This window comes from Paenibacillus sp. 37, from assembly GCF_008386395.1.
Lineage (GTDB): Bacteria > Bacillota > Bacilli > Paenibacillales > Paenibacillaceae > Paenibacillus > Paenibacillus amylolyticus_B.
The window spans coordinates 3514318-3629660 of the sequence record NZ_CP043761.1; the positions used below are offsets into that span (position 1 = coordinate 3514318).

Consider the following 115343-nt stretch of genomic DNA (forward strand, 5'->3'; position numbering starts at 1 on the left):
ACAGGCGTTGACTGGAAAATGGAATATCTGGTCGGCGACGGTGCAACCAAGGCAGGTGTATTGATTGCGAGTGGGGATTACCCCGACATCATCGACTCCAGTGGTGAAATGGCCAAATTGATGGATGCAGGATCTTTTATCCCGCTGGATGAACTGATCGATCAATACGGGCCTAACATCAAGCGAGTATACGGGCCTTATATGGACAAATTCAGACAGGAGGATGGAAAGATATATTTCTTGCCATACACTGCCAACATCGGTTATGTGTCAGAGCCTAATTTTCAGACCGGCTTTTATATTCAGCGTGCTGTGTTAAAAGAGTTCAACTATCCCAAGATCAAAACGCTGGACGAATATTTTGACTTGATTGAGCAATACAAGCAAAAGCATCCGCAGATCGATGGAAAAGAAACCATCGGCTTCGCCACACTTGCGGGTGAGTCGGGCAGCTTCTTCACCCTGCTAAATCCGGCCATGCATCTGGCAGGTTATCCAAACGATGGCAGTGTGATGGTGGATATGCAGAGCCATGAAGCCAAACTGGTAGCCGGATCTGATTATCAGAAACAATGGATTCAGAAGCTGAGCGAGGTTAACGCACAGGGGATGTTTGATCCCGAATCCTTCACAATGAACCAGGATCAGTATCTCGCCAAGTTGACATCCGGTCGGGTGCTGGGATATTTCAGTTACTCCTGGCAGGTTGGAGACGCAACGAACAACCTCAAGAAGGCTGGTATTGACGACAAACGTTACGTATCACTACCGATCGTATTTGATGACAGTGTCAAAGACCAGTATGTGGACCCGCCAGGTTTTGTGAACAACTACGGTGTCGGAATTACCGTAAATGCCAAAGATCCTGTGCGAATTATTAAATATTTTGATAATTTGCTCAGGGAAGAAAACCAGATTCTGGTTCAATGGGGTATCGAGGACGAGACGTATAGTGTGAATGATGAGGGTCGCTTTTACTTTGAAAATGATGACCAACGCAAGGCACATGAAGATCCGGAATTAAGTCGTAAGTTCGGCTTTGACTATTTTAATTACAGCTGGCCTCGTTACGGCAATAACTCCGTACTGGAGGATGGCAACGCCTATGGACCAGGCAATCAACCAGAAGTGGCTACCTATAGTTACACGGACGGTGACAAGCTGTTGTTAGAGAAATATGGTGTGGAGACATTCACAGAACTATTCAGCACACCGGATGAGCGTCCTTGGTCTCCTGCTTGGTCCATTGCATTGGAGCAGGGCTCTCCTGAACAGATTTTCATCACCAAGGCAGAAGATCTCCAGAAGAAATATTTACCCAAAATGATTATGGATTCACCTTCCACTTTCGAGAACACATGGAATGAATATATGAGTCAATTGAATCAACTCGACAAGAAAACATACGAAGCTACGATAACACAGGCAGTGAAGGATCGTGTAGCTGGAAAATGGTGAGTGTAATCGATAAGAGAAAACACGGAACGGGGGAATATTCACATGTTAAAACCAAAATTTAGAACAGCAGGTTTAGCTGTATTACTGACAGTTTTGCTGGCTGGGTGCAGTCAAAACAACTCGTCATCATCACCTTCAGCCACAGGTGATGATGAGAACAGTCCAGTCACGTTCTCGTATTACATGTTCTCTCCAGGCAAGAAGGATGCTCTGGCAAGCGAAACAACAATCGGTAAAGCGTTGCAAGAGCAGACAGGTGTGGACTGGAAGATGGAATATCTGGTAGGTGATAGTGCTACAAAAGCCGGTGTCATGATTGCGAGTGGAGACTATCCTGATGTCATTAGCTCCAGTGGTGAGATGTCCAAGTTACTGGATGCCGGTGCCTATATTCCGCTGGATGATCTGATTGAGGAATACGGACCTAATATCAAAAGGGTGTATGGACCATATTTCGATAAAATGAAAAATGCCGAAGACGGAAAAATCTATGCACTGCCTTATACGGCTAATCAGGGTGAGTATTCAGGTAGTCCAAATGTGGGCGGAGGAGCTTTCTGGATTCAACGATCTGTGCTCAAAGAGTTTGATTATCCCAAGATCACTACACTGGATGAATATTTTGATCTGATTCAGGATTACAAGGAAAAACATCCAACTGTCGACGGTGCAGAGACAATCGGATTTGTGTCACTTGCGGGTGTGGCTAATAACTTCTTCACACTGCAAAATCCAGCCATGCATCTTGCCGGTTATCCGAACGATGGCAGTGTCATGGTAGACATGACTACCCATGAGGCAAAAGTCGTCGCGGGAACAGATGCTCAGAAAAAATGGATTCAGAAGTTAAATGAAATCAATGCTCAAGGGATGCTGGATCCCGAATCCTTTACGATGAACAAAGACCAGTATTTGGCCAAACTGACTTCGGGTCGTGTGTTAGGATACTTCAATTATGGCTGGCAGATTGGTGACGCTTCGAAAAACCTGCTCTCGGCAGGCATTGATGAGAAACGTTATGCACCACTTCCGATTGTGTTTGATGAAGGAATTAAGGATCAATATGTTGATCCTCCCGGCTTCGTCAACAACTATGCAACAGGTATCTCGGTGAATGCCAAAGACCCTGTTCGTATCATCAAATACTTTGATAATTTGCTGAAGGAAGAGAATCAGGTTCTGGTGCAATGGGGCATCAAGGACGAGACGTACAGTGTGGATGAAAAGGGCCGATTTTATTATGCAAATGAAGATCAACGCAAGGCTCATGATGATCTGGAGCTCAGCCGTAAATTCGGGTTCACCTACTTTGGCACAGACTGGCCGAAATATGGCGGTGAATCTACACTAACCGATGGTAACGCTTATAGCCCTGGCAACCAGCCAGAAGTAGCCGCTGCATCTTACACCGAGGGAGACAAGAAGTTCCTTGATGCCTACGGTATCCAAACCTTTAGTGAATTATTTAACAAACCGGAGGAGCGGCCATGGTTCCCCGCATGGTCCATCGCCCTTGAGCAAGGATCACCTGAACAGATCTTCACCACCAAATCGGATGATCTGCAACGTAAATACTTACCGGAAATGATCTTGGGAGCACCCTCGAATTTTGATAAGCTGTGGGATGCTTACATGGCTGAATTGAACAAATTGGACAAAGCTGGTTATGAAGCGACGATTACCAAAGTTGTGAAGGATCGTGTCGCAGGAAAATGGTAATACGAACACTTTAAAACAAACTGTACATGCAGAGGAGAAGACGAAAGAGCATAAACTCCGGTTTCTCCTCGCATGAATAACAGCAAAGGAAAGGAGCAGGTTCACCGTGGAGAAACCTAATGTCTCCCTTAACTCGATGCCGCCAGCCTCGAATCCGAAGGGAACCAGAGCACATTCGTTCTTCAAACGTCTTGTGCAACAACGAACACTTGCCTGGATGTGTATACCTTTTGTCATCTGGGCTTTTATCTTCAAGTACCTGCCGTTATGGGGATGGACCATGGCTTTTCAGAATTTCAAACCGGCGAGGTCCTTCTCGGATCAGCAGTGGGTAGGCTGGCAGCATTTTAGTACGTTGTTTGAAGACAATACCTTCTACCGGGTGCTGCGCAATACGCTTGTCATGAGTTCCATTAAACTGGTGTTGGGATTTGTGACAGCAATTACACTGGCCCTCTTGTTGAATGAACTGAAAAATGTCATATTTAAACGCTTTGTGCAAACCGTCAGTTATCTGCCTCACTTTATTTCATGGGTTGTTGCCTCCAGCATTGTGTTAACCGTACTGTCACCAGACGGAATTATCAATCTGCTGTTAATGAAGCTTCATCTAATTGACAGTCCCGTACTATGGATGGGGAAAGGTGAATACTTCTGGGGTATTCTGGGGGCAACTGAGGTCTGGAAGGATGTCGGCTGGAACACCATTATCTATCTGGCAGCGATTACGGCAATTGATCCGGCACAATATGAGGCTGCAGAGATTGATGGAGCCAGTCGCTTCAAACGGATGTTATATATCACGCTGCCTGGCTTGAAACCGGTTATTGTGATCTTGTTGATCATGAACATGGGAAGTATTCTGGAATCCGGATTCGAGCCACAATATCTGTTGGGTAACGGGATGAATATGGATTATTCGGAGAATCTGGACATCTTTGTACTGAAATATGGATTAGGGATGGGGAACTTTTCCTTGGGTACAGCAGCCGGCATATTCAAAACTGTGGTCAGCTTCATCTTCCTTTTCTCAGCGAACTATATAGCGAAAAAAATGGGAGAGAGCAGACTATTCTAAAAGGAGGCCTATGCCATGCAAAAAGGAAACACATCCCGCTTGCGGAATAGCAGCACCGGGGATCGAGCGTTTGACACCATTAACATCATCTTCATGGTATGTCTGATGATTGTGACGATTTATCCCTTTGCTAATATGATTGCCGTATCCTTCAACAATGCAAATGATGCCATTCGGGGTGGAATATATCTATGGCCTCGTGTATGGACACTGGACAACTACAAATACATTTTTGGCGAATCCGATATATATCACGCAACTCTGATCTCGGCACTGCGTACGGTCATTGGAACCGTGGTGTCCGTTTTCTGTACAGCCATGCTAGCATATACGGTTAGTCGTCAGGAATTTGTGCTTCGCAAGTTTGTTACGATGTTTTTTGTATTCACCATGTACTTCAGCGGGGGGTTGATCCCCGGTTATCTGCTGATTCGAGACCTTGGATTGATCGGTTCCTTCTGGGTATATATCATTCCGGGTGTAATCGGTGTCTTCAATATGATTGTCATCCGTTCATTTATTGAAGGTCTTCCTGAAGGTATTCTGGAGTCAGCCCGTATTGACGGGGCAGGGGAGTTCACGACATTTATCCGCGTTGTCCTGCCACTAACGATTCCCGCAATGGCAACCGTATCACTCTTTGTAGCTGTGGGACAATGGAATTCCTGGTTCGATGTATTCCTGTACAACTCTTCCAATAAAGAATTAAGCACGTTGCAATATGAGTTGATGAAGATTCTGCAAACTTCGACGACCTCAGCGACTTCATCAGCAAGTGATGCTTATCAGTCTGCCGAGAGCAATGCAACGGCGGTCACACCAACCTCGATTCGAGCGACCATGACCATTATTGCAAGTGTTCCTATTCTGATGGTGTATCCGTTCTTACAGAAATACTTTGTACAGGGCATGACAATTGGTGGAGTGAAGGGGTAGTCATGGCCAGCTTATCATTTCATTGAATTATGTCAACGCAACAAACGATACCGTATTAGCGTCTATTCATCCATAGGATAACAACAGGAGTGAAACAAATGCATGTAAAATGGATGACGATGATTGGTGCTGTTCTCGGCTCTATACTTATAGGGGTGGGATCGGCAGCTGCGGAAGAAACGTTTGTTGATTTAAAGCATTCAAAGTGGGCAGAGGATGGCATCACGTATATGGCGAAACGGGGAACAGTGGCTGGATACGGCCATGGGATTTTCAAGCCTGAGGCACTTGTGACACGGGCACAAGCCGTCACTTTTATGGTGCGGGAGCTTTATCCAGATCAGCTTCAGAGCGCAGTGGGAGGCACAACCTATTCGGATGTTCCAACTACACACCCTTTCCATCGAGAAATCATGATAGCTGCTAAAAATGGACTTGCGAGTGGTTTCCCTAACGGAACCTTCCGTCCGGACGCACCGCTTAGCCGCGCAGAGACTGCGGCCTTCCTTACAAGGGCATATTCACTCGAACAAGGTAAGAATCCCGCAAAATGGACCGATACAGACAAACATTGGGCGGCAGCACCCATTCTTATTATGAGTTCAAACGGCTTGGTCGGTGGTTATTCGGATGCCACTTTCCGTCCAAATCAAGCTGTCACGCGCGCTGAATATGCCGTATTTATGGCGAGAGTGATTCGCTTCGAACGTGAAGCGGCCATTCGGACACAAGATTGGGACAAACTGATATCCTATATGACGGTAAGTGAGCAAGTTGGTCAGATGCTTATGCCCGACATTAGGCAATGGAATGGTAAAGCGACAACGACCGTTAATGAGGGGCTGAAACGCACTATCCATGATCAGGACTTGGGTGGACTCATTCTATTTGACAAAAATATTGCAGACGTGAGGCAGCTTACAACGTTCACACATGATATACAAAGAGAAGCAGGTGACATACCGCTATTTCTTAGCATTGACCAAGAAGGTGGTGTGATTAAGCGAATACCAGGCGGTACGAACCTGCCAGGTCAGATGGCACTGGGTGCAACTGGAGATGCAGCGCTTGCCGAAGCGGCTGGTCAGCTGACAGGGGAGGAGCTGAAGGCACTGGGATTGCAGATCAATTTTGCGCCAGTGCTGGACATCAACAGCAATCCAGATAACCCCATCATCGGTATAAGGTCGTTTGGCTCGGATACGGATTTGGTGACACGGCTTGGTTTGGCAACGATACAGGGCTTGCAGCAATCCGGGGTCATGGCGGCAGTGAAGCATTTTCCTGGGCACGGAGATACCAAGGTAGATTCCCATCTGGGTATGCCGGTACTAACTCATAATCGCGAGCGGCTGGATGCTGTAGAATTAAAGCCATTTCAGGCTGCAATCAAAAATGGTGTAGAGATGATTATGACCGCTCATATTGCTTTTCCTGCCATAGATAACGAACATGTGACTTCGCTCAAAGACGGTGAACGTGTGCCGATTCCTGCCACCTTATCGAAAAAGGTACTGACAGGACTTCTTCGCGGAGAGCTGGGATATGAAGGTCTCATTATTTCCGATGCTTTCACCATGAATGCAATTGCGGAGCATTTTGGGGAAAATCAATCGGTAGAACGCGCCGTTTCCGCAGGTGTTGATATCATCCTAATGCCAAAAGATTCAGCAGCGGCCCATCAAACGCTGGTGAATGCGGTGAACAATGGAACGATCAAGGATGAAACCATACACGCATCTGTGAAACGAATCTTGGAGATGAAAGCGAAATATGGTTTGTTTGAACGCAGCCAGACTCTTGCGCAAAAGCTTACTCAGCTTAACGGTATTATTGGATCGAAGGAGCATCGAGCGGTGGAACAGAAAATCGCAGAGCGAGCGGTCACCGTACTCAGTAGCCGCGAAGGTGTGCTTCCGGATCAGATTCAGCAAGGCGATCGGGTTGTTATTGTCGCAGCCGAGCAGGATCAGGCGAAACAGCTTGAAAAACAACTGTTGCAAGCCGCTAATAACCTGTCGTTAAAGACTGAAATTGCACTTGTTGGACAAGACAAAATGAATGAAACGCTCCAGGCAATTGGCAAAGCCAATTATGTCATTCTTGCTTCTTACCAATTCCGGAATGTAGCCAGCCAGTTCGGATGGAGCGAGTATCAATCCTTGATCAATGCGATGAACCAGAGTAATCAGCGATATACGCTGTTGTCATTGGGTAACCCTTACGAGATGATCTATCTTCAGAACGTGCGTTCAGGGCTTGCAGTGTATGGAAAGCAGGAGCCAAACACGTCTGCCGGGATCAAAGTTTTGCTTGGTCAACTGAAAGCTGGAGGACAGTTGCCCGTACAAACGGATTAAGTCATTCTTAAATGAAGACAAAAAAGACGGATTCCAACATACGGAATCCGTCTTTTTATTTTTAACTAACCATTGGTTTCACCGATCCATCTACCATCCCTCACTCGGGGAGTTCTTCGCTACAAACAAAATGGAGCAGCATCTTCACAAATTGCTCCGTCATTCGCATATCCAATGAATGATCATGAGAAGCACGAATAGTTACCATGCGCTGGAGCATGGCCATCATCGTTGTGAAGATAAACTGAGCCAGATCAAGCGGAGGGGATGGATTCTTAATACTGCCGTCAACAACGCCTTGGGATAAAGCGCCCATCAGGAAATGATTTTCTTTCCCATTCTGGTTGAATAGATCGTATGTTTCTCTTAATTCAGGACTAAAATCATACATCTCATAGTTGATATCAAATAATTGAATAAACCGGATGTAGTCTGGATGATCCTGGGCATAAACAACCCATGCATTCAACATCACCGTGAGTTGTTCTCGCCCGTTCATGTCCTTCATCGATGCACGGCTAACCTCATCCGTTAAATGTTCAATCAGTTGCATCTGAATGGCCAGAAGAAGCTCATCCATAGACTGAAAATGTTTATAAAATGTCACTCTACTAAGTTTAGCTTTCGTGCATACATCCTTAATCTTTACTTGGAGCAATCCATATTTCAAAAAAAGCTCCTTACCTGCTGCAATCAAATCATCACGATGTTTATTTCCCAATTGTTGATGCCAGTTTTCATTCACTTATATACCGTTGTCCTTTCTTCGAACGAAATGCGTTCAAGGTAAGTCCGAGAGAAGCGAGTAGCATAATTGCACCAAAAATATACGGGAAGTTTATGTTTTTGTCAAACAATAGTCCTGCGATCAACGGGCCAATCACCGTTCCGAGACTGGAAAATGTCGTATTCAGACCCGATGCATAACCTTGTCGATCTCCAGCATTTTTGGATATTAACGTGCTGACCGAAGGTCGCAAAAATGAATTAAAGGCAAAGAATAACGCAGAAGCGAACAACAGAAAGACAAGGTTGACCTTAATTAACATTAACAACAAAGCTATGGGTGTGATTATTAAGGAGAGACGGATCAACTTAACTTCACCGATTCGCTGTACGAACCAATCCAAAAGCCAGATTTGTACAATAATACCGATAATCGCACCCAGAGTAATAATGATGGAGATCGTTGCAGCGTTGAATCCGTATTTTTGTTCTGCAAAAAGCGCGAATACGGTCTCATAACTCATGAGGCCAAAGGTCATAACGAGCAGTACAATCAAGTATTTGAAATAGGGTACTTTAAATGAACTCCAGATTTTCTTGCCCAAGTGATCTCCGTTTTGAAGACGGATGGAGACCGTTCTTTTCTCGGGGGGAAGTGTCTCAGGCAATAGCAGCGTCATTAGGGCAGCAATCATTCCCAGACCCGCTGCGAAGAAATAGGGCATGCGAATGCCCATCTCGGCGATGATACCGCCCAGACCAGGTCCCAGAACCATCCCCAAGTTCATAGCTGCGCCGAAATAGCCCATGCCTTTTGCACGTGTCTCTGGTGTTGTAATATCAGCGACATATGCGAGGTTGGCAGGAACCATTAAACCAAGACTGATTCCACCGATAAACCGTGCGACATAGAGGAACGGCAATGACGTTGACAGCGCAAATATGATATCTGAAACAACAGACAGAAACATACCAGCCATGATCAACCTTTTGCGTCCAAATCGATCAGACAGTTGTCCCCCGAGAGGTGAAAAGAAGAATTGAGCAGCACCGAAGGCTGCAACTAAAAATCCTGCTACTGTGCCTCCCGCATGAAAAAGCTTCAAATACTCCGGCAATATGGGGATGAGCATCCCTTGCCCCAATAAAGCGATAAACAGATTTAACATCAGAATGAACAGTGGAAAGCGAACTGATTTTGGTAATGTACTCATGTACGTCATTAACCCCTTCATTTACAACTTGTTAACCTTTACATTGCGTAAACCATTTTAAATGATTTGAAGGAAATATGTAAATCTTTTTTTGTCACCAGATTGTCCATGACATTCAGCGGATGTTGAATGGCCGTACAGAGAAGTCTTCTATATCATATTAAAAAAACAGCATGAGAAAGAGAGGAATCAGAATGAGTGCTAGAACAGTAGTTTCATTGGAAGAATCATGGTTGTTTCAGGCAGATACCGAGAATCAGGGCATGGAACTACAATGGTATGAACAAGGTCCACCCTCGGGCGAAATGGTTAAGATTCCCCACACGTGGAACGTGCAAAACGGGTTGGAGGAGTTCCGTGGAACGGGATGGTACAGTCATGATTTTTACGCTCCTTTGGAATGGGAAGCTAAATTACTGCGTTTACAGTTTGATGCAGTTTATCGAGATGCAGTGGTTTGGGTAAACGGAAAACGTGTAGGAGAACATACTCAATCAGGTTACACTCCATTTATTATAGAAATCTCCGACACAGTCACCTTTGATGCAATCAACCGAATTGTGGTATCCGTGAATAATGCAAATAGCCAGACGACTCTTCCCATGGGCAATAGCTTTGATTGGGCAGACGACGGCGGAATCATTCGCGGCGTATAATGCTGGCTAGCGGTCGCACGGCAATTGACTATTCCAAACTTCAAGCTGTCCCTTATTTCACAGACGATATGGTTGGAACTCGAGCTCCATACGGCATATTATCTGGTGAAATTTGTTTGTGGGAGCAAGCACGAGAGTCTGAGTGTAAATCTATAAAACTGAAAGTGATGATTTCGTCTGAAAAAGATTTTTTGACTTCGAATGAATGGGAACTGTCCGGCGATAAAAAGGTCCTAAGCTTTAGGGACATCAAGGTGGAGCACCTTAAGTTGTGGCATTTTGATCATCCCCATCTATACAATGTAACCATTGCTTTATACTCGGATGGTGTCCTTACAGATGAGGTATGCACAGCAGTAGGATTTAGAGAGATTCGCACAGAAGGTAATACATTGTTACTTAACCGTGAGCCGGTTCGTCTCATGGGGGTAGAATGGATGCCAGGATCGAACCCTATGAGTGGCATGGCGGAATCGGTAGCGCAGTTGGAAGAGATGCTTCATCATATAAAACACGCGAATTGTGTAATTACCCGTTTTCACTGGCAGCAGGACAGCAAGTTGCTTGAATGGTGTGACCGTAACGGCTTACTGGTGCAAGAGGAGATTCCACATTGGCAGACACCACAAGATCCGAATAATGAGTGGTTGAATATTTCAATGAAGCATGCCCAAGAAATGGTTCATCGTCACTATAATCATCCTTGTATCTATGCATGGGGGATCGGCAACGAGGTGAACGGACAATCCACTGTTACGGTTCGGTATTTTGAGGAACTCCAATCTCTGGTGCACGGACTGGATGATACGAGATTCATTAACTATGTGTCTAACACAGTGCATGAGAATCCCGCCCAAGATGCCACGGGTGTAGGTGACATGGTCATGTGGAACGATTATATCGGGACATGGCACGGGGAGTTGGACAGGCCGGAGGTTATCCAAAATATAACTAGGGGTTTACCAAATAAACCTCTCGTGGTAGCTGAATATGGACTATGTGAGCCTGCTTTTGAGGGCGGGGATGAACGTCGTACACAAATCTTGGTGGAAAACACAAGGGAATACCGGAAGCATCCTGCCATTGCAGCGCTCATTTACTTCAGCCTAAACGATTATCGAACGCAAATGGGGGAAGAAGGCGAGGGAAGGCTCCGCCAACGGGTTCATGGTTCCATGAGTTTAGATGGCACGCCAAAGCCTTCTTACGAAGCTTTACGCCAATTAGCTTCACCAATTAACCTTAATGTGGAGTTGGAAAAGGAGAAGGCCCAAGTCGTAGTTATCGTGGAGAACCGGAATGACATTCCATGTTATCGGATATCTGGGTATATACTTAAACTGGTTGATCAACTCGGTGATTGTATTACTGAACACATCCCGGATTTATCACCTGGGGAGAAGCATGTATTTTACTTTACCGACATTCCTGAGAATCGATGGAACAAACTTGTTTTAGATATCATCAGACCCACCGGATTTTCGGTGAGTAGCGATTCGCTGATGTCATACACGTAAATAACTGGAGGTGGGAACACGTGAAATTAGAGGAATTGTTTACGGTGCATGTGAACATCGAAGAATCATTTGATTTGCAGAATAGCGAAGATGATTCGGTTGTTATGATTACTTTTACAGGCAGCGTAACCGGAAAGTACTTTGAGGGAATTGTGCTAGGTGGAGGAGTGGATACCCAGATCATCGGGAAGAATGGTGACCCGCATACGCTATCGGCAAGATACATGCTCCAAGGGACCGACAACACAGGTCATTCCTGCAAAATTTATATCGAAAATAACGGAAATATTGATAAAACGCTGAAAACTGCTTTATTTCGCACTTCTCCCAAAATGATTACGGATAGCAAGGCTTTATCTTTTTTGAACAGTGAAACGTTGATTGGAGAAGGTCATCCGACGGAGTCAGGGATAGATATAAAAATATACAGGGCGCCATGATAATGCGAGACATGTGATAACTATTTTATTCATGTTTCTTGGAGCAAGATAGCCTGTTATGCTGATTGAGAGTCGCTAAATAAGCGGCTCTTTTTGTCGTATGAGATTTTACGTCAATATTTATATGTATTCTTTTACAATTAATTAACATAGGATGGATACGGCGCAGACACTTCTCACCTATAGTATGATGAGCGAAAATAAACCAATATCAGGCGGAATAAGGAGAAAACTATTCATTATGATGATCAAAAAAATCGGGATTTCAGTAGCATCACTCGCCATCTTAACGTCTGTAAGTGTGTTTGACGTATATGGCGCAGGCTCCAAACGCATGATCGAAGTGTCCGAACAATCAGCTAATGTGGTTGTGAACGGACAAAGGGTGGAAGGGGAATCATTTCTCTACAATGGGGTCACTTATGTACCTGCAAGAGCGATTGGTGAAGCCTTGGGGCAAGAGGTAGACTGGGATAACAACACCCAATCGGTGTTTGTTGGACAAAAAATGAACGATCAGCAGGGATACCGGGGTACCAAAACACCATATCCTTTTAAGGAAACAAGTTATACAAAAGCTCCTATTGGATATGAACCCATATTTATCAACTACATAGGGAGACATGGTTCCAGGCATCTATCCAGTTCCAAGTACGACAAGACGTTATTTGAACTGCTCGACATCGCTGAAAAGGACGGGCAGATCACTAATCTGGGCAAAGAGTTGAAGAAGGAAATTGGCAATCTGATGAAGGTTGAAAAAGATCATTATGGATTGTTATCCACTACGGGTGGAGAAGAACTGAAAGGAATAGGGGCCAGAGTTGGGCAGAATTTCAAAGAACTTTTTACATCGGATAAAAAAGTGATAGCACAAGCAACCTTCAAAGATCGAACGCCGCAGAGCAGAGATCAGTTTATTGACGGATTAGAGGAAAGCTTGGGAGATAACAAGGTGGACATTCTGGCTTCAGCCTTTGAAGAAGGGAAAGATCCCTATCTACGGCCCTACGACCTAGCGACAAAGTATAATGAGTACGTTGAAGATGGAGAATGGGTTAAGTTATACGAGGATTATGTCACTCAGAGCACTGGAACGCGTTATGCAAAAGAGGTCCTTTTGCAATTTTTCTCTAAAGACTTTTATCAGAGATTGAATTCTGGAGAGTTTGAATTGAAGGATGAGAAAGGAAAAGTGAAGCTCAGCAACCCAACCGAGGCTGCTTCTAATTTATACGAACTGTACATCATTTCTTCGAATATAAAAGGAGAAGGTGACTTCGAATTCGGGCGGTATTTCACGGATAATCAGTTGAAATGGTACGAGAGTATTGACAATATCAATGATTTCTATGAAAAAGGTCCATCTTTAACGTCAACGGATCTGCCGCAGAATATCATTGCACCTCTGGTCAAAGAGTTGATCGTGTCTACCGACCAGTCCATTCAGCAGAAAGACACGGCTGGTATATTTCGTTTTGCTCACGCAGAAACCATCATTCCACTATCTTCATTCCTGGATATCGCTGGAGCTAATGTGAGTATCGACCGACCGCAGGACGTGACCCAAAACTGGAATGGCTCGGTTATCTCACCGATGGGAGCAAATATCCAATGGATTCTGTATTCCAATGGTAAGGATGTTCTCGTGAAAATGCTTAGAAATGAAGAAGAGATCGCCTTCGCGATTGAAACAAAGACCTATCCGTACTATAAATGGGAAGATGTGAAGACATATTACCAAAACAAACTGCAGAAGGTAGGCGTAAGCTTGGACAGCAGTTTGGAAGACAATATTGAGCTATTACAGAAGAAATTCTAATCGATTGAACGATATGCATTTTATATGAAAATAAAGACGAAGATGAAGAAAGCAACTCCTTTTCATGGAGCTGCTTTCTTTTTTTGCATTTTGAATGAAATGGACCAGTAAAAAAATCCTAAAACAAAATGTGACCAAATGCCGTCCGTAAGAGTGTTAGAGGTATAAAGGAGGGCATAACAACCATGCAGCGATCAGTGCCCCAGCTGGGCGATCATGTGATGAAAGTCTATGAGACATACGCGGATACGCTGTTCCGAATTGCCATGGTGCACCTCGGCAGACGGGAAGACGCGGAGGAAGCTACTCAGGATACCTTCATCAAACTAATAGAAAAAGCCCCTACATTCAACGATGCAGAGCATCAGAAAGCATGGTTGATTCGGGTCATCACCAATCATTGCAAATCCTTATTAGGCAGAGGCTGGCGCAAGCGGGAGGTCAAACTGGAGGGAGTCGATCCTCTTACAACGGACAACCCTGAAGATCACGCGCTGATTGAACTTGTGTTGTCACTGCCCGTCAAGTATAGATCGGTGGTTCATCTGTATTATTACGAAGATTATGCAATCCGAGAAATCAGCGAGATCCTGGAGATTAGTGAATCAGCAGTGAAAATGAGATTAAAACGAGGAAGACAGCTGTTAAAACTGGAGCTGGAAGGAGAGGAACTGTAATGAACGAAGAACAATTCAAACAAAACTACAAGAAAGCGGTGGATCATATGAAAACAAACGAACAAATGAAAAAACGGGTAGAGCAATCCTTGAACACGCAACATCAGGGGCCAAAACGTCAACGCAAACCATTATACATTGCAGCAAGTGTTGTTATCGCTGCCAGCATTGGATTGGCTGCGCCGAGTGTATGGCAGCAATTCAATGGACCAGCCGAACCAACTCCTCAGGTGGCAGAGGTGACTCCAGGCGCGTCGTTCGATCCGATTGTGATTCCGAAGATGGAGTTGTCGGATTCACAAGGTAAAGGCGCGATGGCAGATATGATGCAACTGGTTGTTTATGGAGGGAACGTATATACACAGTCCCCAACATTGTTGGACAGCACCAATGCGCTCAGCCTGCGCGGCGACAAACTGGGTACAACAACTGGCGGCATCAATGAGCTGAGCGGTCAGGATAAATACACAGAGTTTGCTTCCAACATTGGCGAAGCAGACATCTATGCGGTGAATGGCTACGATAAGGACTTCCGCATCATGTCTTACACTGAGATCGATGGTCAGGTGTATGCTCAACTATTCGACAAGAACAACGGGATCACCATTGGTACGGGTGCCGACCTGATCGGTAAGCTGCATCTCGAAGGTAACGTTGCCTCGGCACAATGGGAGACGTTTGATAGCTGGAACAACGGAAAACAGCAGTTTCAGCCGTTAGCAGCGGATGAATCACTGGAAAGCTTCATCTCTGCGTTATCTGCTGCCAAACCAATCGCAACGAGTCCGGAATTGGAAGAGAATCTCTACGGCAAAGAAGATCGCAAGATTATCTATCTCACCTTGAAAGATAAAACACAGGTTCCACTGGTTCTGTTCGGTGAAGGTTTGGTTCGTTACGGTAATGTTCCGGCATTCCTGGAAGTTGAGAAAGGTGCTTTTCAAGCGTTTTGGAGCAGCCTGGGCGAGTAAGGTGTCCACTGCGATACGAATGAATGAAGAAGAGCGAACAGGGCACGAAAGTGCTTTGTTCGCTCTTTTGATTATCGGTGGAGTCGTTTAATTAAAATTTTTGTAATACACCAAATGATCGGTCCACTCATCATTTTCGTGTATGAAACCTTTACGTACACATTCAAATTCCATACCAACGCTTTCAGCTAACTTTACAGAAGGGGTATTATCTAAATTGATATGTGCTTCTATACGGTGGAATTTCAAATGTTCAAATGCAATATGAAGAGCCTCATTCACAGCTTCTTTGCCATAACCTTTTCGCCAATACTGATTATGGATCGTATATCCGAAGCTTCCCCATTGAAAGTCATCTCTCGCCAAGGTTGCAATATCAATCATACCCAAATGTGTACCATCATGCTTTCTAAACACACCAAATACATAAACCGCATCTGTACGCGCTAACTCCTGGTGTCGATCTACCAGATCATGAAACCAATCCAGCGTACATTCACTCATATCCATTTTCCCTTTATCATGGCGGTATTGGGAGGGATGACGGTTTTCAAATTCATATAACCAATTTTCATAGTCGTCTTTCTGTAATGGTCGGATGACTAGCCGTTCTGTCTCTGAAATATGATCAAATTTTTCTGCTTTTAATATCAAAATGACAACTCCTCTGGATTGAATTTGTGCTCATGGCATAGCACTGAAATAGTCCATAACCACGCTGCGAAACTCTAAAGCGGCTTTGGAAATATACCTGTTTTTGTGCGAAAGCAGAGCGATCTCACGAACGAGTTGGTGTTCCTCTACCTGAAGATATCTAATGCGCTCATGCGGGTTTCTGGCTGTGCTAGGTATAAACGCGAGACCGATCTCCGCTTCAACAAGGGCTGTTAATCTTGCAGGCTCATCACCTTCATATACATATTTCGGTAAGAAACCAGCGGATTGACATACGGAATCTACCATATCACGAACCCCATACCCTTGTTTCACCCCAACAAACCACTCGTCCTTAAGTTCAGTTAACTGAATGCTGCTTCGGTCTGCATATCGATGCCCCATAGGAACAGCGACTACGATCGGATCTTCATATAGTATCTGACATCCAATGTCGTCACCTTGAATCGGAGGGGAGGAGAGACAAAAGTCCACCTCGCCCCGATGTAGAAGTCTGGACATGTTTTCTAACGAAACCATTTGTACATGGAACTGAATATCCGGCTTGGTTTTCCGGAATTCTCGCAGTATACCTGGCAATGTACTTGCCGTAGTCACCGCCAATTGCAGTGTACCCTGATCCGGATTGGAGAGGTCAGCGATTTCCCGCTTTCCTTGTTCCAATTCAAATAAGGCTTTTTCAGTTCGCTGAAGAAATGTTCTTCCAAAGTCGTTTAGTCGCAGCTTTCTCCCGATTCGATCAAATAAAGGGACTCCCAGGTCTTCCTCTAATCGTTGTATCGTTTTGCTCAGGGAGGATTGCGTGACATGCAGCTTTCCCGCAGCTTCCGTAACATGTTCGCATCGGGCCACCGTCAGGAAATATTTTAGTTGAAGAAGTTCCATTTGCACCATTCCTTCATTCCTTCTAGTTCATCAAATCATAACATATAATGCGTTGGAATAAATGAATAAGTTCAAGTAAGATAACAACAGAAGAAGGAGTGATGCACCTATGAACGTTCGAAATAAAGGATTGATGTTAGCTGTTGGACTCGGAATTATGTTGAATCCGTTGAATTCCTCCATGATTTCTGTGGCTATTTCAAGATTACAACAAGTGTATCAACTTAATTTTACAGCCGTTTCGTGGATTATTTTATCATTTTATATTGCCAGTGCTGTCGCTCAACCCGTCATGGGCAAGTGTAGTGATTTGTTTGGCCGCAGGAAGATCTTCCTCATGGGTCTTGTTATTGTTTTTGTATCATCCATGCTAGCTCCGTGGTCTCCCAGTTTTTCGTGGCTCATCGTATTCCGGATTGTTCAATCGATTGGCACAAGCATGATGGTGGCCGTTGGAATGGCGATTGTCAGAATGAACGTGACTGAAAAACAAGCCTCCGCCTTGTCCACCTTGGCTATATTCCTTTCTGGAGCGGCTGCAATTGGACCTTTTATTGGTGGAGTATTGATTCATTGGTGGGACTGGCACAGTATATTCTTCGTTAATATTCCGTTTGTCTTGGCGAGTTTTTGGTTCGCCTGGAAAACAATCCCCAAGGACGAGCAATCTCCGTCTATCTCTGGTCACATGTCCATTCGGCAATGGCTCGCGTTAATTGACGCACCAGGTATCCTGATGTTTACGGTAGCTTTGGTAACTCTGCTCATCGGTTTACTATCAGTAAATTCCACAGGAAATATTTCAACATGGCATCTGCTGACAGGGGGGATCGGGTTAATCGCACTCGTCATGTTTATCCGACATGAATTAAATGCAGCCACGCCTTTTATCCCTCTGCGAACGTTTGCCTCCTATCCCGAGATGACTTGGGTGAATGTGCAATACATGCTGGTGAACATCCTGTTTTACGCTCTTTTTTTTGGAGTTCCTACGTATTTGAAGCAGGTACGTCATCTCAACGAAGTTCATACAGGAATGAGCATGCTGGCTTTGGGGTTATGTTCAGTCATTATTGCTCCGATCGCAGGGCGCTGGATTGACAGATCGGGATCACGGCCAGCTCTGATCGTATCCGCTTCTTTAATGACATTTGGATCTATATTAATCGTTGTTATGAATGAAACTTCTCCAATCTTCATAATCATTGTTGCCTTAGCTTTATTTGGCATAAGTAACGGCTTAAACGCGGTCGGCATGCAAGCTGCTCTGTTCAAAAGCACACCCAAAGAAATGATCGGAGTCGCATCAGGTATTTTTAATACATCACGCTACCTGGGGACCATCTTATCGTCGTTATTAATTGGGATTGTCATGGGAGATACATTTAATGTGACAGGATTTCAGATGCTTGGAATCATCCTTACGGTATTAGCTGCATCACTGATCATCATGAGCGTACGTCGCGAGGCAGGTGCGGTGAGTCCGGAGCAAGTAAGCAAGTAAAATAGAGAATCTGCCGTGCAATAGCACGTTTACACCTAATGAATCAATAGCTCCATTGGGTGTATTTTTTGTTTTTCACCAAGTTGTCAGAAAGAGTTGATCCTTTCTTGAACGTTTAGGGTAGAAGACGTGTCTTTGATTGAATTAGGTAAAAATAAAGATATAATAATTTTGATTAATAGGCTTGGTTAGTACTTTAAGTGCATCCATATCAGATTTTAATAGGCATCCAATGCTTGCTAGTATCGGGGGCCTACAGGAGTAAACGCACTATAGGTGTGGCAAGATATCGTCATACCCAACTTTGTGAAATTTTTCGCAACTTTGCATTGAGTTTAGCCAAAGCTGATATTGAATGTTTCTAAATTGAACAGAGTTTGAAAGGAGGCAACACAAAGAATGGCTATTGATACGGTATTATGGAGCAGGCTGGTGACTGGTTTGACGCTCGGGTTCCACGTGATTTTTGCAACGCTTGGTGTCGGTGTACCTTTGATGATTGCTATTGCAGAGTTCATCGGCATTCGGAAGAAGGATCACCATTACATACTTATGGCAAAGAGGTGGTCACGAGGGTTTGTCATATCTGTGGCTGTTGGTGTTGTGACAGGTACAGCGATATCACTGCAGTTGGCCCTGGTATGGCCGAATTTTATGAAGCTTGCCGGGAATGTCATTGCACTGCCACTATTTATGGAAGTATTCGCATTCTTTTTTGAAGCCATCTTCCTGGGCATTTATCTGTACACGTGGGATCGGTTCAAAAATCCGTATATCCACTGGTTGCTGACCATTCCGATTGTCGCCGGGGCAGGCATGTCTGCTGTTTTTATTACAACAGTGAACGGATTCATGAACCAGCCTGAAGGTTTTGTCATGGAAGCAGGTCAATTCTTGGCAGTGAATCCTGTACAAGCGATGCTGAATACGGCGACGTTCTCCAAAGTATTTCATGTATTAAGCTCGGCTTATCTGACAGGAGCTGCTCTGTTAGCAGGAATTGCAGCCTTTGCAATGCTGAGAAAAGGGGTATCGGCCTACCACAAAAAAGGCCTGAACCTCATGATGGCCGTTGTGCTGGTATTCAGTTTATTAAATTCCTTAGCTGGGGATGTATCTGCCAAGTTTTTGGCTGAACATCAGCCGGAGAAGCTCGCAGCTGCCGAGTGGCATTTCGAGACGGAAAGCGGCGCAGATCTTATTTTATTAGGATGGCTGAATGCTGAACATGAAATCATAGGCGCACTTCATTTGCCGAAAGTGCTTAGCTTTCTTGCCTTTGGAGACTTTAACGCCGAGGTAACCGGGCTGAATGAATTTCCACCAGATGAACACCCGCCCTTACTTGTGCATTATTTGTTTGATCTAATGGCTGGAATTGGATTCGCTTTGCTTGCTATATCAAGTCTGTACTTCCTGTTTGTATTCTGGAAGAAACGAAATCAGTTTAACAAGTGGATGCTTCGTATGGTTGCGCTCAGTGCACCGCTCGCTTTTCTGGCCGTTGAGATGGGTTGGTTCTATGCAGAGATCGGTCGGCAGCCATGGATCATTCGAGGTTATATGCGAGTGGAAGAGGCCGCTACTTCTTCACCGAGTGTAAGAATTTTGTTTTTCGTCTTCTTGCTTCTATACATCGTGCTCGGCGTCATCTGTGTTCTCGTATTGAGACGTCTGTTCAATAATAATCCCGCTGAGCTTGAGATGGAGAAATGGTTGAAAGAGAAGCATGATCAATCAGCCAAGAAAGGGGATCAGGCCTGATGAGTTATGAATTGATTGGTATATCCGTACTCTGGCTGTTCTTGTACGGCTATCTTATTGTAGCTTCCATTGATTTTGGAGCAGGTTTCTTCGCCTTTTATGCACGCCTGACAAAGCAGGATCACCTGATTAATCGTCTGATCTCCCGTTATCTATCACCGGTCTGGGAGATCACCAATGTATTTTTTGTCTTTTTCTATATTGGCATCGTTGGATTCTTTCCGGATACTGCTTACTATTATGGCTCCGCGCTGCTTGTTCCGGGAAGTATAGCCGTCATTTTGCTTGCCATTCGTGGGTCATTCTACGCCTTTGAGAATTATGGTTCCAAAAATAACATCGTATATCTGTTTTTATACGGAGCTACCGGGTTGCTTATTCCAGCGTCATTGTCAGTGGCACTGACCCTGTCTGAGGGTGGCTTTATTTTGAAACAGGGAGATACCGTTTCCCTGGATTACTGGGCACTATTTACGAATCCATTATCATGGAGCATCGTTGGTCTAGCCATCGTGTCGGTATTGTTCATTAGTGGGTCATTTCTGACATTTTATGCATCTCGGGCAGAGGATCATTCGGCATTGAAGCTGATGCGCAATTATGCTTTGTTCTGGAGTACACCGACCATTATTCTCGCGCTGACTGCATTTATATATTTGGGTCAACACAATGAGCGTCATTTTCAAAACATGATGGATTTATGGTGGCTGCTGGCGCTTTCCGTTGCGTTTTTCATGATTGCCATGTGGCTGTTATATAACGGTCGTCGTTACGGATTAGCTTTTATATGTATCATGCTGCAATTTTTCACAGCCTTTTTCGCTTACGGCATTGGGCAGTATCCTTATATTCTTGATCCATTCATCACGATTCAGAGCAGTGCCACACCGCCAGCAATGGGTTTTGCGCTAGTGGTTGTGTTTATCGGTGGGCTGTGCCTGTTAATTCCTTCTCTTATTCTGGTCTTCAAACTGTTCCTGTTTGATGCAGATTATGTCAAAGGGAAAAAATAAAGGAGGAGCGTTCAATGAAAAGGAGAGGCAAATCCAATCTGATCTCGCAGCAAATGTCTTTACAACGAAAAAACAGACTTCTCCTTGCGATCATTTCGCTGGCCCTTGGTGTAGCTATTATAAGCCAGGCCACCTTGGTGGCTGAAGCAGTCCAGCGAATCTTTGTAGAGAAAGTTTCCTACTCATCAGTGATGCTGTTGCTTGTCCTATTACTGGTTGTTATGGCTGTACGCTCACTGTTGTCGTATGGTAATGGGAAAGTGGGCTTGCATATGGCAGCACGCGCCAAGACAAATATGCGAGCATCTGTGTTGCAGAACCTGACCCGCGTTTCCATGCCTTCAACCCTGAGTGGACAGACGGGAGGAAAGGTCAGTGTTGCTTTGGATGCTGTGGATGAGGCCGACAGTTATTTCAGTCAGTACATGCCGCGTATGATGGAAGCTGCGATGATCCCGATTCTGATTCTCGTCGTTACGTTTACGCAGCACGCCAATACAGGCTGGATTATGCTATTTACGGCACCGTTTATCCCGCTGTTCATGATCTTGGTCGGGCTCAAGACAAAGAACAAATCCGAGGAGAAGTACGCGCAACTGGCTGAGTTTTCCGGTACGTTTCTGGATTCTCTTCAAGGGCTGGTTACGTTGAAAATATTCGGGCGGGCTAAACGTCAGCAGCAGGAAATTGAACGCAGCAGTCTGGGGTATCGTGATGCCACCATGGGCATTTTGAAGATTGCATTTACAAATACGTTTATGCTGGAATCGATCGTGATGTTAAGCATTGGTATTGTTGCGCTTGAACTGGCTATTCAGTTACTGGTTTTCAAATCGATGAGCTTCCACACGGCCTTTCTCGTGTTGTTACTCGTCCCTGAGTTTTACAGTCTGTTGAAGAACACGGGAACGGCTTTTCACAGCGGGCGAACCAGTATGGGGGCGATTCGCAAGGTGGAACAGATGCTTGAGGAAACAAGTATCAAGAGCACAAAAACGAAGCCTGAAGAAGGATCGGATCAAAGCGAATTAACCGATGTCGATACAATTGCAAGGACGGAAGAGATCCGTACAGCTCGTGCCGAATTGATTCCAATGCCACCAACCATTGAACTGAACGATGTCCGATTCCAGTACGCACCGAATTCCTTTGGACTTGAGACAGGACAGATCTTGATTGGACCGGGAGAACAGATTGCTATTGTAGGCAAAAGTGGCTCAGGTAAAACCACGCTGCTTCATCTCATGGCCGGTTTACTGAAACCAGATTCGGGAGCGATTCTGGTTAACGGAAGTGAGCTTTCACACCATGATGAGGCTGCATGGTTCAAACGAGTTAGTTATATTACACAGCACCCGTATATTTTTGCAGGTACATTTGCCGAAAACATCGCGATTGGGGCGGGTCGTAACGTCTCCAGAGCCGAAATTGAACGAGCGGCAGAGGAAGCAGGACTTGCTGGCGTTGTTGCACAATTGGAGCAGGGATTGGACACGTTTGTTGGTGAAGGTGGCCGGGGGCTGTCTGGCGGGGAAAAGCAAAGACTTGCTTTGGCACGTGCTTTTCTGAAGCGACCAGCTGTTATTTTGTTCGATGAACCCACCGTAGGACTGGATTTGCACACCGAGCGGGTACTGCAACAATCCATTGCGGCATTAGCCAAAACGGCAACGATGATTACGGTGGCACACCGTTTATATACGATTCAACATGCGGACAACATTTTGTTTATGGACAATGGGGTATTGGTGGATTCAGGACATCATGAAGCACTTCTGGCGCGCCTGCCTCAATATGCGGAGATGGTGGATGTACAACGGAAAGGAGGGTTAGCATGAATGAGCTGACGATTCTGTCAAAAGCGATGATTCAGGAGCGCAAGGATATCTTGCTTTCGATATTGGGCGGATTTATCGCCGGCATAGCAGGGGTAGCTCTCTTTTCCGCGAGTGGGTATATGATATCGCAAACGGTATTTGCGCCACCGCTGTACACCTTAATTGTACTCACTTCCATGGTCAAACTGCTCGGTTTCCTTCGAGCGGCAAGCCGCTACGGAGAACGTTTGTATTCCCACAGGGCGACATTCTCCATGCTGAGCCGCTTGAGGACGTCCTTTTTTGCCAAACTGATCCCGGTAACGCCAGGTATATTGAATAAAAACCGAAGCGGGGATCTGCTTGCTAGGATCGTGGGTGATGTGGAAAGCTTGCAAAATTACTTTTTGCGGGTCGCGTATCCACCCATCATGGTCGTTATGGTGTTTTTGGCTACCATGCTGTTCACTTCGGCCTTTTCGATCTGGATTGCGTGTTTGTTAGTCCTAGGTATGCTGATAACGGCTTTTGTCGTACCAGGTGTTGTCTTGATAGGTCAGCGAAAAATACACGGCCGTGTCCGCCAGCAACGGGCCTTGCTGTCCACGGAAGTAACCGAAGTGTTGTATGGTTTCCGGGATTTGAAAGTATACGGTCAATTGGAACAGCGTGAGCAACAGCTTCAGCAGGCTTCCGCTGCATTGGCAACGGAACAGAAACAAGCCGCTTCGCACCTGTTGCGCGGGCAATCCATGCACGTTTTTGTGACATATCTCGTTACATGGGGAGTGCTAGCACTCAGCGCCTTCTTAATTGTGAATGGAGCGTTTGCCGGTGTGTTTCTCGCCATGCTGATCCTGGCCACGCAGACCGTGTTCGAAGAAGCTGCGGCAATGGCTATATTACCTCTATACAAGCAGGACAGTGAACACGCCGCTCAGCGATTGGCGGAAACGGTGCCAACCTCCGATGTGCAACCTGTACAGCCAAGCGGTGAAGTGTCAGCCGATCAGGCGGTTTCGATTGAACTATCCGGTGTTAGCTTTCAATACGAAGGGGAATGGAGACCGGCGCTGAAGGAACTCTCCCTGCAACTTGCAGCAGGCTCCAAAACAGCGATTGTCGGGCCGAGCGGGTCAGGTAAGTCAACGATTATCGATTTGTTACTCAAGCTGCGTGCACCAACATCTGGCGATATACGATTAAACGATGTTCCGGTGCAGGAACTGAATGAAGAGAGCATATGGCAAAGGGCAAATGTTGTGTTGCAGCAAAGTCATTTCTTCCGGGGAACCATCCGGGACAACCTGTTGCTGAATGGAGAAGAACATTCGGATGAACAACTGTCGGTTATGCTGGATAAAGTGCAACTGCCCAATAAATCATTGACCGACATGGTATATGAAAAGGGAGAGAACCTGTCGGATGGCGAGAAGCAGAGGCTGGCTTTGGCACGAGCCATGCTGCGCAAAGGACGGTTATGGCTTTTGGACGAACCAACGTCCTCACTGGATTACGTCACAGAGAAACATGTGCTCCAGCATCTTCTTGCACAAGCTGCTGAAGATACACTTCTCCTGATCTGCCATCGGCTTACGGGATTGGAAGAGATGGATCGGATTGTGGTCATGGAGCAAGGCAAGATTGTGGAATCGGGTTCTTTCTCCGAGCTGATGGAGCAAAAAGGTTATTTTTATGAAATGAAACAAATTGAACGACAAATGATCGGAGACGTCGGGACGTGAAAGGAATTTCAGTCTACTCAAGGTGTCGATAGTACTTTCATAAAAGACTACAGAACGTTACTGATGTTATCATCAATTAGTCGTTCTTTAGTCTTTTTGTCTATCTATTGAGAAGACTCGTTAAGCAGCGATGTTAATTTACCTTTACATCACAGCAGATGATTCAGCCGTTTTATTTTTCTTCGCAAGCGGCTTTTTCCTCAGTGTCCTATCATACAGATATGGCTTTCCGTGATATTCACGTGCATGCTTTTGTTTCTGCTTTTTATGTACATCAACCTTGATCTCCAGATTGGCAACGTTATTCTGGAATTCAGAAGCAACTCGTTTGCACCATTTCAATCCACTTTCTTCAGATGCACTGAAATGAACGCGTAATAGATATCCGTTCACCGTTAATTCAAACTTGTATAAATTCATGATATGTATCCTTTCCAGGCGGGTATGTTTTTGTTACACCAAATACGATAATCTGATTATAACAGGAACGTATGTTCTGTAAAAGTGTTATTTATGATCCCCGCAATGCAATAAGGTTCGCTAGACATCTTTGCGACAGTTCATTTAATGGTAAAATATCTAAAAATGGTTCATGTTGGGGGATATCATGTATAAACTGATGATCGTAGATGATGAATTGCTCATGCGGGTTGGAATTCGTTCCATGCTGAATTGGGAAGAGTATAATTTCTATGTTGTTGGTGAGGCGGGAAATGGAAAAGAGGCATTAAGCCTTGCGCTTGAAGTGATGCCTGATCTGATTATTACAGATATTAAGATGCCGATTATGGATGGGCTACAGCTTATACAAGAGGCCTCCTGCGTACTGAAAACCTGTAAGTATGTCATCCTGAGTAACTTTGACGAATTTCATTATGTAAAAGAGGCACTAAAACTTGGCGCTTCAGATTACTTGATTAAAAGTGAGATTACAGAAACTGCCCTTATTGACCTCCTGAGCACTGTTGGACAGAAACTGCAAAGTGAACATGTTCACCCAACCAACACACCCTCTATAACACAGGACTATTCCAAGAGCCTAAGATATCTAAAGGATAGTTTCTTTCAAGATATTGTAAGCGGATTCACTAGTGAGGAAGATATTGTCACCAAAGCGGAAGAACTGCATTTTCGTATACGTTCGGACCAGTTGGTTGTCATGAAGTTCATCGTGAATTATTACGAGGATGCAAAGCGGAAATATGTAGAGAAGGGGGAGAAGCTGCTACGATTTTCAATTCTTAATATTATGGAAGAGATTATTCCTTCGAAATGGGAGAAAGAGATTTTTGTTGAAAGTTCCTCAGAATATTGGGTGATCGTTAATGTACTTCCTGAGAGCCAATCTGTACACGCCGACTTGAATAAACTATGTAATAAATTGCTGTCTTCGATCAAGGATTTTATGAATCTATCGCTCACGGCTGGGGTAAGTAGAATGACTTCCGGTTTCCTTCACATCAGGAAGGCCTGCCAAGAGGCAGAAATGGCTCTACAACAGGGTTTCTTCACAGGAAGCAACCAGGTGTTGTATTACGATGATCTGGTTCAATCCCCAGATCGACATGAAGTTAAGGGAGCTTTAAGTCCGCAACAAGAACGAGATTTGTTGATGTTGTGGGTAAGCAAAGACAACAAAAAGGCGGAAGAGTTCCTTGAAGGAATCCGATCCAATCTCGAACAACTGCGAGCAGATGAGAATAGCATTCGCAAGCAATATATCATGGTAATGGAAACGATACATTCCCATCTATCCCGAGCTACGGAAAGAGGTGCACCTTCTTTAACAGAGAAATCACCCTATGAAATCGTTCTAAAGGGGGAGTATTGGGAGGATATCCACCAAGATATGCTTGCTCATATTGCGTATTACTTCCAAACCGATTCCCAAATCAAACAGGAAAGCACTTACACCGATCTCGCCACTGAATTGATCGACAAGTATTATGCGGAAGATATCTCACTGCAAAGTATCGCTAGCCAAATCAGTGTGAATCCGTCGTATCTCAGCCGTGTGTTCAAACAGGAACGAGGAGAGAACTTTATTACGTACTTGACCCGAGTTCGAATTGAACATGCGAAGGCGTATCTATTGAGCAGAGGAATGAGAGTGTATGAAATCGCAGAAAAGGTGGGCTACCATAATTACACGTACTTCAGTAAGATTTTCAAAAAATCGGTAGGTGTCACTCCTGAGGAATATCGAGAATTACAGCAGGGATGAATGTAATCGGTGAATAGAGGTGCAGCATATGAAGCATGTTCGACCCTTCCGGATCAAGTACAAAATTATGGTGATCTGTATGACGGTCATTATCCTTCCAGTGTTGGTGATGACAATCAATTCGTATTACTCCTCAGAGCGTTTATTGGCACAGAACTATACAACGCTGCTAAACGATCTGGCCAAACAAACGAATATTCGCATTGACGAGTTCCTCAAGGAGATTGAGAAAATTTCGCTGCTAGCCAGCAATGGGCTTAGTGACAATCTGTCTGCGACTCATGAAGGGAGTTTTCCGATCCAGGATTTCCTGCGAGAGGGTGATGAACAACATGAGATCGCCGCATACAACATTCTGATGAATTATATCATGATGAAGGATCGCGTATTCTCCATCTACCTCTACAATATGAACGGGGGTCAAGACCTTTTTGTCAGTCCACATCAACCCATTGATCCAAACTTCAAAGTATCGAACGAATTATGGTTTAAAAAGTTCATGCATGATGATGATCGAACCATTACTCTCACAACACGAATCGACGAGCAATTGGAGAATAAAATACTGGCAGTGTCACACGCTCGCAAAATTCATGATGTGACTAGTGGAAAACTGCTTGGCGTGATTGTTGTCAGCATTGATATCAAATTCATTGAAATCGTCAACCGCAACTTGCAGGAAGGGCTGCGCTCCAGATTCATGATCGTTGATGAGGATGACAAGATCGTATATAACGTGAACGAACGATTAATCGGGACACTGTTCCGGGACAACGTTCGTCCGCCTGAATCACTAAATGTCGTGGTGACCAGTCCCCTTAGTCAGCAAAAATGGACAACTTATTTATATATGCCTTTGGATGAGCTGACTGCTGATGGCAAAATATTGGGACGTAATCTGGTGACGCTTGCCATAGTCATTGTTCTTTTTGCTGCCGTCATATCCATCTTTTTATCTCATGTGATCACAACTCCCATTAAAAAACTGCTACGGAATATCGCTCTAGTCGAGAAAGGTCAGTTTGAACAAGTTGAACCTATTGGCTCCAGAGATGAGATTGGACATTTATCCATTCGATTTAACAGAATGTCGCATGAATTGAAGCGGTTGGTCGAACGGATGCAGCAGGAAGAAATAGAGAAAGCCAAGGCCGAGATGCGTGCGCTCCATGACCAAATCAAGCCTCATTTTCTGTATAACACCCTTGGGTCGGTGAAATGGATTGCCTCGATGCAGCAGGCTGATAAAATTGTGGAAATGACCGATGCCTTAATCTCGATGCTCCGCTATGCAACAAAATCCGATGGAACTCTCGTAACCATTCGTGAGGAACTCGATAATATAACGAATTATGTAACGATCCAGAATGTCAGGTACTATGATTGTATTCAGATGAGATATGAAATTGAGGATAGAGTGTTGGATTATCGGATGCCCAAAATGATCCTGCAGCCCATTGTGGAGAATGCAATTTTTCATGGCCTGGCCGAGTTAGAGGAAGACGGAATCATCACCATTCGGATTCAACTGCGGGTGGATGAAGTTGTCATTGAAATCTGCGATAATGGTGTCGGTATGGATCATCATACGATGCAGAATCTATTGGAAGAAAAGTCCAGTGCAAGTACGGGAACCAATGGGATTGGATTGCATAATGTGCAGCGGCGAATTCAACTTCATTTTGGGAAACCTTATGGTATACAGGTGGAGAGTAAAATAGGTGAAGGTACCATTTTCTCCATTCTGCTGCCTGCCATCATAGAAGCCAAATAGTCATTGATGCTTTCATTTATGCATCTCATAATGCGATACAGCGTTCATAAACATAAGTTTAGATATAAACAAAGGGCTCGCAGTATGAACTGCAAGCCCTTTTGTTCACCCTTTGACGCTACCTAACACCAAACCTTTGGTGAAATATTTCTGTAAAAACGGATACACGAGTAAAATCGGAATGGCACCCAAGAACATCTGAGCGGCGCGCCCCGTTCTGGCGTTCATCATGGACAACAGCTGAGTATAATCTGAACCAGATTTCAGCATGATTTGCTCAAAACTTTGCAGGAGGGTCTGGAGGTAACTTTGTAATGGATAATTGGCTGGATTGTTCATATAGATAATGCCATCGAACCACGAATTCCAGTGGGCAACGATACTGAACAAACCAACCGTAGCGAGAGCGGGCTTGAGAAGTGGGAGTAGAATACGTAGCAATACCTGTACAGGCCCAGCACCATCGATAATGGCTGATTCTTCAATCTCCTCGGGCAGCCCCCGAATGAAATTCATGAGGATAATCATACTGAATACGGGGAGGGCGCCAGGCAGGATCAGAGACCAGATGGAATCGATCAGTCCCATTTTGACGACCACGAGATAGGTTGGAATTAGTCCTCCACTAAATAACATGGTTACGATGAAAAATCCCATATAGATGTTACGCCCCATCAATTTTTGTTTGGATTTGGAGAGGGGATAAGCCGTGAGTACGATCAGAACCAGATTCACTAACGTTCCGATAACGGTTCGTTGAATGGCTACCCAGAGAGAGGAGAAAAATGATCCTCCAGTTAATGCAAACTCATAGGCTTTTGTCGTAAATTCAACAGGCCAGAACGTAACACTGCCTGCAGATACAGCCGCGCTGCTGCTGAATGAAACAGCCAGCAGGTTGATAAACGGCAGGATACATAGGAGAGAGATTAGGAGCAATATGGTGTAGTTTATAATAAGAAATACACGCCTGCTCATACTTTTATCATAGATCATAATGTAAGTTCCTCCTTCTTAGAAGATACGATAGCCAGCCACCCTGTAAGCCAGGATGTATGATACAGCAACGAGAACACTGGAAATGATGGATTTGAATAACCCGACAGCGGTACCAATCGAATACTGTGCCTGTTGGATTCCTAAACGGTAGACATAGGTATCAATAATATCACCGGTCTGATAGACAACAGGGGAGTAGAGATTATAGATCTGGTCAAAGCCAGCATTGAGTACGTTACCAAGCGATAATACGGTCATTAAAACAATGGTTGGCATGAGAAGAGGTAACGTAATGTAGATGGTTTGTTTCCACCGTTTCGCTCCGTCGATCACCGCGGCTTCGTAAAGTCCCGGATCAATACTGGTCAGGGCTGCCAAATAAACAACCGTGCCAAACCCGAAACCTTTCCATATGTCACTCACAATCATCGTCCAAGGAAAAATAGAAGGTGTGCCAAGAAAGGAGATTGGTGCAATCCCAAATACACTTAGAAATGTATTGATAATGCCGTCGGAGCTAAGGATATCCAGCATGATGCCGGCCATAATGACCCAAGAGAGGAAGTTCGGAATGTAGACTAGTGTTTGAAATGTACGTTTGATTCCACTGTGTAGTACCTCGTTGAGCAGTAATGCGAAAATTACGGGCACGATTATACCACCGATAATTTTAAAGACAGACATGTATAATGTATTCCAGATCGTTCTTACAAAGTTCGGCTGATTAAATATGTGGGTAAAGTTATCCCATCCTACCCATGGCGAGTTGAAGCCGAGGCCCGGATTGTACTTCTGAAACGCAATAATAAGTCCGTAGAATGGGATGTAACTAAAGATGAAGACCAAGACCAGGCTTGGTATCAACATGAGATGGTAAGCTCGCTGTTGCTTCCATTTTCTCAGCATTCGTATTCCTCCGTTCTTGGCGCGATAAAATTGTAACCGCTGCCAAGAAGAGACGAGAACATTCCCATCCCTTCTTGGTAACAGACTTTTTATTTTCCGTATGCCTCATTGACGGCCTGGGTTGCGTCATCACCTCCGGCTGCTCGCCAGTTCTGGACAATTACATCGAAATAATCGATACTTTCGCTACCCATAATGATCTTGGTGAAGCCCTCCGTCAGGATATCATCCAAGGTTGTTCCATAGCTTGACAGGATCTCTGGTGTAACACCCCATAAGGCTGTCTTCGTATAGTTTTCGCTGTCGAGTACTTTTTTGGCAAGTCCATACGCATTTTTGGGAGCCCCTTGTTGCAAATAATCACCAACTGCTCCTGGGGTGGCGTTCTCCATGAATTCAACACTGTTATTATATTTTTGCCACATACCCGAAGTCGTAAGTCCACTGGTATCCTTGGATTGAAGGGCAGCGGAGACCGCCTCAAATTGCTCGTAATCGGAATTCGGATTAAGTACACGGAACGCTCCAACAACATGGGCAATATCGTTATCCAGCAAAGCAGATAGCGTTTCTGTCGATTCCTTGCCATTGCCCTCATCCACGATATAAGCATAGTCGTTCAAAATCTGGATCACTTTCTCGGGGTTCTTGAATCCCTTCTTCATGACAATATAATTGTTGTTGGCGAAAAAGATGGATTGTTTGGCTTCCTTCCCATCGACGGTAGGAATGATATAAGGATAGAAGATAGCGTCTTTACCCAAGTTGGATACCGTATCGACACCTGGATTATAACCCCACCATTGGTAATAAGGCTGCATGCCCACTTTGCCGGCGACAATGTCCGCGTTCATCGCATTAAAGTCTTTGATTGCAAATTCCGGATCAATGATGCCTCGCTTGTACCATTCTGACCACTCAGCCAGCGCATCTTTCATCTCAGGCTGCACGGAGCCGTACACGAGTTTTCCAGTGCTATCCTCCATCCACATATCCGGATGCGCATTCCATGCAATGGCCAGAAGGTTGAGGTAATCCAACGATTGGTCTACCGCTATACCATAACCACCGTGCTTTTCCATGAATTTTAGTGCAATATTCTTGATGTCTTCCACAGATTTCGGATCTTGGACACCCAATTCTTCTTTCCAGTCGTTCCGGATCCAGATGAAGTCTGGTTGTTCAATTAATCCCCAGTGCATCTGTGGTATTCCGTACAGCTTACCGTCCTTCTTTCCAGACTCGTAACTGTCCGCATCTGCTTCCATGTAACCTTTGAGGCGATCTGAAGCGTGTTGATCAAAGACCTCGGAAAGGTCCATGACCATATCTGCTTCGACTAACTGTCTCAGTTGTGATGGATTAACTCTGAATACGTCAGGAAGATCGTTCGATGCGATAGCCAAATTGAGTTTTGTATCGTACTCATCGCTGACCCAGTCTGTTTTGACATCAATATTAAACTTCTCTTTGTATCGCTTAATCCATACATTGTTGGTGATATCATCGCCCTTTGGATATTTTGCAGAAGAGTATTCTGATGTTACGGTATGAATGGTTGTCGTTCCAGCCTTGTTGGAATCCGTGTCCGTCGTTGAACCTTTATCAGCACCGCTTCCATTGCTACAGGCTGCGAGTAATAAGGTTGACATGCACACAGACAAGACTAGAGCTTTCGTTTTCTTGTTCATTTCTTTTCCCCCTTATCAGTCGTATTTCAATAGCGCTTTCTTGAAAATATTCTAAACGAGAAAGGGGGAATGTGATATAAAGGTTATTGACGAGAACCGATATCTTTTTTTACTTTTGAGTTGTAGCGGAGAAAGGATAAATGAGCTTTGTGCACTTTTTTTACTTTGTGCTCCTTCTTTTTTTACTCATGCCTCCAAAAATTGCTTTAGATGACGATCGATAACGAGTGAATTCTCTTCGTTTGCTCCGATTCCAAAGCAGTGTCCCCACTTGGACTGTATAGGTTGATACACAGCGTTTGGCATATGTTGAACATCATACGCACTGTCTTCTGGCGTGAAAAACAAGTCACTTGATCCTGGCATAACGAGTGCAGGAGAGGTGATCTTGCTTAACGCCTGTTCGAAGTTGCCGTCATCTATGGGATTATCGCTAATGTCTCCATATATTCCTGTACGTAGCATGGTAATCAAATCGTTAGCATCGAAGGGAAGAAATACTTGATCCCAGTAATCTTCTACATAAGATTGCAAGGAGTCGTAACCCTCAGATTGATACAATTTCTCCAAATAGTACGCCTGCGAAAACCCCCATGGAGCATACGCTCTTCCCATCGCTGCGAGACCGGCAACCGGAGGGCGTTCATATCTACCATTTTTATAATTCGAATCTGCCTGTAACGCCGCGATCATTGCTTCGAATACCAACTGTGTATGGGGTCTGCTCTTTGCCGTTCCGCCAAAGGGGGCAATACGCTCGACCATCTCAGGATAACTGGTTCCCCATTGATAAACCTGCATGGCTCCCAGAGACCAGCCCACAACAAGTTTGATTTTGGAGATCCCGAATTTTTGAGTGATGAGTTGATGCTGGGCATGCACATTGTCATACATGGAGATGAGAGGAAAGTTGTTCTTATCATATGGGGCAGGGGTATTACTTGGAGAAGACGATAACCCGTTACCCAACATATTGGGCACCACGATAAAATAACGACTGGGGTCCAGTGCCTTGTCTGTTCCAATTAACCATTCATTATCTGTGTGAATTCCAGCAAACCATGTTGGGACAACAATAACATTGTCCTTTGCCGCATTTAAGTTTCCATAGGTCTTGTAAGCGATAAAGGCTTGAGGGAGCTGTTGTCCCGATTGAAGTAATGTATCTCCAAGGTTATATGTTTCATAATCGTTCATAGATTGATTCTCCTTATACAATAGTAATAACTTGATTTCACTCTACAATACGTCTATTATCAATTCAACGAAACGTTATCGAACATATCATTCATTTATTTTGAACTAGGAGGTGCCTGACTCATGGAAATACGCCAGCTAAAAACCTTTTGGACACTTGCATCGACCTGCAGCTTTAGTCAAACTGCTGAATTATTGAGCTATGTACCGTCTACCATAACCATGCAAATCAAATCGCTGGAAGAAGAGCTCGGTGTGAAATTGCTGGATCGACTAGGAAAAAAGGTCGTGTTAACGGATGCTGGTCAACAGTTTCTGCCGTACGCCACTAAGATATTAAACGATGTAGAGGAAGCAAAGTGCATATCCAGTCAGCACGGAGAATTGGCGGGGACGGTTGTGATCGGAGCAGACGAAGTGCTGTGTGCATATCTTCTTCCAGCCTTGTTCAAACGCTTCCGAGCGGACTATCCTGGTGTGCGGTTATTGTTCCGCCCCTTGTCTGGGCAAGAGCTTAAATCGAGTCTGAGAGAAGGGCATACCGATGTCGTTTTTGTATTGGATGAGCCCGTTGGTGCCAAAGATCTTCATTCAGAGTTTTTAAAGGATGAGACCTTTCAAATGGTGGTTTCTCCCGATCATATGTTAGCATCGCGTTCCGCGTTAGTTATCGATGACTTCCACAAGCAGCATTTTTTGCTGACCGAAAAGAACTGTTCGTATCGCACTCATTTTGACCAATCCATAACGAAGAAAGGTGCAGATGCTCTGACAGAGCTGGAGTTTCATAGTGTAGAAGCCATTAAACAATGTGTTGTGGCTGGTCTGGGGATCGCTTTATTACCTGAGATGGCGTTGAAGAAAGAGTTGAGCGAAGGGGAAGTGGTTGCTCTGCCGTGGGATTTATCAGATGTATCCTTTTCTGCGCAAATGCTCTGGCATCGGGAAAAATGGATCTCTCCGTCCATGGCTGCTTTCATGGAGGTCGCCAAGAGTGAGTTGATTTGATTGTTCAGAATTTGTTTAGATGTATGTGTTAAAATATTCTTCACAGACATATATGGGGGATTAGCAATGGAGAGAAAGATTAGAAATTCTGCAAAAGCATTGATCATTAAAGACGGGAGAATGCTTGCAATGAAGCAGGATGATCATGATGAAGTGATCTATATCCTGCCTGGTGGGAGCCAGAATGCAGGTGAAACGCTGACCGATGCTGTGAAGCGTGAAGTTGCGGAAGAAATCGGAATAGATGTAGAACCGTTATCACTGGAATTTGTCATTGAGGGTGTATACGGTGAAGCTCTTCATCGTGTAGATTTTGTTTTTTTATGCGAGTACATAGGTTTGGTGGACCAAGATAGTTCTATTCTGCCAAGTGACGAAAACCAGGTGGAATATGTGTGGCTCGAAATTAAAAATATAAACGAACTACCTTTATTTCCTTCAAAATTACGAAAGCAGATCATTAGATTGGTTGAGGGAGAAAAAACGATTATGTATTTAGGAAATGAGGAAGATGACGACCTGAATAGTTAGATATGTACATGTCGTAAACAAGCGGCTGTCTTGTATTTATAAAGGAAAGGCTATTTCAAAGGACGTGATGGTCCAGTGAAATAGCCTTTTTGCCGTTGAACAAAGGTGTACAGGGCGATTAGAAAATGAACATCTATGCTGAGGTGTTACAGTAGGCCAAATGTTATTTTTCTTGTTCCTTCACGCCTGCTGTCATATTTTTCTGACCCCAGATTACCATGGATTCAATTAATGGAACCAATTCCTTGCCTGATTCTGTGAGCGAATACTCCACTCTCGGTGGCACCTCGTTATATTGCTCCCGATGCACGATGCCGGAATGAATCAAATCCTTCAAACAGTTCGTTAGCATCGTTCCGGTAATGCCGGGCAGTCTTCTTTTTAATTCATTGTAACGTATACAGTCATTTTCACTAAGGATTGCCAGGATCGGAAGATTCCACTTGCCTCCAATGACCTGAAATGCATAAGTCGCTGGACATAACTGATCGAAATTAAACTCGTATTTCACTTGATACCCTCCAATAGTATACTTTTTGATACTAAGTCAGAAAAAGAATCGTACTTGTTCAAAAGATTGTAAACATTATAATCAAACTAATACGAGAAAATCAATTCATAAGACAATATAAAGGCGGGATTAACGTGAGTAACGAATCAATGATGTGTGATCTGGAAACAGGCGTATGTGGTGTGAATGAGGAAGAGGCGATGCAAGAAATCAATCTGAATCACGTTGAGAAACGGATAACTCTTTATTACGCAACAGATCCGATCTGCTCTCACTGCTGGGCGCTTGAGCCTGTGCTTCATCGGTTTATTGAGGAATACGGTCATTATTTTACGCTGCAAATTAAAATGGGTGGGCTACTGGCTAACTGGAATGGTTTCTCGGATGGCGCTAACGGGATTCAGAAACCTTCGGACGTTGCAGCGCATTGGAAGGAAGTGGGTGAACATTCACGCATGCCCATCGACGGTTCCTTATGGCATGATAATCCAATACTTTCTTCTTATCCGCCATCTCGCGTATTTAAAGTCATTCAGAGTACACATCCTGGTAAAGAACATGAGTTTTTAAGACGTGCACGTGAAGCCGTGTTTGCATTCAATCGAAATATTGGAGAAGATGATGTGCTGACGGATATCGTCAATCAACTGGGCTTGAATGGAAAAGAAGTGGTTGAGGCGGCTGCACAGCAATCGGCACAAGATTTATTAGAGGAAGACTTTGAGCGTGTTGCTAGTTTGGGAGTTAGAGGTTTCCCATCCATTATCATTGTAAATGAAGAGAACCATGGTATGAAAATTGTCGGAGCGCGCTCTCTTGAAACATATGTGCAAGCACTTCAGCAGGTGTTGGGTGGTGATCTGAAACCAAAACAGATAACCTCGTTGGAGCAGAAAATCAATGAGGGACACCTTCTTTTCTCTAGAGAACTGGAGGTCATGTACAATATCGAAAAGAGTGATGTTGAATCTTATGTGGAATCTGAATTGGCAGAGCACACATATCGTAAGGGACATATTTTGAATGAGATGTATATTGAGCATATCTGAGGGAAAACAAGAAATCTGTAATTGCACGGCGGAATCTTCCTGCTATCGGCACACGGATGTGTTATTCGCACAGGCAAGTCGTCCACCCATTGCGTAGACTGAAGTAGATCAAGTCAAGTGAGGTGAATTCCATGGCTAAAACCAGTGAAATACACGTCCGGGTGAAACGGCTCAAGGATCGCCCAGTCTGCGTGACTCTTCATAATGGCGAGACGTACGTCGGGTACATCTCTGGCGTTAACAGCGAAGGCGTAGTGCTTACCGGGGGCGGAAAGCTTACTCAGGCCGCAATCACAGCACCCTCATCTGAAGGCAGTGCTCGCAAAACCAAACCTAAAGCAGGGGCTACGAGAAAAACAGCATCCTCTCGAAACCGTAAACGGGTGAACAGCACACGTAAGTCTCAAGTACGATCCCGGTCGATGTCTCGCTCAACGTCTAGGCAAGCCCAGGTATCATCTTTCATGCCTATGTTAGGCTCATTGTTAGGTGGCTTTGGCGGTGCAGGCTCGATTGGAGGTATGTTAGGCGGGGGTATGCGGTTGTTTGGCATGATCCAGCGGTTTACACCTGTGGTCAAAATGGGGTATGGCATGATTAAGCAGATTCAGCCATTTATGGGGGCAGTTCAAGGGCTGATGACTCCAGCAAGCCAAGCAGCTCAGGCTGAAACTGAAGGTGAAGAGGAAGCACAACAAGGATAATACTTGAAATGAAAATCGTGAAATAGAACACAACCTTCGTTGCATTTGGGAAGGAAGAATTGCTAGTATGTTGGGTGATCTGATCTCTTTCTGATCTGTTTTGTTCCTTATCTTTCCCGCTAGATGCTTAACTGCAAGCTGCTCTCCGGACGAAAAACGGAGGGTGGCTTATTTTCTTATGCTGTATATGAGGTTCAAACCAGCTCAATATAGCATGCTTGCTCAGCGCTAACGAACCTCAGAAACCTTATTCGGGTCAATATCAAGCCATTAAAATCCGCCCGAATCGGGTTAAATAAGACTCCCTGTGTTCGTTAAATTCCTTCGTTGCGAGGAATAAAAACTGAGATTTCCAATACGCGTCTAACATCTAACTTTGATACCATGTAGTTCGGCCGACTACCCTCATACAGCAAAAAACACCGCGCGCAGGGAGCTGCACGCGGTGCGAAAAACAATGCTGATGTTGAAGAGTAGGAGAAAATTCTATCCCACTCTTATTATTTATTATGCCTGTTTGGTTTTCAGGCGAATCACGTTCCATGACGCTTTGTTCAACACAGCTTGAACTTTACCTTGATCCACGGTTGTATGTCCACCATTGTGTGGAAGGACGTTGCGTGGATTTTCTTTGGTATTGGTAGCCTTCAGGTCATCGTTTTCCAGTACAATGTGCTCCACAAATGTGGTTTCTCCAAAAGAACGAAGATCCACATTCAGTTCCAACTTCTCATCCAGATGTCTGTTCACCGCGAAGATCGTGATCGTGCCGTTTTCTTCATCATGCACACTGATCGCTTCGAGATAAGGTACATCTGTAAAGTCTTTGGAATCATATTTAGGTGAAGTTGTGATGGACCGTAACACCGTACCGCGCCCGAAATTGGATGCATGCATGAACGGGAAATAGGTCGTCTGGAACCAGATCGCTCCGTTATTTTCGGTCATGATTGGTGCAATGGTGTTAATCAACTGAGCAAGGCAAGCCATTTTTACACGGTCGGCGTGCTTGAGTATGGTAATCAGGTAACAGCCTACAGCGAGTGCATCTTCATGTGTATACACATCTTCAAACTCTGGAGGCGCAATCTGCCACCGTTCTTCCATACGGCTCGTGCCGATGGATTTCCAGACATTCCATTCATCCAGAGACAGCATTAATTTCTTTTTGCTGCGTTTTTTGGCTTGTACAAAATCACAGATTGAAGCCACACTATCAATAAATTGATCCAGATCCAGCGAAGTCGCCAGGAAGTCATATGTGTTGTCTTTGTTATTGTTGTAATACTGATGCAGGGACAAGTAGTCCACATTTTCGTAGGTGAGATCCAGCACGGTTGCTTCCCAATCTGCAAATGTACTCATGTCACGGCTGGAACTGCCGCAAGCCACAAGCTCAATTTCCGGATCAACCCATTTCATCGCTTTAGCGGTCTCATTGGCAATACGGCCATATTCATATGCAGTCATTGCACCAATCTGCCAAGGGCCGTCCATTTCGTTGCCTAGACACCAGGTTTTGAATTTATGCGGGTCCTTGTAACCGTGAGAGATACGCAGATCACTCCAGTATGTGCCAGATGGGTGGTTGCAGTATTCAATCAGGTTTCTGGCCGCATCAATGCCGCGAGTACCCAGATTTACAGCCATCATCACTTCGGTTCCAACCAGTTTGGCCCAATCTGCAAATTCGTTTGTTCCTACCGCATTCGTTTCAATCGTCCACCAAGCGAGTTCAAGTCTGCGTTTACGCTCCGCTACCGGACCAACACCGTCCTCCCAATTGTAACCGGATACGAAATTGCCGCCCGGATAACGAACAATTGGCACATTCAAAGCTTTAATCGCTTCAATGGCATCCTGACGGAAACCTTGAGCATCTGCCGTAGGATGACCTGGATCATAAATACCGCCGTATACGGCCCGTCCCAGATGCTCTATAAATGAACCATAGACACGCGGATCAACTTCGGCAATCTGAAAGTCTTTATCGATAAGCATTTTGGATGTAAGCATGGTAAGTACCTCCATTGAATGAATTCATATTTTTGAAAGAATTAACGTGATATTGAATTCGCTTAAAAGCAAAATCAAATCATTGATTTGTTATCTAATATGTATCATAATGCTTATATATTGAGCAAGTTCAATTTAATGAGTTCGTAAAATAGCGAATCCTGAAATTGAAATAGATCGATTTTACTCAAAAAGGAAGTGAACATCATGATGCTTGGGACAGATGCAGCTTCATTACTAATTTACGAGGCACTGGCAAGTGAAGCCCGTTTAAACATTGTGCGCCTGCTGCTACAAAACAGGGAAATGCATATCAATGCGCTTGCCCAAGAGCTTTTTCTGAGCAAAGCTATTGTAAGTACACATGTAAGCAAGCTGCAAAAAGCCGGAATTGTCGGTAGCCGAATGAAACGGGAGAACGGCGGAACCTATAAGTACTGTTTTATCGTACGAGAGTTCATGACTATTAACCTGTCACCAGAGCCTGTTGACGCTCCTTACCATGAAATATCCATACCGGTAGGTCAATATACAGATTATGAAGCATGGCCAACCTGCGGGATTGCGACAACTACGCAGATGATTGGACAGTACGACACACCAGCCTGCTTTATGGACCCGGATCGGGTGAACGCTGGAATCCTTTGGATGGCAGCAGGTTTTCTTGAATATAAGATTCCCAATTATCTGTACAATGATCAGCATCTTCGAGAGATTGAAATTTCCCTTGAACTAAGCTCGGAAGCGCCAAAGGTGAACGAAAACTGGCCGTCAGATATTCGCTTTACCCTTAATGGCAATGACCTCGGTACTTGGACAAGCCCTGGTGATTTCGGGGATCGGAAAGGTAAACATACGCCACTATGGTGGAAGCTGGATGTCAACCAGTATGGTGTATTGAAAATGCTGCGTATTAACGGGGAAGGCACGTTTATTGATGGTCAGCGCATCTCGGACGTGCGGGTTCAAGACCTGGATCTGGGTGTATCCACCTATTGGACCTTTGGATTGAAGCCGGAAGAGGGCGCAGCTGGCCGAGGCGGACTCACCCTGTTTGGCAAAGGTTTTGGCAACTATGATCAGGATATTCTGATTCGATACTATTATGATGCTCAGGAAAATAAGACTACAGATGAATAGCTTATGCGTTTTGATAACAATTTATAGAGAGAAAGTTCCACGATGAACCACATGCAGAACAATTCCAGAGTAATGGTATTGACAACGATTACATAGCTGATATAAGATACAGCTATATAAGGAGTGTCACTGATTCGATCAGGCACCACCAAAGTCTGGATTCCACAAGTTTGTTTATTACTTGTGAATTGGACATTGGTGGTGCTTTTTGCATACTGGGGGTGATTGCATCATGAGGTTTAAAAAATCGTTAAATAACAACATCGCACTGGCGGAAGACGCCGAAGGCTGTGAAGTCATTGTCATCGGAACGGGTGTTGGCTTCAAAAAAGTAAAAGGACAGCCAATTGAGCAGAGCCAGATCCAGAAAATGTTCCGAATTGGCTCGAATGATAAATATCAGCGAGTTGAGCAATTTCTCAGTGATATCCCTCTGCAAGTCATCGACATTACGGATCAGATTATTGAAGAAGGCAAGACAATGATCGGAAAAAAGCTGAATGACTCGATCCTGTTAACACTTGCGGACCATATTCATTTTGCGCTGGATCGTTTCAAAAAAGGCGTGGATGTGCAAAATCCGCTTCATTGGGACATTCGCCATCTATATCCTGCTGAATACCGTGCCGGAGAATGGGCAGTTCAAAAAATCAATGATGCTTTTCTAGTCTCACTGCCATCTGGTGAATCAAGCTCTATTGCCCTTCATTTCGTGAACTCACAATTCGACTCAGGCAGTATGAACCAAACGATTAAAATTACACAGATGATTAACGACATTTTAGGTATCATGACTGAACATTTTGGAATGGCACTGAATCAGGAATCTGCTGATTTTTCCAGGTTCATCACCCATCTGAGATACTTCATTGTTCGTCAGTTGAACCGTGAAGTGCTCTCGTTCAAAGATCAACAATTTCTATATGATGTATTGTCGGAGCGGTATCCTGTCAGTTTCCAATGCGCACTCAAAATAAAGGAGGCGATGGAGCAGCAACGCGGATTTGTGATTACTCCCGATGAGATGGTATATCTCATGATCCACATCGAGAGAGTGACATCCCGTACCGATACGGATTGATCTCCATACAACCTGTTTGAAGTTATACCATCATCAAAATGAATTGAATATGGAGTGTTACTGATTTGATCAGGCACCACCAAATGTTTCCGACTCCGCATCTGCGGCGGGCCGGTATTACATTTGGTTTTTTTTTCGCCAAAAAAGGAGGAAGCAACATGAATCATCGGGAGTTGTCCAAAGAAATTATCCAGTTAACAGGAGGGCAAGAGAATATTACCCAAGCCTGGCATTGCATCACACGGCTTCGGTTCAACGTTCGAGAGCAAAACAAAGTTCAATTGGAACAGATCAAAGCACTTGATGGTGTGCTCGGTGCACAGTTTCAGAACGATCAGTTTCAGGTGGTCATTGGCAACCAGGTTGCAGCCGTATATGAGCAGATCGAGGATCAAATGAAGCAGAGTAGCATATCGAAGCCCGAAACAGACGCGCCACACTCTAAAGGGATTAATGCTGTTTTGGATACGATCTCCGGCATTTTCACTCCAATTCTGCCTGCCATCGTAGGTACAGGGATGTTAAAGGGGATTCTGGCACTGCTCGTTACACTTGGAGCGATACAGGAGAAAAGCGGTGAGTATCAAGTTCTGTCTTCAATAGCAAATGCGGCCTTTTATTTCTTGCCTTTTCTTCTGGCCCTATCATCAGCCCGAAAGTTCAAAGTGAATGAATATATCGCTCTGACGCTTGCAGGTACTTTATTGTATCCTACGATTCTGAACGCGTATCTGGCAAACCAGCTTGAACCGATTCGTTTTCTCTCGCTGCCCGTGTCCATTGTGAATTACACCCAGTCTGTTATTCCCATTATTCTGGGTGTGTGGCTTCTGAGTTATGTACATCGCTGGGTGGATCGTTTTATTCCCGGTCCGGTCAAAGTCATCTTTACCTCAATGATTGTGCTAGTCATCACGGTGCCGATTCTATTAATTGCTATTGGCCCCCTAGGGAATTACATGGGCATCTATCTGGAAATGGGCACTTCTTGGCTCTTTGCCCATTCGGGTCCGTTAACCGGCATAATTCTTGGCGGCTTCATGCCGCTGATTGTTATGACGGGAATGCATTATGCGTTCTTCCCAGGCACATTGCAGAATCTGAGCAAACTCGGATATGACGTACTTTTACTTCCGATCAACCTGATAACTAATATGAGCCAGGCTGGTGCAGTCACGGCTGTTTTCCTCAAGACCAAAGATAAAAGAATGAAATCCATTGCTTTATCCAGTGGAATATCCGCCTTGCTTGGCATTACTGAACCTGCACTGTACGGTGTCACCTTGAAGCTGAAAAAACCATTTTACGCTTCACTCATCGGTGGAGCAGCAGGGGGGGGATTTATAACCGCAGTGGGTCTGAAATGCTTCGGTTTTGCTGTGCCAGGATTGCTTTCACTTCCGTTATACATTGGCCCGAATGGTGGGATGTCCAATTTCTGGTATGCATTAATCGGAATCGGCATCAGCTTTAGCGTTTCCTTCGTGGTGACTTTGCTGCTCAAATGGGATGAGCCAAATACACGCAATTCCGCCATGTCCGAATCAACACAAACATTAACCGAACAGGAACAGGATACAACCATTTCCTTTTCTCAAGAAATGGTAACACCTGTCACAGTACATTCCATTGAGGAAAAGAAAGGGGAGGTGTTCAGCCCGCTCATTGGTGAATTGGTGCCGCTCTCAGAGCTTCCGGATCAAACGTTTGCCGAGGAATTGACCGGGAAAGGTATTGCCATTCGTCCGCAGGATGGACGTGTTACAGCTCCTTTTGACGGAACCGTCACGTTGGTTGCCAAAAGTAAACATGCGATTATGCTGACCTCCTCCAGTGGAATCGACATTCTCATTCATGTTGGACTAAACAGTGTGTCGCTCAAAGGGAAATATTTTGACGTGAAGGTAGTTGCCGGACAAGAAGTGAAGAAGGGTGAGTTGCTTCTGGAATTTGATATGGATGGCATTCAGGGTGCGGGTATTGATCTTGTGACACCAGTCATCGTAACCAATACGCCTGATTACCTCGATGTAGTACCTGTTCAGGTGAAGGGGGTGATTCCAATGAATGAATTGCTTCTCCTCACCGTTCGTTGACAGCTTCATGAATACCACATACAAAAAAAGGAGAGAAACAACATGACAAAAACAATTAAACACTCATTTCCTGAAGGATTTTTATGGGGCGGAGCTACCGCTGCCAATCAGCTCGAAGGTGCATATGATGCAGACGGCAAAGGACTATCTACCTCAGACATGGCTCCATTCGTTCCACATGAGGAGCGCAATGGCAAGGATTTCACCTTCGACGTGGATTCTATTCAATTAGAAGAATATCTGAGCGGTAACACCAACGTATATTTCCCGAAACGCAACGGCGTGGATTTCTATCATCGCTACAAAGAAGACATTGCCTTGTTTGCAGAGATGGGTTTCAAAGTGTTTCGTCTTTCGATCGCGTGGACACGGATCTTCCCAACAGGAGAAGAAGCAGTTCCCAATGAAGCTGGTCTTGCCTTCTATGATAACGTGCTCGACGAACTCTTGAAATACGGCATTGAGCCGCTCGTAACGATCTCTCACTACGAGATGCCCGTTGAGTTAACCCGCAAATACAACGGCTGGGAAAGCCGCGAGATGATCGATCTGTATCTGAAATTTGCCAATACGCTGTTTGACCGTTACAAAGACAAAGTGAAATACTGGATTACCTTCAATGAAATGAATATGATGCTGACAAGTCTGTATACTGGCGGCGGCATTCTGGAAGATAAAATCAAGGGAAACCCGGAGCAAGTGGCTTATCAGGCAACGCATCATCAGTTTGTAGCTAGTGCGCTGGCTGTCAAAAGCGGAAAAGAGAAAATGCCGAATGCACAAATCGGCTGTATGATCTGCCGTCTGGAAACGTATGCTGCTTCTAGTAAACCGGAGGACGTTCTGCAGACGCTGAAGGAAGATCAGATGAACCTGTTCTACCCAGAGGTGCAGGCACGAGGCGAATACCCATCCTATATGCAAAGATACTTTGAGGAAAATGGCATCGAACTCGTTAAAGCTACTGACGACGTTGCCATTATCCGGGACAATACCGTGGACTTTATTGCTTTCAGTTATTACATGACGTATATCGGAAAATATGATCCCAATGACAACAGCAACTCTGGTATGCTGGTAAGTCAGATCAAAAACCCGCATCTGAAAGCTACCGAATGGGGATGGCCTATCGATCCAATTGGTCTTCGCGTCGCGCTGAACCGATTGTATGATCGTTACCGGATGCCGCTCTTCATCGTTGAGAACGGGCTGGGTGCTATCGACACACCGGAAGAGGACGGGACAGTGCATGACCCTTATCGCATCAATTACTTGCGCAGCCACATTGAACAGATGAAAGAAGCTGTCGCTGACGGCGTTGAATTGATGGGTTTCACTAGCTGGGGACCTATCGATATCATTAGTTGCTCAACTTCTGAAATGGGCAAACGTTATGGTTTCATTTACGTGGATCAAGACAATGCAGGACACGGTTCATTGGAAAGAACCCGCAAGGATTCCTTCTACTGGTACAAACAAGTTATTGAAACGAACGGAGAATTCCTGTAATTATACAAAATTCTTACACGCCGCCCGTATGGGCGGTTCTTTATTTTACACTAGTAAAATAAGGGATAATTATGTAAACTTGTGATATTCAAACAAGAGGAGTGAATTCAATGTCTAACAAGGTGATTGTGCTTTAGGTTCACAGAAGGATATTTGCGTTACAGGGATTCCTTTTGTGGACATTGCAGTGCGGGAAACCGTCCAAACAATGTTTACTGGAGGAGATTATTATTAATTTTAACGAAGCTATTAACAGCAGCAATAAGCATGTATTGGCATTGGTATCCGAGTTGTTTGACCTGGAGGGTTACAACATTCAACTTATTCCGCCTCATGAGGGTGGGCGTAATGTTGTTTACACTTGTGAGCAAGAGGGGCATGAATCGCTAATTCTCAGAGTGTCTTTTTTGCCTGACAGAAGGCGGGAAGATTATATTGCCGAACTGGAGTATGTTCGGTATTTATTTGAGCACGGTGCAAGTGTCTCGAATGTGGTCAACTCGAAAAAGGGCAATCTGCTAGAAGAGGTCACATATGATGAGCATACATTCTTTATCTGTATGTTTGTGAAGGCCAAGGGGAAGTTGCTGGTAGAAAACCATTATCAGTACCGTGAAGGGGTCCCACTTACCGAATACTATTATAATAGCGGTAAAGTTTTGGGGGAAATGCATCAGCTATCCAAAAGCTATGAACCTGTTCATGGCAGGCATCATTTTTTGGACAAATATAATACCGAGCATATCGAGAGGTTGGTCCCTGAATCATTCTCTTTGCTCAGAAGCAAAATGGTGGAACTACTGCAAGCAGTAAAAGAATTGGAGTCGAACCAGGAGACATTGGGCATGATCCATTTCGATTATAATGACGGGAATTATTCGATCGATTTTGATACGGGACAAATCACGGTATATGATTTCGACAATTCCTGTTATGGCTGGTACATGTTTGACCTCGCAGGTATGTGGATCAACGGAGTCGGTTGGGTTCAATTTGAACCTGAAGCGGACAAACGTAAACAGTTCATGGATGAGTATTTCCAAACCGTGCTCGCCGGATACAGATCAGAAACCCAGGTTTCTGATGCGATGCTGGAGAAGCTGCCTTTATTTATTCAAGTCAGCCTTCTGGAGAATATTGTGGATCATTTTGAGGTGGCGCAGCGCGAAGGGAAAGAACCAGAAGAAGATGACGAGGTTCTGCTATATCTCATTAAATGTCTGGAAGAGGATATACCATTTAAGGGATTTTTCCATGATATCTATTCGAGTGAAGCACCCTTTGAATATGAGGAGCGCTGAAGGGTCTAGACCCTAATTAAACCAATAACCAATGATTCTAATGATTCACCAAGGTGGGGAGGCAGCCGGATCGACCGGTTGCCTCTTTGTTTGTTTGCGGTATGTTATTCAAATTTGGAAGGAGGCACGTTGTAGAATTTTTTGAATGCTTTGGAGAACGTAAAGGGATCAGGATATCCCAGAAATCCGGCAATTTGCTGGATCGTATATTTTTTCTCGTACAGATAATCTCTGGCCCGGTTCATTTTGATTTGATTAATGTACTGCCCAGGTGTGATACCGAGAATTTTTTTGAACAAAGAAATAAAATATTTCTCAGAGACGCCAGCAATAACAGCAAGTTCATTCACTCGGATGGCACGATGCAGATTCGCATCCACGTATGGGAAGACATTCTGCAGAACCTCCAGGCTTGCTTCAATTTTCCTCGGTTTTCGGTCTTTCAGAAACTCACCGTGATACAGCCCTTGCCTATGTAATTCCAAAATTTTGGCGATGACGAGAAGTAAAGAGGCTTTCAAGTAAAGCGGACTTCCGGAAGCGCCGTTACTCTGCTTGAATCTTTGATAGGATGAGGTGAACAGCGTTGATTCCTCATGAATCAGATTACCAGGTACAATGCCTGGGAGTTGAAACTCGCCGAGAATTCGCTTTTGCTCAGCGATGCTGAAATCAAAGTGCATGTATATAAATCGGCACAGATCTCCGGTCGTGGAAGCAGTGTAGGGCATATCCGGATAAAAAAACACGACGTCACCAGGGCCTGCCATATGCTCGATTCCATCGATGGTGATCTGGACGTAGCCTGCTGTAATGAACCACAGATCATAATCGGAATGTGACTTGTGCTCAATCCAATGACTGTCATGCGTCTGTTCCAGATAAGAGCTCATGCGAAGCGTGATATACTCCGAAAGCTCGTCGATTATACTCATATTTACAGTCCCTGCATGCATCGAATTCAGCCTATTCCTCTCTACTTTATGACATCCTTCATTTTTCCCTATCATACCAAAGGAATTACTCCTTGTTAACCATCTTACGATATGACATCTTTTGAAAACTATCACACATTCCGATTCCCGCCCACTCACCTATAATGAACTTATATCGTTACGAGGAGGGGTTATAGATGAAGGTTACAAGCACACAGCACCCAAAGGTAGTTGTTATTGGGGCGGGCAGCCTGTTTTTTGGTCGGCAGTCCATCTGGCAGATGGTACACTCCCCATATTTGAATCAGGGAACGCTGGCTTTGGTGGATACGGATGAGGAACGGCTCTCAAAAATGGTAACACTAGCGGAAATGGTCGCCAAGGAGAACAACGTATCCCTAAAGATTGAGGGTTCAGTGGACCGAAGACAGGTACTACCTGGAGCCGACTTCGTTGTGCTCAGCTTTGCGGAGCAATCGGTGAAATATCGGGGCGTCGACTGCCAGATTTCTCTAAAGTATGGGATTCGCATGTGTTCTGGCGATACGATTGGCCCGGGCGGGATCTTTCGTGCGATGCGTGAACTGCCGGTTATTATGGAATGCGCTAAAGACATTGAGGAGTTGTGTCCGGATGCTTGGGTGATCAATTATATTAACCCGTCTACCGTACATGGCATCGCATTACATCGATATGCTCCGAAGCTTAAATCGTTTGCGCTGTGCGATAGTCATCATATGCCCCATAAGAAAGCCTATTATGCCGTACGAGCCGGAATCATCGGAAATACAAGCCAGTTCACTGCAGAAATAGACCAGAAATTCGATTTTCGCATCGCTGGTGTTAATCATTTCACTTGGCTGCTCAAAGCCGAGTATGAAGGAAAAAATGTGATGCCCACAATTGCAGAAGCCATGCGCAAGCTGGCAGGTGAGGAGAATAACGGCGGCGATCGCGGCGCAAAAGCTATTTTTAACGATGCAATTACCTATGAACTATATGATATTTTCGGAATCATTCCCACTTGTACAGCGCATACGAAGGAATACGTTCGGTATTGGCAGGGGCTTGGCAAAACTGAGGACACGATTCCTCCATTATCGATCTGGGAGACAGAGGACAGGTATGAGCGTCATGACGAAATGTGGCGTCAGGTAGATGACTTTCTTACAGGGAACATCCCCATCGCCGATTACATGAGTACTTTTGGGCCGGATCATGCGACCGACATCATTGAGAACATGGTGGGGAACTTGGGCAAAAAATTCTTCATCAATACGCTCAATCAAGACGCTGTAACCAATATGAATGCAGATTCCTTCCTGGAACTCCTATGTGATGTAGATATGGATGGCGCGAAACCACTCCATGTAGGCGAGATGCCGCGTGGAATTAGAGGGATGCAAGAACTTGTACTTGATACGCATGAGCTTACGGTTGAAGCTGTTTTGGAACAAAGCTACGAGAAGCTGAGAAGGGCGATGCTCACCGACCCGCTCGTAAGTTCCATCAGTGACGCGGACAAGATCATCCATGAATTGTTGGAACTGGAGCGTAAGATGATTCCGGACGTTTGGTATAAGGATAGACTGCAGTATAGCTAGAACAGAGAACGATAATAGACCACGTCAGCTCCTCCAAAGGGCTAATGTGGTCTTTGCTCTTTACTATTTTCAAAAAATCCTACTCCACTTTAAACAAGCCAGCATGGTCTTCATAATACGAAGTAATAAAATCACGAAATTCGCTTACAGCAGGAGATAACCATTTTTGTTTGACCCAGGATAGGCTAATAGGATATATCGCTGAATCATCAGCAATTTTTACATAACGTAACCCTAGTGTTCTACATACGGAGATCGGAAGCAACGCAACACCCTGGTTAAGTCTAATAATTTCGAGCAGGGTATGAGAATCGACCTCAAATGCATGATTGGGCAGGAAACCTGCTTTTTCACAGAGCATGGTGGTAAACCGGCTGTACTCCTTATTATCGGCAAGGGAAATAAAGGGCTCATTTGCAACAACACTTAATGAAATGCTTGTTTCTCCGCCGTATGTATGATCCGTGGGCACAACCAGAACAATATCCTCCTCAACCAGGACAAAACTCTCAATCTCCTCATCCTGAATCGGATCCCCCGTAATCCCCAGATGCATGTCGCCTTTCTTCAAACCTGTAATAATTTCACTGCGGGTTCCAATACCCTGATGAAGCTTAGTTTCGGGGGAAGCGTTGATATAGTCACTAATGAGACCTGTGAGGAACCGAGTATTCGTAATTGAGATCCGGATTGTATTGGATATTTGCTGTTCCTCCGCTTTAATCTCCATCTCTGCATTTTCAATTTCAATAAAAATTCTGTTCACATGTTTCAATAAAATTTCACCTGAGGAGTTCAATTGAATGTTTCGTCCTCTCCTATGAAATAGGGGGGTACCCAGTTCATCCTCAAGTCTTTTGATTGTTAAACTTAGGGAAGGTTGAGCGATATTCAATTGTGCAGCTGCCTTGGAGATGTGTTCAGTATAGGCAACGGTCTGAAAGTATTTGAGTTGAAGCAATTCCATACAAGGACACTCCTTATTTATTCTGATAAATATATATAGTACTTATTATGTATTATATTAAATTTAAATATTGATGTAGAATTTTTTTATGAGATACAGTTCAAATTTTAATATAACAAATTCAACTAAATTTATAAGGTAGGTGTCTTTGATGAAAATCGATGTGAATAACATAGCTAAAAATCTGAATACACCCCTAACGGCTCCGGCATACCCAATGCCACCGTACAAATTCGTGAATCGTGAGTACTTGAATATTATTTACCGAACCGATGAAAAAGCTTTACGGGCAGCCGTACCAGAACCTCTCGAAATCACTGAACCTTTGGTTAAATTCGAAGTGATGTGGATGCCGGATGTTTCTGGACTGGGGGCTTATACAGAAGCTGGACAAGTTATCCCTGTGCAATTCAATGGGGAGAAGGGCGATTATGTGCATTCGATGTACGTAGACAATTTCCCCGCGATTGCAAGTGGTCGAGAGCTCACCGCCTATCCGAAAAAGCTGGGAGCGCCTAAGTTGTATACCGATTCAGATACACTAGTTGGCACACTTGATTATGGAACGCTGCGTGTAGCCACGGCAACGATGGGGTATAAACACGTGGAGATGGATAAGGAGCTCGCCAAACGTGAAATATGCCGACCTAATTTTATGATTAAGATTGCTACGGACTATACCGGGAATTTAAGAATATGTGATCTGATCCGTACTCAAATTACGGACATCGAAGTGAAGGAAGCTTGGACAGGACCTGCCCGGCTTCAATTGTTCGAACATGCGTTGGCACCTCTTGCAGATCTGCCTGTGTTGGAAGTGGTGTCCGCTTCTCATATCCTTACCAACCTAACCTTAAACGCTGCACAACCTGTATATAACTACCTGGAAGAGAAATAAGGAGGAAAAATAAAATGAGAATTGCAATTGTAGGCGCGGGATCTTTGGGAACCATTGTAGGCGCATATCTTGCGGATGGCGGACTGGACGTTGAGTTAATTGATGCATATCAGGAACATGTTGAAGCTTTAAATCACACGGGTGCTAAAGTGACGGGTACTACGGAGTTTCAGGCAAAAGTAAAAGCAATTACGCCTGATCAGAAATCAGGCCAATATGGCCTCGTTTTACTTTTGACCAAACAACTCTATAACGATTCGATTCTTCAGGAATTACTTCCATTCTTGAAAGAAGACAGTATGGTGTGTTCCTTGCAGAACGGGATTCCGGAAGAAAAAGTCGCGTCTATTGTTGGTGAAGAACGCGTCATTGCAGGCTCCGTTGAGTTTGGCGCTACGTTTATTAAACCAGGTGTATCAAGTCTCACAACGGAGTACACTCAATTTAAGCAGTATGCTTTTCAGATTGGTGAATTGAATGGTGAGATTACCGAACGAATTCAACGCGTGAAATCGGTGTTGGACCTTGTAGGTGGAACACATATTTCCGATAACCTGGTTGGAACCAAATGGTCCAAATTGCTGATCAACAATGCATTCAGTGGTTTGTCCGCTGCATTGAATGGGGAATATGGGGACATCATCGATCATGAAGCTGGCATTGTGAGTGCAGCTCATATTGCGGACGAGACGATTAAAGTTGCTCGCGCCAATGGGGTCACATTGGTTAAAATGAATGGATTTGATATCGTCTCACTCGAACTGAATAGCGAAGAAGATATCCCTGAACGGGTGAAAACATTACGTTACGTGATGGAACCCTCCAGACTGCTCAAAGCAAGCATGCTTCAAGATCTGGAGAAGAACCGCAAAACGGAAATTGATTTTATTAACGGGGTGGTTTCAAGCAAGGCAGAAGGTACCGGAATTGCGACACCTTATAATGATTTGGTTGTACAACTGGTCAAATCTGCTGAAGAAACTCATACCGTTCCTGATTTTGTCACGAATATAAAAGCTTTTGAAGAACTATTAAGTGCACAATAATAATTCAATTATTTCATCTGAAAGTCGCTAATATAGCGGCTTTTTTGTTGTATCAGTAAATCTAGTCAGGCTTGATTTTGCGACAGATAGAATATTCTTCGTGATTTCCTAAAATTATACAAAAAGGGGGATTGAATTTGATATAATATAGACTTGCTGGTTATTTTTCTATTCGAAGGAGATACATATGAGGAAATCTTGGGGGGAATTCGTCTTTTATTTGGCGGTGTTTTTCTTTGTTTTGTTTATGACCGGGAATGACTATTCACTATTTTGGACAATAGGGGTCGTAAGCGTTACTATTCTTTTCGCATTTATAAAGCATGTTTTTTATCCTTTAGTATTTGATAAGCGTATAGATCGTTTAGAGTCCTTTTTATCCAAGCAGCAAAATACACCTGGGACATACATTATTTATGTTCTTGCGAACAGACTTGATGATGAGGTAGAACTAGTTATGGAGCAAATTATGCAGAAATATAAGCGAAGAACAACACAAGCACAGTTCAAGGCAGCTTACGGATTATATCGCAAGGATATGTTTGCCATTCGGCAAGCTGTACCTTATATCGGCTTATCGGACTACCGTACATATTACGAAAGCATTCTACTCTTGGAAGACGGGAAAAGTGAAGAGGCGCGTGAAAGACTTCAATCCATTAAAAAACAGTGGATGAGATCAACATTGCTCGCGGGTCTTGAACTCAAAGCAGAAAACCGCGATACCGCTATACAGCACGCGCATGAAGCACTTAACTCTTCCAGAGGTGTTAATCGTTATGTTTTATATAAGGAATATGAAAGAGTATTACCAGAAGTTGTTGGCCACATATCGTAAACTCGAGTTAAGGAGGAATGATCAAAAAAAACAGCTTGCTGTATAAGGAATTAATAACCTTTGGATAATAATGACATTGACAACTGCGGAGTTTTCCAAAATAATAGTATGTAATTGAATACTGGTACCTTTAATTCAGTCCAGAGAGGCTGGCAAGGGCAGCGGATTTCATAATCACGCGAGAATCAGGGCATATTCCGTAATAGGATGCGATGCGCTGTGTCTTCGCGCGGATTATGATGCAAAAAGAGGCTACTTGTCAGTTTATAACTTGACGAGTAGCCTCTTTTTTCTGCTTTTTTTGGTATCAGATACACTTTATGTTGGGGGTATTCTGATGAGCAAACAAGATCAAGAGTTTTCATGGCAAGCCGTGCCGAAATCGCAAAGAAACCAATTTTGGAAAACATTATCCGTCATGCTGGGTTTCACTTTCTTCTCTGCAAGCATGCTGGCAGGAGGCACCTTGGGCGTCAGCTTGACGTTCATGGAGTTCATTGGCATCGTACTTGCAGGCAATCTGGTGCTCGGTATCTACACAGGGGCACTGGCACATATCGCCGCCAAAACGGGTCTGTCCACACATTTGCTCGCTAAATATGCGTTCGGTGCGAAAGGGTCGTATCTGCCTTCGTTCCTGCTAGGCTTCACACAGGTCGGATGGTTCGGAGTGGGGGTAGCGATGTTCGCGATTCCGGTCGCCAAAGCCATGGACTGGAACGTGTACCTGCTAATCATCGTGTTCGGACTTGCCATGACAGCATCAGCCATCTTTGGCATGAAGTCACTCGTCATTCTCGGATATATCGCGGTTCCTGCGATTGCCATTCTCGGTGGTTATTCCATGTTCGAAGGTGCAGGTTCGCTGGGTGGTCTGCAAGGGTTGCTAGATTACACGCCGACTCAGTCGCTTACCGCGGCGGCGGCATTAACGATCTGTATCGGATCATTCATCAGCGGTGGAACGCTGACACCCGATTTTGCCCGCTTTTCCCGAACATCGAAACAGGCAGTTACCGCAACAGTGATTGCATTTTTCCTGGGTAACTCACTCATGTTTCTGTTCGGTGCGGTTGGTGCGATGGCTTATAACCTGGCTGATATCTCGGAGGTCATGTTCCTGCAAGGATTGATCATCCCGGCAATTATTGTTCTGGGCCTGAATATCTGGACGACCAACGATAATGCACTGTACGCTTCGGGTCTTGGTTTTGCGAACATCACCAAAATCTCAAAGAAATTCTTCGTCATTGTAAACGGCATCGTGGGTACCGTATTCGCCATGTGGATGTACAACAACTTCGTCAGTTTCCTGAACGTACTGGGTGCGGCGGTACCATCCATCGGGGCTATTATTATCGCAGATTACTTCATTGTGAAACGTAGAAACTATAAGCCATTTGCCGACATGTCATTCAAAAATGTAAACTGGGTAGCGATGGTGGCTTGGGCCATCGGCGTGGCATTTGCCCAACTGGCTCCTGGCGTAACACCATTGAACGCACTGCTTGGTACAGCGGTGGCCTATATCGTTTTGATGCTGATTATTCCTGCCAAAGAAACCAAAGAAATGGGGAAAATAAATGATTATACAGAACGCAAAATTGCGGGGTAAAGAAGGACTATGGAATATCGTTGTGAAAGACGGAAAGTTTGAACGAATTGCACAATCGCTGGAAGTGACCGAGAATGAAGAGATCCTGGATGTCAACGGATCGCTTGTGCTGCCCCCTTTCATTGAGCCGCATATCCATCTCGATACAACGCTCACAGCAGGTGAGCCGGAATGGAATCTAAGCGGAACGCTGTTCGAAGGCATCCAACGCTGGTCAGAGCGCAAGGCTTTCTTGACACATGAAGATGTCAAAACACGGTCTAAAACGGCACTGAAATGGCAGTTGGCACAAGGTATCCAGCATGTACGGACTCATGTGGACGTTACCGATCCAAGCTTGATCGCCGTTAAAGCGATGCTTGAAGTAAAAGAAGAAATGGCTCCATATATGGACATCCAGCTTGTTGCTTTCCCACAGGAAGGCATTCACTCTTATCCAAACGGGGCAGAATTGCTGGAAGAGTCACTGAAAATGGGCGTTGACGTGGTCGGCGGCATTCCACACTTCGAATTCACACGGGAATACGGCGTTGATTCAATGAAAGTTGCGTTTGATCTGGCCGAAAAATACGACCGTCTGATCGACATCCATTGTGATGAAATCGATGACGAGCAATCCCGTTTTGTTGAAGTTGTTGCCAAGGAAGCTTATGAACGTGGACTGGGTTCACGTACAACGGCAAGTCATACAACCGCGATGGGGTCATATAATGATGCTTATACGTACAAATTGTTCCGTTTGCTTAAGATGGCTGATCTGAACTTTGTCTCCAATCCGCTGGTCAACATTCACCTGCAAGGACGCTTCGACACGTATCCGAAGAGAAGAGGGCTGACGCGTGTCAAAGAGTTGCAGGAAGCAGGTCTGAATGTGTGCTTTGGTCACGATGACATCTTCGATCCATGGTATCCGCTCGGTACTGGCAACATGCTGCAAGTACTGCACATGGGGATTCATGCTTCGCAGTTGCTTGGTTACGATCAGATTGTGAATTCAATTGACCTCATTACGAAAAACAGCGCAAGAACGTTACACATTGAGGATGTATACGGTATTGAAGAAGGTAAACCCGCTAACTTCATCGTACTTGAAGCAGAGAACGAGTATGAGGCTGTTCGCAAACAAGCCGGCGTACTTTATTCCTACAGAGGCGGCCGTAAAGTTGCGGAATCGAAGCCGCGGGACACATCCATCATTTTTGAAGGCGGTACAGAAAAAGTTACTTTTAATAAATAATGAAGAAAATATACTCCCATTAAAAGTCGCTATTTTGGCGGCTTTTTTTGCTTTTTGGTACTGTCTACATACAATAAGAACCAAACATTCAGCCTGCCTTAAGGGCTTCACTAGTTGCCTGCTTCCCGCCTTTTTTACGAACAAAACTAATGATCAGCAGTAGCAGTGGTAACAAGCCAAATAAAAAAATGGATATATTGCCAAGAAAATCACCCAAAGCTAACGTTTCCTCCAGGTTTTTAGGCAAGTAAGCAATTACATACAAGACTGGCAACATCGCGAATTGTATGCTCGTAATATTTTTGAGACGAAACAAATCTCGGATCCCGATTGCCGCAAAATAGTGTTTGAACGCATAGGTTGCAAAGATTTGCATCAGCCAAAACACAATGAACAGTGATTCATAACGTTCGAATAGAAACCCCTCAATTTCAAAACTCCGAACCATGTCGAACGTTGGCCACATTCGTGTTTGAATTCCTGGCAAGGATAAATTCCCCACCACGGTGACAATCGTGACCAAATATATGATCGTACAACTAAGTATGCTGTATATAGCAGCTTTATTGCTCGCTTTCACGTCCACCATGTAAGCTGTGATGATGAGTAAAACTTCATATCCGGAATAGGATAGACACGAAGGTTTAAGACCCTTCAACACAGGCATGAATCCATCGCCCAGGAGTGGTCTGAGGTTATTAAGTTCAAACATCTTGGTACTTAAAAGGAAAACCAGCGCTAGCAATACAAGCGTAACGGGCAACACGATTGAAAAGACCCGGATGATGACCTTAAGACCACCCGTTAACATATAAATCCCAATCCACAAACTGACCATAATGGTGACCCAAGTAGGCGTGCGCTCAAGGATGTACATACTTGTAATTTCGGCCATGACTCTAACTTCGAATGAACAAAGAACAACAAAATACACGATAATTAAAAGTCCCAATAGATAAGCAATCCACTGACCTGTAATTTCGGGTATAAATTCGAATACCGTTTTACCGGGGAATCTACGACACAAGGTTACAAGGAGGATGCTGATTGTGGTTACAATTAATCCTGATAAAATGACAGAAATCCATACATCAGGTGTCCCTACTGCTTTACTAATTGTGCGAGGGAGTGTTAAAATTCCAGCTCCGAGTATGGAATTGATAACTACAATAATAACCTCGGAGGTATTAATATTAGATGTGGATTGCTTCATTGGCCTTCGCTCCAAACCGGAGAATATATTTCTAGGTAGTATCGCCCAACGCAGTTGTTTTATGTAAAATATGCTGTACTGATATAATGTAGAGATATCCAATAATGAATTGAAGATGAGGATGCAGGTTATGCCAAAGAACGATAATATGTTAGCCATTCTATGGATGCTGAATTCAGGCACCAAAGTAACTGCAAAACAGATGTCCGAAAAGTTAGAAATCAATATAAGAACCGTATATCGATATATTGATGCATTATGTGCCAGTGGAGTACCGATTATTTCCGATACAGGTCACAACGGCGGGTATAGCTTGCTGAATCAGCATATCAAAGCACCTCTGTTATTTGATATTGATGAAAAAAAGGCACTTCTCCAAGCTGCTGTGTTTGCAAAAGAAGCTGGATATCCTTTGAGTGAGGCATTGGACAATGCAACATCCAAATTGAAAATGTATTCAAATCAGCATCAGGAAAACACACTTCGTCGTCATTTAGCTGGATTTAACGTTATCAATCGTATGGGAGATCCATCCGTTCAGCCGATCTTGGCGGAATTGGAGCAAGCAGTGGCTAATGACTGCTCTGTCGAAATTGATTATCGCAGAAGCCGTGATGAACAACCCAAGAATAGAGTAATAGACCCGTATGGAATGGTTTACTGGAATAATAAATGGTATACCATTGCGTTTTGCCACCTGAGAAATGAATTCCGCAGCTTTCGGGCAGATCGTATTCTACGAATGAAGCCTACTTCGCTGCGCTTTAAGCGTTCGGAAGTTTTTTCAGCCCGTGAATTATTTATGCAAAATTTGTTACCTGATGTAGTGGGCAAAGAGGGGTTAATTTCCTTGGTTATCGAAGGCCGATCAGAGGCATTGGATGACTTGGGGCTGCATTGGTTTATGGGACATTATCTGAAAGAGCGGACTTCTAATCAAGCCATCTTTTTATTTGATGAAAAATCGATTGATACATACGTCCCCTATTTTCTCCTCTCCTATGGGAAATCCATTCAAGTCATCGAACCACAGCGTGTGAAGGACAGACTTGTTGCTGTTGTATCCGAGTTAATGGAATACTATCAACTCTAACAACTTCACTGACAGTATTTGAACTCATCGGATTTTGATCTGTGAACTTGATAAAAAAGTTGCGAAGCTTTGCTGCTTTGGATATGATTATCTAATGTTCAATCAAAAAAATACTTATGTAATCAATTAGTGATAAAAGATAGTGAGGTAGAAAAAATGATCGCAAGAACAGAAGAAGATTTTAATGGCTTGAAGGAAATTGGCAAAATTGTTGCTGCTATTAGAGATGAATTGGTTCAAAGAACTATCCCAGGCATAACCACTAAAGAACTTGATGATTTGGCAGGAGAGCTTTTTGAGAAAGCTGGCGCAGTTTCTGCTCCAAAAAGTGAATATAATTTCCCGGGATTTACTTGTATTAGTGTTAATGAAGAAGTGGCACATGGTATTCCTGGAGATCGGGTTATTCAAGAAGGGGACATCGTCAATATTGATGTGTCTGGTTCCAAGAACAGTTATTTTGCAGATACGGGAATCTCGTTTGTCGTAGGCGAAGGTGCAGAAGTATTAACGAAAATATGCGACGTTGTTAAACTGGCATTTGAAGCAGGTCTTAAAAAAGCAAAACCGGGCTCCAAAAAAAGCGGAATCGGAAAAGCCGTATTCCAAACTGCCAGACAGCATGAATTAACGGTTATCAAAAACCTTACAGGACATGGTGTTGGACGTGGAATACACGAAGCACCTGACCACATCTACAATTATAATGATCCATCGGATGATGAATTGTTAAAAGAAGGTATGGTTATCGCATTCGAGCCATTTATCTCAACTTCAGAAGAAGAAGTAGAACAAACAGGAGATGGCTGGACCTTTGTTACTAAAAACAGCTATGTAGCTCAAATAGAACATACCATTATTCTTACTAAAAATGGTCCGATTATTGTCACTATTTAAGGTGTTCAAACTGAAAGTCGCTAAATTTAGCGACTTTTTTTGTTTTTGTTGTATTGGTACGTTAAAGTAAATCACAATTTAAATGTTCACTTATTAATTTATGTTGAAATTATGGAAGGATTTAACGTATATTTAGATCTGATCTTTATGTTATAGACAGAGGTGATTGATTGAGCACATCAACAAAGCGCGTTCAAGTCATTGATGGACTGCGTGGATTCAGTCTGGCCGGCATTGTGCTGGCGAATATGCTGGCTTTCCAATATGGAATGTATGGCCAGAGCAAACCCCAACTGTTCGGGATTGGCGGAGCAGATCAGGCTTTCCTCTCGTTCCTGCTGATCACTGTGGTGGGCAGTTTTATGCCGATTTTTGCATTTATGTTTGGCTTTGGAATGGTTAAGCTCTCGGAAAGCCTAAAATCACGAGATTTACGACCAAAATGTCATCTGGCACGCCGTTTTCTACTACTGTTTGGAATCGGATTACTGCACATCATCTATCTGTGGGAAGGGGATATCTTGACGTTTTATGGCGTACTCGGTTTCTTCCTGCTCATGTTCCTTAATCGGAAGCCTATAACGCTGCTTATTTGGGCGGTACTGCTACTCGTGGGAGCGGGCATACTTGGTCTCCCGGCATCTAATCCGATGAACCCGCTGGCGATTGAGTCCATTCATATGGAGAACTACATCATTCAAAGTCAGGATGTTTACGGCAACGGCACATACGCGGAAATCAGGAATTTCAGTAATAACGGCGATCCATTCGGCGGGGATTTGGAGCTGTCATATGCCTTGATAGCCCTGATGTTAGCACCACTCATGACGGTGCCGATGTTCCTGTTCGGCATGCGCGCTGCCAGAATCGGCACGTTTAGCGATCCGCAAGCGATGCGGACTATGTATCTTCGCCGGGCATCATTATTGATTCCAGTTGGTTTGATACTCAAAGCATACGGCGTATTGGCGCCACAATTGGGTGCGGAAGGTTGGCTCGGAATTGGAATCGGGGGGACGCTTGGAGGAACGTTGCTTGCACTCGGATACATTTATGCATTTGCACTGTTGTATGCGGGAAGTCGCCATTCCAGCCTGTTGGGCAGGTTCGAGGCGGTTGGCCGTCTCTCGTTGACGAATTACCTGATGCAGAGCGTAGTCTGTACGACAATTTTCTATGGATATGGCCTGGGACTGTTTGGAAGTGCTGGCGTGTTTATCGGAGCAATTATTGCACTTGCTGTGTACGGTATTCAATTGTGGCTCAGTCCGCTATATCTCAAGAAATTTAGCAATGGTCCTGTCGAGTACCTGCTACGGATTTGGACATATCTGTCCTGGAAAGGGCAGCCAAGAAAGAAGAAAAGAACGAATTTAACTACGAATGAAAACGCGCCTGGTGTTCAGTAAGCATAAAGTGTTATCGTGAAACGCAAAAAGAAGCTCGTTCTGTTAAAGAAAGGGCTTCTTTTTTTGTAAGATACTAATTTGTAACAGATAAGATACGCCAGTCGGATCCTTCCTTTTTCATAAAGTACAGCTTATCTGTTTCGTCTGCTAATAAGGGGAATCACTGAAATATACATTTTGTTGCTTCACAAAAACCTCAATAACACCATCTGGAAGCAAGTTAAACCACGGATCATCGATGTAGTGAAACTTGTTAATTCCCGCTTCCTTAAGGGCAGCTGTAATTTCTTCTTTACTGGAATAGGTGACAAGTTGCGGTTCAGGTAACTAATTAGGTAAGGGCTTCGAGTCCGAAATTAAAATACTGCCAATATAGGAACTTTCAATTGTAATAAGTATATCAAAATGTATATTTTAGATAATAAGAGTCTCAAATAGCTCGAAGTTCTGTATACAAAAATAAATTCGGTACTTATTTTATTAATGGGGACGGACAGTTAAGTTTAGCCGATACAGATGTTTTTTGTATGCTTTTTTTGACGAGAACATATGTTTGTTTTTTCCTTTTCTTTTGAGTAAATATTTTGTATGATACAAGAGACGTGAATGATGGAGGAGGAGTTTGGATGTATCGACAAGTGGATGATTTTTTAAAGGAATGGGCAGTGGCTGTGAAAGGAACATTGCAAGTATTACAAGCCGTAACAGATGATAAATTAGGACAAAGTATTTTAGAAGGGCATAGTACACTAGGTTGGTTAGGCTGGCATTTAGCAGAAACAACAGGTTATTTTAGTCATTTAGCAGGTTTAACTGTACCAATGATTGGTCAAGATGAGCCAGTTCCAGCGACAGCAAGAGAAATTGTAGCAGCTTACGAAAAAGCAGCAGAGGCGGTCAAAGAAGAGGTAGCCAAGCTATCAAATGAGGACTTGCTAACAGAAACAGGCTTAGAAAGTCTTGCAACAAAAGGTTCATTATTACGTTTCTTAATTGACCACCAAACACATCACCGCGGCCAAATGACGGTGCTATTACGTCAAGCAGGCTTACCAGTACCGCCCGTGATGGGTCCAACAAAAGAAATGCAATAAAGTTAGAGTCTTTAATAGGCGGCTGATTGATTTGTTTGAGTTCGGTATTGCATTTAAATTAGAGGTAGGTGTAAACATGATCCAATTAACAAACCGCCAGGCACGGCAATTTCTATTGCTGAAGCATGGACTTTTGGGCGAATATAAATTTAGTGAAAAGCAGGGTGTATTGGACTTTGCTCGGCAGGTCAGCTGCATTCAATACGACCCCATCGATGTTTGCGGAAAAAACGCCGAATTGGTGCTACAGTCGCGAATCAAGGGATTTACCAAGGGAATGCTCGCCGAGTTGCTATATGAGGATAGAAGCCTTGTCGATTATCCAGACAAGAACCTAGCCATTATCTCTGTCGAGGACTGGCCGTATTTTGAGCGATACAGGCAAGCCGCAAGGCAACATGCCAAACGCTATCCCGAAATGGAAGCGTTGACTACGCAAGTACGGGCTCATATTCAAAATCACGGTGCACTAAGTTCGGATGATTTAAAATTGGATGGGGATTTCTCTTGGCAATCGGCCATCCACTGGAGCGGTGGAAACAATTCATCTCGATCGGTGCTGGAACAGATGTATTCGACGGGTGAGTTGATTATCCATCATAAAAAAGGAACGCGTAAATATTACGATATAGCTAAGAAGTACATACAACCAAATCTGCTGAATGCATCAGAGCCGCTGGAGGATGAGCTTGAGCATCATAAGTGGCGGGTACTGCGTCGAATCGGCTCTGTTGGTCTCTTATGGAATCGTGCGTCAGATGCATGGCTGAATATATGGGGGCTGAAAGCAGCACAGCGCACCGAGGTTTTTCGCCAGCTATTACACGAAAATCGTATTGTTGCTGTTGCTGTGGAACAAATGAAGGATATGCTTTACTGCCTCGCGGAGGATTTACCGCTTATTGAAGTTGTTCTGAGAAATCAGGAGCAGAAATTGCGTTGTGAACTTATTGCCCCTCTAGATAATTTCATATGGGACAGAAAACTTATCAACAAATTGTTTGGCTTCGATTACACCTGGGAGATTTACACGCCTGCAATCAAACGAAAATTCGGCTATTATGTGCTGCCTCTATTATATGGAGAAAGCTTCATTGGACGGGCCGAGATAATCGTGGAGCGAAAAACTGGAACGCTCGTTCTTAAAAACATCTGGTACGAGAACGGTCTGAAGCAAACAACGCAATTGCGAACAGCCTTGAACAGTTGTGTCCAAAAGTTTGCGATATTCAACGGGTGTGAGACGATTTCGGCAGAGTCTATAAAACCAACCATAAATTAAAATAGGTCATTCCGCTAACGGATAACGTTAGTTTAATAAACAGGCCACAATTGGTACATTTATCACTCGTAAAAGAACTCTCCAGACTAGGTGGGTTCTTGCATTTTTATCCATATGTTTGCGGGTGGTTTCAGTTACGCTGGTATTGCCCCTAAGAGTAGGTAGTTTGTTCTAGCTCGAAGAATGACCATAATTAATTTTGTGCGCTTATATTACCTTTTTTTGTTATACTCACCGAAGAATAAGAAATATTCCCAATGTTTCCTGTTACAGTTTGTAGTTTTAAAGATTCAACATATCAACTCTGATACATAAGCTAACTATTATAGTGCGGGCAGTGGTAAGGTAATGCGAAATGATAGATGAAGCATATACATTCAACTTTTTCCACTCAGACTTGAAAGGATCGTTAATGTGCTAAAAATTATTAATTTTCTTCTTTTTTTGCTGATCATTTGGGTAGTCATCTTTTATCCTTTTCGTTTTGTTTGGTTTGAAGGTGTAAAACAGATTCCCGCAGATCTTCATGGTGTTTATTTACTTTTCTTGTTCTTTGGATATCTGATCATTTCATCTGCTATGGGACTTATGCTTGGCAAGATGTTTTTCAAACGAAAAGAACAGTAATTATGGGTACGTATGGAGGTTTAAGAATGGACGGAGACATTTTAATCAATCAATTCTTAAAACTTTTTCCTGAATTTTTCGATTGTTACATAGAGCACTTGGAATTAAATCAAGAGTTTCTAGGACATGTGTTTTTTGGTGATGAAGTGGCTAATTATGTTGAAGGATTGCTTCGTGAAAATGATGACACAGAACAACTTGAGAAGTTTTTTGATTTTTTCGAATGGATGGCAACTCAAACGAGCCTTTATATTGTACAAGTGTTATCTACTACAATCTTGTATGATCTAGGTGGGCAAACAGATATTTTGCAAAAAGCTCAATTTTATATGAAACCACATACTAAAAGACTTTCTCAAGAAATAGAAGATTTGCACTCAGGGAAATATTTTTCATAGAATAATCTGCTGCAGATTAGGTATTCAATGCGTTTGAATCGTTGGTTTATAATATCATTCAAGGTCGCTAAAGCAGCGGCTTTTTTGTTTTATCCATGTAATTTCCTATCTTAGGGGTTGAAGGGGAAAGGACTTATTTCAATGATCGATTAGATAATTATGGATAACTTTTGCTTGGGATACGTCTTCAATCGCATCAATCAGCGCGGCGGAAGCAATGAAGGAGTTTACTACATTTTTCGAAGAACTGGGAGGCAACTAACACATTAGATTGGATCAGTTTCAATCTGGACATATATCCTTTGTCTTAAGACATGGGAAAAATAGGTTCTTGAATTTCTTACCCGATGTACAGCCGAATCCGAGATTGTGATAGGCTGTATCTACAAAAGTATTGCACGTTCTAAATGGAAGGGGATAATTTACTTGGATCAGGAACTTGCGACCACGATTGCTATCGAATTTAAGAACAATCAGAAGGTGTTGAATGCGATCGGAGACGAAACCCGGCAAGCCATCCTCATAGCCTTGATTCAAGGGCCGCAAAAACCCGGCATGCGCGTAGGAGAGATCAGGATGAAGACTCACCTTTCCCGACCAACCGTATCACATCATCTGAAAATATTGAAAGAATCAGAGATAATAAGTGTTCGTAAAGAAGGAACTCTCAACTATTACAGCCTTGACTCCGGTAGCAAGTTGAAATTGTTAAAAAACCTGGTGAACCAAATAGAAAAGTTGCTAGCGCAATGCGAAGAACAAGCATCGGAACAACAAATAGGAAACAGGGGGAGTTGCGAATGAATCAGACAGTCGCAGCCGCAAACGGAGTGGGCATTCCTCAACTAGGGTTCGGCCTATATAAGATCAAAGACGGGGGGACCTTCGAGAGGACTGTCGAGGAGGCTATTCGAATGGGTTATCGCCATTTCGATACGGCCAAAATTTATGGTAATGAAGCGGTGTTAGGTCGGGTCATCCAAAACAGCGGCATTCCCAGGGAGGAGTTCTTCATTACCTCCAAGGTATGGACGACAGACCTGGGCTACCGTGCGACGAAAAGGGCGTTCGAGCAGACTTGCCAGAAGCTGAACGTAACATATCTCGATATGTATTTGATTCATTTTGCTGGTCCTCAATACGTGAATGCTTGGAAGGCGATGGAAGAGTTATACGACGCAGGTAAAATCAAAGTTATAGGTGTAGCCAATTTCGAGATCCGGCATCTAGAGCATCTGAAGAAACATTCCCGGATTTCGCCGATGGTAAATCAGATCGAGACCCATCCGGAATTTCCGCAACATGAATTGCATGATTATATGGTTCGGCATCGGATTCTGCATGAGGCTTGGGGACCGTTGGGGCAGGGTAGCAAAGCGCTGCTGGAGCATCCGGAGCTGGCGGCAATTTCCTTTCGTCATCAGAAGTCGGTTGCGCAAGTCATTTTGCGCTGGCATCTGCAACGTGGAATTATTGTCATCCCCAAATCATCGAATCCTCAAAGGATAAAAGAGAACAGCGAAATATTCGACTTTGAGTTGAATGAGAAGGAGATGGAACAAATACGACGGTTGGACACGGGTAAGAGATATTCCGTAAGTCCGAATGGCTACATGGTCAACCCGTTTTATATCAATTTGATGAAGTTATTTATTCGCTCTCATTGATGGATCATAGAATATATAAAAAAGGTGTCTATACGTAATTGTTTTATTGGGGCTGTCCTGTGAGTCATGAGCATGACCGGGTACAGCCTTTTGTCAGGATTATGCAGTTCTAACGGACCTAGCAGACGCTATTTGCTCCCATTTGCATAGGATTGATTCTAACGAATCATAGAGACGTTATTTCATCGAGTTGGTGCTTGAAGAGAAGGAATTCCTTCTGAGATACTCCCATCTTTACATTCGATGAGTTGTTCTTCAGCAATTGCTTTTAAAATATTGTAAATCCATGTAGAGACATGATAAGATGAGAAGGGATCTGTTTGAATGAGGTTACCTAAATCAAAATTCGGGAGTGTTATTATATTGAACAACAATAACATTAAAGTTGGTGTCTCTAATAAAGAAGGCCAGTTAGGTTTTGTCTTTTCGAGAGGTGGTCTGCGAGAAGGTTCTGGGAGAAAGAGTATAGGTGTGACTAAAAAAATATCTTTAACTCTAACAGAGGACATGTGGGGAGAAATCGAAAACCATTGCACAGAGCATAAACTTTCTCGTTCGGAGGCTATACGTAACATCATTGAGTCCTTCTATTCATAATAATTTCTTTATTCGAGGTAGGTGAGGTCTTTGCTGGTAGAGATAACAAAAGATTCTCTTATGAATGCCATACAATATGTGATAAAGGCAGTAGCAGCAAATAGTTCGATACCAATTCTTCAAGGAATACATATTCAAGCAGGTGCAGATGGCGTTACTTTTACGGCAAGTAATACAAGTTTGACGATACAGTCTATGATTGCTCATGATGATGTTTCTCTGACTGTAAAAAGAGCAGGGGCTATCGTTATACCATCGCGTTATTTTCACGATATTATTCGTAAATTTAATGATGACCAAATTATACTTGAAATTAAAGAGCCAATGATTCTTTCGATTGTATCCGGTCATTCTCAATTACGTTTATGCGGCATGGACCCTACAGAATTCCCTTCCATTGATGATGGAGAGGCGTTCCCTTCTACTAAACTACGCATTAATACTTCCTTACTTCGTTCGACTATTAAACAGCTAGCGATCGTAGCTTCAACGTCCGATACCAGCCCCATACTAACAGGAGTTTCGTTGGAATTCCGTAATGATTGTCTAAACGTAATTGCTACAGACGGAGTGCGGCTTGCATACCGAACCTTAAATTTAGAAAATGCTGCCAACAACAGTGTGAACGTTATTATTCCAGCGAAAAATCTCTATGAATTGTCGAAAATGTTAAACAAAACAGATGAAACGACTGAAATTGAAGTGATTAACCATCGAGTTAATTTCACGACAAATGGACTGAAAGTGGAGTCGGCTCTTATTGAAGGAACATTCCCATCCATGATGAATGTAATTCCTCAATCGTATGTGTGTGAAATCTCAGTTGATAAAGCATGTTTGTTGAAAGCGGTTGAATGTGTAACTGTAATGGCTAGTGCACATGTGATCAAACTAGTAGCTAATGCAGACACATTAAAACTATTGTCCAAAACAGCCGATGTTGGAGATATTCAGAATGAAATTCCAATATTAGAGATGCGTGGGGAAGAATTTATGATATCACTTAATGGGAAGTTCTTTTTCGATATACTTCGAAACATGGATTGCGCGAGTGTACGAATAAGATTCGCAGGGAAAACTAGTCCTATCGTTGTACTTCCAGATAATACGCTTATGTCTAGTTTGTTCTTGATCACTCCAGTGATGAGCCGGTGAACCGTATCATATATAAGAGCAAGCTTTCACCTGACTTTTTCGTGCAGAAATTGCAAGGTATTCATTAATTATTTCCCATAAAATCACCTTGAAGGGAGGGAGTACGATGGATTGGTTGGATAGGATGAATGGCGCCATGGAATATATCGAAACAAATCTAGCGGACACTATTTCATTTGATGAGATAGCACAGCGAGCCTTTTGCTCTACCTATCATTTTCAAAGAATGTTTCCATTTATTACTGGCGTATCGTTATCGGAGTACATTCGACGTCGACGGTTGACATTGGCGGCATTTGAATTGCAGACAACAAGCACAAAGGTTATTGATGTAGCTATGAAATATGGATATGAATCGCCAGAGGCGTTTGCACGGGCCTTTAAGAATCTTCATGGTATTATGCCTACATCTGCTCGCGATACAGGCGTTTCGCTAAAAGCCTATCCTCGAATGTCCTTTCATATTTCAATAAAAGGGGATGTCGAAATGAATTACCGTATTGAGCAAAGAGATTCTTTTGAGATGTTTGGGGTATATGGAATTATAAATGCAGACCAGAAAACAGCGTTCGCTGAAGTACCTCAATTCCGTATAAAATGTGATGAGGATGGCAGCGTTGATCATATGAATGACTTACTGGGACGTTTTGGTGATACCATGCTACATGCCGCCCTTTATGATCACACGAAAGAATCTTTCAAATACATGATCTGTTATCATGTACCTAAGGGGCTTGAAATTCCGGAGAGATTCACAAAACTTGCTGTCCCACCATTAACGTGGGCGGTTTTCCCAGAGCCGCAGTGTGATATGCAAAAATTATGGCAACGAATCTATTCTGAGTGGTTTCCTACATCTGAATACGAACAGGTTGAGGGCCCTACTTTCGAAATGTATTATGGAATGGCACGACATGGGAATGTTTCAGGTGAGATCTGGATACCCGTGAAGAAAAAATAACGTTTTTATATGAGCGAAATGCAGGCGTTAACGAAGAAGACAACTGAAAAATTAAGATTATAATATAGGTCATCCCCACAAAGGATGGCCTTATAACTTGCCGTTACAGACCGCGACTAGAACCTTATCACCAATAGTTATAGGGGAGATTGTCCGATTAATTTATCTTGAGGGGGTTTAGCATGAATATTAAAATACGAGAAATTATATCCGATGATTATGCTGAAGTTGTTTTTTTATGGAATGATGTACTTGAAATTCGTAATGTTAATGATGCAAACTTCCGAGTGACTATGGAAGAGATGAATAAGGCCGGGAATTACAAAACATTTGTCGCACTAATAGATAATGAAGTCGTCGGTTTTGTAACAATTGTACAGTCATTATCTGTAGGCGTTCCAATGGGGTATCTACATATTCAAGCTCTTGCTGTTAAAAGGGAGCTGCAAAACAGAGGAATAGGTACAAAACTACTAAGACAGACTGAAAATTATGCTAAAGAACGGGGAATATCAAGTATTATTTTATGTAGTGGAATGAAACGAACCAACGCCCATGCTTTTTATGAACATAACGGCTATGACAGAGATTCATATTGCTTTGATAAGGTGATCGACTTAACCCATTAATTGCTCTAAAAAGACCAACACACTCTGTGAACTTAAGAGTGGAAGTTGGTTTTTTTCATTGCCATATATAATTGTATTAAACGGGTGTACCGCCAAAATAATTAAAGAGCTTAATCGTAAGTTATATAGGATCATTCAAAGTCGCTAATCTAAAATAGCGGCTTTTTTGCTTTTCTGTTTTGAGTGGGGGGGCTGGACCTCCTGTTCGTAAGGAGGATGGGACGGAGTACTCATACAACTCATTGATTATATTTCGTATTAGTACCAATACTACATAATCAAGGGGGATTGTGAAAATGAAGTTGCAACCCAAATTTTCCAAACAAATCGTTCGCAATATTGATCTAATTTGTGACTTCATGGGAAACAGTTCTGATTTTGTGGTTCGTGAGATCACAATTGGAAGGAATCACGCCGCTCTGTTTTATTTGGACGGCATGGTTGATATGCAGAAGGTACAAGACAATGTGATTCGTCCATTGCATGAATTCGCCTTTTCAGATAGGGATGAGATGTCTTTACCATTTTTAAAAAATAGCATTCTGGATGTCGGCGAAGCAAGTTTGGTTCAGAGCTTTGAAGATGCGTTGGATCAAATCCTTTCAGGCGGAGCTCTACTGTTACTGGACGGTATGGATGAAGGATTAGTTATTTCCTTGCCAGGATGGGAAGAACGCAGCATTACCGAATCGAAGGTGCAGCCTGTTATCAGAGGTCCGCAAGAATCGTTTACGGAAACGTTACGCACAAATACAACAATGGTTCGCCGCAGGGTCAAAGATACAAGAGTGCGACTAACAAACGTCAAAGTTGGTGAAAAAACCAAGACGGACATATCGGTCATGTATATGGATGGGATCGCTGATCAGGACATGGTTCTGAACTTGATATCCAGATTAAAAAGCATGAGCGTAGATCGTGTGCTTGAAGGCGAATATCTCGAAGAATCCCTCACAGAGAAGAAACAGTTTACTATTTTTCCGATTTTCTATAATTCGGATCGTCCAGATTCTATTGCAGCAGGAGTCATGGAGGGCAAAATTGCAATATTCGTAGATGGAACCCCCTTCGTTATTCTTGCCCCTGCGGTGTTTGTTGATTTCATTCAATCTGCCGAGGATTATTATCAATCTTATATTTACAGCAGTATTATTCGAATATTAAGATACATCTCCCTGGCAATATGTATGTTGGCTCCAGCCATATATGTTGCGTTAACAACGTTCCATCAGGATATGATTCCCACGGTACTGTTATTAAGTTTATCCGCGCAGCGTGAAGGAGTACCTTTTCCGGCATTTGTAGAGGCAATCATCATGGAAGTGATTTTTGAAATTCTGAGAGAGGCAGGCCTTCGAATGCCAAGAACGGTCGGTCAGGCAGTGTCTATTGTCGGTTCCATCGTTATTGGCCAAGCTGCCGTAGAAGCAAACATTGTTTCACCTGTTATGGTCATTGTCGTTGCCATTACAGCTATTTCAAGCTTTGTTATACCCTCTTATACCATGGCCATTCCAATCCGGATATTGCGATTTGTGTTTATCGGGTTAGCCGCTATCTATGGAGTATATGGTTTGACTGTTGGCATGCTCATACTTTTTGTACATCTGAATAGCCTTCATTCATTTGGTGTGCCGTATATGAGTCCTTTTGCGAATTACAATTCGTCAAAGCAAAGTGATGCCGTACTGCGTTTTCCATTCAGGAATAAAACAAAGCAGCACACAAAACAAAAGGAGTAGGCCCCATGAACTCGTACCGATCCAGAATTTTAAAACCGCTTGTTTACATCTTGCTAATGGTCGTTGTTACGGGTTGTTGGAACAGTAAGGAGCTGAACGAAATTTCCGTCGTGATAGCTCTGGGTATTGATACAGTGGATGATCAATATGAGATCAGTCTGCAAGTTGTTGACCCTTCTCAAATGTCTCGTAATCGGGCTATGGAACGGTCGCCAACAATCGTTTTTTCCAGCCGCGCTGATACCCTATTTGAAGCCATTCGCAAACTGACAACCGAATCATCTCGGAAAATGTACATGTCACACTTAAAGTTTGTAATCTTTGACGAGAACACGGCAAGAAAAGGCATTAAGAAGCCATTGGATTTTCTGTTCCGGGATCATGAAGTTCGGCCTGATTTCCATTTGGCTATTGTCAGGGGAAGTTCGGCGAAGGATGCCGTTTCTTTTGTAGCTCCAACCGAGGTTTTACCTGCAATGGATATGTATAAAGCTTTGAAAGTATCTGAGAAAACATGGGCACCCACCTCCGCGGTCGATGTCAAAGATCTTCTTCAACGTTTAACAAAAGACGGCATCGAGCCTGTTCTTACAGGCATTCGATTGAACAATCTGAATAAAGGTCTTACCATCGATAACGTGAAAAAATCACCTCAACATGTGAATTATTTATTTACCGGAATTGGTGTTTTTCAGGGTGACCGTTTGACTGGCTGGATAGAAGAATCCAAGAGCAAGGCATTTACCTACATATCCAACCGCGTTTCCAGTACAGTTGCTTCCGTTAGCTGTCCGAATTCCGAAGGGAAGTTTGCTTTTGAAGTCATTCATAACAACGTAAAAATCATTCCAAAAATAAAAGACAATGAGCCACACATTACTCTTGAAGTGGATACAGAAGCCAACATCGGAGAGGTCACGTGTAATGCTGACCTGAAGGATGAAAAGACGTTTAATGCGTTTCAAGATGCAGGCAGAGAAGAACAGGAGAAAATTTTGAAAGAAGGCATTCAAAATGCGCAGCAGATCGGTTCCGATATATTCGGGTTCGGAGAGGCTTTTCATCGAAAGTACCCATATGAGTGGCATAAATGGAAAGCGGACTGGACAAGAAAATTTCAAAATCTCCAGGTAGATATTAATCTCCGTTATCGTTTGAACCGTGTCGGAAAAATCACCAATTCCGTCGATTCCTATCAGAACAATTAGGAGTGGATGTATATGTTATATGTAATACTTGTGGGATCATTTGTCGCAATGATTATTGAATTTCGAGCATTGAAGGAGAAGCACTACATACGTGAAATCGTATGTGGCATGGTATTCTTTGCTGTTGGAGTTACACTTAACGTTCTGAGAATAGCGCATATTGAACTGCCGAGTCCACTGGTAGGAATTCGGATTCTATTCCAACCATTAAGCGAGTTCATTGCAACAATATTATCATAGAAGGGGACTTTGGAGTGAATACCAAGCTGACTGTTCGCCAGGCCATTACATGGTTTGCTCTATATCAAATAGGAAGTGCATACTTAGTGCTGCCAGCGGCTATTACCTCTGTTGCTAAACAGGATGCTTGGCTTTCTATTCCCATTTCTTTGGCCGTTCATCTGATGTTGATACCGTTGTATACCTCTATCGCCAAGCACATGAAAGGGAGAACTTTTGTGGAGTATCTACGTTGTCTCTTCGGCCCTCTGGGCGGTACGATTGCCACAGTTTTCATTTTTTCCTTTCCCTTTCTTGAGTGTATCATGACACTTCGAAATCTAGGCGACTTTGTGACGACATCTATAATGCCCGAAACACCTTATGATGCCATATATTTCATTATGCTTATAGCCGTATATCTCGCTGTCCGGTCGGGTCCAGTCGTTATTGGCCGGTCTGCAGAAGTTTTGTTCTTTTTCTTTTTAGTCCTATATATATTGGTCAGAATCACTCTTCTTCCTGAGGTCGAGATAAATAATCTTTTTCCTATTTTGGAAAACGGTTTGAAACCTGTCGTTCTCGCATCGATCAATTTATTCGCTTTTCCTTATGCAGAAGCGATCCTCTATCTTTTTTTTGCACATCACTTCTCGGATCCGAAACAATGGAGAAAGTCAGTCATTGTGAGTGCTTTAATTAGCGGCACTATGTATTTTTTTATGATGTTGCAGATCATCACAGTCATCAGCGCTGGTGTAATAGCGGATTTGACGTTTCCTACATTTTTTATTGACCGAACCATAAATATAGGCGAGTTTCTTCAGCGATTCGAAATCATCCTGGCAATCGTCTGGTTCATTACTATTTTTTTCCGCCTTGCACTGCTTCTGTATATTTCCGCACAAGGGCTTGCGGATGCTTTTCGCCTACGTAATGCTAACGTTCTGTTGATTCCTCTGATATTGATCATATTAGCCATGGCCAATTTCATATGGCCTAACATGTCATTCATAATCGAGTTAAATCAAGTGTGGCCTTATTATGCCATGATTTTCGGCATTATGTTTCCTGCTGTGCTTTGGTTGACTAGCAAGATTAGAGGATATTCAGAATCGATTAAGGAGTACTAATTCTTGTCCTCTGCTGAAGACAAGAACTTGTTTCGCGCTGGTGGAAGACTACAACTGCTCACAAAGAACATAATAACCGACAGTATAGCTAAATCACATCAGCATCTATAGAATTTCATTTGTGGATCATATTTCTCCGATACTGATAGGGCGTAACTCCGTATTCCACTTTGAACAACTGGATAAAATATTGATTTTTTCGGTAACCAACCATCTGGGCTATATCGGCTACACGGAGTTCCGAATCTTGAAGCAATTGAGAAGCCTTCTCCAACCTCTTCCTGGAAATGTAGTTTGACACATTTTCTCCTGTCTCTTGTTTAAATAGTTTGGAAAAGTAGACGGGATGGAGGTGTGCAACTTTCCCCAGTTCGTCCAGGCTAAGGCCATGTGACAGATGGTCTTCGATATACGTTTGTACTTTGTCAACGATGGTTTGAATGGACATCTGTTTGTTGTTTCTGATCCGACTGACTCGACCCATGAGAGTTGAGGATAGTTCATCAGGATAGCGTAACTGGTTGAATATCCACTCCACGGTTTCAGAGGGATCGCGATCCTTATCCGTCAGATATACATATAGAATGGTCTCCATAAGAAAGATTACTTTTTGCTTTTGGAGACGGATTTGATCATATTTTTTAATGATATTTCCCGCTGACTCCCAATCACCGCATGATGGAGAATGGTTGAATATGCCAATGAAGTCTTCCAGGCATACTTCCTCATTATGGAAGAACCTGTAGAACATCTGTCGGGTCACATTTCGATCAGCCAACAAAAATGGAGAAGACACGACCGATTGCTCCAGTTTGATAGTCAGTTCCCCAGCAGCTTCTTGCGGAACAAGAGCGAACAGTTGCGTGCCCGCAGTCCAAACGAGACGATCCAGTTTGTCTCCGACTGTACGTTTTATAACATCCTCATGTTCCTGTGTAAAACCCTCGAGCTTGAAGCAGCACATACGACGACGCCCTAATAATTCAGTATAAGCATCATATTGCTTCCTTAATGTCTCGTTATGACCAAGAAGCGAAAGCAAATACCCCAATCCATTGAAGTTCTCCCATGCGACAGATTGAGTGGGCCGTATCTTTGCAATATTATTGATGGCTTTGGACATGGCTTTCTCCACATCATCTTTGTCGACAGGTTTGAGCAAGTAGTCGAGCGCACCTAAACGGATTCCTTGTTGTGCATATTCGAACTCGGAGTAGCCGGAAAGGATGATCACTTTGGTTGGCAAGTTATGTTGGTGGATATGTTGAAGCAGATCAATACCAGACACCTCAGGCATTCGGATGTCAGTGATCAGAATATCGATGTGGTTTTGAGTCAACATGTCTCGGGCTTCAATCGAATTGGTCATCGTCTCGATCTGATCAATGCCAAAGGTGTTCCAATCGAGCAAGTGCTTCATATACTCCACGACATAATGTCCGTCATCCACAATTAATAATCGCATTAGTTATCTCCTTTCACCTCGGGAATGCTTAGGAGCAGCAAGACGGACAAGCCGCCCCAATCATTAGTAGTAAAATGTAACCCGCTAAGTTCGCCGTACGTATTTTTCAGACGTTGATTTACATTCCAGAGCCCTACGCCTTTAATTCCTTCAGGCGGGGTATCACTCTCAAGCCGAGCCTCCAGGCTGCGGATATCATCGAGTGAAAGACCTTTTCCGTCATCGGAGACCTTGATCGCTATTCCAGCCTCCGTCTGTTTTACATCAATTTTCACCCGATGGGCACCTTGTTGTCCTTCAATTCCATGTTGAATCGCATTTTCAACCACTGGCTGGATGATCAGCGGCATGAGGGGAAGGCAGGACAGTTCTGGCGGCAGATCAATGCTGTACTCCATTTTTTTGCTAAGAGCCATAATAATCAGGAAATGTTCCGCAAACTGAAGCTCGCTTTCCAGCGTGACTTCATGCCGGTCCAACTTCGTTAAATAACGATAATATTCAGCTAGATGTTTGCTCATGCGCATGACAGAATCAGGTGAAAATTGAGCCACCGACATGATGAAAAACAAACTATTGTACAAAAAATGAGGATTGATCTGAGCCTGGAGTTGTTGAAGTTCCGCACTTCGTCTGAGTTCCGTTTCAGTCTTCAAGGATACGAACAGATCCTGGATCTCGGTAACCATATGATTAAAACTTTTGAACAGGCTGTAAAACTCTCTATCCGTATTTTCGGTAATACGTGTATTATGATTGCCTTGTTCGACCTGTGAAAACTTCCGCTCCAACAAACGAATATTACGGTAATAGTTCCGGTAAAACGTAAAGATCACAACCAGACCAAGCGTGAAAACGGCTAAAATGCTGGCAAAAAAAACTTTACGGTTGCGGTCAATCGGTTGCAGAAAATCATTCGTCTGTGTATATGTAATCAGGTAGGCGTCGATTGATTCAATATAACGGGAAAGAACATAGTAATCGTCCGACTTGGTGTGATAATCATATTTCAAAGTGATCTCCGGCTGTGGAGAAATCATATTAGTAACCGCTTTCAATAGATCGTTGTCGACTTCTTTCTCACTCCATAGCTGATGGGAATTAAACCAAAAAAAAGCGTTTGAGCTGTCGTTGTTCACAGCCTTTTTCAGGAGATTTTTCAAATAATCGGTATTCAGCTTTACACCAACGACGTACTGAGTCGGTTCATTTTGTCCGGATTTTTGGATGTAAGGGTAGAGGGCAAAGTAATACAAGCTATTGCCGACGATTTGCCATCCCCGCCCATGAACCTCCTTAAATGGAAGCCTTGCCTCCGGCGTATTGTTCGTGGACAGAAACGTTTCTTCAGACTTCCAGTAGATGCCGATCGATTCAATCGATCGACTGGAGAGGAGCGTTTGCCGCAAGCGCTCAACGATATCGTTTTTCTTCATTTGGGAATCGTAATTGCTCAGCTCGATAACATGCCTCTGATAAAATCGGACATCACTGTCAGCTGCATATTGAACTCCGTACATGTTAGCCTCGTATATAATCCCGTCCAGAATGCCTTTCACATAATCAAGCTGGTTTTTGGAAGCGCCAATCAGATTTTCTTCAAGTGTCTTGGAGCTCAATCGGTTCATCACGAAAAACAAACTTAACGTCAGCAACAGAAAAAAAACAAAGAAATAGATGAATCGTTTCATATACATTTTTCTGATCATATGTGGTTCCTTTCATATCGCCAAACGTAGAAGTTCAAACTCCAGATCGGATTAACCTAAATATAAGCCAAACCTTCGAAAAGCGGAAGGGCAGCAACGACGATAAATGAAAGCGGTTTAAAATGCTTCAGGATGGGGTGATGATCTTGAAATTTTGGCATTTTGGAGTGAAAGCGCTTTTGTTAAGCTTATCTTCAAGGATCGCTTTCGAAAAGCCATCATAGAGGAGGTATGCAACATTAACGAGATTGTGCCCGCCAGATCCGCAAAAAAAACAAAAACAAAGCTTTCCCAGCGGACTTCATTCAAAAAGGAAATCAAGAAAAGCTGGCCTTTGTACGTACTGTGTATTCCCGCATTTGTGTTTGTCTGCATCTTTTCTTATGGCCCGATGGTAGGTTTGCTCATGGCATTTCAGGACTACAAACCATGGCTGGGCATTACAGGTTCACGGTGGATCGGGTTAGATAATTTCGAACGAATTTTCCAGTACAAAGAAGCCACACAAGCGATCGTTAATACGTTAATTATCGCCGTTTCTAAAATTATCGTTGGTATTATCGTTCCAATCGTCATGGCTATCCTGCTAAGTGAGATCCGAAATATGGGCATTAAGAAAAGTGTACAGACACTGGTGTATCTGCCGCATTTCTTGTCCTGGGTTACTGTGGCAGGCTTGATGATTGACATTCTCGGATTAGACGGGGGAATTAATCACATCTTGACCCGAATTTTCGGAAACGATCCCATTTACTTCTTGGGTGATCCTGATCTGTTTCGATTCACGGTTGTAATCAGCGACGTGTGGAAGAGCTTTGGCTTCGGCATGATTGTTTATCTGGCTACCATTGCCGGGATCAATCCTTCTTATTACGAAGCAGCTGAGATCGATGGCGCTACACGCCGGCAGCAAATTCGATACGTCACTTTGCCTAGCATGTTGCCCATGATTATCGTCATTTCTACGCTGAGTCTGGGCAATATTCTGGACGCGGGCTTTGATCAAGTTTTCAATCTGTACAATCCGCTTGTCTACAGTACGGGAGATATCATTGACACCTATGTCTACCGTTCATCCTTGTTAAACGGGCAATACGGCTTCGGGACCGCTGTCGGACTGTTCAAATCGGGAATCAGCTTGATTTTGATCGTTGTCTCCTACAGGCTGGCCTATAAATATGCCAATTACAAAATATTCTAACAAGGAGGGAGAGGGATCATGTACCATAAGACGACAGGTTATAGAGTATTCTCCTATTTTAATTACGCGTTCATGATACTGGCTGGTCTGGCGTGTTTTCTACCACTGCTTCATTTGTTGGCGCAATCGCTCAGCAGCAAAGCGGCCATTAGCGGTAATATGGTTTCATTTTGGCCGGTGGGGTTCAACGTGGACGCCTATGTAAAAACGTTCAACAATTCTAATTTCAACGGTGCCATGCTGACATCCATCACTCGAACCGTATTGGGTACAACCATCAGCATGTTTATCCTTACCTGTGCAGGATATGCTTTGTCCAAGGAATTCCGGGGACGCAACGTGCTCATGTGGTTTTTTATCTTTACCATGCTCTTCTCGGGGGGCTTGATACCTTCTTACATATTGATCACAGCCCTTGGATTAAAGGATACCATATGGGCTCTTGTGCTACCGGGCGCTTTCGGTGCTTATAATTTGATTCTTCTCGTCAATTTTTTCAAAACGATTCCAAAAGCCCTGGAAGAAGCAGCTTTCATTGACGGAGCTTCCTTTTTCGTAATTCTCAGCAAAATATATTTACCATTATCTCTGCCTGGCATCGCGACCGTATCCTTGTTCATTATGGTAGGGCACTGGAACTCCTGGTTTGACGGGATTTTGTACATGTCGGATGCAAGTAAGTATCCGTTGGCTTCGTTCTTACAGACGGTCGTTGTGCAGAGCAATATGCAGAATATGGCGATGAGCCAGTCTGAGGTGGCAGCCATGTCCGAACAGAGCATTAAGGCAGCACAAATTTTTGTCAGCACGCTCCCGATTATTTTGGTTTATCCTTTTTTGCAGCGTTATTTCGTGAAGGGAATCGTACTGGGAGCCGTCAAAGAATAGTTAGGATGACGATAAATTGGATTACTATAAGTTCATCTAAACATTTACACGATAACAGCGTTCGGAAGGTTGTTCTGTCATCGGAGTGCCAGTGTAAATATGCAATTAGTTGAACTTATATAGAAAACAAATTGAGTATGAGTGAAGGGGGCATGTTTCCATGAAGAAAAGAACTGATTTATGGAAAATGGTAAGTATGGTTATGCTGTCGGCTATTCTTGTGGCTGGCTGTAGCAAAGGGGAGCCTGCTTCCGAAACCGCACCGGCATCGGTGCTTAAGGACGGTAAATATGATCCGCCATTTACGATCACCATCGCCAAACAACAGGATGAAAATGCTGGAAAGTATATCAATGGTGAGACGTTGAATGACAATGTGTTGACCCGTTGGGGCGAACAAAACCTGGGTATCAAAATCCAAACCACCCTGCTGGGAGGTGATGCTTCACAATATAATACCAAGCTGCGGCTGGCGTTGACGGGTTCCGAGAAGCTGCCAGACGTTCTGCCTGTCTATGACACCATGCTGGTCAATGATCTGATTGAGTCGGGGCAAGTCAAGGAGATTACAGAAGACATCTCAACCTACATGCCTGACCGGATAAAAGAAATATACAAACAATACCCGACCACTTTCAATCCAGTGGTTAGGGAGGGCAAGGTCTACGGGATGGCGATTGCGCCGAATCTGACGGAAGGCGAAGTTATGTTAATCCGCCAGGACTGGTTGGACAGATTAAATTTGGAAGCGCCAACAACGATTGATGAGTTTGAGCAAGTCATCGCGGCGTTCACTAATGAGGACCCAGATGGGAACGGCAAGAAAGACACATACGGCTTTACTTTTTCAGGTAAAGATTCCTACAATACGGGCTGGGTCAGCGATCCGGTCATGATATTCAGCGCATACACAGGCAAACATCTTCCAAGGCAATGGCATAACGATAACGGCAAACTCACCTATGGATCTGTGGCTGCTGGCAACAAAGAGGCACTTGCCAAGTTACGCGACTGGTATGCAAAAGGGTACTTGAACAAAGAATTGGCCACCCAAGGGGCCTGGGACGCATTGTCCGATTTTACGGAGGGGAAAGCTGGCATCATCATTGGTCGTCCTTGGCTTTACGACAGTGTGAAGGACGTAGAGAAAAATGTGAATGGTGCAAAAATAAGTGCTTATCCGACCATTCAAGGTGTGAACGGTGATAAGACCTATCAGTCCGCCCAATTGAACGATGGTGTGTTCATGTTTAACAAGGACTTTCAAAACATGGAAGCCTTCTTCCTATACTACGATAAAATGTACGACGCAGCGTTCAGCACGGGAGATTTCAAATACGGCTACGCTCAGGGATACGATTACGATATCGTCAACGACGAAGTCACTTTTGATCCAACGAAATTCAATAAGCCATTAGAAGCCGTGCAAGGCGTTGGGAAAATGGCATTTACCAAAAATACACCAAGTGTTGATGGTCCCGGCCAATCGTACTACGATCTGGCGAATGGAGTTAAAGCCGACACGGGCGTCCTCATTCAAAGCGCTTCAAAAGATCAAACGACACAGGATGGATATCGGATTTCGTATGAAAACAGAGATGTTTTACTGCCAAATGAGTTTAACGGTCCACCAACGCCAACGATGCAAAACGTGTGGGAACAGTTGACCACCATGGAACAAGAGACGTTCACCAAAATCATATATGGCAATGAGCCGCTTGAAGCATTCGATACCTTTGTGAAACAGTGGCACGAAAAAGGCGGAGACACCGTGATCGAAGAAGTTAACGAATGGTACAACCAAGCCAGCGAGACGGATGTAATGACACTGATGAATTTGAAATAAAGTCAGTTTACCCTGGATCAGCCTTCCGGCAACAGGAAGGTTGGTCTTCTAAAAAAGGAGATGATGAGACATGATCAAAGGTAAATCGTGGATGGCTATCGTCATTGCATTGATGTTGTTAACCGTTCATTTAACGTCCTCAGCTCAAACCGTTCATGCTGCTGGTGAGAAGACCAAGATCGCCGCAACACTGTTTGTCCTGAAGAATGAATCTGAAGTATCCAATGCCAAAATCCATTGGGCGCCTGTCCAGGGAGCGACTGTATACGAGTTGTATAGATCCGAGAACAATGCGCCTTATACGTTATTACAAACCCTAACTGGTACAACGACGGATGATTATGACCTCAACATAGGTAACACATACAAGTATCAAGTGAAGGCGTACGATGGAACTTCCTTGTTAACCTCTGCTATCTCGCCAGAATACACCCCTTACAGTCTTCCAGAAAACCTCACAACTTTTGATAACACAGCACAATCCACTCTCATGCTCCCGAATGAACTTAAAGTGGGGGATACCTATTACAGATTTAATTTTGTACAAAAACCAACTGGTGGTTTTGGCGAAATGATTCAACAGACATCAACAGATGATATCACCTATGGTGACGACAAAGTGGTTCTTTCCTACACAGATCATCCCGATCTGGCGAATTCCAAATTTGAAGGGATTAACATCCTGTACCATGCGCCTACGAACAAATTTGTTTTTTGGGCTCACTATGAAAACAGTACAGACTACACGCTTGCGAGAGTATCGGTGGCTTCGGCCACGCCTGGAGAAGACTTTACATTTCACAAAAGCTTTCGGCCGGAAGGGAACCAATCCCGGGATATCTCCATTTTCAAAGATGATGATGATTCGGCGTATCTGATCTCTACGGCCAATAATAATTCGGACACCATCTTATATAAGTTAACCTCCGATTGGTTGGATGTAGATCATCAAGTTTCAGTTATTTATCAAAATCAACATAGGGAACTGCCCAAAATGATCAAAAAGGATGGCATTTATTATTTGTTCTCTTCCCAAGCGGCTGGCTGGTATCCGAGTATACCTTTGTATTCTTCAGCAAATAGCATAGACGGAGATTGGTCCGAATTACGGACGATTGGCAACACGTCAACCTTCTCGGCGCAGTCGGGTTCCGTCATGAGGGTGAAGCCATATACGGGTAATAACGTGGTTATGGTTGCATATCGCTGGATGTTCGGTTGGGCAGGTACGCAAAATGGAACAACGGAGGAAAGACTGCTTCCCGTGTGGTTCTCCGATGGTTACGCATTTTATGATTATTTTGATCAAGTGCTGTACAACACAAGCGATGATGTTGTCGTTCCCGTTCAGAACGGAAAACTTCTGTCGCAAGGCAAACCTGCAACAGCCCAAACGGCTACTGGAACAAACCCGGCAAGTTATGCTAATGATGGTAGCTATCAAACTGAATGGGTCGGCACAGGCAGTTCTTGGCCACATTGGTGGAAGGTCGATCTCGGCTCTGTTCAACAGTTGAATAATGTGCAAATCTCCTGGTGGATGCAAAAAGGCTCCGAAGGTTATTACAAATATAAAATTGAGACCAGTACGGATAATGTAAACTGGACCGTGGCATTGGATCGAACCAACAATAGATCTTACGGTTTTACCTCAGACAATCTATCGAGCACTGCTGCCAGATATGTACGAATTAATATGCAAAATGCGGCACTTCATAACAATCCAAACAATTGGTACACGCCAAGACTTTGGGAAGTGAAGGTATTTGGATCGGACACCAATTAACGATGTTCTTAAAAGAAGAGAGGTAACGGTGTGAATAATCAACTAACTAATGGTGGCATCTGGAATGATTCAAGTGGTAATCTGATCCATGCCCATGGTGGACATATGTTATTCCATGACGACTATTATTACTGGTATGGCGAAGATCGGAGAGACGATATATATGTGAGTTGTTACCGTTCCAAAGATCTATTCAACTGGGAGTTTCGGAACCATATCTTGACCACCTCTACGCCAGCTGCACCCATTCGAGTTCGGACAAATCTGGCATTAGTGAACGATAAAGGTGGAAAGGTGAATCTCGAACGGCCTAAAGTGCTGTTCAACGCGGTGACCAAGAAGTTCGTACTCTGGGTTCACTATGAGAATGGTGAGAATTATAACGATGCTGCATGCGCCATCGCTACCTCGGATTATCCAGACAGCCATTTTGTTTATCATGGTAGCTTCAATCCGTACGGGTATATGTCGCGTGACTGCACACTCTTTCAGGATGATGACGGGACGGCATATTTTATTTCGGCTGCCAGAGACAATGCGGACCTGCACATCTATCGTCTGCAGGAAGATTACCTTAATGTGGAAAGTCTTGTCGGAAAGCCGTGGCAGGGGGAATATAGGGAGGCGCCAACTGTCTTCAAACGGAAAGGGAAGTATTATATGGTGACCTCATTTTGCACGGGTTGGGCTCCCAATCAAGGGAAATACGCGATGGCTAATACGATGGATGGTCCATGGGGAATACTCAGTGATTTTGGCGATGAAACGACGTTTCGAACGCAACCAGCATTTGTGCTGAAGCGATCAGAAGAGGACTACCTATACTTTTCAGATCGCTGGAACGGATCCGATTATTTTCAGTCCAGCTATGTGGTCCTGCCCATTGAATTCAATGGGGACATTCCGATTCTAGATGAGTATTCCACGTTATCTTTGCGAGAGGATGCACATCTGATTCATTTTGAACGATAATTTGAAAGATAAACCGACTGATGAGAAAAGACTTTGATCCTACAGAGAATGCAGGTTCAAAGTCTTTTTGGATGAATTTTATAATTTCAAATCTAACGAATAGCGATCGCGAAGTACTGATAAATGGTGGAGCTCATGCCCAGCAATAACAAATGCAATCGATCGAGCTGAAGCAGGATTATCACTGACGATCCCTCTACAGAGCCATGCTTCCGGGGTGAGGCGACGGAGCATAAGAATGGTTGAGCGACGTGTGACAGCATATTCTTCATTCAAATCAGCTACGGTATACGCATTGAAGGGATGGCTCTGCATAAGCACGTCCTGATCGTAGCCGGGATGATTCGCTTGGTCACCTCTGGCGATGCGAAGCAATCGGCTGCTCATGATGCGTTCGTTATCCAAAAGGTGACCGATGACCTCCTTCACGCTCCATTTGCCTTCGGCGTAACGATAATTTGCTTGCTCCTCTGTCAATGAAGAGAGCAAAGCTGGTACGATATTGGATTGCAGCTTTAAGCGTTCGATGATGTTCCCTTCAGGAACAAGCTGGATGTACCCTGCATAATAAGCTGCATATTCCTCTGTAGTTGGTCTTTCAACCATGGTAATGCCTCCTTTGGGATTCGTAGATCTGGAATATATTGTAGCATATATCCTACAGCATGAAATTAGCCCCTCCACATTATGAGCGGAAGGGCCGTTTCATGTAATTTAGGCAGATTTTCAAGGTTACGTGTTATTCTACTTCTAATCCGTACGTCGTATCCTCTTATTTTGAACAAACTTCTCCAAAACCGCAAAATCCTCCGTCACTTTTTGGAACGGCAATGTTTCCAGCACCTGTTCCCGATAACTCTTTTTTGCTGCTGTGCTGAGACGGGAGTCAAGTATGCTGAGTATGCCAAGGTCCGTTTCACTACGAATCAAGCGTCCCGTTCCTTGCCGTAACCGAAGGAGCATGTCCGGTACAAACACCTCCATGAACGGATTCTCCGTTACAGATGCCTTATATTCATAAACAGGATCCGATGGAACAGGGAAGGGCAGACGGAAAATAATGACCTGTGACAGGTCAGACCCCTCGATATTCACGCCTTCCCAGAATACACCGGTACCCAGGAGTACACCTTTGCTTTTCCTGAATTCGGCGATGACACTGTCCTGGGAAGATCCTTCTTTTTGAATATGGACTGCCCATGTGTATTCATTAGCCTTTGAGATCAACTTTTTGTGAATGTACTTCATGTCCTCTTTTGCTGAAAAAAGGACGATTGTTCTTCCCTGAGTTAGATTACAGAGTTGAACCATTTCGTTGTACGCTGCTTCAAGATAGTTTTCGCGCTGATCGTGGTGGTAATAGGGTACTTTGTTAGAAATATACATCATGGCATGGTTGGTGTAGTCAAAAGGGGAGGGTTGGCGCTCTAAGAAATCTCCCTTATAACCAAGGGAGTGCGTCATATAAGAATATTGTTCCTCCAGCGTATCCCCGCCTTGGCACAGCGTTGCTGATGTTAGGATTACAGGTACCTTGCCATTAAATAAAGCGTATTTCAGAAATTGGCTTATATCTTTGGGACAGATACTGATCGTGGCTACTCCCAGGGGACTGCTTGCCCATAAAAGATAGTTGTTCTCAATCTCAGATAAGACATGAATGAGGGTAATAAGCCCGTTGGTGGCTTCAAAAGCGTCATCTATTTCCCGCTCGTGACGGGAAGTCAAAATGGAAAGGCGCAGACTGAGATCTTTTAAATCATTCGCGACTTTGTTCAACGGTACTCCTTTGATCTTCGACACTTTGATTCGGTCGTTATCCTGCTTGGCATGGTCGAGCAAATCCGCGTTTACCTGTTTGAAGATGCGCTCAGCGCAGTTTTTGATGAACTTGGATTGTGAGAAGAGACTTTTATCTCCGGACTGCTTCGTTAGAAGCTGCACCGTGGTATCCAGAATGCGGCAGATTCCGCGATAAGTGAACTCAAGTGTTCTGGCATCTCGAACTTTTGCTTCCAGATTATGCGCTTCATCAATGACGATCAGAGCAGGCTGTTCCGAGATGATGCTTTTGGTTCCTTCTTTTTTCTTCATCAAATCCCGTATCAGCAAGTCCTGGTTAACGATAATAAAATCAATCTCGTGAGCTTTTGCATTTAATTTCGCTCTCATATCGTAAAACAAACATGCATTTTTGTGATGACAACGTTCAAATTTGCAATCATTCACGGAAACGTGGGACCATTCGGCATCACTAATTCCAGCTTTAATATCGGCTCTTTCATCAATTTCATAATCTAATATGCGCTGTGCAAGGGTAGATACGGAGGCGTTTGCATCATTAAGATTGATCCATTCCGCTGCTCTACTTCTGCAGGCATACTGACCCATGCCTTTCCCCACCACGGAGCGAACCGTTGAGAATCCCAACCGGCTACCAATAATCCTTAAATCTTTATGTATCTGTTCCGAGAGCTGAATGGAGGATGTAGCTATAATGACTGGTTTCTGAGACATTTGATTCGTGAGAAGACTTGGGATCAGGTACGCAAAAGACTTACCGATTCCAACCCCAGCTTCAATCATGGCATTATGCCCATGGATATAAGCATCGGCGATATCAAGAGACATTTCTTGCTGTCCAATCCGCTCTCTAAGGCCAATTCGGGGGAACCGGTCATATATTCGGAAGATGGCGTTAACCAAAGAACGTTCGATTTCCTTGTCCGGTTCCTGTTTATTCATTTTGTAGAGTTCATTTAACCAATTCATAACGATCGCCCCTCTTCCGAATGATGATCTTCTTGTACTCACTTTGGAGACGATTTACCTCACAATGCAGTTGTAACGGCATTTTTTAATCTGGATACGCCTTCCTGTAATTGTTCATCTGACAAATGTGCAAAAGACAAATAGATACCATACTTCGTACCAACAGACGTTGAACTGCTGACTTCTGAGTATACCACACCTTGTGACCTAGCCGATTCCCGAAAGGCCTCATAAGTGGACACATTACCTCGCCACCAGCCAAACACGTGTAGACCCGCTTCGTTCTCCACCCAATCAAACCATGTAGAGAGTTGCTTGTTCAAAAGTTTGAGTAACAGATGGAATTTGCGACTGTATAATCGATTCATTCTGCGCAGATGACGCTCATATTGACCACTTGTCATGAATGCAGCTAATGCCCGTTGTTCAATCAGGTTGACGGGTCTTGGCTCGTATAAAGCCTGTGCCTTTCTAAAGGTGTCAGCCAAGGTAGGGGGAAGAACCACATAACCAAGTCGTACTTCTAAAGGCAAGGTTTTTGTAAAGCTGCCCAGATAGATTACGCGTCCTGCTTTATCAAGTGTTTTCAGTGGTTCAACATGCATGCCGCGATATCGGAATTCACTATCATAATCATCCTCAACAATCATGGCATCATTTCGCTGTGCCCAGTCCAGCAAGGTTTGTCTGCGTTCCAGACTGAGCATTTCACCAGTAGGAAATTGTCGTGACGGCGTGACAAACAACATTCGTGCTTCCCAGTCTTGGGGCACAACGCCCTGACCATCGAGATTGGCTTCAATCAACTTTGCACCCGCAGCCAATATGGCTTTAGAAATCCCGACATAACAAGGACTTTCTGTCACTACATAATCCCCAGGATCAGCAAGTAATTGAGTGAGTAGAGCTATAGCTTGCATGGAGCCTGCAGTTACTGCAATATGATCCGGATCGACTTGAATGCCCCGCATCCTCCGAAGATAGGCAGCAATGGCTTCTCTCAATTTTGGATCCCCGGTTGAACTAACCATAGCAGAGGTTGTTTTCAGGTGATGCTCACGCTGCCTTATCTCTGCATACAATCGATTATTCCATTCATCGTAAGGAAACTTGGAGAAGTCAGGTTGATATTTGCTAAAGTCGATCACTTCGTCGCTATTCATTCTGGAATCTTGTGTATGGGCATTGGCAGGTGCATTTCTTTGAGTCGTCTGATGTTCAAACTGCTGAATACGATTTCCCCAGGCGGATAAGTGATGCGTGCAAGCTTTCACGGTGGACGCATTATTGTTCAAATCCAACTGGTAAGCAACAAAGGTTCCTCTTCCATGCTCTGAATGAATGTAACCTTGAGCAGTCAACGTATCATAGACCTGATTCACAGTTCCTCTGGAAATGTGATACGTCGTAGCTAACTCTCGAGTAGAGGGTAACTTCTCGCCATGTATAAGATTACCTTCATGAATTGCATCACGGATGGCATGATAGAGAGCCTTCATCTTCGTATATTTTCGGTTCAAATATGAACTGTAAGCTACATGAAATTGCATAGGACCTCCAGAGTTATCATTGAAGTGGTACAATAAAAACCGAAAATATTGGATCTTTTTATATGACCATTCTCATTCTATACTAAATCATAGATTAGAGCGATGCCTTTATTGAAAATCACCCAAAAGTTACTTAGGAGGACTACAATCATGCAAACAGGTACAGATCGTGTAAAAAGAGGAATGGCTGAGATGCAAAAAGGTGGCGTCATCATGGACGTTATGAATGCAGAGCAAGCTAAAATTGCTGAGGCGGCAGGGGCAACAGCTGTTATGGCTCTTGAACGGGTACCTTCCGATATTCGCGCAGCCGGCGGTGTAGCTCGTATGGCAGATCCAACCATCGTTGAAGAGGTTATGAAGGTTGTATCTATTCCAGTTATGGCCAAAGCACGTATCGGTCATTACATAGAAGCCAAAGTGCTTGAATCCCTGGGTGTGGACTATCTCGATGAAAGTGAAGTTCTTACACCTGCAGACGAAGTGTTCCATATTGATAAACATGAGTTTACTGTACCATTTGTATGTGGAGCCAAAGATTTGGGAGAAGCTCTTCGCCGTATTGGTGAGGGTGCATCGATGATTCGTACAAAAGGTGAGCCTGGAACGGGTAACATTGTTGAGGCAGTTCGTCATATGCGTCTAATTAACAGCCAGCTCCGCAAAGTGCAAAACATGTCCAAGGACGAGCTGTACGCTGAAGCCAAAAATCTGGGTGTAGCTTATGAGTTGCTGCGCGAAGTTCATGAAAATGGAAAACTTCCTGTCGTTAACTTTGCAGCAGGCGGTGTAGCTACTCCGGCGGACGCAGCATTAATGATGCACCTGGGAGCAGATGGTGTGTTTGTAGGATCAGGTATTTTCAAATCCGATAGCCCTGAGAAATTCGCTCGTGCAATCGTTGAAGCTACTACACATTACACAGATTACAAACTGATTGCCGAAGTATCCAAAAACTTGGGTGCCCCGATGAAAGGGATCGAAATTTCTAAATTGGCTCCAGAAGAGCGCATGTCCAACCGCGGTTGGTAAGATAACAGGGCATCTAGTTGAATAGGTAGTTTGAACATTTATATAGAAGAGCCGATCAATTGAACCTTAATTGATCGGCTTTTTTGTTATTACTGTTTAGCTTGTTGATATCTTCAAAATGCTGTGCCTATAATAATCGGTATGAAGGAAGGTGCAGACAATTCGCTATCTATATGAGTTTATTCAACATCAGGACGATCTGCCTATGAAACTCTTCGTGAACTCGGTAAAACATATTGATTTCCATTGGCACAAGGAAGTGGAAGTTGTATATGTTCTCCACGGTTCAATCATCATGTATCTGGACCAGCAGCAATATACACTGCATGAAGATGATGTGATCGTGGTTAACAGTATGTCCGTCCACAAGATCGAACGAACCAATCAGGACAATGTATTATTAACATTGCAGTTTGGTCCCGAGTTGATGAACAATAATGTGTTTATCTCCTGTAACTCTGCTATGAACGTGGAACAAAACGCTCCTCGCCTGCAAAGTATTAAACAATATCTTGCGCAAATGGTATGGGAGATCAACAAAAAAACGCCGGGTTATCAAAATTTTACAATGGGCAGATTACAGATGTTATGCGGATGCCTGCAGAGGTATTTTTCCAGTGGAACGAATTCCGCATTGGAAGACGGTAGCAGGGATTATGACTATAAAAGACTGAACAGGGTCCTCACATATATTGATTTACACTACAATGAGAAGATTACACTGCAGGATATGGCGCATTCCGAACATTTAAGTTTGCATTATTTCTCCCACTTCTTCACCGACAAAATCGGGATACCTTTCCAAAAGTATTTGACGCTCATTCGCTTGGAAAAGGCTCAGGCTCAGCTGGCAGCAAACGACAAAAATATTTCGGAGATTGCGCTGGATTGCGGATTTGCCAATGTGAAGCTGTTTAACAAATACTTCAAGGAAAAGTACGGCTGTACGCCAGGTTCCTATCGGGAAGCTTCTCGTACAACGGAACTCCATCAGTTGAATGTGAACCGCAAACCCAAAACATATGAGGAGTCTTCAAGCGGAGATTATTACGAGATGGAAACGCTGAATGCGATTGGCTCGCTGTATCGATATCTGGATGCTAAGGTAGACGCCGATCAGGACATGCTTCCTGTACCGTCTGTACATCTGTCAGACCAAACTTATATTGAAATTCGTGCGGATCAGACGTCGTCTGTCTATGAAAAGCACTGGAATATGACCATGACGGCAGGGAGAGCCATTGAAGGTTTGCGTGAAGATTGGCGGAAGCAGCTCTCCGCGCTGAAGGGAAAAGTACCTTTTAAATATATTCGATTTCACGGCATCTTTAATGACGAGATGATGGTGTACAGCGAGAACGAGCAGGGCACGCCCCTCTATAATTGGTCTTATGTGGACAAGTTGTATGATTTTCTGCTGGATCAGGGCGTTCGGCCATTTGTGGAATTAAGCTTTATGCCGAGCCAGCTGGCGAGATCCAAAGAAACGCTGTTTTGGTGGAGCGGGAATATTAGTCCGCCATCCGACCCTGCCAAGTGGCAAGCGCTTGTTGGCGAATTCGTTCGCCATTGTTTAAATCGTTATGGGGCGGAAGAAGTGAGACGGTGGTATTTCGAAGTATGGAACGAGCCTGACCTGGCTGGTGTTTGTTGGGCAGGAAGCAAGGAAGAATACTTTGCGTTTTACGAATCGACCGTTCATGCCATCAAATCGATTTTGCCGGAACTGAAGGTGGGGGGTCCAGCTATGGGTTACGGATCTCTCTGGAATGATACCTGGGCTGAGGAATTTTTGTCTTATTGCCGCAAGCGGGAAGTGGCTATCGACTTTTTCTCGTTTCACATCTATTCGGAGTATCCCAAGCTAAAAGTTGAAGACGATCGTTTAACCCAGATCATGCCGCCTGCTTTTTATAAAGAGAGTATTGAACTTATGCGGCAAAAAATGAATGCGTCATCGTACGGTCATGTTGAACTTCATGTCACTGAGTGGAACTTTTCGCTGTATGACCGGAATTTGCTGCACGATACCATGTTCATGGCTCCGTTTGTCATTTACCACACCATGAACACACTTGGTGACGTGAAAGCGATGGCTTTCTGGTCCTTTACCGATGTATTCGAAGAAAGTATCGTTCCCGCTTCTCCTTTCTACGGAGGTTTTGGCCTGATTAACCGCGATGGGCTGAAGAAACCCAGCTATTATGCATTTGAGCTTATGCAAAAGCTTGGGGATGAGCTGATGGTCAAGGGAGACGGTTATGTTGGAACCCGAAAAAGGGATGGAAGCATGCAATTTTTGTTCTATCACTATGTTCACGTAGACCGGCTGTTTGCAAGTGGAGATTGGTCGGAATTATCCAGCTCAACCCGCTATGACGTCTTTGAGGAAAAAGGCAGCAAAGCTTATGAACTTACCTTGAGCAATCTCGAGGGACCTTATAAATGCACCAGTTATCAACTGGATCGGGAGCATGGATCGGTATTTGATGAGTGGACCCGCATGGGATCGCCCTATTCATTGACGGAAGAAGAAATCGCCTATCTAAACGGCAGGAGTGGACCCGTGATGGGGACAGAGATGGTAAGAGATGAAAGTTGGCGCAGAGAGATTTTTCTTCCACCGCATGGGGTAATGCTGCTCATTTTGGATAGACAATATTAAAAAAAGTGCTCTTAAGACATCCTTTCAGTTTGAAGGGATGTTTTTTGTTGTTTATTTCTTGTTCAGGCTGGCAAGCTAGAACTATAGCGATGGATTGGGCAAAAAACGAACCATGATGCGGCAAGTTCCAACAAGAAAGCGTTAACACAAATCGATATACTATGGTTGTGGCAGCTTAGAGGAAGACAGGGGGAGTTTTGGATGAAGCGTTTCATGAAATGGATGACAGATTCGTTTGCGCCGAGATTGGAGGCGTTTACGAACAATATTTGGGTTTCTTCGATTCAAGAAGCCATCATGGTCGCCATTCCGATGATTTTCATCGGTTCGATTATTACATTGATTTCGATTTTGCAGGATTTCATTCCGGGAATGCCGGACCTGACACCTATCACGACATTCAGTTTCGGTTTGCTGGGGTTGTTTATTGCTTTTTTGACGCCTTATGTCGTGATGGAAAAAAGAGAACGACATAAAATCAAGTTGCTGGCGGGAATGACGGGGATATCTCTGTTCGTTATGCTACTTAACCCGACAGTAAACGAAGACGGTACCATTCAGTTCATCCTTGAACGATTTGGACCCTCGGGGATGATTACAGCACTCTTGGTAGGTGTATTCGTCGCTCTTGTAATGATCATGTGCAACAAATTTTCGTTCTTCAAAAAGGGATCTTCACTTCCCGAATTCATTATGGACTGGTTCGATTTTCTCGTCCCGATCGCCCTGGTATTAACAACAGGATGGTTGCTTGTATATCAGCTTCATTTTGATATTTTTGGACTGATCGTGAACGTATTTGAGCCGATCAATGCCGTAGGGCAAAGTTTAACCGGATTTTTATTGTTTAACTTTATCGGCGTAGTACTGTATTCCTTTGGCGTTAGCCCGTGGGTTATGACACCGATCTGGTACGCGATCTGGATACCTGCAATCGAAGAAAATGCAGCTCTTGTGGCAGCGGGACAAGATCCCGTCAATATCAACACGTTTGAAACCTTTTTCTCCGGATGGCTGGGTATTGGAGGAATGGGAGCGACCTTGCCGTTAGTTGTTTGGTTCCTGATGGCACGTTCGAAAAAACTGAAATCTGTCGGCAAGGCGACTATTATCCCATCCTTGTTCAACATCAATGAACCCGTCGTATACGGAGCACCTATTGCCTTTAATCCATTACTCATGGTGCCGATGTGGATTAACTCACTTATCACGCCGGTGATTGTGTACTTGGCTCTCGACTGGGGTTGGGTGCGGATTCCGAGCCAGATCTTCCAGCTATGGTACACGCCGATCGGCCTCTCAACCTATATTATGTCCGGACTCAATGGGCTTATCTTGCTGGCGGTCGTCCTGGTCATTGTATTTATGGTCTGGTTTCCGTTTTTCAAACTGTATGATGCACAGGAACTGAAGAAAGAACAAGAACAAAATTGATATCAGAAGGGTGAGTACTATGGATAAATCAATCAATGAATTGTTGTCGGCATTGACGCTGGCCGAGAAAGCTTCGCTCTGCGCAGGATTGAATATGTGGATGACAAAAGGAATTGAGCGGTTAAACATTCCGCCGGTTCATATGTACGATGGGACAAACGGTATCCGTAAAACGAACAGCGATGAAGAAATGGGGATTACAACGGAAAATGTACCCGCAACCTGTTACCCTACGGGTTCAGCCATCGGCTCTTCGTGGAATACGGAATTGTTGCATGAAGTCGGTGTGGCACTGGGACGTGAATCGAAAACGATGGACGTCGAGCTGCTGCTTGGACCTGGTGTAAATATGAAAAGTACGCCACTTGGCGGAAGAAACTTCGAATACTATTCGGAAGACCCATACTTGACTGGGGAACTTGGTGCGGCGTTTATAAACGGGATCCAAAGCGAAGGAGTGGGCGCTTCTGTCAAACACTTTGCAGGCAACAACCAGGAATTCGAGAAGATGGTAACCAGTTCGGAAATCGATGAGCGAACGCTCCGCGAGATTTACCTGAGCGCCTTTGAACGGATTATTAAGAAATCCGATCCTTGGACGGTTATGTGTTCTTATAATTTATTGAATGGAACGTATACAAGTGAGAACGAACATTTGCTGAATGACATTTTGAGAGAAGAGTGGGGTTATGAAGGTGTTGTTCTATCCGACTGGACAGCTGTTAATGATCGCATACGCGGTCTGAAGGCTGGGCTTGATCTGGAGATGCCGGGTCCCGCCAATTACAATGCCAAAGCGATCATTGAAGCGGTTCAGAACGGAAGCCTGTCCGAAGAACAGTTGGATCGAAGCGTGGGCCGGATTCTGAAACTGGTTGAGCGGGTAACGGGCAAGAAAGATATGGATTCTTCTCCAGATTCGGACTATCATGCACTCGCACGTAAAGCGGCGGCCGAAAGTATTGTGCTTCTGAAAAATGAGAACGCGATTCTCCCGCTAGGGCAGGAGTCCATTTCGTCGATTGCCGTGATCGGACGCTTTGCCAAAAAACCGAGAATTCAGGGAGCGGGCAGTGCAAAGGTAACGCCTACAAATGTCGATATTCCATGGGACGAGATAAAAAATCTGGCTGGCGATGCCACGACCATAAATTATGCAGAAGGGTACCCGGAGGATGACTCCATCAATGATGAGATAATTAAGGAAAGCGTCTCATTAGCGATGAATTCTGATGTTGCTGTATTGTTTGTTGGCCAACCGGAATATGCGGAATCCGAGATGCATGATTTGCAAGGCATTGATCTTCCCGAGCATCAAGTGAAATTGATTCTCGCGGTAGCCGCAGTTCAACCCAAGTGTATTGTCGTAACGAGCAGCGGTTCTGCACTGGCGATGCGCCCATGGGTACAGCATGTACCTGGTGTGATTCATTCTTGGTTGTCGGGTCAAGGCATGGGTAAAGTGATTGCAGATGTATTATTCGGACAGACGAATCCTTCGGGCAAACTGTCTGAGACATTCCCTGTCAAACTGTCGGACAACCCTTCACATATGCGAATTCGCGGAGAGAACGGCAAGCTGTATTATCGCGAAGGCCTGTTCGTGGGTTATCGATATTATGACCGGAAAGAACTGGCACCTCAATTCCCGTTTGGACACGGATTGTCTTACACATCGTTTTCCTATACGGATCTGGAAGTGTCTCAGACCCATACCGGTGTTACTGTGTCTTTCCAATTGAAAAATACCGGAAAGCGCAAGGGAAAGAAGTTGTTCAATTGTATGTTCACGATGAAGAGTGCACATGGACCCGTCCAGAGAAAGAATTGAAAGCTTTTGCCAAAGTTGAATTGGAGCCGGGTGAAAAACGCAAGATTACCTTTGAACTGGAAGAGAGAGATTTCTCATATTACAACACCAAGTATAACCGTTGGGTGGCTGAGACCGGGTTTTTCCAAATTTCACTTGGCAGCTCGTCCAAAGATCTCCGAATTACGGAACGTCTGCATTGTGACTTTGGTAAGGAAGAAATCACGTTCCACAAATTCAGTCTGCTCAGTGAGTGGATGAGTGATCCTGTAGCGAAAAAGGAATTGGAGCATCGCCTGAATGAAATGAACAAGCATGTTACGGACAAGGTATACCTTAACGAGGAGTTTGTGGGATTCTGGGCAGATTTCCCGATGATCAAAGTATTCCAAATGTTCGGTCAACAATGGATGAATGAGCGTTCACCTGATGAAATTATTAATGAACTTATCGCCAAGGTTAATCAGGCACGTAATGAATAGTTAAGTAAAAGAGAAACCAAGTTCAATCCTAAACAAGGGACATGAACTTGGTTTTTCTAACGTTACGGAACATATCGTTATGGAACGTAACCTTCGAACCAGGATGCGGCAACAACTGTCATATTCACCGTGACGGATTTCAGCTCATGTTAGTCACCAGAGGAGAATGGCATTGAACCTGTCACAGATTAAGTTTACGATAATGCGACGAAATGAGGCACCCATACGGGGGGGCTTTTTATTTATCAGTTAAATGATATTGATTATTGTTCTCATTTACACGCTTCGACATTTACTGTATACTGACAATAGTTATTTTACATATTGGTTTAAAGACAAGAGAGAATTCAAAAGGGAGAGATTATTTACATGTTGGTATCCGTTAAAAAAGGGATGTTTCTTTGTTTGATTACTGCAATGATTCTGGTGCTCGCAGCTTGTTCAAGCAACAATGGTGGCAGCAAAGATGCAAATGGAAGCTCACAGCAAGCTGCGGAGAGCAGCGCCACGAATGCAGCAACAAATGGGGAACAAACCGACGCAGACGCTTCAGCACCTGCTGAAACAACTTACCCGGTAACCGTTTCAAATTATACAATAGAGAACGGCACATGGGTGAAGAAGGATCAAACGTTTGACAAGGCCCCTGAACGAGTAGTTGCCAATACACAAGGTGCAGCCGAGCTGATGATTCGCCTTGGTTTGACAGACAAACTTGTAGGTGTAGCTGCGTTGTTTGGTAGTGTACCTGAAGATATTGCTGACGAGTTTAAACAAATTCCTGTGCTAGCTGAAGGCTATGTCGGTAAGGAAGTGACAATAGGGGCTACGCCTGACTTGGTTGTAGGGCGTGGTGGATTGTTTGAGGATGCCGATTGGGGTGTTGGTACAGTAAGCAGCTTGAATGATATGGGGATTAAAACTTACGTGCAAAGCACCAGTGTTCCTGACGCATCGTTAGATAGTCTGTATCAGGACATTACTGAATTAGGTGAGATATTCAACGTACAAGCGAACGCAGCGGCATATATTGAGAAGCTTAAAGCACGCGAGACTGCGTTGTCGGCTCGAGCTAGCACTGAAACGATCAACTATGCATCATTTTCGGATAATGGTGATGGAACCATTGGAATCTACAACGGAAACGGTGATACGTTTATTGAAAGTGCAATGTCATTAATAAATATGCATAATATGCTGATTAATGAAACCGGCACACTCAGCCTGGAGAAGTTAATCGAAATTAATCCGGATGCGATGATTATTTCGAGATATGCAGGGGGTATTGATCCTGAGCAGACGATTGAAAAGCTGCTTGCCAACAAACAGGTACAAAACATTAACGCAGTTAAAAACAAAAAAATCTACATTATTGATTTCAACAACTTCTGGGGTTACGGGGATTCCATCTTCACAGGAGTTGAAGGACTCGCTGATGATCTCGGGTTGTAATGAAGCCAAGAACAAAAACATAGTACCATTAAAAGTCGCTATTTTAGCGGCTTTTTTTGTTATCGGGGACCCAATTCTTGTTTCAAGCTGATCAAACTTTTATTGGAATCTAACGTTATTATTGTAAGATTAAAAATTACATGAAGTGGGTGAGTCGCTGTGAGAATGAAGAAATTTAAAAAAGTAGTTGTCGTTGCATTAGTGATGTCGGTGTTATTACCATTGGGGCCTCAAAAATCTGAAGCAGCATCCAAATATGTTGATTTGGAAATTCAGTGGGCAGACGGTCGTATTAACCATGTTCAGACGTTAATCAAGGATGGAGTCACTTACGGAAGTTTTTTCTCACTGGGTATTAAGGCAGGCCTAGAGTGGGGGATGGAAGATGATAATACGGCCGTACTGAAGAACAGTCAGAAGCAAATTGTTGTGCACTTGGGAAGCAGCATTGCCGAAGTGGATGGTCAAAAAGTAGATATGGGCAGAGAACCGGTGTGGTATATTAGTCACCTTTATGTACCCATAGGATTTCTTGCATCTGCTTTGGACGGGGAAGTGACTCATCAAGATATGAAAACGAAAAAGGTAACCGTGACTGGATTGAGCAATTATACCGATACTTTTTATGGTAGCAACATGGGTTACACCTATGTCATTCGCACTGCAAAAGGAGATCTTGAGATTACGAATGCTTCTACTGGACAAAAGAGTTCGATTCCCTTAGGGATCAAGGACATGAATGTGAACACTCATGATCTTAAGATAAATTTTAAGAGGAGTCCCCAAAATCTACTTATTGTCATCATTGAACACACTAATCGAAAAACGGAAGATTACGACCTTTACACGTTGGTATTCAAAAATAAAGGTCTGATTCGCAAATCCATTGCTCACGGGGTAACGGGCCAGCAGGAAATTTTGAATTCAGATAGTACCATTCAACTCATCGATGACAACAGTATACGTATTATTGAAGATGGAAGTGGTAAAGTGCTTGAAGTCCTTTCTCGTTGAATAGACATCTGATCCGAGTGATCAGCTGCTCTTGCATATTTCTTCCCGAATCTTTTCAAAATCAAAATCTTTTTGTAAATCTAAATACAGTGGTTTTAAATTTTTATAACGATATTAATCTTTCAAGACTAGTTGACTTGTGAATGGATTATCAGTATAGTGTGAATCAGTTCACACTATACATTAAGGAGTAGCCTATGCCAAAAAATTCGTTCTTTCGTTTAGATGAAACAAGGCGCGAGGAAATATCGAGTAGCGCTATGCTTCTTTTTGTTGATAATCTTTACGAGGATATAACTATGAAGATGGTTTTGGATAGTTTGTCCATGCACCCCGGAACATTTTATCGGTATTTTGAAGACAAAGATGACCTTTATTGTCACTTAATACGTAATGTAACTCAGAAAAGAGCTGCATATTTTAATAACAGTAATGAAGATTCCCTTTACAGCTATTTCCTTACTGGCTTATTTGGTAACGTTAATGGTATGGTGACCGAGCCATTGAATGAGTTGGAAATCAAACTCACTAAAACATTTTCATATATTCCTGAGGACATTTTGCTGAAAGTATATGTGAATGTGTTAAAGGGCGAGTCATTCCCCATGATCAAGGACATTTTACGCCGAATGAGGGTTGATGGATATCTCCGACCAGATGTTGACGACGACCTGATTTCTTTTATGTTTGAGTCAATGCAGCTTAATTTAATCTTGTTTTTTAGAGAATTCGATATTAAGGACTCTGAGCTGCAACATAAGATCAGCAAGTACTTTGCTGAATTTATGGGTCATGGGCTGCTTGAGGATCATAAATTTTCTGAAATGGTTAGTGATCTCAAGGGGGAAAGAAAATGAAAAACTATGACGCATTTCCAGAACCAATTGGCGGCTATACTGTCGGTCGAACCCAGATGGATTTTGAGTACACGGCATCAGATTACTCCAAAAGAGAACTGACCGCTTTTGTGTATTATCCGTCCGACAGTAGCGAAGGAAAGACTACATCAACGTACATGTTTCCTGAAGTCTACAAGATGTTTAATGAGCAGCCACTTGTCACTGCGTTGAAGGATGTTTTCTCTATAGATATCAAGACCCAGTGTTACGATGACCTTGCTGTCTCCGGGAAGGAAAAGCGCTATCCAGTGTTATTCTATGTTTGTGGTGGAGGCGGTTCTCCAGAATGGGGTACAGTGCTCTGTACAGACTTGGCAAGCATGGGGTATGTTGTGGTAAGCATCGGCCATCAGAATAGCACGATGTATAAACGTAAAGATGGGCGCTTGTTCAATGTATCAAAGGATTTTTCGGATGTTATTACAGCGTTTGGTGAAGATCCGGAGATGCTGGCGTTGGCTGGTAAGATGGAGATGCGTCCTGACGATGAAACTGCCTTTGAGATGTGCCGTAACGTGCTTGCACTACCGATACTTTCCAAGATAACAGAGTATAGTGAATCACAGGCAAAAGATGTAAGGTATGTAGCCGATTATCTTTACAAACTGGACTCTGGAGAGCTGAATTCCATCTTTAAAGGCAGATTGCTGCTTGACATCGGCATGGGTATAGTCGGACATTCTTATGGAGGGCCCACCACGGCGATGGTTTGCCGGGATGACGACAGGTTCGCCTGCGGGATTGGCTTGGATAGCGGTGCGTTTGGACTTCTTGATAGCGATCTTAAGAAACCCTTTTTGTTACTGTTTTGTGAACCTAACTATAATATGAATGCGGTTATTGGCGCTAACAATAGCATGGAAACCTATTATTTCTCAGTTGATCGTGTTGCACATTTGGATTACTGTGACATCGTGTTTACCAGTGTTAATGAGGAACTCAGAGGTGAACGGGATGCTATGGCGATGCGAAATATTGTTACAGACTATGCAAAGAACTTTTTTGATCATTACATACTACAGAAGGCAGCAAGTGTGGAAAGCTTGGCATACGATGGTGTGGAATTGATCAAGAAGACCAGCAACAAGTGACATTACCGAGAGATTGCTGATTAATAAATATCAATTAATGCATGTCAAAAAGCTAGCCGTACAGACGGAGAGCCGATAGCCCCTATTACGCGGTTATCGGCTCTCCGTCTGCAAATTGACATCCTGGTTTCAATAACTGACGCTTATTCGGCCTTAGTCCCGCCAATGTTTACTTCGCTTCCAGGCTCCATCAACATGATATGACATTCCTTTTCGGAGGAAGGCTTGATCTCGACTCCCTTAGGGACAATATACATCTCGCCCTTGGAAATCTTCACTTGCCCATCACGAAAATCAATTATCATTTCCCCTTCGAGCACAAAAAATAACTTATCTGTCTCCTCATGAACATGCCACTCAAAATCTCCAGCAATCTTAACGATCTTAAATTGATAGTCATTCATTTCACCAATGAGTTTCGGAGACCAAAGATCGTTTAATTTCGAAAATTCCTCATTTAATTGAATCGCTTGATAGTGCATTGTCATTCCTCCTGTGTATTAATCCTCTATGTTCAGTATACTGATCTAGGCTTTTGTATAACATGGATACCTATTGAAATCAGCATGGATTATTGATGAACTTCAGACGATATTCACTGGGAGAAATACCATATTGTTTCTTAAACACTCTGCTAAAATAAAAGGGGTCAGCAATGCCAACGGTCTCAGCAATCTGTTGTACAGACGCATCACTTGCCAATAACATTTGCTGTGCCATGTTTATACGATATTTCAATACATATTCTGCTGGACCCATACCTGCATGTCTTCTAAACACGTAGGAAAGTCGATTTCGATTAACATTATTTTGTTCTGCAAGCGATGCGACAGTCAGACTTTGATCATAATATTCTTGGATATAGGTAGAGACCCGCTCGAATAAAACATCTGATTCACAACTATTTTGCCTATGATCAACACATATTAAGGTCTCATTCAGTACATCGCGAAACAGCATCTCGGTCTGAAACTTTGAAATACCTCCGCGCTGATTATACACATGCCAAAGACGCGTGATTAATTCGATCAGACGTGGGGATTGACCCGTTGATAATTCAAAATGCTGATGGGAAAAGCTTGTCTCCTTGAGGTCCGAACTACATATCCGGTATAAAACGAGGATGTATTCCCAGTCCGTTCTATGAAAAACGGTTTGATCCAGTTTCATTTTCGCGCCCCCGTGTACAACTTTTCCTGGTGAAAAGATATAGGGCGTACCATCAAATTGGAATTGAATCTTTCCTGTAAGAGGAAATACAAATCCAGGAAAAGAATCGGTATAGTCAGCCTGGGGAACCCCTGGATTTCTAGCATATCGATATACTCCTTCGACTTGAAAAGGAATGTGTGCAAAATGCGCTGCTAACTGATTAACGTCTACATTCACATTACGTACCTCATTTCAAAAGTGTTTGCTGGTCATTCTAAGATAAATCGTTGTGTACCTTACTCCAACATTATTGATAACGATTATCACTGTCAACATATATAATGAAAAAGAAAGCTCTTTTTACATATGGGCAATAGAATCCATCTTGTGTTAACATGTGCACTAACTAATCCAATGGCTTGTTTGAGAAGGGGAACCCATGTCAATTCGAATAAAATTGCTGCTGTCCTTCACGGGCATGCTTGTTATAAGTCTGCTGTTCATCCTGCTTACGGCAAGTCTGTATACGATTGCGGCTACAGGGGATCTACAGAGTTTCCGCGATATTTACAAGGTACATTATCAGATCAACCCCCTGACTGAACAGGGAGAATCGATCTTTCAAGAGATGAAATTTCTGGCCAAAAATGACCCGGACGACCTGCAAAACAAGGTTTTGCTACGTGAATACGATATGAAGCTTCGAGCTGAGAAGTCAGGGCTCTACATCAGACGGGAGAATAGTCAGATCTTTGAATCGCTGACCTTCAACCAGCCGGAACTGAAACAAGCTCTACCTGCCTACGATCTTAACAATTATCAGATTCGAAGCACCTTTAATATTGGTGAGCGATTCTACGCGTATGCGAAATTTGATTTTCAATATTCAGACGGGGAACGGGGGAGTATCTTTGTCATTCGTGAGAGAAGCCCCTTTGCGGAGCTTACTCGCAAGCTGCTGCCTGTGATGTCATTCCTGCTTATTGGCGTCCTAATCATTGCAAATCTGCTCTTGTTTCGCTGGATCACGCGCAGCTTCATTAAGCCATTGAATCAACTACGAAGTTCAGCCGAACATATTAAGGATGGCAATCTATCCTTTAAACTTCAGCTAAACTCCAATGACGAGGTTGGTCAACTCAGCGAAGCGTTTGAGAGCATGCGGAATCAATTGCAGCGCTCTTATGCGTTACGTCAGCAGGACGAAGTGAACCGCAAAGAGCTTATCTCCAACATTTCGCATGATCTCCGTACGCCGATTACCAATATCAAAGGTTATATTGAGGGCATTCGTGACGGAGTGGCTAATACTCCGGAGAAAATGGAGAGTTATGTTAATATCATTCACTCCAAAGCAGTTAGCATGGATAAGCTGGTGGATGAACTGTTTTTGTATTCAAAGCTCGATTTGAACCAAGAACCTTTCCTGTTTAAAACAGTTGATCTCGCTGATTTCCTTGAAGATAGCATTGAAGAGCTGAGATACGATTTGGAGGATAAAGGTATTGCCCTGGATTGGAATAACCAGGTGTCTGGTCCCGCTATGGCTGCTGTGGATCCGGAGAAGTTAAAACGTACCGTTGTTAATGTGGTGGATAATGCACTCAAATACATGGAGAATGAACATAAACGATTCGAGATTACACTTCAAGCCGATGAGAAATGGATTACGATGGCGTTTAAAGATAATGGGAGGGGAATACCTGAAGAGGCACTGCCTTATATATTTGAACGCTTCTATCGTGCAGAACAATCCCGGAACTCCTCAACGGGCGGAAGTGGGCTCGGGCTGGCAATTGCCCGCCAAATCATTGATGGACATGGGGGCTTCATCTGGGCAGAAAGCCAGCCCAATGATGGCACGAGCATATATATCAAACTGAAACGGCTGAATGAAGAGAGGGACTAATAAGTAATGGCAAACATTTTGATCATTGAAGACGAAACAACGATTGCGGAACTGGAACGGGATTATTTTGAGCTCAACGGATTTTCCGTGGATCTCTGCCATACTGGAGATGATGGCCTGAAGCAGGCACTGGAGGGGGACTATAATCTGATCATTGTTGATCTGATGCTTCCGGGACTGGACGGCTTCGAATGTTGCAGGCGCATTCGAGAGGTAAAGGAAGTGCCCATCCTTGTCGTTTCTGCAAAAAAGGAAGAAATCGATAAGATCCGGACGTTCAATCTGGGAGTGGATGATTTTATTACAAAACCGTTCAGCCCAAGTGAGTTGGTTGCACGAGCAAAGGCTCATTTGACCCGATACGAGAGACTTCTTGGCAAAAACAAACCAGCTGAGCAGGATGAAATCCACATTCGAGGGCTTCACATTGACAAAGGATCACGCCGCGTTTTTGTTAATGGAGAAGAGGTGGCGATTACAACCAAGGAATTCGAGTTACTTGTATTTCTTGCGAGTCATCCCAATCGTGTATTCAGCAAATCTGATCTGTTCGAGCGGATCTGGGGCATGGATTCCACCGGAGATATTGCAACGGTAACCGTCCATATTCGCAAACTGCGTGGGAAGCTGGAGACAGACCCCAAAAATCCGGAGTATATTGAGACCGTCTGGGGCGCAGGCTACCGATTTACTGCATAAGTTTCCTGAAAATTTAGAGTCAGTTTATATTTTGTTAATAACTTTATCCTTGGGAGTTTCTTTTTGTCCTCTATTCTATAGATACAGGCAACTACAACCTATAGAGGAGGAATTCAACTATGAATTCTACAACCCGCAAAATCGCTACATTTCTAACCATAACTGCATTAGGTACAGCAGTGTTCCCGTTAACTGCGAATCAAGTACATGCAGCTACATACGTCACTAACATTGCGGCAACAACCGCACAGCTTACCCAACAACAGATCGAAGCTGCTATCAAGGATCTGAATAGCTTGGGGATCATGAACGGATATGCAGATCAATCTATGGGTGAACATCGAGCGATTACCCGTGCGGAGTTAGCTTCATTGGTTTTCAAAACATTTCATTTGGAGAGCAAGACTGGAGAAACCGTAGAATTAACGGATGTCAATTCCAATGCATGGTATGCGCCATATGCGTCAAAGCTTGTTGAACTCGGCATCATGCAAGCTAACGATGGACAATTCAATCCGCAGACTCAAGTGTCGGATGCTGAACTCGAACAGGTCGTATCCAAAGCGATGCAACGTGATGTAAAGTCCGTTCACCATTGGATGAGCGAGTTTTACTCCGAGAACGGTTCGGCAACGCGTGGCGAAACAGCAGTGTTGTTGCAAACCGCACACCAAGCTATTCCTTCGGAGCAAGCTCAAATCAAGAGCGTTAGATCGCTGAACGCCATTACGTTAATTGTCACATTCGACAAGCCGCTGACAGCAACGAATGAAGCTTTTGCCAAGGCGCAAACGGACTTTGCATTTAGTGGCGGGTTGACGTTAACCAATATGCCCCGTTTGAAAACAGGGTCGATTGCGACTTACATCGTTCCAACGTCCGTACAAGATGCTGGTGAAGTGTACAACCTGACTTACAAAGGCCAAGATGCTGGTTCCTTTGAAGGCAGTGCCACGAAAATAAACATGACAACGGCTAGTCAAGTAACGAATGATACATTCGAGATTGAAGCGCTGCAAATGAACGGTGTAGTGGATTATGGTTACATCATTTCGGCTTACAGCGGTGGTCGAGGAGCTAATGCATTTGTGCTGAATGATCAAGAGCAAGCAGGAGGCAAAACGGTTCAAATAATCTCTTCCATGCAGGCAAGACAAGTTGTAATTACGCCAGAAGGTGGCGAGCCTATCGTTGCCAGATATGTTCCGTTCACGCAATCCACAGATGGCAAACAAGAACCGAAGTTCCGTTTGCCTGAGGGACAAACGCTGAAATCAGGTGTCACATATACGGTTTCTTCGGATTGGGCCAACATCGAAAATGCTTCATTTAAGGCGAAATCGTTTGATGCACTAGTGGTTGCAAGTACTCAAGCAGTGAGCGAAACCTCCATGGAAGTTACGCTTGACCAGGATCCTGGGGATGAACTGTTCTCTGGTCGAAGTGTAACGGTAACTTCATCTAGCGGGGATGTTCTGACGGCCACTTATAAATATTCAAGTCGAAAAGGTGCGACGGGTGTATTCGACCTAACGAATGATGGGAAGTTGACTCCGGGTACTACGTATACAATAAACCCAGTTGGGGATTGGAGTATCGCTTCTTCGGTCACCTTGACACTGGAGTAAAGGAGGCAGTATGAGTAAATCGCTGATCATCGTTGTCCTGATAAGCAGTATGTTGATCGTCCAGGGCTGCGTGCCTGAAATGAGAAACGACTCTAACGTAGAGGTAAAGGCCATGACTTCAGCAGATGAACAGCTGTTCAAGGCAGTAGAGGACAGCGATACTGAACGCATAGAACAAATGATTCAAGCAGGCGCCAATATCAATGCTCAAGATCAGACTGGCCGAACAGCTACAATGATTGCAACTTACAATAATGACCCAGCATCGGCTAAAGTGTTAATTGAAGCGGGGGCAGACGTGAATATACAGGACGATATGAAAAACACCCCGTTTCTGTATGCTGGCGCTGAAGGATACTTGGATATTTTGAAGCTGACAATCGAGGCCGGAGCGGACCCAACGATAACGAATCGATATGGAGGGACAGCACTTATTCCAGCTTCGGAGCATGGATATGTGGATGTAGTGCAAGAATTACTGACTCAAACTTCGGTGGATGTGGACCATGTGAATCAATTGGGATGGACAGCATTACTCGAAGCGATCATTCTTAACGATGGCAATGCTCAGCAGCAGGAGACGATACAATTACTCATTGATCATGGAGCAGACGTGAACATACCGGATCGTGATGGGGGATCACCGCTCAGTCATGCGAAGAGTAAAGGCTTTAAAGAAATTGAAGACATATTGGTACGGGCTGGAGCCCAACAGAAATGATCTAGGGTCAATAAAGAAACCAAAATGTTGAGCTACATGTAAATGGTATTTATAGAGCGCCTGGTTCCTTCGATGCTGAGGGGCAGGCGCTTCATTATATTAAAAAATGAATATCTCTGCTTTGAAATTTTCTATAGTGTACCACTCTGCTTCCAGATAAAATGGAAATACCAACCATGTAAGCGTTATCTATTATTGTAGCTCAGGTATCTTTACCTTTTGCACCTGCTACTCAGTAGCCCTAACTTGAACAGGTTGGAATCATTCATGGAGGTGTATGATGAAAAGGAAGTCTTGGTATACTTTGGCGGTAACTGGTGTCATCTCTTTGTTTTTTTCGGTAAGCGCTTTCGCGGGTTATGTTTTCTGGGAACCTCTAACCTATTTTAACGCAAGTACGTGGCAAAAAGCGGATGGGTATTCCAATGGAAGCATGTTTAACTGTACGTGGAGGGCTAACAATGTTAATTTTACAAGTGACGGCAAGCTTAAGCTTGGTTTGACCAGCTCTGCACAGAACAAGTTTGATTGCGGAGAGTATCGTACCACAAATACGTATGGATACGGCTTGTATGAAGTCAGTATGAAACCTGCCAAGAACACAGGTGTAGTATCGTCTTTTTTCACATACACAGGCCCTGCACATGGCACCCAATGGGATGAGATTGATATCGAATTTTTAGGTAAAGACACAACCAAAGTGCAGTTTAATTATTATACCAATGGCGTTGGTAATCATGAGAAGGTTATCAATCTAGGTTTTGATGCATCTCAGGGCTTCCATACGTATGCATTTGACTGGCAGCCGGGACATATCAAATGGTATGTTGATGGTGTATTGAAGCATACGGCAACCAGCAATATTCCTAAAACACCTGGAAAAATCATGATGAACCTCTGGAATGGAACAGGAGTAGATAGCTGGCTTGGTCCTTATAACGGGGCCAATCCGCTCTATGCTGAGTACGATTGGGTTAAATATACGAGTAATTAAGCAGACTGAAGCAGCTGTTAGCAGCTGCTTTTTTCTATATTCAGGCATTGTATTTATTCAATATATGTATTCAATATCCAATATCCTAAATTAATGCAATAAATGTTGCAATATTAGTATGGGCATAAATATCAAACATTCATTATGATTAACCTGTAAGCAACATTACATAGACTGGGGGAACGAAGTTGGACACAAGTAAAAAGAGACGAGTAGGCAGTTTGGTCATGATCGGTGTATTGGCCCTATCTGTAGCCTTGAGCGGGTGTAGTAACGGGAGCGACAAGAAAACAGAATCGAGTACACCAGCGACAACGTTGGAACTCAAAAATGGGAAGTATGATCCACCAGTATCCATTACGTATTTACGACCATGGGGTCCAGACGTGAAGTTTAAGTCAGGCGAGGATCAGGATAACAACGTCCATACAAAATGGGCCAAGGAGAAACTCGGGATTGAGTTGAAAAACCAGTGGATATCTCCTTCTACCAATAATGCATTTGAGACGAAACTGCGTCTATCGCTTGCTTCCAATGCGGACATGCCAGACATTATTTCGTATCGCGGCGAATTCAATCTGGTGCGTGAATTGATTGAGTCCGGAAAATTTGTCGATGCTGGCGAGTTGTTTGACAAATATGCCAGCGACACATGGAAAGCAGCCGTAAACGAAGATCCTTCCGTATGGTATCCATACATGCAAGATGGCAAAAAGATCGGTATTCCGATTCTGGACTATTCCTATAATGGTGATCCTGTCATGTGGATCCGCGAAGACTGGATGAAGAAATTTAATCTGGAAGCACCTAAAACGATAGATGATCTTGAAGTCATTATGGAAACGTTTACGAATCAAGATCCGGATGGCAATGGGAAGCAGGACACTTACGGACTCACCATTGGCTTTAAGAACTGGCTGAACACTTGGATGTCTGAAGCTGGGTGGGTATTTGGCGCTTATGGTACAATGCCAAACCAATGGAATCTGACGGCAGACGGAAAACTTGAATACGGTTCCGTTACACCTGGTGCAAAACAGGCTTTGGCCAAATTACAGAGCTGGATGAGCAAAGGTTATATCCCGGAAGAAGCCGGTGTGTATGACGAGACAAAAGCTGCTGAAGAATTTACTGCCGGAAAAGCAGGTATTGTGGTAGGTCCTCACTGGATGCCATCCTGGCCGCTGGAGGATGTGAAGAAAAACAATCCTGAGGCTGAATACAAGGCGTATCCCATTCCTTCCGGTCCAAACGGTCAAGCAGGAAGACATGGTACGTCGAACGGAAACGGCGTAGTTCTAATTAACAAAGACATGAAAAATCCGGAAGCCTTTTTCACCTATCAGAACTATCTCTTTGATCATTATGCGAATCCTAAAGAGGGCGATGAGTTTGAGCATGGATTTGCGGAAGGATACGATTGGGTTATGGTAGATGGGAAACCATCAACCGATGCAAGTCTTACGGGTGGTTATGCTCCCGAGAAGTACACTTTGACTTTTGATGGAGCGCGAATTCCGAATCTGAGTATGACAACACTCGCGAAGCTGGCAAGTGGTGAAGAACCAACAACGCCATTTGAGAAAAAAATCAAATCAGGTGTACCGACACCTATGCTTGATGCAGCCAAGATTGTTTTGGATCAAAAGGATATCGTGTTCAATCAGATGTTTACCGGTGCACCTTCAATGACGATGCAGATGAACAATGACATTTTGACCAAGATGGAGAAGGATACCTTCTCTCAAATTGTATATGGCAAAACCTCTGTTGATGCGTTCGACTCATTTGTTGAGAAGTGGAAGTCTTCAGGTGGAGATCAGATCACGAAAGAAGTTAACGAGTGGTATGATTCCGTGAAAAGCGGAAAATAGGATGACGCAGGGCTGGCTGAATTGATTCATCGCGGCCACATAAGCACCAAAAAGGCATTGCAGGAGTAGATCTCCGGCAGTGCCTTTTTGTATTTGATATGGAGAAGGGGAAACCGGAGAGATTACTAGAAACTCAAGTCTGGCCTGAGTATCTTAAACCGGCAGATTTTCCCGATATTCCTGCGGTGTAAGATCATAAAATTTCTTGAAAACTCGAATAAAATATGCGGTATTGTTGTAACCGACAAGTTCTGCAATCTCAAACACTTTGGCGGTTGATGTTCGCAAATGATAGGCTGCTTTCTCCATTCTTAACCGGTACACATATGCAGTAAGTGCTTCACCTGTCTCTGCCTTGTATACCTTGGACAAGTACACTGGGTGCAGATGCACATGGTCAGCAATTGCAGGCAGTGATACATCTCCAGCCAGATGAAGGTCGACAAAACTTTTCACGCTGCGTACAATGGTGCTGTGATTGTCTCTAAGCTCTTGTTCGGCATCATCTCGTATGTAATGAAGTGTACGTACGGACCAGTCTTGTAGCTGCTGCGCAGTGGAATAGCTGGGAGCTTGAAAGTAACGATAGGACTCTGCTGGAATCAAAGAAGAGATTTGTTTGCCATTTTTATGAATGATGTACGCAAACGCACCCGCAATAGCAAAATACACCTCGAAGGTTGACTCCGCAATATCATGATGTTCATTGGAATGCAATAGTTCCTCAAATATGTGCCCGATTTTCTGTTCCACATCCTCAAAGCGACCAGCTTCGAGCAGGCTAATCAACGTTGGTGGCTGATACAGCGACCTGATCGTATGTAGAGGGTTGGCATCCGTTTCATCGGAAGCGGTGACAAACAAACCTTGCACCTGACCCATCCGTTTACGCATGGACATAACCGTTCGCTCATAGAGTTCTCCAATTTCGTGGGGGAACTTGCCCCAACTGGAGACGGAAATGGAGATAGCACCTTTCAGGTATAACTGAACATTGGTTTGAATCTGGGCAGCATACTGCTCAAGCAATGTCTGAGGCGTCTCGCTCCGGCTATAACTCATCGTTGTGGAATGTTTCATGCTTACCAGAACAACAATGTAATCGTGCACGTCACGTGTATGCCAGATATGAAAATGATTATGCATCACTTCACTTATGATATTACATATCGCATATTCCATTAGGGCCAGGTCGCCGTGTGCCATATCGGATAGATGTTTCTCCATACGGATAATCAGCATGCCGAGATCTTCTCCTACGGAGTAGGGAAGCTCCAGCAGATCAAGCTTGTCTGCCAGTGTCTTCTGATCATAGACTTTTCCAGTCAGCAACTCATGCAGCATCGTGGATTGAAGTAATGGCAGATGATCCTGAAAGGCGTGTAAGGCTCTTTGATGAGATGCTGCCGTTTCCCACTTTTCTTTAATTCGATGAACAAGACGTTGCACGGATTCGATCAGATCTTCATCGCTAACAGGTTTCAGCAAGTAATCAAAGCTTTCCTGAGCAATAGCCTGTTTCGCATATTCAAAGTCGGCGTGACCTGATAACAGAATCGTCTGCACATGCGGCCACTTTTCATGAATCGCTGTAATCAGTGCAATGCCTGACATTTCGGGCATACGTATATCCGTAATTACAATGTCAATGTCGTGGTTGTCCATAATTTCCAGCGCTACTGCACCGGATAAGGCTTCATGAACTGTACCGATACCGCAGCTTTCCCACGGAATGGTCTCTGCCAGCGTTTCCACGACAGAACGTTCATCGTCAACTAGTAATATTTGCAGCATGGGTCGTTCACCTACTTGTCTGTATTGTCGTGCCATGTGATGTTAACTTTAATCCCACCCATTGAAGAATGATCATAAGATAGTCCAGATCCTTCACCGTATAGAAAAGACAAACGTTGATGGACATTCCATGTACCACATCCCATATTCTCATCCAGCGGTTTAAGAAGATTATCTCTCAGATGATCAAGTTGTTTCTCAGACATGCCAAGCCCGCTGTCCTCCACGATAATTGTGTACACATCGTCCTCGCAGTCCGCATAGATTTTAATCTCACCATCTACCGATTTGGGCTCCAGACCATGAATAATAGCGTTCTCAATAATAGGCTGGAGGGTTAGTCTGGGAACTGTTTTATCTAAAATATCATGGGGCACGTCGATTGTAAAATGCATTCGTTCCAGACGAAGTGACTGGATTTCCAAATAATTTTTGACCATCGTCAGCTCTTCACGAAGCGTGGCTTGATCCTTTTCGGACCTGGTTATGTATCGGTAATACTCCCCCAGATTCAGTGCCATGGCTACCACGGCCTTTTCATTTTTCATTCGGGCCATGTTCTTGATATAGAACAGGCAGTTATATAGAAAATGCGGATTAATCTGCGACTGTAACTGTTTGAGCGTGGCTTCCCGACTTCGTAATTTCTCCTCATATACATTCTCGATTAATTCTTGAATTCGTTGAGCCATGATGTTGAAACGTGCAAATAACAAGCTGAACTCATTGCGTGCAGAATGATGAAGCCGAACGGAAAAATCCCCGGTGGACAAGCGATTTGTCCCTTTCACCAACTGTAAGAGTGGAAGCTGCACACTTCGGTAGAGTGTATATAATACAACAACGCTCATCACGATCAGAACGGCAATTGAAGCGTAAAAGAGATTCCGGCTGCTCGTAATCGGTTTCAAAATTTGCTGCATAGGCACGTAGTCAACATAATACCAGCCGAGGCTCTTGGATTGAATATAGGAGACGTAATATTCCGTTTTGTTTAACGTTGTGGTGAATCCACCACTGGCTTGCAGTTTTGCTCCTTTCAAAGAGGGCAGTATGGCATTCAGCGTTTCCTTTCCAGAGCTATTACTGATTAAACCATAATCGGGATGGAACATGAATGGATCACCTTTATTATTTAACTTGTTTTGATTAAGAAGTGCAGTTAAGTGATGAACTGGAAAACTGATTTTGGTAATCAATCTGGCTTTGCCAGGTCTCGCCATCGCTGTCGTTGGATCGGTAGTGTACCAGATAAACTGATTGTCGGCATAGGTCCAGGATTGCGAGAGAGGCTCCTTAAATTCATCATCCCTGTAAGGAATGTAAGCATAATAATCCGTTGATATCACTTTTTGCATCCTTGGGAAGTAAAGTGTGATGGTCGAATGCCATTTGCTTGCTGCGTTGTACAGATTCATCTTTTCCAGAATAGCACTTCCAACTTTCACACGTTCATAGGGAATGTCCTTATAGTCGGGGCGTTGATATTCCTGAATACTCGAATCTTGCCCAATAGACATCCCATACAATGACAATTGGTAAATGTTGGATTCTACTGAATCAGCAAATGTCGATAGATGATTCATCGTATTGTTCTGAATCTCGTGTTCGATAACACGCACGCTTTCCCGGTTCGAGTATGTATAGAGAAACAGCACCAGAATAAGCAGCATCACAAACAACAGAGTAATTTTGGTGAAGACATTCAAACGTGTGAACAAAGTCCAACCTCCTTAATCTTATTAAAATATTGATATCGTTGTTGCAATATTAGGATATAGATCACAAATTTCCATTGCTATAATTTTAATATACAAGTTCACGATGACTTGTAAAATATAAATTTTAGAACATGGGGGATGCAGGAGTGAAGGAACATACGTTAGAAACGCCGCATAAACGGCGCTCCACCAGGGTCAAACAGCGCTGGAATATGCAACGGAATTGGACCTTGCATATGATGCTCGTTCCAGCCGTATTGCTGGCACTGGTGTTTCAGTACATACCGATGGGCGGCATTGTAATTGCTTTTCAGGATTTTAAGCCATACTTGGGATTTTCTGAATCCAAATGGGTTGGTTGGGACAATTTTAGATATTTATTCTTATATCCGGACGTAGGTCAGGTGATCTGGAATACACTGGTCATTGCATTTTTCAAAATTATCGCAGGACTGTTTGCTCCATTCCTGTTTGCCATTTTGCTCAATGAAGTGCGCTTGACGGCATTCAAGAGAGTAAGTCAAACGCTTGTGTATCTACCGCATTTCCTATCATGGGTTATTCTCGGTGGTATTCTGCTCGATATCCTGTCTCCTCAGGGCGGCATGGTCAACCAGCTTGTCGTAGCCTTTGGAGGAGAACCGATCTTCTTCCTGGGGGACGGTACATGGTTCCGAATAACGCTGATCCTCAGTGATGTGTGGAAAGAATTTGGTTTTGGTACGATTGTATTTCTGGCTTCTCTCTCAGGAATTAATCCTGCACTCTACGAGGCTGCCGAGGTGGATGGGGCCAACCGTTTTAAACAGACGCTGCACATTACGATTCCGGCATTGATGCCGATCACAATTGTACTGATGACGCTCTCTATCGGCAACATACTGAACGCCGGTTTTGATCAGGTGTTCAACTTGTACAATCCGCTTGTGTATGACAAAGGCGACATCATTGACACCTTTGTATATCGACTTGGGATTCTGAATGGGAAGATGAGTTTTGCCACAGCAGTAGGGTTGTTCAAATCTGTGGTTGCTACCATTTTGATTGTTATATCTTACAGAATGGCTTACAAACTAGCTAATTATCGAGTTTTCTAGAGAGGAGAAAAGGGCTTGTATTATAAAACAAAAGGATACCGCATATTCAGCATCGCTAACTATACTTTTCTTGGGATATTATCGATACTCTGCATTTTACCAATTATTCATATATTGGCTGTTTCATTCAGCAGTATGGCGCCAGCATCATCAAACCTGGTTACCTTCTGGCCCATCGGGTTCACAACCGACGCATATGTGAAAACATTCGGGAATTCAAACTTCATCAACTCCTTGATCGTATCACTTAAACGGACTGTAATTGCGACGATCATTGGTATGGTCATCATGCTCTTAACCGCATTTCCGTTGTCGAAGGAAGATATCAGTTTTAAAGGTCGCTCCTTATATACGTGGTTTTTCGTATTTACCATTTTGTTCAGCGGCGGTTTGATTCCAAGTTACATTTTGATCCAGAAGCTTGGCTTGATGAATACAATCTGGGCACTTATTCTGCCTGGAGCACTGTCCGTGTGGAACGTTATTCTTATGATGAACTTCTTCCGCGGACTGCCCAAAGAACTTGAAGAAGCAGCTTATTTGGATGGAGCAGGTCATATCAAAACGTTGATTCTGGTCTACGTACCACTGTCGCTTCCAGCTATCGCAACCTTGTCCTTATTTACGATGGTTTACCAGTGGAACTCCTGGTTCGACGGCATGATTTATATGTCTGATATTAAAAATTATCCACTTGCTTCTCTGCTCCAGACCATTATCGTTCAGCAAGATCTCAGCAAAATCAACGTTGATCCTTCCATGTTGGAGAATATCTCGCAGCGAACCGTACGCGCAGCACAGATCTTTATCGGCGCGCTTCCGATCCTGATGGTATACCCGTTTTTACAACGTTTCTTCGTTAAGGGGATCGTTATTGGAGCAGTCAAGGAATAGGCTATGCAAATGCAAGGATAACTGAGCTGAGGGAGGAAGAAGGATGAGAAAAGGACTGGCATGTATGGTGGCATGGAGTTTAATGGCTTCTCTCGTTTATCCAGCAACTGTTGGAGCAGAAAGTGTACAGGGTCAAGCGGAGGTGGGAAATGTGCAGGCGAAAAGCCTGCACTTCTCTGTTCCCTATACAGACCTGACCGGGCATTGGTCACAATCTGCCGTTACACGGTTGCAAGATTTGAATCTATTGAAAGGTTATACTGACGGTACATTCAAGCCCAGTCATGTCATTAGCCGAGCTGAATTCGTGATGATTCTGGATCGAGCCTTTGGTTTCACTGGTAATGCGGTGACTGGTTCATATGTGGATGTGAATTCAGACGATTGGTACTATGACGTGATGGTACGAGCGAACGGTTCTGGCATCATCGAAGGAACAGATCGTGATCATCTGTCACCACAACAACCGATTACACGCCAAGATGCAGCGGTTATGGTAGATCGAGCTTTTCAACTTTCAGCGGCTACAAATGAAGATAGTGAACAATTGAAATTTCAGGATGAAGATGATATTTCCAGTTATGCAAAGAAAGCGCTTACCAATATGGTGGACGAAAATATTCTTAAAGGTTTCCAAGGTAAATTAAATCCCAAATCCCCGATTACCCGAGCAGAGACGGCAGCAATGTTGTCGGAGATGATTGCAGATGTGAAAAGTGCTCCTGGTATTTATGAGTCCCGGGTGGATGGCAACTTGATTATTAATTCAACGGATGTCACGTTAAAAAATATGATTGTTAATGGAAATCTGCTGCTGGCAGAAGGCATTGACGAGGAATCTGTTGTTCTTCAGGGCGTAACTGTCACAGGAAGTGTCATCATTAAAGGCGGAGGAAGTCATTCCATCAACATTAGTAACTCCAAGCTGCATCGAGTAGTCGTTGACAAACGTGGGGAGCCCGTCAGAGTTGCCATTACGGAAGAAAGCAACATTCAGGAGATGCATGTAATGCAGAGATCCATTCTGGAGATCTCTTCAAACAGCCTGATTGATTCCATGATTATCCATGCAGAAGCGAGTCAGACTCGAATGGATACCAAAGGTACGATCCAAAAGTTGAGTGTAGATGCCGATGAAGTTGTGATCAACGGAGAAAAAGTAAAACAAGGATTGCGCACATCCATGGTGGGTGAAGCTCAACAACCTGTTTCATCGCAGCCTGGTGGTTCAACAAATGTGACAAGCACACCCACACCATCTTCTCCAGACGGACAATCACCGTCTACACCATCAACACCAAGCAATCCGGCGGGCGAAAAACCGGTTCCTGCAACAACGATTCCGCATGATCAATGGGAGCTGGTCTGGAATGATGAGTTCAACGGGCCCGCGATTGATTCTTCCAAATGGACCGTGCAGGATACAGGACTCGTTTATAACAATGAAATGCAATATTACAGCCCGGATAACACTCGCATTACGAAAGATCAGAATCGAAGCGTGTTGCAAATTGAAGCAAAAAAGGGTCCGAAAAATGGTAAGGATTACAGCTCTGGCAAACTGATCTCTATGGGAAAAGGAGACTGGACCTACGGTAAAGTAGTTGTACGTGC

General features: G+C 43.8%; 95 protein-coding genes (2 of these 95 only partly in view). 71 read left to right on the forward strand and 24 right to left on the reverse strand.

The window, feature by feature from the left end:
- The 5 genes from F0220_RS15125 to F0220_RS15145 all read left to right on the forward strand — a co-directional run.
- A protein-coding gene (locus F0220_RS15125) for an ABC transporter substrate-binding protein (RefSeq protein WP_105598739.1) crosses the window boundary here: on the forward strand, nucleotides 1-1458 show its 3' portion. The gene continues 204 nt to the left of window position 1, outside the view; only the last 1458 of its 1662 coding nucleotides appear in the window; its start codon lies beyond the left edge, outside the window; its stop codon occupies nucleotides 1456-1458.
- Between the two features lie 42 nt (nucleotides 1459-1500).
- Nucleotides 1501-3177: an ABC transporter substrate-binding protein gene (locus tag F0220_RS15130; RefSeq protein ID WP_105598740.1), complete on the forward strand. Its 1677-nt coding sequence runs from the start codon at nucleotides 1501-1503 to the stop codon at nucleotides 3175-3177.
- 136 nt (nucleotides 3178-3313) lie between these two features.
- Nucleotides 3314-4255, forward strand: coding sequence for an ABC transporter permease (locus F0220_RS15135; RefSeq protein ID WP_197997708.1), 942 nt, complete (start codon nucleotides 3314-3316; stop codon nucleotides 4253-4255).
- A 15-nt stretch (nucleotides 4256-4270) separates the two neighbouring features.
- Nucleotides 4271-5191 carry a carbohydrate ABC transporter permease gene (locus F0220_RS15140; RefSeq protein ID WP_105598741.1) on the forward strand — a complete coding sequence of 307 codons (921 nt, stop codon included), beginning with the start codon at nucleotides 4271-4273 and terminating at the stop codon, nucleotides 5189-5191.
- Between the two features lie 98 nt (nucleotides 5192-5289).
- On the forward strand, nucleotides 5290-7551 hold the full coding sequence (locus F0220_RS15145) for a glycoside hydrolase family 3 N-terminal domain-containing protein (RefSeq protein WP_105598742.1): 2262 nt from the start codon (nucleotides 5290-5292) through the stop codon (nucleotides 7549-7551).
- 100 nt (nucleotides 7552-7651) lie between these two features.
- Here F0220_RS15145 and F0220_RS15150 read toward each other — a convergent pair whose 3' ends face one another.
- Nucleotides 7652-8272 carry a TetR/AcrR family transcriptional regulator gene (locus F0220_RS15150; protein ID WP_223199954.1) on the reverse strand — a complete coding sequence of 207 codons (621 nt, stop codon included), beginning with the start codon at nucleotides 8270-8272 and terminating at the stop codon, nucleotides 7652-7654.
- A gap of 16 nt (nucleotides 8273-8288) precedes the next feature.
- Nucleotides 8289-9491: an MFS transporter gene (locus F0220_RS15155; RefSeq protein WP_105598744.1), complete on the reverse strand. Its 1203-nt coding sequence runs from the start codon at nucleotides 9489-9491 to the stop codon at nucleotides 8289-8291.
- A 194-nt stretch (nucleotides 9492-9685) separates the two neighbouring features.
- Between F0220_RS15155 and F0220_RS15160 the strand changes: the two genes are divergently transcribed.
- The 6 genes from F0220_RS15160 to F0220_RS15185 all read left to right on the forward strand — a co-directional run bounded on the left by F0220_RS15160 (nucleotide 9686) and on the right by F0220_RS15185 (nucleotide 15574).
- The gene (locus F0220_RS15160; RefSeq protein ID WP_181155415.1) at nucleotides 9686-10147 is read left to right on the forward strand and encodes a sugar-binding domain-containing protein; all 462 of its coding nucleotides are present in this window, start codon (nucleotides 9686-9688) and stop codon (nucleotides 10145-10147) included.
- 191 nt (nucleotides 10148-10338) lie between these two features.
- Nucleotides 10339-11664 (forward strand): glycoside hydrolase family 2 TIM barrel-domain containing protein, encoded by a 1326-nt coding sequence (locus F0220_RS15165; RefSeq protein WP_181155416.1) that lies wholly within the window; start codon nucleotides 10339-10341, stop codon nucleotides 11662-11664.
- Nucleotides 11665-11684: 20 nt separating this feature from the next.
- On the forward strand, nucleotides 11685-12104 hold the full coding sequence (locus F0220_RS15170; protein WP_105598747.1) for a DUF3237 domain-containing protein: 420 nt from the start codon (nucleotides 11685-11687) through the stop codon (nucleotides 12102-12104).
- A gap of 241 nt (nucleotides 12105-12345) precedes the next feature.
- Nucleotides 12346-13926: a histidine-type phosphatase gene (locus tag F0220_RS15175; RefSeq protein WP_105598748.1), complete on the forward strand. Its 1581-nt coding sequence runs from the start codon at nucleotides 12346-12348 to the stop codon at nucleotides 13924-13926.
- 185 nt (nucleotides 13927-14111) lie between these two features.
- On the forward strand, nucleotides 14112-14603 hold the full coding sequence (locus F0220_RS15180; RefSeq protein WP_105598749.1) for an RNA polymerase sigma factor: 492 nt from the start codon (nucleotides 14112-14114) through the stop codon (nucleotides 14601-14603).
- Entirely contained in the window at nucleotides 14603-15574 is a 972-nt protein-coding gene (locus F0220_RS15185; protein WP_105598750.1) for a hypothetical protein, read from the forward strand. The genes F0220_RS15180 and F0220_RS15185 overlap by 1 nt, the downstream gene beginning before the upstream one ends.
- An 87-nt stretch (nucleotides 15575-15661) precedes the next feature.
- Here F0220_RS15185 and F0220_RS15190 read toward each other — a convergent pair whose 3' ends face one another.
- Nucleotides 15662-16228 (reverse strand): GNAT family N-acetyltransferase, encoded by a 567-nt coding sequence (locus F0220_RS15190; protein WP_105598751.1) that lies wholly within the window; start codon nucleotides 16226-16228, stop codon nucleotides 15662-15664.
- Nucleotides 16229-16258: 30 nt separating this feature from the next.
- Nucleotides 16259-17134: a LysR family transcriptional regulator gene (locus F0220_RS15195; RefSeq protein WP_105599140.1), complete on the reverse strand. Its 876-nt coding sequence runs from the start codon at nucleotides 17132-17134 to the stop codon at nucleotides 16259-16261.
- A gap of 109 nt (nucleotides 17135-17243) precedes the next feature.
- On the opposite strand from F0220_RS15195, the gene F0220_RS15200 reads away from it, so the two are divergent.
- The 5 genes from F0220_RS15200 to cydC all read left to right on the forward strand — a co-directional run bounded on the left by F0220_RS15200 (nucleotide 17244) and on the right by cydC (nucleotide 24977).
- Nucleotides 17244-18638 (forward strand): MFS transporter, encoded by a 1395-nt coding sequence (locus tag F0220_RS15200; protein WP_105598752.1) that lies wholly within the window; start codon nucleotides 17244-17246, stop codon nucleotides 18636-18638.
- A 399-nt stretch (nucleotides 18639-19037) separates the two neighbouring features.
- Nucleotides 19038-20402: a cytochrome ubiquinol oxidase subunit I gene (locus F0220_RS15205; RefSeq protein WP_105598753.1), complete on the forward strand. Its 1365-nt coding sequence runs from the start codon at nucleotides 19038-19040 to the stop codon at nucleotides 20400-20402.
- The gene (locus F0220_RS15210) at nucleotides 20402-21415 is read left to right on the forward strand and encodes a cytochrome d ubiquinol oxidase subunit II (protein ID WP_179198615.1); all 1014 of its coding nucleotides are present in this window, start codon (nucleotides 20402-20404) and stop codon (nucleotides 21413-21415) included. Before F0220_RS15205 ends, F0220_RS15210 begins: the two co-directional genes overlap by 1 nt.
- A gap of 14 nt (nucleotides 21416-21429) precedes the next feature.
- Nucleotides 21430-23253 carry a thiol reductant ABC exporter subunit CydD gene (gene cydD / locus F0220_RS15215; protein WP_105598754.1) on the forward strand — a complete coding sequence of 608 codons (1824 nt, stop codon included), beginning with the start codon at nucleotides 21430-21432 and terminating at the stop codon, nucleotides 23251-23253.
- Nucleotides 23250-24977, forward strand: a complete 1728-nt coding sequence (cydC, locus tag F0220_RS15220; RefSeq protein WP_105598755.1) for a thiol reductant ABC exporter subunit CydC — start codon at nucleotides 23250-23252, stop codon at nucleotides 24975-24977. Before cydD ends, cydC begins: the two co-directional genes overlap by 4 nt.
- A gap of 144 nt (nucleotides 24978-25121) precedes the next feature.
- Here cydC and F0220_RS15225 read toward each other — a convergent pair whose 3' ends face one another.
- Nucleotides 25122-25397, reverse strand: a complete 276-nt coding sequence (locus F0220_RS15225; protein ID WP_105598756.1) for a hypothetical protein — start codon at nucleotides 25395-25397, stop codon at nucleotides 25122-25124.
- 187 nt (nucleotides 25398-25584) lie between these two features.
- On the opposite strand from F0220_RS15225, the gene F0220_RS15230 reads away from it, so the two are divergent.
- Nucleotides 25585-27201 (forward strand): helix-turn-helix domain-containing protein, encoded by a 1617-nt coding sequence (locus F0220_RS15230; RefSeq protein ID WP_181155417.1) that lies wholly within the window; start codon nucleotides 25585-25587, stop codon nucleotides 27199-27201.
- A gap of 28 nt (nucleotides 27202-27229) precedes the next feature.
- Nucleotides 27230-28975, forward strand: a complete 1746-nt coding sequence (locus F0220_RS15235; RefSeq protein ID WP_091019053.1) for a cache domain-containing sensor histidine kinase — start codon at nucleotides 27230-27232, stop codon at nucleotides 28973-28975.
- Between the two features lie 105 nt (nucleotides 28976-29080).
- Here F0220_RS15235 and F0220_RS15240 read toward each other — a convergent pair whose 3' ends face one another.
- From F0220_RS15240 to F0220_RS15255, 4 genes are all read right to left on the reverse strand, one after another.
- Nucleotides 29081-29971, reverse strand: coding sequence for a carbohydrate ABC transporter permease (locus F0220_RS15240; RefSeq protein WP_091019051.1), 891 nt, complete (start codon nucleotides 29969-29971; stop codon nucleotides 29081-29083).
- A gap of 18 nt (nucleotides 29972-29989) precedes the next feature.
- Nucleotides 29990-30880: an ABC transporter permease gene (locus tag F0220_RS15245; RefSeq protein WP_091019049.1), complete on the reverse strand. Its 891-nt coding sequence runs from the start codon at nucleotides 30878-30880 to the stop codon at nucleotides 29990-29992.
- Between the two features lie 89 nt (nucleotides 30881-30969).
- Entirely contained in the window at nucleotides 30970-32571 is a 1602-nt protein-coding gene (locus F0220_RS15250) for a type 2 periplasmic-binding domain-containing protein (protein WP_105598758.1), read from the reverse strand.
- 186 nt (nucleotides 32572-32757) lie between these two features.
- Entirely contained in the window at nucleotides 32758-33768 is a 1011-nt protein-coding gene (locus tag F0220_RS15255; protein ID WP_105598759.1) for an alpha/beta fold hydrolase, read from the reverse strand.
- Between the two features lie 123 nt (nucleotides 33769-33891).
- Between F0220_RS15255 and F0220_RS15260 the strand changes: the two genes are divergently transcribed.
- Nucleotides 33892-34776, forward strand: coding sequence for a LysR family transcriptional regulator (locus F0220_RS15260; RefSeq protein ID WP_105598760.1), 885 nt, complete (start codon nucleotides 33892-33894; stop codon nucleotides 34774-34776).
- 66 nt (nucleotides 34777-34842) lie between these two features.
- Entirely contained in the window at nucleotides 34843-35307 is a 465-nt protein-coding gene (locus tag F0220_RS15265) for an NUDIX domain-containing protein (RefSeq protein ID WP_223199688.1), read from the forward strand.
- 163 nt (nucleotides 35308-35470) lie between these two features.
- Here the strand turns inward: F0220_RS15265 and F0220_RS15270 are convergent, their stop codons facing one another.
- Complete coding sequence (locus tag F0220_RS15270) at nucleotides 35471-35818, reverse strand: winged helix-turn-helix transcriptional regulator (RefSeq protein ID WP_091019040.1); 348 nt, start codon at nucleotides 35816-35818, stop codon at nucleotides 35471-35473.
- Nucleotides 35819-35952: 134 nt separating this feature from the next.
- Here F0220_RS15270 and F0220_RS15275 point away from each other — a divergent pair, with 134 nt between their 5' ends.
- Nucleotides 35953-36867, forward strand: a complete 915-nt coding sequence (locus tag F0220_RS15275) for a DsbA family oxidoreductase (RefSeq protein WP_105598761.1) — start codon at nucleotides 35953-35955, stop codon at nucleotides 36865-36867.
- A 131-nt stretch (nucleotides 36868-36998) separates the two neighbouring features.
- Entirely contained in the window at nucleotides 36999-37571 is a 573-nt protein-coding gene (locus tag F0220_RS15280; protein ID WP_091019036.1) for a hypothetical protein, read from the forward strand.
- Between the two features lie 507 nt (nucleotides 37572-38078).
- Here F0220_RS15280 and F0220_RS15285 read toward each other — a convergent pair.
- Complete coding sequence (locus tag F0220_RS15285; protein WP_091019034.1) at nucleotides 38079-39587, reverse strand: arabinosylfuranosidase ArfA; 1509 nt, start codon at nucleotides 39585-39587, stop codon at nucleotides 38079-38081.
- Between the two features lie 207 nt (nucleotides 39588-39794).
- On the opposite strand from F0220_RS15285, the gene F0220_RS15290 reads away from it, so the two are divergent.
- The 5 genes from F0220_RS15290 to F0220_RS15310 all read left to right on the forward strand — a co-directional run bounded on the left by F0220_RS15290 (nucleotide 39795) and on the right by F0220_RS15310 (nucleotide 46714).
- Nucleotides 39795-40727 carry an ArsR/SmtB family transcription factor gene (locus tag F0220_RS15290; protein WP_105598762.1) on the forward strand — a complete coding sequence of 311 codons (933 nt, stop codon included), beginning with the start codon at nucleotides 39795-39797 and terminating at the stop codon, nucleotides 40725-40727.
- A gap of 232 nt (nucleotides 40728-40959) precedes the next feature.
- Nucleotides 40960-41808 carry a BglG family transcription antiterminator LicT gene (gene licT, locus F0220_RS15295; protein ID WP_105598763.1) on the forward strand — a complete coding sequence of 283 codons (849 nt, stop codon included), beginning with the start codon at nucleotides 40960-40962 and terminating at the stop codon, nucleotides 41806-41808.
- 158 nt (nucleotides 41809-41966) lie between these two features.
- Nucleotides 41967-43904: a beta-glucoside-specific PTS transporter subunit IIABC gene (locus F0220_RS15300; protein WP_149846674.1), complete on the forward strand. Its 1938-nt coding sequence runs from the start codon at nucleotides 41967-41969 to the stop codon at nucleotides 43902-43904.
- 42 nt (nucleotides 43905-43946) lie between these two features.
- Complete coding sequence (locus F0220_RS15305) at nucleotides 43947-45413, forward strand: glycoside hydrolase family 1 protein (protein WP_105598765.1); 1467 nt, start codon at nucleotides 43947-43949, stop codon at nucleotides 45411-45413.
- Nucleotides 45414-45586: 173 nt separating this feature from the next.
- On the forward strand, nucleotides 45587-46714 hold the full coding sequence (locus tag F0220_RS15310; RefSeq protein ID WP_223199689.1) for a phosphotransferase enzyme family protein: 1128 nt from the start codon (nucleotides 45587-45589) through the stop codon (nucleotides 46712-46714).
- A 104-nt stretch (nucleotides 46715-46818) separates the two neighbouring features.
- On the opposite strand, the gene F0220_RS15315 is transcribed toward F0220_RS15310, so the two are convergent.
- Nucleotides 46819-47670, reverse strand: a complete 852-nt coding sequence (locus F0220_RS15315; protein WP_105599142.1) for a helix-turn-helix transcriptional regulator — start codon at nucleotides 47668-47670, stop codon at nucleotides 46819-46821.
- Between the two features lie 176 nt (nucleotides 47671-47846).
- On the opposite strand from F0220_RS15315, the gene F0220_RS15320 reads away from it, so the two are divergent.
- A complete protein-coding gene (locus F0220_RS15320) occupies nucleotides 47847-49253 on the forward strand; it encodes a family 4 glycosyl hydrolase (RefSeq protein WP_105598766.1) in 1407 nt (468 codons plus the stop codon).
- A gap of 79 nt (nucleotides 49254-49332) precedes the next feature.
- Here F0220_RS15320 and F0220_RS15325 read toward each other — a convergent pair whose 3' ends face one another.
- Nucleotides 49333-50220, reverse strand: coding sequence for a LysR family transcriptional regulator (locus tag F0220_RS15325; protein WP_105598767.1), 888 nt, complete (start codon nucleotides 50218-50220; stop codon nucleotides 49333-49335).
- Nucleotides 50221-50371: 151 nt separating this feature from the next.
- Between F0220_RS15325 and F0220_RS15330 the strand changes: the two genes are divergently transcribed.
- The 5 genes from F0220_RS15330 (at nucleotide 50372) to F0220_RS15350 (ending at nucleotide 55854) form a co-directional block, all read left to right on the forward strand.
- The gene (locus F0220_RS15330; RefSeq protein ID WP_091019021.1) at nucleotides 50372-51118 is read left to right on the forward strand and encodes an acetoacetate decarboxylase; all 747 of its coding nucleotides are present in this window, start codon (nucleotides 50372-50374) and stop codon (nucleotides 51116-51118) included.
- A gap of 14 nt (nucleotides 51119-51132) precedes the next feature.
- Complete coding sequence (locus F0220_RS15335; RefSeq protein ID WP_105598768.1) at nucleotides 51133-52164, forward strand: ketopantoate reductase family protein; 1032 nt, start codon at nucleotides 51133-51135, stop codon at nucleotides 52162-52164.
- 187 nt (nucleotides 52165-52351) lie between these two features.
- The gene (locus F0220_RS15340) at nucleotides 52352-53002 is read left to right on the forward strand and encodes a hypothetical protein (protein ID WP_105598769.1); all 651 of its coding nucleotides are present in this window, start codon (nucleotides 52352-52354) and stop codon (nucleotides 53000-53002) included.
- Between the two features lie 337 nt (nucleotides 53003-53339).
- Nucleotides 53340-54617 carry a cytosine permease gene (gene codB, locus F0220_RS15345; protein WP_105598770.1) on the forward strand — a complete coding sequence of 426 codons (1278 nt, stop codon included), beginning with the start codon at nucleotides 53340-53342 and terminating at the stop codon, nucleotides 54615-54617.
- Nucleotides 54586-55854, forward strand: a complete 1269-nt coding sequence (locus F0220_RS15350; RefSeq protein ID WP_105598771.1) for a cytosine deaminase — start codon at nucleotides 54586-54588, stop codon at nucleotides 55852-55854. The genes codB and F0220_RS15350 overlap by 32 nt, the downstream gene beginning before the upstream one ends.
- A gap of 88 nt (nucleotides 55855-55942) precedes the next feature.
- Here F0220_RS15350 and F0220_RS15355 read toward each other — a convergent pair whose 3' ends face one another.
- Entirely contained in the window at nucleotides 55943-57067 is a 1125-nt protein-coding gene (locus F0220_RS15355) for a GerAB/ArcD/ProY family transporter (RefSeq protein ID WP_105598772.1), read from the reverse strand.
- A gap of 130 nt (nucleotides 57068-57197) precedes the next feature.
- On the opposite strand from F0220_RS15355, the gene F0220_RS15360 reads away from it, so the two are divergent.
- The 8 genes from F0220_RS15360 (at nucleotide 57198) to F0220_RS15400 (ending at nucleotide 65534) form a co-directional block, all read left to right on the forward strand.
- A complete protein-coding gene (locus F0220_RS15360; protein WP_105598773.1) occupies nucleotides 57198-58160 on the forward strand; it encodes a helix-turn-helix transcriptional regulator in 963 nt (320 codons plus the stop codon).
- Nucleotides 58161-58316: 156 nt separating this feature from the next.
- A complete protein-coding gene (map, locus tag F0220_RS15365) occupies nucleotides 58317-59057 on the forward strand; it encodes a type I methionyl aminopeptidase (protein WP_091019006.1) in 741 nt (246 codons plus the stop codon).
- Between the two features lie 170 nt (nucleotides 59058-59227).
- Entirely contained in the window at nucleotides 59228-60466 is a 1239-nt protein-coding gene (locus F0220_RS15370; protein WP_105598774.1) for a DUF418 domain-containing protein, read from the forward strand.
- Nucleotides 60467-61092: 626 nt separating this feature from the next.
- Complete coding sequence (locus F0220_RS15375; protein WP_105598775.1) at nucleotides 61093-61560, forward strand: DinB family protein; 468 nt, start codon at nucleotides 61093-61095, stop codon at nucleotides 61558-61560.
- A 76-nt stretch (nucleotides 61561-61636) separates the two neighbouring features.
- Entirely contained in the window at nucleotides 61637-62842 is a 1206-nt protein-coding gene (locus F0220_RS15380; protein WP_105599143.1) for a winged helix-turn-helix domain-containing protein, read from the forward strand.
- Between the two features lie 653 nt (nucleotides 62843-63495).
- Nucleotides 63496-63867, forward strand: a complete 372-nt coding sequence (locus tag F0220_RS15390; protein ID WP_105598777.1) for a DUF7674 family protein — start codon at nucleotides 63496-63498, stop codon at nucleotides 63865-63867.
- 426 nt (nucleotides 63868-64293) lie between these two features.
- Complete coding sequence (locus tag F0220_RS15395; RefSeq protein WP_105598778.1) at nucleotides 64294-64671, forward strand: ArsR/SmtB family transcription factor; 378 nt, start codon at nucleotides 64294-64296, stop codon at nucleotides 64669-64671.
- On the forward strand, nucleotides 64668-65534 hold the full coding sequence (locus F0220_RS15400) for an aldo/keto reductase (protein ID WP_105598779.1): 867 nt from the start codon (nucleotides 64668-64670) through the stop codon (nucleotides 65532-65534). Before F0220_RS15395 ends, F0220_RS15400 begins: the two co-directional genes overlap by 4 nt.
- 182 nt (nucleotides 65535-65716) lie before the next feature.
- On the opposite strand, the gene F0220_RS33410 is transcribed toward F0220_RS15400, so the two are convergent.
- On the reverse strand, nucleotides 65717-66112 hold the full coding sequence (locus tag F0220_RS33410; RefSeq protein ID WP_181156140.1) for a hypothetical protein: 396 nt from the start codon (nucleotides 66110-66112) through the stop codon (nucleotides 65717-65719).
- 49 nt (nucleotides 66113-66161) lie between these two features.
- Here F0220_RS33410 and dnaN point away from each other — a divergent pair, with 49 nt between their 5' ends.
- The 7 genes from dnaN to F0220_RS15440 all read left to right on the forward strand — a co-directional run bounded on the left by dnaN (nucleotide 66162) and on the right by F0220_RS15440 (nucleotide 73178).
- Nucleotides 66162-67286, forward strand: a complete 1125-nt coding sequence (dnaN, locus tag F0220_RS15410; protein WP_105598781.1) for a DNA polymerase III subunit beta — start codon at nucleotides 66162-66164, stop codon at nucleotides 67284-67286.
- 106 nt (nucleotides 67287-67392) lie between these two features.
- The gene (locus F0220_RS15415) at nucleotides 67393-68247 is read left to right on the forward strand and encodes an AraC family transcriptional regulator (RefSeq protein WP_105598782.1); all 855 of its coding nucleotides are present in this window, start codon (nucleotides 67393-67395) and stop codon (nucleotides 68245-68247) included.
- A gap of 182 nt (nucleotides 68248-68429) precedes the next feature.
- Nucleotides 68430-68876: a GNAT family N-acetyltransferase gene (locus F0220_RS15420; protein ID WP_091018992.1), complete on the forward strand. Its 447-nt coding sequence runs from the start codon at nucleotides 68430-68432 to the stop codon at nucleotides 68874-68876.
- A 296-nt stretch (nucleotides 68877-69172) separates the two neighbouring features.
- Entirely contained in the window at nucleotides 69173-70618 is a 1446-nt protein-coding gene (locus F0220_RS15425) for a spore germination protein (RefSeq protein WP_091018990.1), read from the forward strand.
- Nucleotides 70619-70623: 5 nt separating this feature from the next.
- The gene (locus F0220_RS15430) at nucleotides 70624-71826 is read left to right on the forward strand and encodes a Ger(x)C family spore germination protein (protein WP_091018988.1); all 1203 of its coding nucleotides are present in this window, start codon (nucleotides 70624-70626) and stop codon (nucleotides 71824-71826) included.
- Between the two features lie 12 nt (nucleotides 71827-71838).
- Entirely contained in the window at nucleotides 71839-72066 is a 228-nt protein-coding gene (locus tag F0220_RS15435) for a hypothetical protein (protein WP_091018986.1), read from the forward strand.
- Between the two features lie 14 nt (nucleotides 72067-72080).
- Nucleotides 72081-73178 carry a GerAB/ArcD/ProY family transporter gene (locus F0220_RS15440; protein WP_105598783.1) on the forward strand — a complete coding sequence of 366 codons (1098 nt, stop codon included), beginning with the start codon at nucleotides 72081-72083 and terminating at the stop codon, nucleotides 73176-73178.
- Between the two features lie 115 nt (nucleotides 73179-73293).
- Here the strand turns inward: F0220_RS15440 and F0220_RS15445 are convergent, their stop codons facing one another.
- Both F0220_RS15445 and F0220_RS15450 read right to left on the reverse strand, forming a co-directional pair.
- Nucleotides 73294-74643 (reverse strand): response regulator transcription factor, encoded by a 1350-nt coding sequence (locus tag F0220_RS15445; protein ID WP_105598784.1) that lies wholly within the window; start codon nucleotides 74641-74643, stop codon nucleotides 73294-73296.
- Entirely contained in the window at nucleotides 74643-76352 is a 1710-nt protein-coding gene (locus F0220_RS15450; RefSeq protein WP_105598785.1) for a sensor histidine kinase, read from the reverse strand. The genes F0220_RS15445 and F0220_RS15450 overlap by 1 nt, the downstream gene beginning before the upstream one ends.
- Nucleotides 76353-76668: 316 nt before the next feature.
- Here F0220_RS15450 and F0220_RS15455 point away from each other — a divergent pair, with 316 nt between their 5' ends.
- The 5 genes from F0220_RS15455 (at nucleotide 76669) to F0220_RS15475 (ending at nucleotide 83045) form a co-directional block, all read left to right on the forward strand.
- Nucleotides 76669-77553, forward strand: coding sequence for an ABC transporter permease (locus F0220_RS15455; RefSeq protein WP_036616097.1), 885 nt, complete (start codon nucleotides 76669-76671; stop codon nucleotides 77551-77553).
- A gap of 18 nt (nucleotides 77554-77571) precedes the next feature.
- On the forward strand, nucleotides 77572-78441 hold the full coding sequence (locus F0220_RS15460; RefSeq protein WP_017688372.1) for a carbohydrate ABC transporter permease: 870 nt from the start codon (nucleotides 77572-77574) through the stop codon (nucleotides 78439-78441).
- 160 nt (nucleotides 78442-78601) lie between these two features.
- Complete coding sequence (locus tag F0220_RS15465) at nucleotides 78602-80287, forward strand: type 2 periplasmic-binding domain-containing protein (protein ID WP_105598786.1); 1686 nt, start codon at nucleotides 78602-78604, stop codon at nucleotides 80285-80287.
- Between the two features lie 70 nt (nucleotides 80288-80357).
- Nucleotides 80358-82073, forward strand: a complete 1716-nt coding sequence (locus F0220_RS15470; protein ID WP_105598787.1) for a discoidin domain-containing protein — start codon at nucleotides 80358-80360, stop codon at nucleotides 82071-82073.
- A gap of 30 nt (nucleotides 82074-82103) precedes the next feature.
- Nucleotides 82104-83045, forward strand: coding sequence for a family 43 glycosylhydrolase (locus F0220_RS15475; RefSeq protein ID WP_105598788.1), 942 nt, complete (start codon nucleotides 82104-82106; stop codon nucleotides 83043-83045).
- Between the two features lie 78 nt (nucleotides 83046-83123).
- On the opposite strand, the gene F0220_RS15480 is transcribed toward F0220_RS15475, so the two are convergent.
- The 3 genes from F0220_RS15480 to F0220_RS15490 all read right to left on the reverse strand — a co-directional run bounded on the left by F0220_RS15480 (nucleotide 83124) and on the right by F0220_RS15490 (nucleotide 87367).
- The gene (locus F0220_RS15480; protein WP_105598789.1) at nucleotides 83124-83651 is read right to left on the reverse strand and encodes a DinB family protein; all 528 of its coding nucleotides are present in this window, start codon (nucleotides 83649-83651) and stop codon (nucleotides 83124-83126) included.
- 144 nt (nucleotides 83652-83795) lie between these two features.
- Nucleotides 83796-85817, reverse strand: a complete 2022-nt coding sequence (locus tag F0220_RS15485; RefSeq protein WP_091018971.1) for an ATP-dependent DNA helicase — start codon at nucleotides 85815-85817, stop codon at nucleotides 83796-83798.
- 59 nt (nucleotides 85818-85876) lie between these two features.
- On the reverse strand, nucleotides 85877-87367 hold the full coding sequence (locus F0220_RS15490) for a MocR-like pyridoxine biosynthesis transcription factor PdxR (RefSeq protein WP_105598790.1): 1491 nt from the start codon (nucleotides 87365-87367) through the stop codon (nucleotides 85877-85879).
- 147 nt (nucleotides 87368-87514) lie between these two features.
- Here F0220_RS15490 and pdxS point away from each other — a divergent pair, with 147 nt between their 5' ends.
- The 9 genes from pdxS (at nucleotide 87515) to F0220_RS15535 (ending at nucleotide 99246) form a co-directional block, all read left to right on the forward strand.
- The gene (gene pdxS / locus F0220_RS15495) at nucleotides 87515-88399 is read left to right on the forward strand and encodes a pyridoxal 5'-phosphate synthase lyase subunit PdxS (RefSeq protein ID WP_200869424.1); all 885 of its coding nucleotides are present in this window, start codon (nucleotides 87515-87517) and stop codon (nucleotides 88397-88399) included.
- A 205-nt stretch (nucleotides 88400-88604) separates the two neighbouring features.
- Entirely contained in the window at nucleotides 88605-91064 is a 2460-nt protein-coding gene (locus F0220_RS15500; RefSeq protein ID WP_197997662.1) for a GH39 family glycosyl hydrolase, read from the forward strand.
- 201 nt (nucleotides 91065-91265) lie between these two features.
- The gene (locus F0220_RS15505; RefSeq protein WP_105598791.1) at nucleotides 91266-92498 is read left to right on the forward strand and encodes a PTS sugar transporter subunit IIC; all 1233 of its coding nucleotides are present in this window, start codon (nucleotides 91266-91268) and stop codon (nucleotides 92496-92498) included.
- 19 nt (nucleotides 92499-92517) lie between these two features.
- The gene (locus tag F0220_RS15510) at nucleotides 92518-94329 is read left to right on the forward strand and encodes a glycoside hydrolase family 3 protein (protein WP_223199692.1); all 1812 of its coding nucleotides are present in this window, start codon (nucleotides 92518-92520) and stop codon (nucleotides 94327-94329) included.
- Nucleotides 94326-94790: a fibronectin type III-like domain-contianing protein gene (locus F0220_RS32900; RefSeq protein ID WP_262928146.1), complete on the forward strand. Its 465-nt coding sequence runs from the start codon at nucleotides 94326-94328 to the stop codon at nucleotides 94788-94790. Before F0220_RS15510 ends, F0220_RS32900 begins: the two co-directional genes overlap by 4 nt.
- A 369-nt stretch (nucleotides 94791-95159) precedes the next feature.
- Complete coding sequence (locus F0220_RS15520; RefSeq protein WP_105598793.1) at nucleotides 95160-96242, forward strand: ABC transporter substrate-binding protein; 1083 nt, start codon at nucleotides 95160-95162, stop codon at nucleotides 96240-96242.
- Between the two features lie 165 nt (nucleotides 96243-96407).
- Nucleotides 96408-97256 carry a stalk domain-containing protein gene (locus F0220_RS15525; RefSeq protein ID WP_223199694.1) on the forward strand — a complete coding sequence of 283 codons (849 nt, stop codon included), beginning with the start codon at nucleotides 96408-96410 and terminating at the stop codon, nucleotides 97254-97256.
- Nucleotides 97257-97453: 197 nt separating this feature from the next.
- Nucleotides 97454-98113 carry a TetR/AcrR family transcriptional regulator gene (locus tag F0220_RS15530; protein WP_105598795.1) on the forward strand — a complete coding sequence of 220 codons (660 nt, stop codon included), beginning with the start codon at nucleotides 97454-97456 and terminating at the stop codon, nucleotides 98111-98113.
- Nucleotides 98110-99246 carry an alpha/beta hydrolase gene (locus F0220_RS15535; protein WP_105598796.1) on the forward strand — a complete coding sequence of 379 codons (1137 nt, stop codon included), beginning with the start codon at nucleotides 98110-98112 and terminating at the stop codon, nucleotides 99244-99246. The genes F0220_RS15530 and F0220_RS15535 overlap by 4 nt, the downstream gene beginning before the upstream one ends.
- A 143-nt stretch (nucleotides 99247-99389) precedes the next feature.
- Here F0220_RS15535 and F0220_RS15540 read toward each other — a convergent pair whose 3' ends face one another.
- Both F0220_RS15540 and F0220_RS15545 read right to left on the reverse strand, forming a co-directional pair.
- Nucleotides 99390-99728, reverse strand: coding sequence for a cupin domain-containing protein (locus F0220_RS15540; protein WP_105598797.1), 339 nt, complete (start codon nucleotides 99726-99728; stop codon nucleotides 99390-99392).
- 79 nt (nucleotides 99729-99807) lie between these two features.
- Entirely contained in the window at nucleotides 99808-100635 is an 828-nt protein-coding gene (locus F0220_RS15545; RefSeq protein WP_105598798.1) for a helix-turn-helix transcriptional regulator, read from the reverse strand.
- A 202-nt stretch (nucleotides 100636-100837) separates the two neighbouring features.
- On the opposite strand from F0220_RS15545, the gene F0220_RS15550 reads away from it, so the two are divergent.
- From F0220_RS15550 to F0220_RS15575, 6 genes are all read left to right on the forward strand, one after another.
- Entirely contained in the window at nucleotides 100838-102307 is a 1470-nt protein-coding gene (locus F0220_RS15550; protein ID WP_105598799.1) for a sensor histidine kinase, read from the forward strand.
- 6 nt (nucleotides 102308-102313) lie between these two features.
- Nucleotides 102314-103006 (forward strand): response regulator transcription factor, encoded by a 693-nt coding sequence (locus F0220_RS15555; protein ID WP_091018952.1) that lies wholly within the window; start codon nucleotides 102314-102316, stop codon nucleotides 103004-103006.
- A 119-nt stretch (nucleotides 103007-103125) separates the two neighbouring features.
- Nucleotides 103126-104634 (forward strand): S-layer homology domain-containing protein, encoded by a 1509-nt coding sequence (locus tag F0220_RS15560; RefSeq protein WP_105598800.1) that lies wholly within the window; start codon nucleotides 103126-103128, stop codon nucleotides 104632-104634.
- A 10-nt stretch (nucleotides 104635-104644) separates the two neighbouring features.
- Nucleotides 104645-105355 (forward strand): ankyrin repeat domain-containing protein, encoded by a 711-nt coding sequence (locus F0220_RS15565; protein ID WP_105598801.1) that lies wholly within the window; start codon nucleotides 104645-104647, stop codon nucleotides 105353-105355.
- Between the two features lie 280 nt (nucleotides 105356-105635).
- On the forward strand, nucleotides 105636-106349 hold the full coding sequence (gene bglS, locus F0220_RS15570) for a beta-glucanase (protein ID WP_105598802.1): 714 nt from the start codon (nucleotides 105636-105638) through the stop codon (nucleotides 106347-106349).
- 227 nt (nucleotides 106350-106576) lie between these two features.
- Nucleotides 106577-108223 (forward strand): extracellular solute-binding protein, encoded by a 1647-nt coding sequence (locus F0220_RS15575; protein ID WP_374954402.1) that lies wholly within the window; start codon nucleotides 106577-106579, stop codon nucleotides 108221-108223.
- Nucleotides 108224-108376: 153 nt separating this feature from the next.
- Here the strand turns inward: F0220_RS15575 and F0220_RS15580 are convergent, their stop codons facing one another.
- Nucleotides 108377-110017, reverse strand: coding sequence for a response regulator (locus F0220_RS15580; RefSeq protein WP_091018943.1), 1641 nt, complete (start codon nucleotides 110015-110017; stop codon nucleotides 108377-108379).
- Nucleotides 110018-110028: 11 nt separating this feature from the next.
- Nucleotides 110029-111738, reverse strand: coding sequence for a sensor histidine kinase (locus tag F0220_RS15585; RefSeq protein WP_105598804.1), 1710 nt, complete (start codon nucleotides 111736-111738; stop codon nucleotides 110029-110031).
- Nucleotides 111739-111884: 146 nt separating this feature from the next.
- Between F0220_RS15585 and F0220_RS15590 the strand changes: the two genes are divergently transcribed.
- The 3 genes in view from F0220_RS15590 to F0220_RS15600 are tightly spaced (at most 43 nt apart) and all read left to right on the forward strand, a layout consistent with a single transcriptional unit that may run on beyond the window.
- On the forward strand, nucleotides 111885-112835 hold the full coding sequence (locus F0220_RS15590) for an ABC transporter permease (RefSeq protein ID WP_091018939.1): 951 nt from the start codon (nucleotides 111885-111887) through the stop codon (nucleotides 112833-112835).
- 15 nt (nucleotides 112836-112850) lie between these two features.
- Nucleotides 112851-113729, forward strand: coding sequence for a carbohydrate ABC transporter permease (locus F0220_RS15595; protein WP_017688354.1), 879 nt, complete (start codon nucleotides 112851-112853; stop codon nucleotides 113727-113729).
- 43 nt (nucleotides 113730-113772) lie between these two features.
- Nucleotides 113773-115343, forward strand: partial view of a carbohydrate binding domain-containing protein gene (locus F0220_RS15600; protein WP_149846677.1) — the 5' end (the start) only. The gene runs 2887 nt beyond the window's last position; the window shows 1571 of its 4458 coding nt (coding positions 1-1571); it begins with the start codon at nucleotides 113773-113775; its stop codon lies off the right edge, out of view.

Excerpts from the sequence above, each read along its gene's own strand:
- F0220_RS15265 (WP_223199688.1), top strand. The coding sequence starts at position 34,843 with ATGGAGAGAAAGATTAGAAATTCTGCAAAAGCATTGATCATTAAAGAC.
- F0220_RS15435 (WP_091018986.1), top strand. The coding sequence starts at position 71,839 with ATGTTATATGTAATACTTGTGGGATCATTTGTCGCAATGATTATTGAA.
- F0220_RS33410 (WP_181156140.1), bottom strand. The coding sequence starts at position 66,112 with ATGATGTTACGTATAGCCTCCGAACGAGAAAGTTTATGCTCTGTGCAA.
- F0220_RS15425 (WP_091018990.1), top strand. The coding sequence starts at position 69,173 with ATGAAGTTGCAACCCAAATTTTCCAAACAAATCGTTCGCAATATTGAT.
- F0220_RS15240 (WP_091019051.1), bottom strand. The coding sequence starts at position 29,971 with ATGATCTATGATAAAAGTATGAGCAGGCGTGTATTTCTTATTATAAAC.
- F0220_RS15230 (WP_181155417.1), top strand. The coding sequence starts at position 25,585 with ATGTATAAACTGATGATCGTAGATGATGAATTGCTCATGCGGGTTGGA.
- F0220_RS15430 (WP_091018988.1), top strand. The coding sequence starts at position 70,624 with ATGAACTCGTACCGATCCAGAATTTTAAAACCGCTTGTTTACATCTTG.
- F0220_RS15250 (WP_105598758.1), bottom strand. The coding sequence starts at position 32,571 with ATGAACAAGAAAACGAAAGCTCTAGTCTTGTCTGTGTGCATGTCAACC.
- F0220_RS15535 (WP_105598796.1), top strand. The coding sequence starts at position 98,110 with ATGAAAAACTATGACGCATTTCCAGAACCAATTGGCGGCTATACTGTC.
- F0220_RS15380 (WP_105599143.1), top strand. The coding sequence starts at position 61,637 with ATGATCCAATTAACAAACCGCCAGGCACGGCAATTTCTATTGCTGAAG.
- F0220_RS15300 (WP_149846674.1), top strand. The coding sequence starts at position 41,967 with ATGAATCATCGGGAGTTGTCCAAAGAAATTATCCAGTTAACAGGAGGG.
- licT (WP_105598763.1), top strand. The coding sequence starts at position 40,960 with ATGAGGTTTAAAAAATCGTTAAATAACAACATCGCACTGGCGGAAGAC.
- F0220_RS15225 (WP_105598756.1), bottom strand. The coding sequence starts at position 25,397 with ATGAATTTATACAAGTTTGAATTAACGGTGAACGGATATCTATTACGC.
- F0220_RS15530 (WP_105598795.1), top strand. The coding sequence starts at position 97,454 with ATGCCAAAAAATTCGTTCTTTCGTTTAGATGAAACAAGGCGCGAGGAA.
- map (WP_091019006.1), top strand. The coding sequence starts at position 58,317 with ATGATCGCAAGAACAGAAGAAGATTTTAATGGCTTGAAGGAAATTGGC.
- F0220_RS15575 (WP_374954402.1), top strand. The coding sequence starts at position 106,577 with ATGATCGGTGTATTGGCCCTATCTGTAGCCTTGAGCGGGTGTAGTAAC.
- F0220_RS15195 (WP_105599140.1), bottom strand. The coding sequence starts at position 17,134 with ATGGAACTTCTTCAACTAAAATATTTCCTGACGGTGGCCCGATGCGAA.
- F0220_RS15560 (WP_105598800.1), top strand. The coding sequence starts at position 103,126 with ATGAATTCTACAACCCGCAAAATCGCTACATTTCTAACCATAACTGCA.
- F0220_RS15320 (WP_105598766.1), top strand. The coding sequence starts at position 47,847 with ATGAAGGTTACAAGCACACAGCACCCAAAGGTAGTTGTTATTGGGGCG.
- F0220_RS15280 (WP_091019036.1), top strand. The coding sequence starts at position 36,999 with ATGGCTAAAACCAGTGAAATACACGTCCGGGTGAAACGGCTCAAGGAT.
- cydD (WP_105598754.1), top strand. The coding sequence starts at position 21,430 with ATGAAAAGGAGAGGCAAATCCAATCTGATCTCGCAGCAAATGTCTTTA.
- F0220_RS15155 (WP_105598744.1), bottom strand. The coding sequence starts at position 9,491 with ATGAGTACATTACCAAAATCAGTTCGCTTTCCACTGTTCATTCTGATG.
- F0220_RS15450 (WP_105598785.1), bottom strand. The coding sequence starts at position 76,352 with ATGATCAGAAAAATGTATATGAAACGATTCATCTATTTCTTTGTTTTT.
- F0220_RS15145 (WP_105598742.1), top strand. The coding sequence starts at position 5,290 with ATGCATGTAAAATGGATGACGATGATTGGTGCTGTTCTCGGCTCTATA.
- F0220_RS15520 (WP_105598793.1), top strand. The coding sequence starts at position 95,160 with ATGTTGGTATCCGTTAAAAAAGGGATGTTTCTTTGTTTGATTACTGCA.
- F0220_RS15390 (WP_105598777.1), top strand. The coding sequence starts at position 63,496 with ATGGACGGAGACATTTTAATCAATCAATTCTTAAAACTTTTTCCTGAA.
- F0220_RS15445 (WP_105598784.1), bottom strand. The coding sequence starts at position 74,643 with ATGCGATTATTAATTGTGGATGACGGACATTATGTCGTGGAGTATATG.
- F0220_RS15235 (WP_091019053.1), top strand. The coding sequence starts at position 27,230 with ATGAAGCATGTTCGACCCTTCCGGATCAAGTACAAAATTATGGTGATC.
- F0220_RS15340 (WP_105598769.1), top strand. The coding sequence starts at position 52,352 with ATGAGGAAATCTTGGGGGGAATTCGTCTTTTATTTGGCGGTGTTTTTC.
- F0220_RS15180 (WP_105598749.1), top strand. The coding sequence starts at position 14,112 with ATGCAGCGATCAGTGCCCCAGCTGGGCGATCATGTGATGAAAGTCTAT.
- F0220_RS15135 (WP_197997708.1), top strand. The coding sequence starts at position 3,314 with ATGCCGCCAGCCTCGAATCCGAAGGGAACCAGAGCACATTCGTTCTTC.
- F0220_RS15525 (WP_223199694.1), top strand. The coding sequence starts at position 96,408 with ATGAAGAAATTTAAAAAAGTAGTTGTCGTTGCATTAGTGATGTCGGTG.
- F0220_RS15555 (WP_091018952.1), top strand. The coding sequence starts at position 102,314 with ATGGCAAACATTTTGATCATTGAAGACGAAACAACGATTGCGGAACTG.
- F0220_RS15550 (WP_105598799.1), top strand. The coding sequence starts at position 100,838 with ATGTCAATTCGAATAAAATTGCTGCTGTCCTTCACGGGCATGCTTGTT.
- F0220_RS15415 (WP_105598782.1), top strand. The coding sequence starts at position 67,393 with ATGGATTGGTTGGATAGGATGAATGGCGCCATGGAATATATCGAAACA.
- F0220_RS15400 (WP_105598779.1), top strand. The coding sequence starts at position 64,668 with ATGAATCAGACAGTCGCAGCCGCAAACGGAGTGGGCATTCCTCAACTA.
- F0220_RS15325 (WP_105598767.1), bottom strand. The coding sequence starts at position 50,220 with ATGGAATTGCTTCAACTCAAATACTTTCAGACCGTTGCCTATACTGAA.
- F0220_RS15490 (WP_105598790.1), bottom strand. The coding sequence starts at position 87,367 with ATGCAATTTCATGTAGCTTACAGTTCATATTTGAACCGAAAATATACG.
- F0220_RS15480 (WP_105598789.1), bottom strand. The coding sequence starts at position 83,651 with ATGGTTGAAAGACCAACTACAGAGGAATATGCAGCTTATTATGCAGGG.
- F0220_RS15460 (WP_017688372.1), top strand. The coding sequence starts at position 77,572 with ATGTACCATAAGACGACAGGTTATAGAGTATTCTCCTATTTTAATTAC.
- bglS (WP_105598802.1), top strand. The coding sequence starts at position 105,636 with ATGAAAAGGAAGTCTTGGTATACTTTGGCGGTAACTGGTGTCATCTCT.
- F0220_RS15375 (WP_105598775.1), top strand. The coding sequence starts at position 61,093 with ATGTATCGACAAGTGGATGATTTTTTAAAGGAATGGGCAGTGGCTGTG.
- F0220_RS15185 (WP_105598750.1), top strand. The coding sequence starts at position 14,603 with ATGAACGAAGAACAATTCAAACAAAACTACAAGAAAGCGGTGGATCAT.
- F0220_RS15200 (WP_105598752.1), top strand. The coding sequence starts at position 17,244 with ATGAACGTTCGAAATAAAGGATTGATGTTAGCTGTTGGACTCGGAATT.
- F0220_RS15140 (WP_105598741.1), top strand. The coding sequence starts at position 4,271 with ATGCAAAAAGGAAACACATCCCGCTTGCGGAATAGCAGCACCGGGGAT.
- F0220_RS15255 (WP_105598759.1), bottom strand. The coding sequence starts at position 33,768 with ATGAACGATTATGAAACATATAACCTTGGAGATACATTACTTCAATCG.
- F0220_RS15160 (WP_181155415.1), top strand. The coding sequence starts at position 9,686 with ATGAGTGCTAGAACAGTAGTTTCATTGGAAGAATCATGGTTGTTTCAG.
- F0220_RS15360 (WP_105598773.1), top strand. The coding sequence starts at position 57,198 with ATGCCAAAGAACGATAATATGTTAGCCATTCTATGGATGCTGAATTCA.
- F0220_RS15335 (WP_105598768.1), top strand. The coding sequence starts at position 51,133 with ATGAGAATTGCAATTGTAGGCGCGGGATCTTTGGGAACCATTGTAGGC.
- F0220_RS15290 (WP_105598762.1), top strand. The coding sequence starts at position 39,795 with ATGATGCTTGGGACAGATGCAGCTTCATTACTAATTTACGAGGCACTG.
- F0220_RS15500 (WP_197997662.1), top strand. The coding sequence starts at position 88,605 with ATGAAACTCTTCGTGAACTCGGTAAAACATATTGATTTCCATTGGCAC.
- F0220_RS15245 (WP_091019049.1), bottom strand. The coding sequence starts at position 30,880 with ATGCTGAGAAAATGGAAGCAACAGCGAGCTTACCATCTCATGTTGATA.
- F0220_RS15580 (WP_091018943.1), bottom strand. The coding sequence starts at position 110,017 with ATGCTGCAAATATTACTAGTTGACGATGAACGTTCTGTCGTGGAAACG.
- F0220_RS15130 (WP_105598740.1), top strand. The coding sequence starts at position 1,501 with ATGTTAAAACCAAAATTTAGAACAGCAGGTTTAGCTGTATTACTGACA.
- F0220_RS15260 (WP_105598760.1), top strand. The coding sequence starts at position 33,892 with ATGGAAATACGCCAGCTAAAAACCTTTTGGACACTTGCATCGACCTGC.
- F0220_RS15565 (WP_105598801.1), top strand. The coding sequence starts at position 104,645 with ATGAGTAAATCGCTGATCATCGTTGTCCTGATAAGCAGTATGTTGATC.
- F0220_RS15465 (WP_105598786.1), top strand. The coding sequence starts at position 78,602 with ATGAAGAAAAGAACTGATTTATGGAAAATGGTAAGTATGGTTATGCTG.
- F0220_RS15470 (WP_105598787.1), top strand. The coding sequence starts at position 80,358 with ATGATCAAAGGTAAATCGTGGATGGCTATCGTCATTGCATTGATGTTG.
- F0220_RS15205 (WP_105598753.1), top strand. The coding sequence starts at position 19,038 with ATGGCTATTGATACGGTATTATGGAGCAGGCTGGTGACTGGTTTGACG.
- F0220_RS15315 (WP_105599142.1), bottom strand. The coding sequence starts at position 47,670 with ATGCATGCAGGGACTGTAAATATGAGTATAATCGACGAGCTTTCGGAG.
- F0220_RS15210 (WP_179198615.1), top strand. The coding sequence starts at position 20,402 with ATGAGTTATGAATTGATTGGTATATCCGTACTCTGGCTGTTCTTGTAC.
- F0220_RS15420 (WP_091018992.1), top strand. The coding sequence starts at position 68,430 with ATGAATATTAAAATACGAGAAATTATATCCGATGATTATGCTGAAGTT.
- F0220_RS15540 (WP_105598797.1), bottom strand. The coding sequence starts at position 99,728 with ATGCACTATCAAGCGATTCAATTAAATGAGGAATTTTCGAAATTAAAC.
- codB (WP_105598770.1), top strand. The coding sequence starts at position 53,340 with ATGAGCAAACAAGATCAAGAGTTTTCATGGCAAGCCGTGCCGAAATCG.
- F0220_RS15505 (WP_105598791.1), top strand. The coding sequence starts at position 91,266 with ATGAAGCGTTTCATGAAATGGATGACAGATTCGTTTGCGCCGAGATTG.
- F0220_RS15330 (WP_091019021.1), top strand. The coding sequence starts at position 50,372 with ATGAAAATCGATGTGAATAACATAGCTAAAAATCTGAATACACCCCTA.
- F0220_RS15175 (WP_105598748.1), top strand. The coding sequence starts at position 12,346 with ATGATGATCAAAAAAATCGGGATTTCAGTAGCATCACTCGCCATCTTA.
- F0220_RS15285 (WP_091019034.1), bottom strand. The coding sequence starts at position 39,587 with ATGCTTACATCCAAAATGCTTATCGATAAAGACTTTCAGATTGCCGAA.
- F0220_RS15350 (WP_105598771.1), top strand. The coding sequence starts at position 54,586 with ATGATTATACAGAACGCAAAATTGCGGGGTAAAGAAGGACTATGGAAT.
- F0220_RS15485 (WP_091018971.1), bottom strand. The coding sequence starts at position 85,817 with ATGAATTGGTTAAATGAACTCTACAAAATGAATAAACAGGAACCGGAC.
- F0220_RS15305 (WP_105598765.1), top strand. The coding sequence starts at position 43,947 with ATGACAAAAACAATTAAACACTCATTTCCTGAAGGATTTTTATGGGGC.
- cydC (WP_105598755.1), top strand. The coding sequence starts at position 23,250 with ATGAATGAGCTGACGATTCTGTCAAAAGCGATGATTCAGGAGCGCAAG.
- F0220_RS15355 (WP_105598772.1), bottom strand. The coding sequence starts at position 57,067 with ATGAAGCAATCCACATCTAATATTAATACCTCCGAGGTTATTATTGTA.
- F0220_RS15510 (WP_223199692.1), top strand. The coding sequence starts at position 92,518 with ATGGATAAATCAATCAATGAATTGTTGTCGGCATTGACGCTGGCCGAG.